General features: G+C 67.2%; 106 protein-coding genes, 3 tRNA genes and 1 other RNA gene (2 of these 110 only partly in view). 22 read left to right on the plus strand and 88 right to left on the minus strand.

What is annotated here, in order from left to right:
* The 13 genes from AWR35_RS03125 to AWR35_RS03185 form a co-directional block, all read right to left on the minus strand.
* On the minus strand, window positions 1-118 hold the beginning of the coding sequence (locus AWR35_RS03125) for a phosphatidate cytidylyltransferase (RefSeq protein WP_058574500.1). 707 nt of this gene lie to the left of the window's left edge; 118 of the gene's 825 nt are visible here — the first part of the coding sequence; it begins with the start codon at window positions 116-118; the stop codon falls past the left edge of the window.
* On the minus strand, window positions 115-885 hold the full coding sequence (uppS, locus tag AWR35_RS03130) for a polyprenyl diphosphate synthase (protein ID WP_231723550.1): 771 nt from the start codon (window positions 883-885) through the stop codon (window positions 115-117). Before uppS ends, AWR35_RS03125 begins: the two co-directional genes overlap by 4 nt.
* A 6-nt stretch (window positions 886-891) precedes the next feature.
* The gene (frr, locus tag AWR35_RS03135; protein WP_058574501.1) at window positions 892-1,449 is read right to left on the minus strand and encodes a ribosome recycling factor; all 558 of its coding nucleotides are present in this window, start codon (window positions 1,447-1,449) and stop codon (window positions 892-894) included.
* Complete coding sequence (gene pyrH / locus AWR35_RS03140) at window positions 1,446-2,186, minus strand: UMP kinase (protein ID WP_058574502.1); 741 nt, start codon at window positions 2,184-2,186, stop codon at window positions 1,446-1,448. Before pyrH ends, frr begins: the two co-directional genes overlap by 4 nt.
* Before the next feature lie 168 nt (window positions 2,187-2,354).
* The gene (gene tsf, locus AWR35_RS03145; RefSeq protein WP_058574503.1) at window positions 2,355-3,230 is read right to left on the minus strand and encodes a translation elongation factor Ts; all 876 of its coding nucleotides are present in this window, start codon (window positions 3,228-3,230) and stop codon (window positions 2,355-2,357) included.
* A gap of 105 nt (window positions 3,231-3,335) precedes the next feature.
* Window positions 3,336-4,076, minus strand: a complete 741-nt coding sequence (rpsB, locus tag AWR35_RS03150; RefSeq protein WP_058574504.1) for a 30S ribosomal protein S2 — start codon at window positions 4,074-4,076, stop codon at window positions 3,336-3,338.
* Window positions 4,077-4,277: 201 nt separating this feature from the next.
* Window positions 4,278-5,609, minus strand: a complete 1,332-nt coding sequence (gene glmM / locus AWR35_RS03155) for a phosphoglucosamine mutase (protein ID WP_082663873.1) — start codon at window positions 5,607-5,609, stop codon at window positions 4,278-4,280.
* 132 nt (window positions 5,610-5,741) lie between these two features.
* On the minus strand, window positions 5,742-6,428 hold the full coding sequence (locus tag AWR35_RS03160) for a c-type cytochrome (protein ID WP_058574506.1): 687 nt from the start codon (window positions 6,426-6,428) through the stop codon (window positions 5,742-5,744).
* Between the two features lie 209 nt (window positions 6,429-6,637).
* The gene (gene folP, locus AWR35_RS03165) at window positions 6,638-7,414 is read right to left on the minus strand and encodes a dihydropteroate synthase (RefSeq protein WP_082663874.1); all 777 of its coding nucleotides are present in this window, start codon (window positions 7,412-7,414) and stop codon (window positions 6,638-6,640) included.
* A gap of 47 nt (window positions 7,415-7,461) precedes the next feature.
* Complete coding sequence (ftsH, locus tag AWR35_RS03170; RefSeq protein ID WP_058574508.1) at window positions 7,462-9,465, minus strand: ATP-dependent zinc metalloprotease FtsH; 2,004 nt, start codon at window positions 9,463-9,465, stop codon at window positions 7,462-7,464.
* 93 nt (window positions 9,466-9,558) lie between these two features.
* Complete coding sequence (gene rlmE, locus AWR35_RS03175; RefSeq protein ID WP_058574509.1) at window positions 9,559-10,182, minus strand: 23S rRNA (uridine(2552)-2'-O)-methyltransferase RlmE; 624 nt, start codon at window positions 10,180-10,182, stop codon at window positions 9,559-9,561.
* Between the two features lie 96 nt (window positions 10,183-10,278).
* Window positions 10,279-10,767: a copper chaperone PCu(A)C gene (locus AWR35_RS03180; protein ID WP_066185050.1), complete on the minus strand. Its 489-nt coding sequence runs from the start codon at window positions 10,765-10,767 to the stop codon at window positions 10,279-10,281.
* Window positions 10,768-10,769: 2 nt separating this feature from the next.
* Window positions 10,770-11,408, minus strand: coding sequence for an SCO family protein (locus AWR35_RS03185; RefSeq protein WP_058574510.1), 639 nt, complete (start codon window positions 11,406-11,408; stop codon window positions 10,770-10,772).
* 121 nt (window positions 11,409-11,529) lie between these two features.
* Between AWR35_RS03185 and yhbY the strand changes: the two genes are divergently transcribed.
* The 6 genes from yhbY (at window position 11,530) to AWR35_RS03215 (ending at window position 19,007) form a co-directional block, all read left to right on the plus strand.
* Entirely contained in the window at window positions 11,530-11,847 is a 318-nt protein-coding gene (gene yhbY, locus AWR35_RS03190; RefSeq protein ID WP_058574511.1) for a ribosome assembly RNA-binding protein YhbY, read from the plus strand.
* Window positions 11,844-12,512 carry a leucyl/phenylalanyl-tRNA--protein transferase gene (aat, locus tag AWR35_RS03195; RefSeq protein ID WP_058574512.1) on the plus strand — a complete coding sequence of 223 codons (669 nt, stop codon included), beginning with the start codon at window positions 11,844-11,846 and terminating at the stop codon, window positions 12,510-12,512. The genes yhbY and aat overlap by 4 nt, the downstream gene beginning before the upstream one ends.
* A gap of 72 nt (window positions 12,513-12,584) precedes the next feature.
* A complete protein-coding gene (locus AWR35_RS03200; RefSeq protein ID WP_058574513.1) occupies window positions 12,585-14,579 on the plus strand; it encodes a monovalent cation:proton antiporter family protein in 1,995 nt (664 codons plus the stop codon).
* Window positions 14,580-14,670: 91 nt separating this feature from the next.
* A complete protein-coding gene (locus tag AWR35_RS03205; protein WP_058574514.1) occupies window positions 14,671-14,904 on the plus strand; it encodes a hypothetical protein in 234 nt (77 codons plus the stop codon).
* A 180-nt stretch (window positions 14,905-15,084) separates the two neighbouring features.
* Window positions 15,085-18,549, plus strand: a complete 3,465-nt coding sequence (gene mfd / locus AWR35_RS03210) for a transcription-repair coupling factor (protein WP_058574515.1) — start codon at window positions 15,085-15,087, stop codon at window positions 18,547-18,549.
* Window positions 18,546-19,007, plus strand: coding sequence for an RDD family protein (locus tag AWR35_RS03215; RefSeq protein ID WP_058574516.1), 462 nt, complete (start codon window positions 18,546-18,548; stop codon window positions 19,005-19,007). Before mfd ends, AWR35_RS03215 begins: the two co-directional genes overlap by 4 nt.
* A gap of 102 nt (window positions 19,008-19,109) precedes the next feature.
* Here the strand turns inward: AWR35_RS03215 and ftsZ are convergent, their stop codons facing one another.
* The 16 genes from ftsZ to rnpB all read right to left on the minus strand — a co-directional run bounded on the left by ftsZ (window position 19,110) and on the right by rnpB (window position 36,777).
* A complete protein-coding gene (gene ftsZ, locus AWR35_RS03220) occupies window positions 19,110-20,267 on the minus strand; it encodes a cell division protein FtsZ (RefSeq protein ID WP_058574517.1) in 1,158 nt (385 codons plus the stop codon).
* A gap of 46 nt (window positions 20,268-20,313) precedes the next feature.
* Window positions 20,314-21,558, minus strand: a complete 1,245-nt coding sequence (ftsA, locus tag AWR35_RS03225; RefSeq protein ID WP_058574518.1) for a cell division protein FtsA — start codon at window positions 21,556-21,558, stop codon at window positions 20,314-20,316.
* A 64-nt stretch (window positions 21,559-21,622) separates the two neighbouring features.
* Window positions 21,623-22,429: a cell division protein FtsQ/DivIB gene (locus AWR35_RS03230; protein WP_058574519.1), complete on the minus strand. Its 807-nt coding sequence runs from the start codon at window positions 22,427-22,429 to the stop codon at window positions 21,623-21,625.
* Entirely contained in the window at window positions 22,429-23,409 is a 981-nt protein-coding gene (locus AWR35_RS03235; RefSeq protein WP_058574520.1) for a D-alanine--D-alanine ligase, read from the minus strand. The genes AWR35_RS03230 and AWR35_RS03235 overlap by 1 nt, the downstream gene beginning before the upstream one ends.
* Window positions 23,406-24,833 (minus strand): UDP-N-acetylmuramate--L-alanine ligase, encoded by a 1,428-nt coding sequence (gene murC / locus AWR35_RS03240; protein ID WP_058574668.1) that lies wholly within the window; start codon window positions 24,831-24,833, stop codon window positions 23,406-23,408. The genes AWR35_RS03235 and murC overlap by 4 nt, the downstream gene beginning before the upstream one ends.
* Window positions 24,834-24,841: 8 nt before the next feature.
* The gene (murG, locus tag AWR35_RS03245) at window positions 24,842-25,960 is read right to left on the minus strand and encodes an undecaprenyldiphospho-muramoylpentapeptide beta-N-acetylglucosaminyltransferase (protein ID WP_058574521.1); all 1,119 of its coding nucleotides are present in this window, start codon (window positions 25,958-25,960) and stop codon (window positions 24,842-24,844) included.
* A complete protein-coding gene (gene ftsW, locus AWR35_RS03250) occupies window positions 25,957-27,195 on the minus strand; it encodes a putative lipid II flippase FtsW (protein ID WP_058574522.1) in 1,239 nt (412 codons plus the stop codon). Before ftsW ends, murG begins: the two co-directional genes overlap by 4 nt.
* Window positions 27,192-28,652 carry a UDP-N-acetylmuramoyl-L-alanine--D-glutamate ligase gene (murD, locus tag AWR35_RS03255; RefSeq protein ID WP_058574523.1) on the minus strand — a complete coding sequence of 487 codons (1,461 nt, stop codon included), beginning with the start codon at window positions 28,650-28,652 and terminating at the stop codon, window positions 27,192-27,194. Before murD ends, ftsW begins: the two co-directional genes overlap by 4 nt.
* On the minus strand, window positions 28,652-29,734 hold the full coding sequence (gene mraY / locus AWR35_RS03260; RefSeq protein WP_058574524.1) for a phospho-N-acetylmuramoyl-pentapeptide-transferase: 1,083 nt from the start codon (window positions 29,732-29,734) through the stop codon (window positions 28,652-28,654). Before mraY ends, murD begins: the two co-directional genes overlap by 1 nt.
* A complete protein-coding gene (gene murF, locus AWR35_RS03265) occupies window positions 29,715-31,169 on the minus strand; it encodes a UDP-N-acetylmuramoyl-tripeptide--D-alanyl-D-alanine ligase (protein WP_058574525.1) in 1,455 nt (484 codons plus the stop codon). The genes mraY and murF overlap by 20 nt, the downstream gene beginning before the upstream one ends.
* Complete coding sequence (locus AWR35_RS03270; protein ID WP_058574526.1) at window positions 31,166-32,683, minus strand: UDP-N-acetylmuramoyl-L-alanyl-D-glutamate--2,6-diaminopimelate ligase; 1,518 nt, start codon at window positions 32,681-32,683, stop codon at window positions 31,166-31,168. Before AWR35_RS03270 ends, murF begins: the two co-directional genes overlap by 4 nt.
* Window position 32,684: 1 nt before the next feature.
* Entirely contained in the window at window positions 32,685-34,454 is a 1,770-nt protein-coding gene (locus AWR35_RS03275) for a penicillin-binding transpeptidase domain-containing protein (protein WP_058574527.1), read from the minus strand.
* Complete coding sequence (ftsL, locus tag AWR35_RS03280; protein WP_058574528.1) at window positions 34,451-34,711, minus strand: cell division protein FtsL; 261 nt, start codon at window positions 34,709-34,711, stop codon at window positions 34,451-34,453. Before ftsL ends, AWR35_RS03275 begins: the two co-directional genes overlap by 4 nt.
* Window positions 34,708-35,631 (minus strand): 16S rRNA (cytosine(1402)-N(4))-methyltransferase RsmH, encoded by a 924-nt coding sequence (gene rsmH / locus AWR35_RS03285; RefSeq protein WP_058574529.1) that lies wholly within the window; start codon window positions 35,629-35,631, stop codon window positions 34,708-34,710. Before rsmH ends, ftsL begins: the two co-directional genes overlap by 4 nt.
* Entirely contained in the window at window positions 35,628-36,080 is a 453-nt protein-coding gene (gene mraZ, locus AWR35_RS03290) for a division/cell wall cluster transcriptional repressor MraZ (protein WP_058574530.1), read from the minus strand. The genes rsmH and mraZ overlap by 4 nt, the downstream gene beginning before the upstream one ends.
* 341 nt (window positions 36,081-36,421) lie before the next feature.
* Window positions 36,422-36,777, minus strand: an RNA gene (gene rnpB, locus AWR35_RS03295) — RNase P RNA component class A.
* Between the two features lie 162 nt (window positions 36,778-36,939).
* Between rnpB and AWR35_RS03300 the strand changes: the two genes are divergently transcribed.
* Window positions 36,940-38,103, plus strand: coding sequence for a hypothetical protein (locus tag AWR35_RS03300; RefSeq protein WP_156413918.1), 1,164 nt, complete (start codon window positions 36,940-36,942; stop codon window positions 38,101-38,103).
* Window positions 38,104-38,219: 116 nt separating this feature from the next.
* On the opposite strand, the gene AWR35_RS03305 is transcribed toward AWR35_RS03300, so the two are convergent.
* The 9 genes from AWR35_RS03305 to AWR35_RS03345 form a co-directional block, all read right to left on the minus strand.
* Window positions 38,220-38,543, minus strand: coding sequence for an H-NS histone family protein (locus AWR35_RS03305; protein ID WP_058574532.1), 324 nt, complete (start codon window positions 38,541-38,543; stop codon window positions 38,220-38,222).
* Window positions 38,544-38,836: 293 nt separating this feature from the next.
* Entirely contained in the window at window positions 38,837-40,531 is a 1,695-nt protein-coding gene (locus AWR35_RS03310; RefSeq protein ID WP_058574533.1) for a flagellar hook-length control protein FliK, read from the minus strand.
* A complete protein-coding gene (locus AWR35_RS03315) occupies window positions 40,528-40,995 on the minus strand; it encodes a flagellar FliJ family protein (protein WP_058574534.1) in 468 nt (155 codons plus the stop codon). Before AWR35_RS03315 ends, AWR35_RS03310 begins: the two co-directional genes overlap by 4 nt.
* A gap of 15 nt (window positions 40,996-41,010) precedes the next feature.
* A complete protein-coding gene (gene fliI, locus AWR35_RS03320) occupies window positions 41,011-42,312 on the minus strand; it encodes a flagellar protein export ATPase FliI (protein WP_058574669.1) in 1,302 nt (433 codons plus the stop codon).
* A 59-nt stretch (window positions 42,313-42,371) separates the two neighbouring features.
* Window positions 42,372-43,217 (minus strand): FliH/SctL family protein, encoded by an 846-nt coding sequence (locus AWR35_RS03325; RefSeq protein WP_156413921.1) that lies wholly within the window; start codon window positions 43,215-43,217, stop codon window positions 42,372-42,374.
* On the minus strand, window positions 43,204-44,241 hold the full coding sequence (gene fliG, locus AWR35_RS03330) for a flagellar motor switch protein FliG (RefSeq protein ID WP_058574536.1): 1,038 nt from the start codon (window positions 44,239-44,241) through the stop codon (window positions 43,204-43,206). Before fliG ends, AWR35_RS03325 begins: the two co-directional genes overlap by 14 nt.
* Before the next feature lie 6 nt (window positions 44,242-44,247).
* Window positions 44,248-46,041: a flagellar basal-body MS-ring/collar protein FliF gene (gene fliF / locus AWR35_RS03335; protein ID WP_058574537.1), complete on the minus strand. Its 1,794-nt coding sequence runs from the start codon at window positions 46,039-46,041 to the stop codon at window positions 44,248-44,250.
* Window positions 46,042-46,094: 53 nt separating this feature from the next.
* Window positions 46,095-46,448 (minus strand): flagellar hook-basal body complex protein FliE, encoded by a 354-nt coding sequence (gene fliE / locus AWR35_RS03340; RefSeq protein WP_197408118.1) that lies wholly within the window; start codon window positions 46,446-46,448, stop codon window positions 46,095-46,097.
* A 92-nt stretch (window positions 46,449-46,540) separates the two neighbouring features.
* Window positions 46,541-47,941, minus strand: a complete 1,401-nt coding sequence (locus AWR35_RS03345) for a sigma-54 dependent transcriptional regulator (protein WP_058574538.1) — start codon at window positions 47,939-47,941, stop codon at window positions 46,541-46,543.
* Between the two features lie 308 nt (window positions 47,942-48,249).
* Between AWR35_RS03345 and AWR35_RS03350 the strand changes: the two genes are divergently transcribed.
* Entirely contained in the window at window positions 48,250-49,668 is a 1,419-nt protein-coding gene (locus AWR35_RS03350) for a flagellar hook-length control protein FliK (RefSeq protein ID WP_058574539.1), read from the plus strand.
* Window positions 49,665-50,039: an EscU/YscU/HrcU family type III secretion system export apparatus switch protein gene (locus tag AWR35_RS03355; RefSeq protein WP_082663880.1), complete on the plus strand. Its 375-nt coding sequence runs from the start codon at window positions 49,665-49,667 to the stop codon at window positions 50,037-50,039. The genes AWR35_RS03350 and AWR35_RS03355 overlap by 4 nt, the downstream gene beginning before the upstream one ends.
* Before the next feature lie 51 nt (window positions 50,040-50,090).
* Here AWR35_RS03355 and AWR35_RS03360 read toward each other — a convergent pair.
* From AWR35_RS03360 to AWR35_RS10885, 5 genes are all read right to left on the minus strand, one after another.
* Window positions 50,091-50,166 (minus strand) — tRNA-His (locus AWR35_RS03360).
* A gap of 36 nt (window positions 50,167-50,202) precedes the next feature.
* Window positions 50,203-50,279, minus strand: a tRNA-Arg gene (locus tag AWR35_RS03365).
* A gap of 18 nt (window positions 50,280-50,297) precedes the next feature.
* Window positions 50,298-50,374 (minus strand) — tRNA-Pro (locus AWR35_RS03370).
* A gap of 124 nt (window positions 50,375-50,498) precedes the next feature.
* Window positions 50,499-52,790, minus strand: coding sequence for a phosphoenolpyruvate--protein phosphotransferase (gene ptsP / locus AWR35_RS03375; protein WP_058574540.1), 2,292 nt, complete (start codon window positions 52,788-52,790; stop codon window positions 50,499-50,501).
* Complete coding sequence (locus AWR35_RS10885) at window positions 52,780-53,358, minus strand: RNA pyrophosphohydrolase (RefSeq protein WP_058574541.1); 579 nt, start codon at window positions 53,356-53,358, stop codon at window positions 52,780-52,782. Before AWR35_RS10885 ends, ptsP begins: the two co-directional genes overlap by 11 nt.
* 244 nt (window positions 53,359-53,602) lie before the next feature.
* On the opposite strand from AWR35_RS10885, the gene AWR35_RS03385 reads away from it, so the two are divergent.
* Window positions 53,603-54,277: an HAD family phosphatase gene (locus AWR35_RS03385; protein WP_058574542.1), complete on the plus strand. Its 675-nt coding sequence runs from the start codon at window positions 53,603-53,605 to the stop codon at window positions 54,275-54,277.
* Between the two features lie 22 nt (window positions 54,278-54,299).
* On the opposite strand, the gene dcd is transcribed toward AWR35_RS03385, so the two are convergent.
* On the minus strand, window positions 54,300-54,881 hold the full coding sequence (dcd, locus tag AWR35_RS03390) for a dCTP deaminase (RefSeq protein ID WP_058574543.1): 582 nt from the start codon (window positions 54,879-54,881) through the stop codon (window positions 54,300-54,302).
* Between the two features lie 199 nt (window positions 54,882-55,080).
* On the opposite strand from dcd, the gene AWR35_RS03395 reads away from it, so the two are divergent.
* On the plus strand, window positions 55,081-55,737 hold the full coding sequence (locus AWR35_RS03395; RefSeq protein ID WP_058574672.1) for an EipA family protein: 657 nt from the start codon (window positions 55,081-55,083) through the stop codon (window positions 55,735-55,737).
* 156 nt (window positions 55,738-55,893) lie between these two features.
* The gene (locus AWR35_RS03400) at window positions 55,894-56,484 is read left to right on the plus strand and encodes a DUF3365 domain-containing protein (protein ID WP_082663882.1); all 591 of its coding nucleotides are present in this window, start codon (window positions 55,894-55,896) and stop codon (window positions 56,482-56,484) included.
* A 77-nt stretch (window positions 56,485-56,561) separates the two neighbouring features.
* Here the strand turns inward: AWR35_RS03400 and AWR35_RS03405 are convergent, their stop codons facing one another.
* From AWR35_RS03405 to AWR35_RS03440, 8 genes are all read right to left on the minus strand, one after another.
* Window positions 56,562-58,931, minus strand: a complete 2,370-nt coding sequence (locus AWR35_RS03405; RefSeq protein WP_058574544.1) for a mechanosensitive ion channel domain-containing protein — start codon at window positions 58,929-58,931, stop codon at window positions 56,562-56,564.
* 96 nt (window positions 58,932-59,027) lie between these two features.
* Window positions 59,028-60,869, minus strand: coding sequence for an excinuclease ABC subunit UvrC (gene uvrC / locus AWR35_RS03410; protein ID WP_058574545.1), 1,842 nt, complete (start codon window positions 60,867-60,869; stop codon window positions 59,028-59,030).
* A gap of 24 nt (window positions 60,870-60,893) precedes the next feature.
* Window positions 60,894-61,520: a response regulator transcription factor gene (locus tag AWR35_RS03415; RefSeq protein WP_197408119.1), complete on the minus strand. Its 627-nt coding sequence runs from the start codon at window positions 61,518-61,520 to the stop codon at window positions 60,894-60,896.
* 162 nt (window positions 61,521-61,682) lie between these two features.
* Window positions 61,683-62,150, minus strand: a complete 468-nt coding sequence (locus AWR35_RS03420) for a CYTH domain-containing protein (protein WP_058574547.1) — start codon at window positions 62,148-62,150, stop codon at window positions 61,683-61,685.
* Between the two features lie 29 nt (window positions 62,151-62,179).
* Window positions 62,180-63,154: a beta-ketoacyl-ACP synthase III gene (locus AWR35_RS03425; RefSeq protein ID WP_058574548.1), complete on the minus strand. Its 975-nt coding sequence runs from the start codon at window positions 63,152-63,154 to the stop codon at window positions 62,180-62,182.
* A complete protein-coding gene (gene plsX, locus AWR35_RS03430) occupies window positions 63,151-64,173 on the minus strand; it encodes a phosphate acyltransferase PlsX (RefSeq protein WP_058574549.1) in 1,023 nt (340 codons plus the stop codon). The genes AWR35_RS03425 and plsX overlap by 4 nt, the downstream gene beginning before the upstream one ends.
* A 121-nt stretch (window positions 64,174-64,294) precedes the next feature.
* On the minus strand, window positions 64,295-64,480 hold the full coding sequence (gene rpmF, locus AWR35_RS03435) for a 50S ribosomal protein L32 (protein ID WP_058574550.1): 186 nt from the start codon (window positions 64,478-64,480) through the stop codon (window positions 64,295-64,297).
* 98 nt (window positions 64,481-64,578) lie between these two features.
* On the minus strand, window positions 64,579-65,145 hold the full coding sequence (locus tag AWR35_RS03440) for a YceD family protein (protein ID WP_058574551.1): 567 nt from the start codon (window positions 65,143-65,145) through the stop codon (window positions 64,579-64,581).
* 111 nt (window positions 65,146-65,256) lie between these two features.
* On the opposite strand from AWR35_RS03440, the gene AWR35_RS03445 reads away from it, so the two are divergent.
* Both AWR35_RS03445 and AWR35_RS03450 read left to right on the plus strand, forming a co-directional pair.
* The gene (locus AWR35_RS03445; protein WP_058574552.1) at window positions 65,257-65,853 is read left to right on the plus strand and encodes a Maf family protein; all 597 of its coding nucleotides are present in this window, start codon (window positions 65,257-65,259) and stop codon (window positions 65,851-65,853) included.
* A 206-nt stretch (window positions 65,854-66,059) separates the two neighbouring features.
* Window positions 66,060-66,926 (plus strand): undecaprenyl-diphosphate phosphatase, encoded by an 867-nt coding sequence (locus AWR35_RS03450; RefSeq protein WP_058574553.1) that lies wholly within the window; start codon window positions 66,060-66,062, stop codon window positions 66,924-66,926.
* A 146-nt stretch (window positions 66,927-67,072) separates the two neighbouring features.
* Here AWR35_RS03450 and AWR35_RS03455 read toward each other — a convergent pair whose 3' ends face one another.
* The 5 genes from AWR35_RS03455 to parE form a co-directional block, all read right to left on the minus strand.
* Window positions 67,073-67,843, minus strand: coding sequence for an inositol monophosphatase family protein (locus tag AWR35_RS03455; RefSeq protein ID WP_058574554.1), 771 nt, complete (start codon window positions 67,841-67,843; stop codon window positions 67,073-67,075).
* A gap of 100 nt (window positions 67,844-67,943) precedes the next feature.
* Window positions 67,944-68,639 (minus strand): zinc metallopeptidase, encoded by a 696-nt coding sequence (locus AWR35_RS03460; RefSeq protein WP_058574555.1) that lies wholly within the window; start codon window positions 68,637-68,639, stop codon window positions 67,944-67,946.
* Window positions 68,639-72,562, minus strand: a complete 3,924-nt coding sequence (locus AWR35_RS03465; protein WP_058574556.1) for a translocation/assembly module TamB domain-containing protein — start codon at window positions 72,560-72,562, stop codon at window positions 68,639-68,641. Before AWR35_RS03465 ends, AWR35_RS03460 begins: the two co-directional genes overlap by 1 nt.
* Window positions 72,559-74,307 carry an autotransporter assembly complex family protein gene (locus AWR35_RS03470; RefSeq protein ID WP_058574557.1) on the minus strand — a complete coding sequence of 583 codons (1,749 nt, stop codon included), beginning with the start codon at window positions 74,305-74,307 and terminating at the stop codon, window positions 72,559-72,561. Before AWR35_RS03470 ends, AWR35_RS03465 begins: the two co-directional genes overlap by 4 nt.
* The gene (parE, locus tag AWR35_RS03475; RefSeq protein ID WP_058574558.1) at window positions 74,308-76,212 is read right to left on the minus strand and encodes a DNA topoisomerase IV subunit B; all 1,905 of its coding nucleotides are present in this window, start codon (window positions 76,210-76,212) and stop codon (window positions 74,308-74,310) included.
* Window positions 76,213-76,676: 464 nt separating this feature from the next.
* Between parE and trxA the strand changes: the two genes are divergently transcribed.
* Window positions 76,677-77,540, plus strand: coding sequence for a thioredoxin (gene trxA / locus AWR35_RS03480; RefSeq protein ID WP_058574559.1), 864 nt, complete (start codon window positions 76,677-76,679; stop codon window positions 77,538-77,540).
* A 31-nt stretch (window positions 77,541-77,571) separates the two neighbouring features.
* Window positions 77,572-78,465, plus strand: a complete 894-nt coding sequence (locus AWR35_RS03485) for a cation diffusion facilitator family transporter (protein ID WP_058574560.1) — start codon at window positions 77,572-77,574, stop codon at window positions 78,463-78,465.
* A gap of 15 nt (window positions 78,466-78,480) precedes the next feature.
* Here the strand turns inward: AWR35_RS03485 and AWR35_RS03490 are convergent, their stop codons facing one another.
* Window positions 78,481-78,972, minus strand: a complete 492-nt coding sequence (locus tag AWR35_RS03490) for a heme-binding protein (RefSeq protein ID WP_231723552.1) — start codon at window positions 78,970-78,972, stop codon at window positions 78,481-78,483.
* A gap of 104 nt (window positions 78,973-79,076) precedes the next feature.
* On the opposite strand from AWR35_RS03490, the gene AWR35_RS03495 reads away from it, so the two are divergent.
* The 3 genes from AWR35_RS03495 (at window position 79,077) to AWR35_RS03505 (ending at window position 83,172) form a co-directional block, all read left to right on the plus strand.
* Window positions 79,077-80,963 (plus strand): DUF294 nucleotidyltransferase-like domain-containing protein, encoded by a 1,887-nt coding sequence (locus tag AWR35_RS03495; protein WP_058574562.1) that lies wholly within the window; start codon window positions 79,077-79,079, stop codon window positions 80,961-80,963.
* 166 nt (window positions 80,964-81,129) lie between these two features.
* Window positions 81,130-81,390, plus strand: coding sequence for a DUF4212 domain-containing protein (locus tag AWR35_RS03500; RefSeq protein ID WP_058574563.1), 261 nt, complete (start codon window positions 81,130-81,132; stop codon window positions 81,388-81,390).
* Window positions 81,391-81,411: 21 nt separating this feature from the next.
* Window positions 81,412-83,172 carry a sodium:solute symporter family protein gene (locus AWR35_RS03505; RefSeq protein WP_058574564.1) on the plus strand — a complete coding sequence of 587 codons (1,761 nt, stop codon included), beginning with the start codon at window positions 81,412-81,414 and terminating at the stop codon, window positions 83,170-83,172.
* Between the two features lie 125 nt (window positions 83,173-83,297).
* Here the strand turns inward: AWR35_RS03505 and AWR35_RS03510 are convergent, their stop codons facing one another.
* Window positions 83,298-83,600 (minus strand): hypothetical protein, encoded by a 303-nt coding sequence (locus AWR35_RS03510; protein WP_156413922.1) that lies wholly within the window; start codon window positions 83,598-83,600, stop codon window positions 83,298-83,300.
* A 168-nt stretch (window positions 83,601-83,768) separates the two neighbouring features.
* Here AWR35_RS03510 and AWR35_RS03515 point away from each other — a divergent pair, with 168 nt between their 5' ends.
* Window positions 83,769-85,286 carry a leucyl aminopeptidase gene (locus AWR35_RS03515; RefSeq protein ID WP_058574566.1) on the plus strand — a complete coding sequence of 506 codons (1,518 nt, stop codon included), beginning with the start codon at window positions 83,769-83,771 and terminating at the stop codon, window positions 85,284-85,286.
* Between the two features lie 85 nt (window positions 85,287-85,371).
* On the opposite strand, the gene AWR35_RS03520 is transcribed toward AWR35_RS03515, so the two are convergent.
* The 6 genes from AWR35_RS03520 to surE form a co-directional block, all read right to left on the minus strand.
* Window positions 85,372-85,893, minus strand: coding sequence for a MarR family transcriptional regulator (locus tag AWR35_RS03520; RefSeq protein WP_058574567.1), 522 nt, complete (start codon window positions 85,891-85,893; stop codon window positions 85,372-85,374).
* Between the two features lie 204 nt (window positions 85,894-86,097).
* Entirely contained in the window at window positions 86,098-87,099 is a 1,002-nt protein-coding gene (gene rpoS / locus AWR35_RS03525; RefSeq protein WP_058574568.1) for an RNA polymerase sigma factor RpoS, read from the minus strand.
* 317 nt (window positions 87,100-87,416) lie between these two features.
* Window positions 87,417-88,199, minus strand: coding sequence for a peptidoglycan DD-metalloendopeptidase family protein (locus AWR35_RS03530; protein WP_082663886.1), 783 nt, complete (start codon window positions 88,197-88,199; stop codon window positions 87,417-87,419).
* A gap of 3 nt (window positions 88,200-88,202) precedes the next feature.
* Window positions 88,203-88,784, minus strand: a complete 582-nt coding sequence (locus AWR35_RS03535; protein ID WP_058574570.1) for a YqaA family protein — start codon at window positions 88,782-88,784, stop codon at window positions 88,203-88,205.
* Window positions 88,785-88,817: 33 nt separating this feature from the next.
* Window positions 88,818-89,471 carry a protein-L-isoaspartate(D-aspartate) O-methyltransferase gene (locus AWR35_RS03540; RefSeq protein ID WP_058574571.1) on the minus strand — a complete coding sequence of 218 codons (654 nt, stop codon included), beginning with the start codon at window positions 89,469-89,471 and terminating at the stop codon, window positions 88,818-88,820.
* 10 nt (window positions 89,472-89,481) lie between these two features.
* Window positions 89,482-90,222 (minus strand): 5'/3'-nucleotidase SurE, encoded by a 741-nt coding sequence (gene surE / locus AWR35_RS03545; protein ID WP_058574572.1) that lies wholly within the window; start codon window positions 90,220-90,222, stop codon window positions 89,482-89,484.
* A 136-nt stretch (window positions 90,223-90,358) separates the two neighbouring features.
* Here surE and AWR35_RS03550 point away from each other — a divergent pair, with 136 nt between their 5' ends.
* Window positions 90,359-90,907 carry a Smr/MutS family protein gene (locus AWR35_RS03550; protein WP_058574573.1) on the plus strand — a complete coding sequence of 183 codons (549 nt, stop codon included), beginning with the start codon at window positions 90,359-90,361 and terminating at the stop codon, window positions 90,905-90,907.
* A gap of 21 nt (window positions 90,908-90,928) precedes the next feature.
* On the opposite strand, the gene AWR35_RS03555 is transcribed toward AWR35_RS03550, so the two are convergent.
* The 6 genes from AWR35_RS03555 to secA form a co-directional block, all read right to left on the minus strand.
* Complete coding sequence (locus AWR35_RS03555) at window positions 90,929-91,435, minus strand: hypothetical protein (RefSeq protein ID WP_058574574.1); 507 nt, start codon at window positions 91,433-91,435, stop codon at window positions 90,929-90,931.
* Between the two features lie 28 nt (window positions 91,436-91,463).
* Entirely contained in the window at window positions 91,464-92,444 is a 981-nt protein-coding gene (locus AWR35_RS03560; RefSeq protein WP_058574575.1) for a thiamine phosphate synthase, read from the minus strand.
* 5 nt (window positions 92,445-92,449) lie between these two features.
* Window positions 92,450-93,679, minus strand: a complete 1,230-nt coding sequence (argJ, locus tag AWR35_RS03565) for a bifunctional glutamate N-acetyltransferase/amino-acid acetyltransferase ArgJ (protein ID WP_058574576.1) — start codon at window positions 93,677-93,679, stop codon at window positions 92,450-92,452.
* Between the two features lie 30 nt (window positions 93,680-93,709).
* Window positions 93,710-95,029, minus strand: a complete 1,320-nt coding sequence (locus tag AWR35_RS03570) for a DUF945 family protein (RefSeq protein WP_058574577.1) — start codon at window positions 95,027-95,029, stop codon at window positions 93,710-93,712.
* 86 nt (window positions 95,030-95,115) lie between these two features.
* Window positions 95,116-95,868 (minus strand): hypothetical protein, encoded by a 753-nt coding sequence (locus tag AWR35_RS03575; protein WP_058574578.1) that lies wholly within the window; start codon window positions 95,866-95,868, stop codon window positions 95,116-95,118.
* Window positions 95,869-95,981: 113 nt separating this feature from the next.
* Complete coding sequence (gene secA / locus AWR35_RS03580) at window positions 95,982-98,783, minus strand: preprotein translocase subunit SecA (RefSeq protein WP_058574579.1); 2,802 nt, start codon at window positions 98,781-98,783, stop codon at window positions 95,982-95,984.
* 145 nt (window positions 98,784-98,928) lie between these two features.
* Between secA and AWR35_RS03585 the strand changes: the two genes are divergently transcribed.
* Window positions 98,929-99,390: a DciA family protein gene (locus AWR35_RS03585; RefSeq protein WP_058574580.1), complete on the plus strand. Its 462-nt coding sequence runs from the start codon at window positions 98,929-98,931 to the stop codon at window positions 99,388-99,390.
* Here the strand turns inward: AWR35_RS03585 and AWR35_RS03590 are convergent.
* The 17 genes from AWR35_RS03590 to miaA all read right to left on the minus strand — a co-directional run.
* Window positions 99,387-99,977 carry a DUF2846 domain-containing protein gene (locus AWR35_RS03590; RefSeq protein WP_066185052.1) on the minus strand — a complete coding sequence of 197 codons (591 nt, stop codon included), beginning with the start codon at window positions 99,975-99,977 and terminating at the stop codon, window positions 99,387-99,389. The genes AWR35_RS03585 and AWR35_RS03590 overlap by 4 nt on opposite strands.
* 101 nt (window positions 99,978-100,078) lie before the next feature.
* Entirely contained in the window at window positions 100,079-100,582 is a 504-nt protein-coding gene (locus AWR35_RS03595; RefSeq protein ID WP_058574581.1) for a response regulator, read from the minus strand.
* Window positions 100,583-100,764: 182 nt separating this feature from the next.
* Window positions 100,765-101,682, minus strand: coding sequence for a UDP-3-O-acyl-N-acetylglucosamine deacetylase (lpxC, locus tag AWR35_RS03600; RefSeq protein ID WP_058574674.1), 918 nt, complete (start codon window positions 101,680-101,682; stop codon window positions 100,765-100,767).
* 158 nt (window positions 101,683-101,840) lie between these two features.
* Window positions 101,841-103,724, minus strand: coding sequence for a molecular chaperone HtpG (htpG, locus tag AWR35_RS03605; RefSeq protein WP_058574582.1), 1,884 nt, complete (start codon window positions 103,722-103,724; stop codon window positions 101,841-101,843).
* 124 nt (window positions 103,725-103,848) lie between these two features.
* The gene (locus AWR35_RS03610) at window positions 103,849-104,568 is read right to left on the minus strand and encodes a DUF429 domain-containing protein (RefSeq protein WP_197408121.1); all 720 of its coding nucleotides are present in this window, start codon (window positions 104,566-104,568) and stop codon (window positions 103,849-103,851) included.
* Window positions 104,569-104,677: 109 nt separating this feature from the next.
* Window positions 104,678-105,025 carry a 50S ribosomal protein L19 gene (gene rplS, locus AWR35_RS03615; RefSeq protein ID WP_058574584.1) on the minus strand — a complete coding sequence of 116 codons (348 nt, stop codon included), beginning with the start codon at window positions 105,023-105,025 and terminating at the stop codon, window positions 104,678-104,680.
* Between the two features lie 16 nt (window positions 105,026-105,041).
* The gene (trmD, locus tag AWR35_RS03620; RefSeq protein WP_058574585.1) at window positions 105,042-105,818 is read right to left on the minus strand and encodes a tRNA (guanosine(37)-N1)-methyltransferase TrmD; all 777 of its coding nucleotides are present in this window, start codon (window positions 105,816-105,818) and stop codon (window positions 105,042-105,044) included.
* Window positions 105,818-106,339 carry a ribosome maturation factor RimM gene (gene rimM, locus AWR35_RS03625; protein WP_058574586.1) on the minus strand — a complete coding sequence of 174 codons (522 nt, stop codon included), beginning with the start codon at window positions 106,337-106,339 and terminating at the stop codon, window positions 105,818-105,820. Before rimM ends, trmD begins: the two co-directional genes overlap by 1 nt.
* A gap of 3 nt (window positions 106,340-106,342) precedes the next feature.
* Window positions 106,343-106,609, minus strand: coding sequence for a 30S ribosomal protein S16 (gene rpsP, locus AWR35_RS03630; RefSeq protein WP_058574587.1), 267 nt, complete (start codon window positions 106,607-106,609; stop codon window positions 106,343-106,345).
* A 204-nt stretch (window positions 106,610-106,813) separates the two neighbouring features.
* Window positions 106,814-108,109 carry an adenylosuccinate synthase gene (locus AWR35_RS03635; RefSeq protein ID WP_058574588.1) on the minus strand — a complete coding sequence of 432 codons (1,296 nt, stop codon included), beginning with the start codon at window positions 108,107-108,109 and terminating at the stop codon, window positions 106,814-106,816.
* On the minus strand, window positions 108,102-109,292 hold the full coding sequence (locus AWR35_RS03640; RefSeq protein WP_058574589.1) for an ATP phosphoribosyltransferase regulatory subunit: 1,191 nt from the start codon (window positions 109,290-109,292) through the stop codon (window positions 108,102-108,104). Before AWR35_RS03640 ends, AWR35_RS03635 begins: the two co-directional genes overlap by 8 nt.
* A 151-nt stretch (window positions 109,293-109,443) precedes the next feature.
* Complete coding sequence (locus AWR35_RS03645) at window positions 109,444-109,626, minus strand: DUF2065 domain-containing protein (RefSeq protein ID WP_058574590.1); 183 nt, start codon at window positions 109,624-109,626, stop codon at window positions 109,444-109,446.
* A gap of 12 nt (window positions 109,627-109,638) precedes the next feature.
* On the minus strand, window positions 109,639-110,541 hold the full coding sequence (gene hflC, locus AWR35_RS03650; protein WP_058574591.1) for a protease modulator HflC: 903 nt from the start codon (window positions 110,539-110,541) through the stop codon (window positions 109,639-109,641).
* Entirely contained in the window at window positions 110,538-111,680 is a 1,143-nt protein-coding gene (hflK, locus tag AWR35_RS03655; protein ID WP_058574592.1) for an FtsH protease activity modulator HflK, read from the minus strand. Before hflK ends, hflC begins: the two co-directional genes overlap by 4 nt.
* Before the next feature lie 148 nt (window positions 111,681-111,828).
* Window positions 111,829-113,181: a ribosome rescue GTPase HflX gene (hflX, locus tag AWR35_RS03660; protein ID WP_058574593.1), complete on the minus strand. Its 1,353-nt coding sequence runs from the start codon at window positions 113,179-113,181 to the stop codon at window positions 111,829-111,831.
* Window positions 113,182-113,186: 5 nt separating this feature from the next.
* Window positions 113,187-113,438 carry an RNA chaperone Hfq gene (gene hfq / locus AWR35_RS03665; protein WP_058574594.1) on the minus strand — a complete coding sequence of 84 codons (252 nt, stop codon included), beginning with the start codon at window positions 113,436-113,438 and terminating at the stop codon, window positions 113,187-113,189.
* Between the two features lie 204 nt (window positions 113,439-113,642).
* Window positions 113,643-114,073 carry the 3' portion of a tRNA (adenosine(37)-N6)-dimethylallyltransferase MiaA gene (gene miaA, locus AWR35_RS03670; RefSeq protein ID WP_058574595.1) on the minus strand. It continues 526 nt past the right edge of the window, so only the last 431 of its 957 coding nucleotides appear in the window; its start codon lies beyond the right edge, outside the window; the stop codon is at window positions 113,643-113,645.

A 114,073-nucleotide genomic window follows, 5' to 3' on the forward strand; every position in this document is an offset into this window, starting at 1 on the left:
AGCCGAGAAGCGCAAGCGTGACCCCCGCAAAGATCCGCTCCGGAGCGAGCAGCACCACGGCAAGCGAGACCAGGCCGGCGATGAGGCCGGTGAGCAGCCGCAACGGTGTCCCGGTCATGACTTGCCCCCGTCGGCCACGCGACCAAAGCGCCGTTCGCGATCACCGAACCACGCCAGTGCGCGATCGAATTCGGTCTCGTCGAACAACGGCCAGAGCACGTCGGTGAAGTAGAGTTCGGCGTAGGCCATCTGCCAGAGCAGGAAGTTGCTCAGCCGATGCTCTCCACCGGTGCGGATGAACAGGTCGACCGGAGGCTGGTCCGGCGTGGAGAGGCCTGCCTCGAAGGTCGAGCGGAGGGTGTCGGGATCCTCGAGCGCGATCGGTGCCTCGGCATGCTGTTCCGCCAGTTGGCGAGCGGCCTGCAGGATATCCCACTGACCGCCGTAGCTGACGGCGATCTGCAGGTGGAGGCGGTCGTTGCCCTCCGTACGGGCCTCGGCCGCCTCCATCAGCCCGCGGACCCGGGGCTCGAGGCGCGAACGCTCGCCGATGAAACTCAGGCGGACGCCATTTTCATCCAGCTCGTCGAGCTCCTTCTCCAGCGCGTTGATGAACAGCTTCATCAGCGCGTCGACTTCGTCGATCGGGCGCTTCCAGTTCTCGGAGGAGAAGGCGAACAGAGTCAGGAGAGGGACGCCACGGCGCATCGCGGCGCGGATGGTGGCCCGCACCGCACGGCGACCACGCTGGTGCCCGACCGTGCGAGGCAGATGGCGGGCGCGCGCCCAGCGGCCGTTACCGTCCATGACGATCGCCACGTGGCGCGGCAGGCGCGCCCGCTCGGATCCGGGCGCCGGCTCGTGCTCGTTGCTACGCGCCCGCACGTCGGATCAGACTTCCATCAGCTCTTTTTCTTTGTCGGCCACGATCTGGTCCACCTCGGCGACCCGCTCGTCGGTCAGCTTCTGAATGGTGTCCTGGCCACGGCGCTCCTCGTCCTCGGAGATTTCCTTCTCCTTGAGGAAGGCCTTGAGGTCGTTGTTGGCATCACGACGGATGTTGCGGATGGCGATCTTGGTGTTCTCGCCCTCGTGACGAACCACCTTGCCGAGCTCGCGCCGGCGCTCCTCGGTCAGCGGCGGCATCGGCACGCGGATGACGGTGCCGGCGGTGGCCGGGTTGAGACCCAGATCCGAGGTCATGATCGCCTTCTCGATCTTGCCCACCATGTCCTTTTCCCACGGGGTGACGGTCAGGGTGCGCGCATCCTCGGTCGACAGCTTGGCGACCTGGGACAGCGGCACCTCGCTGCCGTAGTACTCCACGTGGATATGGTCGAGCACGCTCACATGCGCCCGGCCGGTGCGGATCTTGGCGAGCTCGCCCTTGAGCGCGTCGATGCTCTTGCTCATCCGCGAACGGGCGTCTTTGACCACGTCGTCAATCATTTCTTCACGTTCTCCGCTGTCACTAGGGTCCCCACGGACTCGCCGGATACGGCGCGAACCAGGTTCCCCGGCTCATTGATGTCAACCACCATCAGCGGCATATGCTGATCGCGACACATCACGATCGCGGTGGCGTCCATGACGCCCAGCCGCTGGTCGAGCACGGCATTGTACGTCAAATGGTCGTAGCGTTCCGCATCGTCATGGGTGGTCGGATCGGCACTGTAGACCCCGTCGACCTTGGTCGCCTTGATCATCAGGTCGGCCTTGAGCTCGGCCGCACGGAGGCTCGCCCCGGAGTCGGTGGTGAAGAACGGGTTGCCCGTCCCACCGACCAGCACCACCACGCGCCCCTTCTCCAGGTGACGCACGGCGCGGCGGCGGATGTAGTCCTCGCAGACGGCATGAATGGACACCGCCGACATTACCCGCACCTTGAGGTCGCGGCGCTCGAGCACGTCCTGCATCGCCAGACCGTTCATGACGGTGGCCAGCATGCCCATCTGGTCGCCGGTAACCCGGTCCATCCCGGCTCCGGCAAGGCCTTCGCCGCGAAAGATGTTGCCGCCACCGACGACCACGGCCACCTCGACATCCTGGTCGCGCAGCTTCTGGATATCGTCGCCAAGGCGATTGATGACTGCCGGATCGATCCCGAAAGGCTGCTCGCCCATCAGCGCCTCGCCGCTGAGCTTTAGCAGGACACGTCGGTAGCGGGGGGAGCCGGCAGTTTGCATATCGTTCACCTGTGGGCTGTGGTCATGCGACGGACGGGGCGCCGCGGGTGGTCGCGGCGGCGTCGGTATCTCTGGCTAAGCCCCGCCGGGTCGGGCGCCGGGGCTTAGGCGGAGAAACCGCGGTTCAAAAAAAAGCCGGGGCAAGCCCGGCTTTTCTGGCAAGGGGGATCAGCCCCCCTTGACCTGCGCCATTACCTCGGCGGCGAAATCGGCTTCTTCTTTCTCGATGCCTTCGCCGACCTCCATGCGCTCGAAACGCACGACCTTGGCGCCCTCCTTCTTGAGGAGCTGACCGACGGTCTGGTCCGGGTCCTTGACGAACGGCTGACCCACCAGCGTGATCTCGGCGAGGAACTTGCGCAGACGACCTTCGATCATCTTCTCGACGATCTCTGGCGGCTTGCCCGACTCGGCAGCCTGGGCACGGAAGATCTCGCGCTCCTTCTCGAGAGTCGCCTCGTCGACCTGGGACTCGTCGACACAGGTCGGCTGAGAGGCGGCGACGTGCATTGCCAGATCACGTGCCAGCTCCTCGTTGCCGCCCTCGAGCTCGACCAGCACGCCGATCCGCTCGCCGTGGCGGTAGGCACCGACAACACCGGAGGTCGCGATACGGACGAAACGACGGATCTGGATGTTCTCGCCCAGCTTGGCGACCAGCGCCTTGCGGCGGTCGTCGGCGGCCTCGCCGTCTACCTGGAGGCCGTTGACGGCGTCGAGGTCGGCCGGATCGTCAGCCAGCACCTGCTCGGCGACGCCCTGGGCGAAGCCGGCGAAATCGTCACCCTTGGCAACGAAGTCGGTCTCGGAGTTGATCTCGACCATGGCGGCGCTCTTGCGATCGTCCGCCAAGGCGATGGTGACCTGACCTTCGGCGGCGACGCGGTCGGCCTTCTTGTCGGCCTTCGCCAGACCGCTCTTGCGCATCTGCTCGATTGCGGCCTCGATGTCGCCGTCGGTCTCGACCAGCGCCTTCTTGCACTCCATCATGCCCGAGCCAGTGCGCTCGCGGAGCTCTTTGACCAGAGAGGCGGTAATTGCCATGAGCTGTTGTCTCCCGAATCTGTCTTGTACGAAAACAACGGGCCAACCGACCCGTTGTTCGGAAAATTCTTGCCGGACGACCCTGCAGCCGCCCGGCCGCCGGCCTTACTTGGCCGCTTCTTCCTCGTCGGAAACCTCGACGAAGTCCGACTCGCTCACGCTGGAAGCGCCCTTGGCGTCCAGAACCGCGTCGGCGACGGCCTTGGTGTAGAGCTGGATGGCGCGGATGGCGTCATCGTTGCCCGGGATGACGTAGTCGACGCCCTCGGTGCTGCTGTTGGTATCGACGACGGCGACCACCGGGATGCCGAGCTTCTTGGCTTCCTTGATGGCGATGTCCTCGTGACCCACGTCGATAACGAACAGCGCGTCCGGCAGGCGCTCCATGTCCTGGATACCGCCGATGGAACGCTCGAGCTTGGCGCGCTCGCGAGTGGTCTCCAGCGCTTCCTTCTTGACCAGCTTCGCCAGGCTGCCGTCGGCTTCCATCTGCTGAAGCGACTTCAGGCGACGGATGGAGGAACGCACGGTGCGGAAGTTGGTCATCATGCCGCCGAGCCAACGGTTGTTGACGTAGGGCATACCGCAGCGCTTGGCTTCCTGCTCGACCAGCTCACGCGCGGAGCGCTTGGTGCCGACGAACATGATCTTGCCGCCGTTACCGACCAGCTTGCCGACGTAGTTCAAGGCGTCCTCGAACATCGGCAGTGTCTTTTCCAGGTTGACGATGTGGATCCGGTTGCGCTGACCGAAGATGTAGGGCGCCATGCCCGGGTTCCAGTATCGAGTCTGGTGACCGAAGTGGACACCGGCCTCGATCATCTGACGCATCGTGATTTTAGCCATTGATAAATACCTGATTTAGTTGGGTTAGGCCTCCGCCACATCTGACAACGCAACCCCGGCCGTACCGCTGGGCACCCCGCGCTGCCAACTCGATGGGCGTGTGGGATTTCGGATCACCCATTTCTCAGGGGCGACCCGGCGCGCGAATTATACGGGAGATCGTCCGCGGACGGAACCGCAAAATGCGGACCCCGTCCGGGATCAGCCGGCCGCATGCCGACGCACGACATCGGCAAGCGTCTCGGCCACCGCCTGCACCTGCGTCTCCGACTGCCCCTCGACCATCACGCGGATCAACGGCTCGGTACCCGAGGGGCGCAACAACACCCGACCACGTCCGGCCAGCTCCCGTTCGGCCGCGGCCACGGCATCGACGATCACCGCATCCTCCAGCGAAACCGGCTGCTCGATGCGCACGTTGATCAGCACCTGCGGCAGGATGCTCATGGGCTCGAGCAGCTCGGTCAGCGACCGCCCTCGGCGCGCCATCTCGGCAAGCACCTGCAGCGCGGCAATGATGCCGTCACCCGTCGTGTGGCGATCGAGGCAGAGCAGGTGGCCGGAGGACTCGCCGCCCAGCAGCCATTGCTCGCGCTTGAGCGCCTCATGCACGTAGCGGTCGCCCACCTTGGCGCGCTGGAACGGCCGACCGAGGGCCTCGATCGCCTGCTCCAGCCCGAGGTTGCTCATCAGGGTGCCGACCACGCCGCCCTGATAGCCCTGCTCGATGCGACCCGCGGCGATCACGTAGAGCAACTCGTCGCCATCGCGGATCTCGCCATCGGCATCGACCATGATGACGCGGTCGCCATCGCCATCGAACGCGACCCCGAGATCCGCCTGCGAGGCCCGCACGGCCGCCTGCAGCGTCTCGGGGTGGGTCGAGCCGACACCTTCGTTGATATTGAAGCCGTCGGGGGCCGCGCCGATCACCTCCACCTCGGCGCCCAGCTCGGCGAACACGCGCGGGGCGACCTGGTAGGTGGCGCCGTGGGCGCAATCGACCACGATCCGCAGACCGGCGAGGCTCATGCCGTTGGGCACCGAGCTCTTGCAGAACTCGATGTATCGCCCGGGGGCGTCGTCGATCCGATCGGCCTTGCCCAGCTGCCGGTTGTCGATCACCTCGAGATCGTGGTCGAGCAGCTCCTGGATCTCGTCCTCGACGGCATCGGGAAGCTTCTCGCCATGCGAGGAGAAGAACTTCACGCCGTTGTCGTCGAAGGGGTTGTGCGAGGCGCTGATCACCACCCCGACCGAGGCGCGCAGCGTACGCGTCAGATAGGCGATCGCCGGCGTCGGCATCGGCCCGAGCAGGCGGACGTCCACACCGGCTGCGGCAAACCCGGCCTCGAGTGCCGACTCGAACATGTACCCGGACACGCGCGTGTCCTTGCCGATCAGCACGCGCCGACGGCCATGATTCCCCAGCACCTTGCCGGCCGCCCAGCCCAGCTTGAGCACGAACTCCGGGGTCATGGGGTACCGCCCCACCGCCCCGCGCACGCCGTCGGTTCCGAACACCCTGGTCACAGTCTTTCCCTCGTCATCATCTGGCGGGCAGCATCGCCAACCCGCGTCCCAAACGCAAAAACGCCGGCGTGACGCCGGCGTCCGTTCCCGTTCGAGTGACCCGGCCGAATCAGACGGCCGGGCACGCCGGGATTACTCCTGCTCTTCGCCGATGGTGGCGATGTAGGCAGCGAGGTTGTTGATGTCCGCGTCGGACAGGTGGGTCGCCTGCGGGATCATCGCGTAGGAGTTCGGACCCATCTCGGTGCCCTTGCGGTACACCTTCAGCAGGGACGCGACCTGCGATGCCGGCAGACCCTTCAGCGCCGGCGCGTTGAACAGGTGACCACCCTCGCCCTGCTCGCCGTGGCAGATGGCGCAGGAGGAGTACAGTGCGTCGCCGCGGACGATGTCGGCCTGGGCGATGGCTGCCGGGGCAGCCTGCTCGCCACCCTGATCGGCGGCAGCGGCATCGTCACCACCGGCGGCACCGCCGAATTCCTCGGCGATGTAGGCGGCCAGGTTGGCAATGTCGTCGTCCGAGAGGCCGGATGCGTTCGGCGCCATGGTGCCGTAACGGCTGCCCAGACCGACGCTCTTCAGGTAGTCCTGATCACCATCGCGGTAGGCGGTCAGCTTCTTGGCCGTCTCTTCTTCGGTCAGACCGGTCAGCTTCGGGAAGGCCCCGCCCTGACCCATGCCGTCGGCGCCGTGGCAGGCGGCACAGGTGGCGTACTTTTCCTTGCCGGCAGCCGGATCGCCGGCGGCCTGGGCCATCAGCGGAGCGGCAAGCATGCCGCTGGCAGCAAGGGCGATGAGTGAACGACGCATCTGTTTCATGATTTTTCTCTCAACTGTTGCTCCCGCCACACCCGCTGGTTGACGAATTCACCCGAGCGCGCGACGGCGCTCGAATCGGTGGACGTGCGGGTGGGCGGCGATTTTCAAGTCAACCAAATTAACCCCGGCGGCAAAATATCAGAAAACCCTAATTCGATCCAAGGTAAACGCATTTATGCCGGGAAAGCGCTCTTTGTGCACCCGGGACGTCAGGCCGAACGCATCGCCGACCAGATTGCCAGCGCATCCCGCGTCGCCTCGACGTCGTGGACACGCAGCACGGCCGCCCCGCGCTCGACGGCCAGCAGGGCCGCCGCGGCACTGCCCACCGCGCGGCGGTCGACCGGCTGTCCGGTCGCCTCCCCGATCATGCGCTTGCGGGACATGCCCACCAGCACAGGCGCGTCGAGGCGCGCCAGCTCGTCCAGGCGCCGCAACAGGGCGAAGTTCTGCTCGGCGGTCTTGGCAAAACCGAACCCGGGGTCCACCAGCACCCGCTCCGGCGGCAGCCCGGCGGCCTTCAGGCGCCGCAGGCGCTCGGCGAGGAAGTCGATCACTTCCGTGACGACATCCTGGTAGCCCGTGCGCTCGGCCATGTCGCCGGGCTCGCCGCGCATGTGCATCACGCAGACCGACGCCCCGCTGGCCACCGCCGCCTCGACCGCGCCCGGCCGGGTCAGCGCCCGCACGTCGTTGATCAGGCAGGCGCCGGCGGCGACCGCCTGACCCATGACCGCCGGCGTACTGGTGTCGACCGACAGCGGGCAGTCGAAGCGCTCGGCGAGCGCCTCGATCACCGGGATCACCCGGTCGAGCTCTTCCTGCTGGGAGACCGGTGTGGCCCCGGGGCGGGTGGACTCGCCACCCACGTCGATCAGGTCGGCGCCGGCGTCGAGCATCTCGCCGGCCGCATCCACCGCCCGCTCGACGCTGTTGAACTGCCCGCCGTCGGAAAAGGAATCCGGCGTCGCGTTCAGGATGCCCATGATCCATGGGCGCCCCGTCAACCGCCAGTCAGGGCAGCGGCCTGCCGTCATCCGCCCCTCGGGCCACCCAGCGGATCGCTGTCCGGGCGGCGGCCGTCTTCGTCCGGCGACTCGCCGTCACCGCGCTGGTCCGGCTCGCGGCCCTCGCCGTCCTCGGCCTCCTCGTCCGTGGTATCGACGTGGGTACCGGCACTGGGCGGCTGATTATCCGAACCGGCCTCCTGGTCGTTCCAGTCCTCCGGCTCGCGCACCGGGCGCCGCTCCATCAGGTCGTCGATCTGGCCGGAATCGATGGTCTCGTACTTCATCAGCGCGTCGGCCATCGCATGCAGGATGTCCATGTTCTCCACCAGGATCTGGCGGCAGCGCTGATAGTTGCGGTCGATGACGTCCTTGATCTCGACGTCGATGATTTCCTTGGTCTCGTCGGAGAACTGGCCGCCGGAGGCCTGGCGGCCCATGAACGGGTCGCCGTCGTCCTCGGAGTAGTAGAGCGTGCCGAGCTTCTCGGACATGCCCCACTTGGTGACCATGTTGCGCGCGAGCTCGGTGGCGCGCTCGATGTCGTTCGAGGCCCCGGTCGTGACCGCCTCGTCGCCGAAGATCAGTTCCTCGGCCAGCCGGCCGCCGAACAGGCTCGAGATGTTCGACTCGAGCTTGCGCCGCGAGTAGCTGTAACGATCCTGGTCCGGCAGGAACATGGTGATGCCGAGCGCCCGGCCACGCGGGATGATCGAAACCTTGTAGACCGGGTCGTGCTCCGGCACCAGTCGGCCGACGATGGCGTGGCCCGCCTCGTGATAGGCGGTGAGTTTCTTCTCGTCCTCGCTCATCACCATGGACTTGCGCTCGGCGCCCATGATGATCTTGTCCTTGGCGCGCTCGAGGTCGGCCATGGTGACCTCGGGCTTGTTGGCCCGCGCGGCGAACAACGCGGCCTCGTTGACCAGGTTGGCCAGATCCGCACCGGAGAAGCCCGGCGTGCCGCGCGCGATCAGCGACGGCTCGACATCCTTGGCTGCCGGCACCTTGCGCAGGTGGACATTGAGGATCTGCTCGCGGCCGCGCACGTCCGGCAGACCGACCACCACCTGGCGATCGAAACGGCCGGGGCGCAGCAGCGCCTTGTCGAGCACGTCGGCACGGTTGGTGGCCGCGACCACGATCACGCCCTCGTTGCCCTCGAAACCGTCCATCTCGACCAGCAGCTGGTTGAGGGTCTGCTCGCGCTCGTCGTGACCGCCGCCCATGCCGGAACCGCGATGACGGCCGACCGCGTCGATCTCGTCGATGAAGATGATGCAGGGCGCGTGCTTCTTGGCCTGCTCGAACATGTCACGCACCCGGGAGGCGCCCACGCCGACGAACATCTCGACGAAGTCCGAGCCGGAAATGGAGAAGAACGGCACCTTGGCCTCGCCGGCGACCGCCTTGGCCAGCAGCGTCTTGCCGGTGCCCGGCGGGCCGACCATCAGCACGCCGCGCGGGATGTTGCCGCCCAGACGCTGGAACTTGCCCGGGTCCTTGAGGAAGTCGACCAGCTCGACCACCTCTTCCTTGGCCTCGTCGGCGCCGGCGACATCGCCGAACGTCACCTTGACCTGGTCCTCGCTCATCAGCTTGGCCTTGGACTTGCCGAAGCTCATCGCGCCGCGGCCGCCACCGCCCTGCATCTGGCGCATGAAGAAGATCCAGATGGCGATCAGCAGGATGAACGGGAACCACTGGATGAAGATCGTCATCAGCAGCGACGGCTTCTCCGGCGGCTTGGCGTTGATCTTGACGTTGTTGTCGAGCAGATCACCCACCAGGGCACGGTTGTCGGTCTCCGGGCTGTAGGTCTCGAAACGCGTGCCCGACCCGGTGGTGCCGCTGATGTTCTTGCCTTCCATCGTGACCGAATCGATCCGGCCGCTCTTCACGTCCTCGATGAACTGCGAATAGGGCTTCGCGCTCGTCGTGGTCGCGCGCTGATCGAAGCTGTTGAACACCGTCATCAGCACGACGGCGATCACCACCCAGATCAGGATATTCTTGGTCAAGTCGTTCAACGCAACACCTCTGCGTGCAGCCGCAAGCAGGCGGACATCGCCGATGCCCGCCTGCCCTGGCGAATCAATGAGTCGAATATTGTTCGGTCAACCTTATCTCACGCGCTTGCCGGTTGCCACCAGATAGACCTCGCGCGAACGCGGTCGGGACGCCTTGGGCTTGCGCACCGCCACGCGGTCGAACCGCTGACGCACGTCCTTGACGTACTCGTCGAACCCCTCGCCCTGGAACAGCTTGGTGACGAAGGCGCCCTTGGTCTTGAGCATGCGATCGCAGAAATCCAGCGCAAGTTCCGCCAGATACATCGAGCGCGGGATGTCCACCGAGTCCAGACCACTCATATTGGGGGCCATGTCGGAAAGCACAAGGTCGACCTCCTGATCGCCGAGCGCGGCCTCGAGCTGCTCGAGCACCTCGTCCTCGGTGAAGTCGCCCTGCAGGACCGTGGTATCGGCGAAATGGTCCATCGGCAGCAGGTCGAGGGCGTAGACGTGCCCCTTGGAACCGACCACCTGGGCGGCGTACTGCGTCCAGCCGCCGGGCGCGGCACCCAGATCGACCACCGTCATTCCCGGCTTGAGAAAACGGTCGCGCTCGTTGAGCTCGATCAGCTTGTAGACGGCACGCGAGCGCCAGCCTTCACGCTGCGCCTTCTGCACGAACTCGTCGCTGAAATGCTCGGCGAGCCATCGCTTGCTGCTGACCGAACGCGCCATCTAGGACTCCAGACAATAGAAAACCGGGGGCCGGGAATTATCCCCGATTGCCCCCGGTTGCCCAAATCGATGGTGGGTGGGCGGGTGCCCGGCAGATCAATGCTCGTGGCCGTGACCGCTGTCGTGACTGCCCATTGCCTGCCCGCGCGGCGTGACCGGCGCATCGACCGTCTGTCGGCTACCGTCAGCCAACGTCAGTTCGAGCGTGACGTTCTCGCCCTCGGCCAGCTCGCGCTGTATGCCGATCAGCATCACGTGGTAACCGCCGGGGGCCAGCCGGACGGAGCCGCCGGCCGGTACGGTGATGCGCTCCTGCTCGATCATGCGGTGCATGCCGTTCTCGTTGACCGAACGATGCAGCTCGACTGCATCGAAGCCGTCGGCATCCGCCGCGACAAGGTCGACCGGCTCGTCACCCGGGTTGTGCAGTTCCATGAACCCCGCGGTGGCATGCGCACCCGGCGGGGCCAGCGCCACCCAGGGCTCACTCACCTGCAGCTCGGCCGCCTGCACGGCGGCGCCGGCCAGCAAGGCAGCGGCAAACATCAGGGCCTTGAGCGGCCCGTCGGCGATTGTCGTCTTCATCGTCATGGCTTCACCTCCGAGATGAAATCGTCAAGGGCCTCCACGATCGCCGACGGGTCGTGCGGCCCCGGGAGAAAGGCCAACATCCGACCGTCCGGACCGATCAGCCGAAAACTGGTGTCGTGATCGACGCTGTACGTGGTCTCGCCGGCCTCGTGCGGCTCGATCCGGTAGCCGGCCCAGACCGCCCCCGTGATGGCATCGATGGAGTCGCGCGAGCCGGTGACCGGCACGAATTCCTCCGAGAAGAAGGCGGTGTATTTCTCGAGATGAGCCGGCGTGTCACGCTCCGGGTCAACCGAAAGGAACACCACCTGCCAGGGGATCGTCGGCCGCCGCCCCTGCAACATCGGCAGGATGCGGGACAGCTGACCAAGCTCGGTCGGGCAGATGTCCGGGCAGAAGCTGTAACCGACGTAAAGCAGCGTCCAGCGCCCGTCGAACAGCTCGGCCGAGCGGCGCTCGCCGTCGACGCCCGCCAGGCTGACATCGGGCACCGGCACCGGCGCCTCGGGCGTGCGCAGCACCAGTGGGTCGGGGGTCTGATAGCCGGCCAGCGGATTGTCGCCACCGTCCGGCTGACAACCTGTCAACCAGAGGGCGACCAGCATCAGTGGCAGCAGGACTCGACTCGGTCGCATGGATATCGGCTCCGGCGTGAATTGGTCGACGGGATTCGAGCCGTTAAACTGCCGGGTCATCCATGATGGCGCAATGTGTGATTTCACACAGGCCGAGCCACTTTCCGGAGATCGACACCACATGAACCTTACCGCTCGCCAGCGACAGTACCTTCGCTCCGAGGCTCATCACCTCAAGCCCGTGGTGCTTCTGGGCCAGCACGGCCTGACCGAGGCGGTGCTCGCCGAGATCGAGCAGGCCCTCGAAACCCACGAGCTGATCAAAGTCCGTGTCCCCGGCGTCGAACGCGACGAGAAACGCGAGATCATCGACGCGATCACCTCGCAGACGCATTCGACCCTGGTGCAGACGGTCGGCCACGTCGCGGTGCTGTTCCGTCCGCGCGCCAGCTACTCCGACTTCAACCTGCCCAAGCCGGGGAAAGCGCCCCAGCAATGATCCCCCTGCTCGGGCCCGACCCTGCAGCCTTCCCGCCGGTCAGCGCCGCCCTGACCGAGCCCAACGGCCTGCTCGCCGCCGGCGGCGACCTGTCGGTAGCGCGCCTCGAGGCGGCCTATCGTCGCGGCATCTTCCCTTGGTATTCCGAGGGCGATCCGATCCTGTGGTGGAGCCCCGACCCGCGCACCCTGTTCACCCCGGAGCGCTTCCACGTCTCGCGCAGCCTCGCCAAGTGGCGCCGTCAGGGCCGTTACCAGGTCACGGTCGACACCGCCTTCGCCGACGTGGTCGACGGCTGTGCCGGCCCGCGCAACGGCGAACCGGGCACCTGGATCGTCCCGGCGATGCGCCAGGCGTTTCTCGAACTGCATGCCGCCGGCATTGCCCACTCGGTCGAGGTCTGGTCGGGCGACGAGCTGGTCGGCGGCCTGTTCGGCAGCCGCATCGGGCGGGCGGCGTTCGGCGAGTCGATGTTCAGCCGGGCGCCCAATGCCTCGAAGTTCGCGCTCGCCGCCATCCTGGTCGATTCAGCCTGGGGCGACATCGCGTTTCTCGACGCGCAGTTCAGCACCGAGCATCTCCTGAGCCTGGGCGCGGACGAGTACCCGCGTTCGGTGTTCGTCCGCTGGCTGGCCGAGGTGACGACCGACACAGCCTCCCTGTGATAAAACGTAGGGTGCCCCGGGGCGAGCCCGGGCACGCCCGGATTCGCCCTGCAAGGAACGAGACCCGATTACATGCCCGTCGACACCACGGCCACCCTGCTATCCCTGCTGCTGATCTCGGTTGTCGCCGTGGTGGCACTGCGCCGGCTGAACCTGCCGGCCATTCTCGGCTATCTCTTCGTCGGCATGCTGGCCGGCCCCCACGCCCTGGGACTGGTCAAGGACATCCACGACATCCACCTGATCGCCGAATTCGGCGTGGTGTTCCTGCTGTTCATGCTCGGGCTGGAGTTCTCGCTCTCGCGACTGATCGCGATGCGCCGCTCGGTGGTCGGCATGGGCGGTGCCCAGGTGCTCATCACCGCACTGCTCACCGGGGGGCTGGCGCTGATGATGGGCTTCTCGCCGGCCGCCGCCTTCGTCATCGCCGGGGTGATGAGCGTCTCCTCGACCGCCATCGTCATCCGCCAGCTCGGCGAACAGCTGGAGGTCAATTCCCGACACGGCAACAACGCCGTGGGCATCCTGCTGTTCCAGGACCTGGCGGTCATTCCGTTCCTGATCATCATTCCGGTACTGGGATCCGAAGCGGTCACCGATGCGGCCAACGTCAGCCTCGAGATCGCCATGACCCTGGCGGCGGGCGTGCTGGCCGCCGTGCTGCTGTTCTTCGGCGGCCGCTGGGTGCTGCGGCCACTGTTCCGCGAGATCGCCAAGTCGCGCTCGGCCGAGCTGTTCACGCTGGCCGTCCTGCTCACCGTGCTGGGCGCCGGTTGGCTGACCAACACGGCGGGCCTGTCCTGGGAGCTGGGCGCTTTCCTCGCCGGCATCGCCCTGTCGGAAACCCAGTACAAGCACCAGATCGAGGCCGACATCCGCCCGTTCCGCGACGTGCTCCTCGGCCTGTTCTTCATCACCATCGGCATGATGCTCAATATCGACGGGCTGGCCGATATCGGCCACTGGGTGCTGCTGTTCCTCGCCCTGCTGATCGCGGGCAAGGCCCTGATCATCTTTCTGATCGGTCGGGTGATGGGCGAGGCGCCGGGCGTGGCCCTGCGTTCGGGGCTGGTCCTGGCCCAGGGCGGCGAGTTCGGCTTCGCCATGCTCTCGATCACCAGCGGCGACCTGATGACCGACACCCAGCATCAGATCGTGCTGGGCACCGTGATCTTCTCGATGGTGCTGACGCCGATCCTGGTCAAGTACAACGGCGAGATTGCCAAGCGGCTGGTCCCCGGCTACGCCAAGAGCCGCCGCCAGCACACGGTCGAGGTGCGCGAGGACGCCAGCGATGTCGCCGGCCACGTCCTGATCTGCGGCTTCGGCCGTGTCGGCCAAAACGTCGCCCGCCTGTTGAAGAGCGAGGGCATCGACTACACCGCGATCGAGGTCGACCCGGATATCGTCCAGCAGGCCAACGAGTCCGGGCTGCGGGTCTACTTCGGCAACTCGACCCATCTCGACATCCTGCAGTCGGCCGGGCTGAATCGCGCCCGGGCCGTGGTGATCAGCCACCTGGACGATGCCTCCACCATCAAGACCATCGAGGTGCTTCGGGGGGTCAATCGCGACATCCCGGTGATCGTGCGCACACGGACCGACGAGCATCTCGACCGCATCCACCAGGCGGGCGCCACCGAGGTGGTGGCCTCGGTCTACGAGATGAGCCTCGCCCTCGGCGGGCACGTCCTGCGCACGCTGAACGTGCCGCTGGCCAAGATCCTGCGCCAGATCCAGGAGATCCGGCAGCAGGACTACGCCCCGTTGCGGCACACCTTCCACGGCGACCGGGCGCGCGACGAGAACGATTTCACCCTCCTCGCCCCGCGCACGCTCAAGAATGTCTCGCTGGTGCCCGGCTCGGCGGCAATCGGCCAGCAGCTCGGGGCGATGCTGGGCGACGACGATTCGGTCGTCGTCGACGCGATCAACCGTCACGGCATTCGCGGCGAGAGTCCAAGCGACGACGTCGAGCTCCAGGAGGGTGACGTGCTCACGCTCTACGGCTCCCCGGAGGCCCTCGATACCGCCGAGCAACTGCTGCTGACCGGACGACCCGGCTGAGGCCGGCATCTGGCATTTCCCACGTGCATTCACTAGGATACGAGGACAGAACATTAACGACCCGGCGCGGCCCCCGGGGGAGGCAGACGACATGATCGCCAACGTGGACAGCGGCTACAGCAATATCGCGGCAGCGGACGGACTGCTTTCCCAGCCCAGCAACCAGCAGACTGCCAACCCCAGCGCCCAGACACGCAACACGCCGGTGGAAAACCCGCCGGAAAACCGTGTCAATGGCAGCGAGGCCGTCGCGGCCAGTCAGAATCGCGCCGGGGAAGGCCAGGAAGCCGGCGGGCCCGGAGCGAGCATCGACGTGCGCGTCTGACGACCGGACTGCCGCCTCGCCGCTGACGCGGCCCGGATGCGGACCCGAGCTTGCCTCGGCGTCCGCATTTTTCTTGCCGATCCAATCGCCGCACGCCCCCTCGAGCCCGGTGGGCGTGCCGTGCAGCAGACCGCCAAATAGGCGACAATCCCGCCCCCCAGCCAACCGACCGATCCCAAGATGAGCGACGCCAAGCAGTCCATCGCCCAGCCGACCGACCGCCACGACCCGATCTACCTGCGCACGCATACCGAACTCGGCCGTACGCTCGCCACGCGCCTGGCCGCCGAGTCCGACGAGCGTCCGCTGCTGGCCGTCCTGCCGGACAGCCGCGCGGTCAATGATGCGCAGGCCGCGCTGGCGTTTCTGGGCGTGGCGGCAAGCGTGTTCCCCGACTGGGAGGTGTTGCCCTATGACCGCTTCTCGCCGCACCAGGATCTGATCTCCGACCGCCTGTCGCGACTGTGGCGCCTGCCACGCGAGACCAGCGGCCTGACGCTGATCGCCGCCCCCACCCTGCTTCAGCGCCTGCCGCCTCCCGCCTTCGTCGCCGGCCAGGGGATGGTGCTGGAAGTCGGCCAGCGCCTGGACCGCGAGGCCTACCGGAACCAGCTCGAGGAGGCCGGTTACAGCCGCGTCTCCACGGTCGAGCAGCACGGCGAGTACGCCCTGCGCGGCGGGCTCATCGATGTCTTTCCCATGGGGGCCGAGGAGCCGGTGCGCATCGACCTGTTCGATGACGAGATCGAGACCCTACGCCATTTCGACCCCGAGTCGCAGCGCTCCACCGAGACGGTCGAGGCAATCACGCTGCTGCCGGCGCGCGAGTACCCGCTGACCGACAAGGGCATCGCCACCTTCCGCCAGAACTGGCGCAACACCTTCTCCGGCGACCCCACCAGCGCGCCCATCTACCGCCAGGTCTCCGAGGGGCTGGTGCCGGCCGGCATCGAGAGCTACCTGCCGCTGTTCTTCGACTCGACCGCCACCCTGTTCGACTACCTGCCGGAGACCGCCCGGCTGCTTCTGTTCGATGGCGTCGACGAATCGATTGAACGCTTCGTTGTCGAGACCGGCGAGCGCTTCGCGCAGCGCGCCGGCGACATCGACCACCCCATCCTCGCCCCGGATGCGCTCTACCAGGCACCCGAGGAGTTCACCGAGCAGGTGAAATCCCTGCCCCGCTGGCAGCTGGTCGCCGGCAACGACGAACGCTTCCCGCAGGCCGCCGACATCGGCGACCGCCCCCTGCCGGAACTGTCCAAGGGCAGTGCGGCCCAGGCGGCGGTGATCGAGCGACTGGCCGAATTCGTCCGTGGCTTCGAGGGACGTACCCTGCTGGTCGCCGAGAGCAGCGGCCGGCGCCAGGCCTTGATCGAGCAGACCACCGCCGCCGGTCTCGAACCGAAGAGCGTCGCCGGCTGGGATGAGGCCGGCAAGGCATCGCTGGGCGTGGCCGTGGCGGATCTGGAGCATGGCGCGATCCTCCCCGCCGCTCGCCAACCGGTGGCGGTCATCAGCGAGACGAACCTGTTCGCCGAGCGGGTTGCGCAGCGCCGGGCACGCTCGCGGCGCGGACGCGATGCCGACGCGATCATCCAGAACCTCGACGATCTCGCCATCGGCGCCCCGGTGGTCCACGAGGATCACGGCGTCGGCCGCTTCCAGGGCCTAGTCACCCTGGAGATGAACAACCAGCCGCAGGAATACCTGCTGCTGACCTACGCCGACGACGACAAGCTCTACGTGCCGGTCTCCAGCCTCGAGCGCATCTCCCGTTACACCGGCGGCGCCGAGGACACCGCCCCGCTGCACCGGCTCGGCTCCGGGCAGTGGGAAAAGGCGAAGAAGCGCGCCGCCAAGCAAGTGCACGACGTCGCCGCCGAGCTCCTCGACGTGCACGCCCGCCGGGCGGCGCGCAAGGGCACCTCGTTCCAGGCCGACGAGACCGACTACCGCCAGTTCGCCGAAGAGTTCGCCTTCGAACCGACCGACGACCAGCGTCTGGCCATCGAGCAGGTACTGACCGACATGGCGGCCAACCAGCCGATGGACCGGGTCGTCTGCGGCGACGTGGGCTTCGGCAAGACCGAGGTCGCCATGCGCGCCGCCTTCGTCGCGGTCGAGAACCAGACCCAGGTGGCCGTGCTGGTGCCGACCACCCTGCTGGCCGAGCAGCACCTGCGCAATTTCCGCGACCGCTTCGCCAACTGGCCGGTCACCATCGAGAGCCTCTCGCGCCTGTCAGGTAGCAAGAAGACCGGCGAGCTGCGCGAGCGGATCAAGGCCGGCCAGGTCGACATCGTCATCGGCACGCACAAGTTGCTGCGCGACTCGCCGGAGTTCGCCAACCTGGGACTGGTGATCATCGACGAGGAGCAGCGCTTCGGCGTGCGCGACAAGGAGCGGCTCAAGGCCCTGCGCGCCGAGGTCGACATGCTGACGCTCACCGCCACGCCGATCCCGCGCACGCTCAACATGGCGCTCTCGGGCATCCGCGATCTCTCCATCATCGCCACCCCGCCGCGCGAGCGACTGGCGGTCAAGACGGTGATCCTGCGCTGGGACGAGGTGCAGATCCGCGAGGCGATCCAGCGGGAACTCAAGCGAGGCGGCCAGGTGTACTTCCTGCACAACGAGGTCAAGAGCATCGACCGCATGGCCCGCCTGGTCGAGGAGATCGTGCCGGAAGCGCGCATCGGCGTGGCCCACGGCCAGATGGGCGAGCGCGGGCTCGAGCAGGTGATGTCGGACTTCTACCACCAGCGCTTCAACGTGCTGGTCTCGACCACCATCATCGAGTCGGGCATCGACATCCCCACGGCCAACACCATCCTGATCCACCGCGCCGACAAGTTCGGCCTCGCCCAGCTCCACCAGTTGCGCGGCCGGGTGGGCCGCTCGCACCACCGCGCCTATGCCTACCTGATCACCCCGGAGCCGGGCCAGCTGACGCCGGATGCCGAGAAGCGCCTCGAGGCGATCGCCGCGCTCGAGGACCTCGGCGTGGGCTTCACGCTCTCCACCCACGATCTGGAGATCCGCGGTGCCGGCGAGCTGCTGGGCTCCGGGCAGTCCGGCCAGATGCACGAGGTCGGCTACCGCTACTACATGCAGTTGCTGGATCGCGCCGTCGCCGCCATCCGCGAGGGTCGCGAGCCGGCCCTCGAGGCGCCGATCGACAGCCGCACGACCGAGGTCGATCTGGGCGAGCCGGCCCTGATCCCCGAGGACTTCGTCGCCGATGTCCACACCCGCCTGACGCTCTACAAGCGCCTGTCCACCGCCGAGAACGAAGAGGCACTCGACGAGCTCAAGGTCGAGCTGATCGACCGCTTCGGCCTGCTGCCCGAGCCGGTCATCGCCCTGGTCGAGACCCACCGACTGCGCATCCGTGCCCGACGGCTCGGCATCACCAAGATCGAGCTGACCGCACGCGGCGGCCGGCTGATCTTCGGCGAGGACGCCCGCATCGACCCGGCCAAGCTGGTCGCCGCGGTCCAAGCCGCCCCGGAGACGTACCGGCTGTCGGCCGACACGCTGCGCTTCTACCGCGACATGCCCGAACTGGATGATCGCCTTGCAACCATCCGGGCCATCCTGCAGGACATCGCCCTGCCCGAGTCCACCGAGGCCAGCACATGACCGCCACCGAGGAAACCGCCCCGAAGAGACCGGCGCGCACCGCGCCATTGTGGCGGCGTGCCGCGGCCCTGGCCTACGACCTGCTGTTCGTCGTCGCCGTGGTGATCCTCGCGACCTTCCTCGCCCTGCTGGTCACCGGAGGCGAACCGGTGCCGCCGGACGGCCCGGGACAATGGCTGTACCGCCTCTACCTGCTCGCCTGGATCGCCGGCTACTTCGTCTTCTTCTGGTGCCGTTTCGGCCAGACACCGGGGATGAAGGTCTGGCGACTGCTGCTGATCCGCGAGCGCGATGACGACGCCTGTCTCTGGCCGATGGCTGCACGCTTCGGTTTCGGCCTGCTGTGCCTCGCCACGCTGGGGGCCCTGTTCCTGGCCGCACAGGCAGACCCCAAGCGACGCAGCTGGTTCGACCGACACCGGTCGATGCGCGTGGTGCAGTTGCTGCCTGCTGCCTGAGCGCAGCGGCTTTCCAGACGCAAAAAGGCCCCGGGAACGCCCCCGGGGCCTTTTCACTTCTGCCTCGCGAGTGAAAGCCCGGCCCGCCGGCCGGGTGCCGTCTTAGTCCGCCTGGTGACGGAGGAACGACGGGATGTCGATCGTGTCGAGGTTGATCGCGGTGTTGCCGCGATGGGCGGTACCCGCGTGGGCGGCCTGCGCCTCGGCTTGCGGTTGCTCGGTCGACTCGGCCGGCTCCTCGCGGCGGGCGTTGTCGATCACGACGCGCGGCTTGCTCGACTCGGCGGTGACGTTCTTCACCCGAGACAGGCCGGTGGCCACCAGGGTGACACGCAGCTGGCCGTCGAGCTCGTCGTCGACCGCGGTGCCCACCTTGACCACCGCCTCGTCGCCGGCCAGGTCCTGGACCATCTCGCCGATCTCCATGAACTCGCCGATCGACAGATCGCCGTTCGAGGTGACGTTGACCAGAATGCCCTCGGCACCGGTGAGGTTGATGTCGTCCAGCAGCGGGCTGTGGATGGCGGCCTCGGCGGCCTCGGCGGCGCGGTTGTCGCCGGTGCCCACGCCGGTGCCCATCATCGCGGTGCCCTTCTCGGTCATGATCGCGCGCACGTCGGCGAAGTCGAGATTGATCTCGCCCGGACGGGTGATGAGCTCGGAGATGCCCGCCACGGCGGTGAACAGTACCTCGTTGGCAGCGGCAAAGGCGTCACGCAGCGCCGCCTGCTTGCCCATCACCGCGGTGAGCTGGTCATTCGGGATGACGATCAGGGAGTCGACGTTGTCCTCGAGCTCCTGAATACCCTCCATGGCCACCGAGGTGCGCTTCTTGCCCTCGAAGGAGAACGGCCGGGTCACCACCGCCACGGTGAGGATGTTCATGTCGTGCGCGATCTGCGCGATCACCGGCGCGGCCCCGGTACCCGTGCCGCCACCCATGCCGGTGGTGATGAACAGCATGTTGGCGTCGGAGATCGCTTCCTGGATCTGCTCGCGATCCTCGAGCGCGGCCTGACGACCCAGTTCCGGGTCGGCGCCGGCGCCGAGGCCCTTGGTGATGTTCGCACCGATCTGCAGCTGCGACGGCGCGTTGCTCTTCACCAGCGCCTGGGCATCGGTGTTCGCACTGATGTACTCGATGCCCTCGATGTGCTGTTGAACCATGTGGGCGACCGCGTTGCCGCCGCCTCCACCAACGCCGATGACCTTGATCTTGGCGCTCTCGGTCTGCATTTCTGCCATTGTCCAGTTGCTCATGGTGTCGTCTCCTTCTCTCGCGTGGCGTTCTTGAAAATCGTGTGAATCAGAAGTGATCGCGGAACCAGCCCTTGAGGCGTTCCAGAAGATTTCCATGGGCCGTCGCCGGTCCATGGGCCGTCTGTTCGCGGGCCTGCTCGAGCCCGTGCAGCATCAAACCGATCCCGGCGGCATTGGCCGGGTCCTCGAGTGCATCCAGGTTGCCGACCACGCCCTGCGGCGTGCCCAGCCGGGCCGGCATCTGCAGAAAATCCTCCGCTAGTTCGACGAAGCCGGGCATCTGCGCGGTGCCGCCGGTGAGCACCACCCCGGCATTGACCAGATTCATGTAGCCCGACTGGCGGATCTCCTCCTGCACGTAGGAGAGGAGCTCCTCCACCCGCGGGCGGACGATGCGCATCATGGTCTCCTGCGGGATGCGCCGCGGCGGGCGGCCGGACACCCCGGGGACCTCGATGGCGCGCGAGGCTTCGCGCTCGTCGAGCTGACCTAAGTTGGCGTGATTGATCTTGATCTTCTCGGCCTCTGCCGGCGGCGTGGTCAGGCCGTAGGAGAGGTCGTTGGTGATCTGCTCGCCGGCGATCGGCAGTACCGCCGCGTAACGCAGTGCGCCGCCGGTGTAGATGGCCACGTCGGTGGTGCCACCGCCGATGTCGATCAGCACCACGCCGAGTTCGCGCTCGTCGTCGTTGAGCACCGCGCGGGCGGCCGCGATCGGCTCGAGGATGGTGCCCTCGACGTGCACGTCACAACGCTCGACGCACTTGATGATGTTCTGCACGTTGTTGGCCGCCGAGGTGACGATATGGACGTTCGCCTCGAGCCGGTGACCGCTCATACCCTGCGGGTTGCGAATGCCGTCCTGCCCGTCGATGCGGAACTCCTGCGGCTCGCAGTGCAGGATCTGCTGACCGTCGGGGATCTTGACCGCGCGGGCGGACTGGATCACCTGGGCGACGTCGGCATCGGTGATCTCGCGCCCGCCGGTGCCGGTCATGCCCTGCGAGTCCAGACTGCGCACGTGATCGCCGGCCACGCCGACCCAGGCGGAGCCGATCTCGCAGTCCGACAAAGCGGCCGCGCCATCGATCGCCCGACGGATGGCCATCGAGGTCGACTCGATATCCACCACCGAGCCGCGCCGCAGCCCCTTGTTGGTCGGGTGCGAGCCGTAGCCGATCAGGCTCAGTCGCCCGTCGCCGTCACACTCGCCCACCAGCGCCGCAACCTTGCTGGTGCCGATGTCGAGACCGACGACGAATTCCCGTTCTCCTTTTCTCAACGCGCTCATGCTGTGTTTCTGCCTTTGATTGCCATGGTTTCCGAACTGTCCTGGCTCCGGAACATCCCTGCTGTCAGTCTTTTTCGTTTGTTGTCGTGTCGGTGGCCGACTCCCGCCAGGCCACCGCGAATCCGTTGCTGTAGCGCAGGTCGATGCGCTCGACCTCGTTCATCCGCCCGGCCAGCGTGTCCGGGTACACGTCCAGCAGCCGCTGCAGACGGGTTTCCAGCGACTCGCGCCCGGCGTGGATCACCGCCCCGGAGGCCAACGACAGGCTCAGCGCCCCCCGCGCGCTCATCGAGACGCCGGCAAGCGTGAGCCCGACGTCCGCCAGTACCGGCCGCAGGCTGATGTAGCGCTCCCAGACCGACCACTGACTGCCCGCCGGTCCGGCCAGCGACGGCAGCTCCAGATCCGCCGGACGCTGCTCCGGCCGGAAGACCACACCGGCCTCGCTCAACAGCTGCGCTTCGTTCCAGGCCGCGATCGGCCGGTGCGTGGCCAGCCGCACCACCAGCCGCTGCGGCCACTGCCGCTCGATCCGCACCTCGGTCAGCCAGCGATCGGCCAGCAGGCGCTCGCGCCACGCCGCGATGTCGACCGACCAGATGCTCTGCCCCTTGACCGGTTCGAGCGTCGACCGCACCGCCTCGGCGGTGACGAACCGGTTCGCCCCCTCGATCTCGATCGCGGCCACCGGCGCCTGCAGCTTCAGCCACACCCGCTGCGAGACCAGCACCACGGCGGCGATGAATCCGAGCCACAAGCCGATCCGCCAGGCCCAGCGGGCTGCAATCCGCAGCCCGGCGACGAACGCCGTCCAGCGCTCGCGCCACGTGGGCCCGCGGGGTCGTGCCTGGGAGGCTCGTCGTGTTGCCATCAAACCGCTCCATCAGCCGTCTCACCTCCCGCGCGCGCCCCGACCGGTGCGGCCAGGGTCTGTTCGAGAATCGCCCGGCACAGGCCGGGAAAGTCGATTCCCACGGCCCGCGCGGCCATGGGCACCAGCGAGTGACTGGTCATGCCCGGCACCGTGTTGACCTCGATCAGCCAATGCCGGCCATCGGCATCCCGCATGAAGTCCACCCGTCCCCAGCCGCACGCGCCGATCAGGCGGAAGGCAGCCCGTGCCGTTTCCGCCATGCGCGCTTCCTCGTCGGCCGACAGGCCGCAGGGAATGCGGTAGCCGGTGTCTTCGGCCTCGTACTTGGCCTGGTAGTCATAGAAGGCATGCTCGGCACTGGCCTCGATGCGGATGGCCGGCAGGCTTTCCTCACCGAGGATGGTGACGGTGTACTCGCCCCCGGCGACGAACTGCTCGGCCATCACCTCGCCGTGGGCAGCCGCCTCGATGAACGCGGCCTCGAGCCCCTCGGGACCGTCGACCTTGCTCACCCCGACACTCGATCCATCGGCCGTGGGCTTGACGATCAACGGCCAGCCGAGCCGCTCGGCGGCCTTGTTCGCCGCGGCGAGGCCATCGACCACCTCGAAATCGGGCGTGTCGAGTCCTGCGCCGCGCCAGATGCGCTTGCACATCACCTTGTCCATGCCGATCGCCGAGGCGGCCATGCCGCTGCCGGTATAGGGCACGCCGGCCAGTTCGAGCAGGGCCTGGACCTGGCCGTCCTCGCCGCCGCGACCATGCAGCGCGATGAACACCCGATCGACACCCTCGTCGGCGATCCGTTGCCCAAGACCGGCCGCGCCGACGCGATCGAGATCCACGGCGATGGCATCGATCCCCTGCGCGACCAGCGCCTCGTGAACTGCCGCGCCGCTGGCGAGCGAGACCTCACGCTCGGCGGACCAGCCGCCCATCAGGACCATCACCCGGCCGAGAGTCTGCTCGTGGCTCATGACGTCTCCTCCCAGCGTTGCAGCAGCATGCCGGGCAGACTGCCGACGTTGCCGGCGCCGAGCGTCAGCACGATGCCGTCCTCGTGCACCATGTCGTCGACCACCTCGGATACCTGGTCCGGATCGGCGACGAACACCGGGTCGACCTGACCGCGGGCACGGATCGCGCGGGCTAGGCTACGCCCGTCGGCGCCGGCGATCGGCTGCTGGCCGGCGGCATACACCTCGAGCAGGATCAGCTGGTCGACCTGCGAGAGCACCTCGACGAAGTCCTCGAACAGGTCGCGGGTGCGGGTGTAGCGGTGCGGCTGGAAGATCAGCAGCAACGGTTCGTCCGGCCAGGCATCGCGCACGGCCGCCAGCGTGGCCGCGACCTCGCGCGGATGGTGGCCGTAGTCGTCGAGGAGCATGCGACGGCCTTCGGTGAAGGCGAGCGTGCCGCGGCGCTCCAGCCGGCGCCCGACGCCCTTGAATCCGGCCAACGCCTGGACGATCGACTCGCCGTCGACGCCGAGATCGTGCGCCACGGTGATCGCCGCGAGGGCGTTGAGGATGTTGTGTCGTCCCGGCATGGCCAGGCGGCAGTTCAGTGTCTCGCCGCCCGGCAGCGTGACGTCGAAGGCGGACTCGAAACCGTCGCTGCGGATGTCGGTCGCGCGAACGTCCGCCGGGGCGTCGATGCCGAAGGTCAGCACCTGGCGGCCCACCCGCTCGACGATGCTCATGGTGTGATCGTCATCGGCGCACATCACTGCCAGGCCGTAGAACGGCAGGTTGTGCAGGAACTCGACGAAGTGATCCAGCAGCCGCGAGAAGTCGTTGTCGTAGGTCTCGAGGTGGTCGGCGTCGATATTGGTGACCACGGCCACGTGCGGCTGCAGGTGCAGGAAGGAGGCATCCGACTCGTCGGCCTCCGCGATGAGGTATTCGCCGCGACCCAGGCGCGCGTTCGAGGCGCTCGAGAGCAGCTTGCCGCCGATGACGTAGGTCGGGTCGAGCCCGGCCTCGGCCATGATGGCGGCCAGCAGCGAGGTGGTCGTGGTCTTGCCGTGCGTGCCGGCGACCGCGAGACCGATGCGAAAGCGCATGATCTCGGCCAGCATCTCCGCGCGGCGAACGATCGGCAGGCGGTTCGCCTGCGCGGCCTGCAATTCCGGGTTGTCGGGCGCGATCGCGGTCGAGATCACCAGCACGTCGGCATCGGCGAGGTTGGCCGCGTCGTGGCCGATGAACACCTCGATGCCCAGCTCGCGCAGGTGGCGTACCGCCGGGGACTCGTTCATGTCCGAACCGGTCACGACGAAACCCAATGTATGCAGCACCTCGGCAATGCCGCTCATGCCGGCACCGCCGATGCCGACGAAGTGCAGCTTGCGCACCTTGCGCATGCGCACCTGGGCGACCGGGGCGAATTCGGCGCTCATCGGCTCGCTCATGCGTCCTCCCCCGGGCGTTGCCCGTCGATCGTTTGTTCACACATGGCCACGATGCGACCGGTGCTGTCCGGCACTGCCGCTGCACGGGCCCGGCCTGCCATGTCCCGCAGTACCGCGCGATCGCCCAGCAGCGGTCCCAGCAGGGATACCAGCCGGTCGACGCCGGCCTCGGGCTGGGTGAGCAGCCGTGCCGCGCCCTGGTCGACAAGCCAGGCGGCGTTGAAGCGCTGGTGGTCGTCGACGGCATGCGGGAACGGGACGAACAGCGCGCCCACGCCCGCCGCGGCGATCTCGGCGACGGTCATCGCGCCGGCCCGGGCGATGACGAAGTCCGCCCAACCGAAGGCCTCGGCCATGTCGCTGACGAAACCGCTGACCTGGTGGCGGCTGCCCGCTCCCCAGTCGGCCTTTTGGTAATGCGACTCGGCGGTCTCGACGTGACGCGGACCGGCCTGGTGACGCACGTCGAGATCGACGTTCCGGCTGATGCGGGCCAGTGCCTCGGGTACGGCCTCGTTGAGCGCCTGGGCGCCAAGGCTGCCGCCGAGCACCAGCACGCGAACAGGCCCTTCGCGGCCATCGAAACGCTCGTCCGGGGTCGGCAGTGCCTCGATGTCGCCGCGCACCGGATTGCCGACCACCTGGGTCGCCGGCAGGGCATCTCCAAAGGCCTTGGGGTAGGCGGCAAGCGTTATCCGCGCCAGCCGCGAGAGCACCCGGTTGGTCAGGCCGGCGATGGCATTCTGTTCGTGGATGATCAGCGGCCGGCGCATCAGCCATGCCGCCAGCCCGCCCGGGCCGGCGGCGAATCCGCCCATGCCGATCACAAGCTGGGGCCGATGGCGACGCAGCAGCCCGACGGCCTGCCAGACCGCGCCCAGCAGACGAACGGGCGCCGCCAGGCGGGTCGCCAGCCCCTTGCCGCGCAGCCCGCCGATGGACAGGTAGTCGATCGGGTAGCCGGCCTCGGGCACCAGGCGCGACTCGATGCCACGCTCGGTGCCCATCCAGCGGATCGAGTAGCCCCGATCGGCCAGCGCCTCGGCAACGGCGAGCGCCGGAATGACGTGGCCGCCGGTACCGCCGGCCATGACGTAGATGACCCCGCGGCTCATTGCTCCACCTCCGGGCGACCCTTCTCGGCCAGCGCCCGGCTGGCCTCGTGGTGCACGCGCAGCACCAGGCCCATGGCGAGCAAGGTCGCGACCATGGCCGAACCGCCGTAGCTGATCAGCGGCAGGGTCAGGCCCTTGGTCGGCAGCAGGCCCATGTTGACGCCCATGTTGATCAACGACTGCATGCCCACCCAGACGCTGATGCCCCAGGCAAGCGCGGCGCCGGTGTAGTGCTTGGCCGTCCAGGCGAGACGGGCGATGACGAAACCGCGCCAGACCAGCACGCCGTACAGGCCCAGCAGAGCGATCACGCCGAACAGGCCGAACTCTTCGGCGAACACGGCGAAGATGAAATCGGTATGCGCCTCCGGCAGGTAGGCAAGCTTCTGCACGCTCTCGCCCAGGCCCCGGCCGAACAGGCCACCGGTGCCGATGGCGATCAGGGCGTTGACCAGCTGGTAGCCGTCGCCGAAGGGGTCGGCGAAGGGGTTGGAGAACGACAGCAGCCGGTCGACGCGGTACTGGGCGGAGAACACGCCCACGACCGCCAGCGCGCCGCCGGCGACGATCAGCATCAGCATGGTCTGCAGCTGGGCGCGCATCAGCCAGGCCATGGCGAACAGCGTCGCACCCAGCACCAGGGTGTTGCCGTAGTCCGGCTGCAGCAGGAGCAGCGTCGAGGCCACCATGATCACCAGCACCGGGCCGGCCATGCCGCGCACCCGGGTCTGCACCTTCTCCAGGTGCACGCCGAGGTAGGCGGCCATCCAGACGATCATGCCCAGCCGGGCGAACTCGCTTGCCTGCAGCCGGACGAAGCCGAGATCGATCCAGCGAGTCGCGCCGTTGACGGTATGCGCCACGCCGGGAATGAAAAGGATGGCCAGCAGGCCGAACGACAGCAGCAGGATCATGCTGCGCAGCGCGACGAAATGTCGCAGCGGCACCATCAGGAGCACGGTCATGGCGACCAGGCCGATCACCACCGCCGCCGCCTGACGGACCAGCAGTCCCCTGCCGGCTTCGTCACCCGAACCGAGCGTCGCCGAGGCGACCATCACCAGGCCGATCGACAGCAACGCCATCAGCGCGCCGAGGAAACCACGGTCGAGCGAGATGCCGCCGGCATGGCGCTGCACCTCGGCCTGACCGCGGTCACCCAGACGACGCAGGCCGTCGGCGCCGACGCGCCCCAGCCAGCGCATGCCGCGGATGTTGGCGGTCATCAGACTCATGACATCACCTCCGCCGCCGGCTCGTTGACTCCGACACAGACCGCTTCGCTGGCGCGCGCGAAGCACTCGCCACGATCGGCGTAGCCACGGAACATGTCGAAACTCGCACAGGCCGGCGAGAGCAGCACCGCGATCGAGCCACCCTTTCTCGCGAGTTCCTCGGCCCGACCGGCCGCCCAGGTGACCGCGTCGGCCATCGAGTCGGCGCGGTGCGCCAGCGGGGCCTGTTCACTCTCTGCCTGCCGCAGCGATTCCTCGATCGCGGCGGCATCCTCGCCGATCAGGGCGACGGCATCGGCATGCAACGACAGGGTGCGGGCGAGCTCGTCGAACGACTGCCCCTTGGCCTGCCCGCCCACGATCACCACCTGGTGGTCCACTCCGGCAGCGGCAAGCCCCTCGACCGCGGCGATGGCCGCGCCGACGTTGGTGGCCTTGGAGTCGTTGATGAAGCGGATATCCGCGCCCTTTGCCGAGCGGCTGCAGACCACCTGCATACGATGCGGCAGGCCGGCGAAGGCGGTCAGCGTCCGCTGCAGTGCGGCATTGCCGAGGGCCTCGCGCCCGGCAAACGCTTCGACCAGTGCGAGGGTGGCCAGGACGTTGAGACGGTTGTGCGATCCCGGCAGCACCAGGCTGGCGCCGTCGAGGATGACCTGGTCGTCGCGGCAGAGTGCCTCGCCGTCGGCGTCCAGGAAGAAGTGGTGCCTGACGGGCATGCCATCGGCCTCGGGGTCGGCCGAGAAGCCGACCAGCCGACCCTGACAGACCGAGGCCATCTCCCGGACGATCGGGTCGTCCATGTTGATGAGCGCCGTCTCGGCATTCACCAGCAGCTTCTGCTTGAGCGCGGCATAGACGTCGATGGTCCCGTGGCGATCGAGGTGGTCGGCACTGATGTTGAGCACCGTGGCCGCCCGGGCGTGGATGTCGTCGACCCGGCAGGCCTCGAGCTGGAAGCTGGAGATCTCCAGCACCAGCACGTCGGCCGGCTCGGCGAGCAGATCGAGCGCCGGCGTGCCGTAGTTGCCGCCGATACCGACGCGGTAACCCAGAGCGGTCAGCAGTTCTGCGGTGAGCGCGGTCACCGTGCTCTTGCCGTTCGACCCGGTCACCAGCAGGTAGGGGATCCGGGCATGGCGCAGGGCGAGCGCGATGTCGCTTTCGACGCGCAGGCCACGCCGTGCTGCCTCGGCGAGGACTTGGCGCAGCGGCGCGGCGGCCGGGTCGAGCCCCGGACTGAGCACGATGCCGGTCACGCCCTGGAGTGCCGGGGCGTCGAACATGTCGGCCGCCAGTTCGCCGTCGAAGACCGTGCCCTGACCGAAGGCGCGCAGCCAGGCTTCGCGCGGTGCCTCGTCCCCGCGCGTATCGGCAACGACGAAGGCCTCGCCCCGGCGCTGGAAGAAGCGCCCGGCGGAAAAGCCCGTCTGTCCCATGCCGATAATCAGCTGCATCAGCGCACCTTCATGGTTGCCAGGCCGATGAGAACGAGGATCACCGTGATGATCCAGAAGCGCACGATCACCTTCGGCTCCGGCCAGCCCTTGAGCTCGAAGTGGTGGTGGATCGGCGCCATGCGGAAGATGCGTTTGCCGGTCAGCTTGAACGAGGCGACCTGGAGCATCACCGAGACGGTCTCGAGAACGAAGATGCCGCCCATGATGAACAGCACGATCTCCTGGCGGACCATCACCGCGACGATGCCGAGCGCCGCCCCCAGGGCCAGGGCGCCCACGTCGCCCATGAACACCTGCGCGGGGTAGCTGTTGAACCAGAGAAAGCCGAGACCGGCGCCGACGATGGTGGCGCAGAAGACGGCCAGCTCGCCCACCCCGCCGATGAACGGCAGACCGAGGTAGTTGGCGAACTCGTAGTGACCGGTGACATAGGCGAACACGCCCAGACCGGCGGCGACGAGCACGGTGGGCATGATCGCCAGCCCGTCGAGACCGTCGGTCAGGTTGACCGCATTCGAACTGCCCACCACCACGAAGTAGGTCAGGATCACGAAACCGAAGCCGAGCGGGATCAGCGCGTCCTTGAGCAGCGGGATCAGCAGGCTGGTCTCGGCCGGCGTCTCGGCAATGGTGAACAGGAACACCGCGGCGAGCAGCGCGACGACCGACTGGCCGAGATACTTCCAGCGCGCGGCCAGCCCGTCGCTGTTGCGACGCGAGAGCTTGAGGTAGTCGTCCCAGCCGCCGATCACACCGAAGCCCATGGTGGTCAGCAGCGCCACCCAGACGTAGACGTTGCCGAGGTTGCCCCACAGGAGCATCGAGACGGCAATCGAGATCAGGATCAGCGCCCCGCCCATGGTCGGCGTGCCGGCCTTGGCCAGGTGGGTCTGCGGACCCAGCTCACGGATCGGCTGGCCCGCCTTGACGCTCTGCAGCCAGCGAATGACGAACGGCCCGATCGCAAGCGAAATCAGCAGGGCCGTGCCCACGCCGAGCATCGCCCGGAAGGTCAAGTATTCGAATACGCCGAAGAAGCTGGCGTATTGGGTTAGCCATTCAGTCAGCCAGAGCAGCATCTTGCCCTCTCCCTGTGGATTCGTTCCCGGTATCCGGCTCGATGCCGTACTCCTGTGCGAGTGCCTCGCGTACACGCTCGATGCGCATGAATCGCGACCCCTTGAGCAGCACGGTCACGGCTGTTCCGGCGCGATCGGCCAGCCGGGCGCGCAACGCCTCGATTGCCGCGTCGCTGTCCTCGGTGGTCTCGATGGCATCGGCGGAGCCGCCGCCGGCGTGGTAGCCCGCGGCGATCGCCGCGGCCCACGGACCGACTGAGATCACTCCGTCGAGTTCCTCGCTGGCGACGAATTCGCCCAGTTGACGGTGCAGGGCTTCAGCCTCGGCACCCAGTTCGCCCATGCTGCCGAGCACGGCATACCGCTCGCCCGGCTGGCCGGCCAGATAGCCGATGGCCGCACGCATGGATTCGGGGTTGGCGTTGTAGCTGTCGTCGATCAACCGCCAGCCGTTACGGAGCCGGAGAAGGTCCATGCGGCCCGCCGGCGGCCGGAAAGCGACAAGCCCGGCCGTGACCGCCTCGAAGGATGCGCCGGCCAGCCGGGCCAGGGCGATCGACGCCAGCAGGTTCATGGCGTTGTGCGCCCCCGGCAGCGGCACGCGCAGGCGATCGATCACCGCGCGGCCCCGTTCGTCGACCGACAGCTCGTGATGGTCGGCGTCGTATTCGCCGGTCCAGGTGGCCCACTCGCGATGTCGCGGATCAAGCGTGAACGTGTCCGCCTTCGGCGCGGCTTTGAGCCACTGTTCCGAGCCGGCGGAATCGAGATTGATCAGGGGGCGCGCGGCGTCCGGGCGATGGCGGTAGATCTCGCCCTTCGCCTCGATGATGCGCTCGACCGAACCGAATTCGCCGACGTGGGCCCGGCCGGCCATGGTGACCATGACGATATCGGGCGCCACCAGTTCGGTCAGCGCGGCGATTTCGCCGACGTGGTTCGCGCCCATCTCGACCACGGCGAACCGGGTCTCGGCAGGCCAGTCGAGCAGGGTCAGCGGCACGCCGATCTCGTTGTTGAGATTGCCGTGGGTGGCGGCCGTCGGGCCCAGCTCGCCAAGCATGGCGGCGAGCAGTTCCTTGACCGTGGTCTTGCCGCTACTGCCGGTAATCGCGATCACGGTGGGATCGACGGCCTCGCGCCAGCCTCGGGCCAGGCGACCGAGAGCCGCCAGGGTGTCATCGACGATGACCTGAGGCAGGGAGGCGTCCTCCTGTTCCCGTTCTACCAGTGCGGCCACCGCCCCCTGCTCGACCGCCTGGCCGAGGAAGGCATGCGCATCGAAATTGGGCCCCTTGAGGGCGACGAACAGGCGCCCCGAGAGGTCGGCGCGGGTATCGGTACCGACACCGGCAACCGGCGTGGCCGGGTCGGCACCTGGCGACAGGCGCCCGCCGCTCCAGCTGGCGATCTGTTCGAGGGTCGCGCGGATCATGCGGCCACCTCCCGTGCCTGCTCGCGCACCACCAGCCGATCGTCGAACGGCAGGATCTCGCCGCCGATCTCCTGACCGGTCTCGTGACCCTTGCCGGCAATCAGCAGGCAGTCACCCGGCTCGCCGCCGGCCAGTCGACGGATGCCGGTGGCGATTGCCTCGCGGCGGTCGATGATCCGTTCGATCGTCGTGCGGGTCTGCATGCCTGCCACGATCGCCTCGATGATGGCCTCGGGCGATTCGCTGCGCGGATTGTCGCTGGTGACGATCGTCCAGTCGGCCAGTCGCTCGGCGACAGCGCCCATCAGGGGACGCTTGCCCGGATCCCGATCGCCGCCGGCACCAAACACCACGCCAAGGCGCCGCCCCTCGGGCATGCTCTCGCGCAGACTCGACAACACGTTCTCAAGCGCATCAGCCGTATGGGCGTAGTCGACCACGGCGGTCATGCCGCGGCCGATGTTGAAACTCTCCATGCGCCCCGGCGGAGCCTTGAGCCGTCCGACCCGCTCGGCCAGGGACGCCAGCGTCTCGCCAACCACCAGGCGCGCCGCCAGGGCGGCAAGCAGGTTGTCGGCATTGAATCGCCCGGCGAGCGGCACGCTCAGCGATGCCCGCTCGCCGTGGCCGCTGACCGCCAGCTGCATGCGACCGGCCTCGGCTGTCTCCAGGTGACCGGAGACGATCGGGCCACAGCCGTTGATGGGCGTGGCAGGCGCCAGGGCGAAGCACAATGTCCGCGGCGCATCCGGACGCGCGGTCAGGGTGGCAAGCATGGTTTCGCTAGCCGACTGCCCGGCATTGAGCACGGCCTGGCGCAGGCTCGGCAGCGCGAACAGGCGGGCCTTGGCGGCGAGATAGGCGTCGATGTCGCCGTGATAGTCGAAGTGGTCGCGGCCCAGGTTGGTGAACACGCCGGTGCGGATCGGCAGGCCCTCGACACGACCTTGCGAGAGGGCATGGGAGGAGACCTCCATCACGATCTCGCGGGCGCCCTCGCGGACCATCGTCGTGATCAACGACCAGTTCTCGATCAGACCCGGCGTGGTGTTTCCGCTCGGCTCGTACTCCGCCCGCGGCGACCACAAGCCCCAACCGAGGGTGCCGATGACGCCCACCGGCTCGCCGTCGAGACCGATCAGACCGGCGATGAGATGACTCACGGTAGTCTTGCCGTTGGTACCGGTCACGGCGGTGATGCTGACCGACTCGGGCGTCCAGCCGTTGGCCTGCCAGATCAGATCGGCAATGACCTCTTCGGGCCGCTCGACGTTGATGACGCCTTCGGCCGGGGTCAGCCCCGTCCCGAGCACCGCGACCGCGCCCTTTGCCAAGGCGTCGCTCACGAAGCGATCGGCGACATGCGATTGCGTCGGCCGGGCGTAGAAGAGCGTGCCGGCATCGATCTGCCGGCTGTCATCGCTGATCGCGACAACCCGGCGCTCCGCGGCGCCGGCATGGCGCAGTTCGTGGATCTCGCGCAGATCGATTTCGGGGATCTCGACTCGTGCCATGTCAGCCAGCCCCCCGCTCTTGACTGCTTTCCGCCACCACGGCGGGCACGTCGCCGGCCACCTGCCCGGCGGGCAGCTCGGGCAGGTCGTCAGGCCGGATGTTGAGCATGCGCAGCGCACCGTTCATCACCCGCTGGAATACCGGGGCGGCCACGTCACCGGCGTAGACCTTGCCGGCGGTCGGGCGGTGCAGCACGACCACCAGTGCCAGGCGCGGGTCGGTGGCCGGCGCGACACCGGCGAAGACGGTGTTGTAGTCGGTCTTCGAGTAGCCCCCCTTGCCCAGACGGCGAACCGTGCCGGTCTTGCCGGCGACCTGGAAGCCGGTGATCGCCGCCTTGGGGGCCGTGCCGGTCGGCGAGACCACCGAGCGCAGCATGCCGACCACCTGGTCGGCAACCGGAGCGTCGAAAACGGGGCTCGGCTCGGGCAGGGTGTCGCGGCGCAACAGGCTGGGGGTGAGGTACTGACCGCCGTTTGCCAGTGCGACATAAGCGCTGGCCAACTGCAATGGCGTGACAGCCAGACCGTAACCGTAGCTGTGGGCAGCGGTGTCGGCTGCCCGCCAGTCGCGCCACAAGCTCAACGACCCCGCGGCCTCGCCCGGGAAGCCCACGCCGGTGATGCGACCGAAGCCCAGCCCGCGGTACGTCTGCCAGAGCCGCTCGGCGCCGATGTCCTCGGCCAGCATGCTCGCCCCGACGTTGCTCGACTTCTCGAGCAGGCCGGTCATGTCGAGCGTGCCGTAATTGCGGTGATCGTGGATGGTAAAGCCACCCACACGGCGGTAGCCGGGCTCGGTATCGACCGTATCGCTCGCCTGCCAGCGCCCGGTGGCAAGCGCGGTAGCGACGGTGAACGGCTTGACCGCCGAGCCCGGTTCGAACTGGTCGACGATCGCGTGGTTGCGCGTCACCGACGGGTCGATGGTGGCGCGGTTGTTGGGGTTGAACGACGGCGCGCTGGCCATCGCCAGCACCTCGCCGGTGGCGACGTTCATCAGTACCGCGGAGCCCGCCAGCGCCTGCTGCTCCTCGATCGCGTGCGTCAGCTCGCGATAGGCCAGGTACTGCAGCCGACGATCGATCGACAGGGCGAGATCCTGACCCGGCCGCGCCTGCTGGACCACACCCAGATCCGCGATCTCGCGACCGTCGCCGTCCTTGAGGATGCGTCGCTTGCCCGGTGTGCCTGAGAGCAACTGGTCGAAGCTCAGCTCGACGCCGGCCTGGCCCTCGTCGTCGATGTTGGCAAAGCCGAGCAGCGGCGCGGTGACGTCCGCGGTGGGGTAGAAACGCTTGTACTCGCGCTTGAGACCCACGCCCGGCAGTGCCGCATCACGCACCGCGCTCGCGACGCTCGGGCGCACCTGGCGCGCGACGTAGAGGAAGCGGCGCTTGGCGTAGTCACGCACGCGCTTGTTCAGCTCGGCCACCGGGCGGTCAAGAATGGCGGCCAGTCGGCCGACGGCTTCCGGGTGGCCGGCGATCACCTTTGGATCGATCCAGACGGCGTGCATGGCGACGCTGATCGCCAGCGGCTCGCCATGGCGGTCGGTAATCATGCCGCGGTGAGCGGCGATGGTCTGCAGGCGCTGGTGGCGGTCGCCGCCCTGTTCGGCGTAGAAATCGTGTTCGGTCACCTGGAGCTGTACCGCACGTCCCACGAGCACGAGTGCCGCGGCGGCGAACACCAGCAGCACGATGCCGGCACGCCAGCGCACGCCCAGCCAGCTGGCCCAGTGCAGGATGCCGTCCCAGAGCGCCTTCATCGGAACACCACCGTGACGTTGTCCTCGGTCGGCTGATGCATGCCGAGCTCCTCGGTCGCGATGCGCTCGATCCGCCCCTGCGCGGTAAGCGTGCCCTCCTCGAGCTGCAGCTCGGCATAGGTACCCTCGAGCCGCTCGATACCATCGCGCGTGGCCGCGATCTCCTGGGTAAGTCGACGATCGTCAGCGACCAGCAGGACCACCGCGAAGGCGCTCGCGACGACCAGCACCAGCAGGATGAGGTTCAGGGCCCTCATGCCGCTCGCTCCGCCACCCGCATGATGGCGCTGCGCGCCCGCGGGTTGTTCCGGATCTCGTCCTTGCCGGCACGGACCGCCTTGCCGATCCGCTTGAGGGCCACCGGACCGGTCGGGTTGCCGAAGAAGTCCTTGCCGGCGGTGCTGTGATCGCGGATGAAGCGCTTGACGATGCGATCTTCCAGCGAGTGGAAACTGATCACCACCAGCCGGCCGCCGGGACGCAGGTGTTCGAGCGATTGCTCGAGCGCCTGCGTGATCTCGTCGAGTTCCTGATTGATGTAGAGACGGATCGCCTGAAAGGTGCGGGTAGCCGGGTGCTTGTTGGGATCGCGCCGCGGAATGGCGGCGACGATGCAGTCGACCAGCTGCTGGGTGCGGGTGAACGGCTGCTCGCGGCGTCGCTCGACGATCGCCGCGGCGATGCGCCGTGCGAAACGCTCCTCGCCCAGACGGAAGAGCACGTCGCGAATCTCCTCTTCCTCTGCCACCGCCAGCCAGTCGGCCGCCGACGGGCCATGGCTCTGATCCATGCGCATGTCCAGCGGGCCGTCATAGCGGAAGGAGAAGCCGCGTTCGGCCTGGTCGAGCTGCGGCGAGGAGACACCCAGATCGAACATCACGCCATGGACGGGTGCTGTCACGTCGTTCTCGACCAGGGCATCGCCCCAGCCGGAGAACGGGGCCTTTATAAAGGAGAAGCGGCTGTCCTCGTCAGCCAGCCGCGCGGCACTCTCGGCCGCCTCGGCATCACGATCGAAGCCGACCAGCCGACCCTTGTCGGACAGGCGCGCGAGAATGGCGCGACTGTGACCGCCCCGACCGAAGGTGCCGTCGACATAGGTGCCCGACGCGTCGATGACGAGCGCATCGACCGCCTCGTCGCGCATCACCGTGTCGTGGCTGGGGTCGAAGGTCATAGCGACAGGGTCTCCAGGGCGGTCGGCAGCTGGTCGTCCTCGTCCGACTGGTCGAGGAAGTCCTCGGTCATCTCGGTCCACAGGTCCTGTGACCAGAGCTCGAGCTTCTTGCCCTGCCCGACGAGTACCGCCGGCTTTTCCAGCTTGGCGTGGGCGCGCAGGGCGGGCGGAATGACGATGCGAGCCGCGGAGTCGAACTCCACCTGGGTGGCATGACCGATCAGCATCCGCTTGATGCGGTTGGCCGTCTTGTTGAATGACGGCAGGGCGTCGATCTGCTTCTCGATGTCGAGCCAGGTGCTCAGCGGATAGATAAGGAGGCAGTGCTCCTGCGTGTCGATGGTGAGAATCAGCTGGTTATCATCCTGGGCAAACGCCTCCCGATGACGCGTGGGCATGGCCAGGCGTCCTTTGGCGTCGAGATTCAGGTTGGTGATGCCCCGGAACACTTTTTCCCACTTTTTCCCACTTTTCTACACCTGCGCGCACTATAGCCCCACCCCGAGACCCGTTCAAGAAAAAGCCGGGATTTTTCTTTTTGCCACAAGGAGTTAGCCGACAAAGAGCAAAAAAAATGCGGGCTGTTTTTAGATAAAAACAGTGAGTTACCTCGGATAGGTAACAAAGCGCACGAGGATGCGCGGGAGCGCATCAGCGCGGCACTTGCGTGCCGGTGGGGGAAAGTGGGAGAGATTTGTCGCCACCGTGGCTGCCAAGGACGACAGCCGGGACGACAGCCGGACGGATCGCCCGGAACGCGGCGGACGCACGTGGCCGCCGCGAGGGATTGGGGTGGAGTCGGCCGATAAGCCGGGTTCTGTCGTGGGTTGCCATTCATCTGGGCGCAACGTCACCGTTGCGCTCGAGCAGCCTACCCGGGAACAGCGCGGGCCACGCCATTGTTCCCCTATTTGGCCTTGCTCCCGGTGGGGTTTGCCGTGCCACGCCGTGTTGCCACGCGTGCGGTGCGCTCTTACCGCACCCTTTCACCCTTACCTGTGCCGCATTGCTGCGGCCATCGGCGGTCTACTCTCTGCTGCACTTTCCGTCGACTCGCGCCGCCCAGGCGTTACCTGGCACCGTGCCCTGTGGAGCCCGGACTTTCCTCGACGCCTCGAAAGACGCCGCGACAACCTGGCCAACTCCGGCGGCGGAGTATAACGGAGCACAGCGGCGTGTCGAGCGCTCCGTCACCGCACACCCCCAACCTGCCCGTGCAAACAGCCTGCATCCGGTAGACTCTCCCCCGGTCGGGCGTCCCATTCACCCGTCCATTCAGTTACGACACGTCCCACCGCGAGTACTGTCATGGCAAAAGCACTTCCCCAGTCACTGCAATCCCTGTACGCCGAAATGGCCGACCCCGCTCAAAGTGCGGTCGACTGCCACCGAGCCGCGGACGTGATCGACTGGGTCTACCGGGAGGAATGGCAGGCAGACACCATCGAGCGCGACCGGCTCGAATGGCTGCTTGGATGGATGCGCCACTGCCACGATCCGCGCCGTTTCGAAATCGCCGACGGGCTGTGCGTCGCCCTGATCGGAGAGGGACACCTCGAGCGGGCCGCCTCGCTGGCCGGCGACCTGCTCGAGGAACACCCCGATCCGGGACTGACCCACACGCTCGCACTGGCCCGCGCCGCCAGTGGCGAGAACCGTGAAGCCATCGGCCTGTTGACCGACCTGGTCGCCCGACCCGAGTTCGAGCAACTGCCGGCCGAGGTCGCCACCCAGGTACATCTCGACCTCGCGACCCTCCATCGGGGCCAGGGCAGCCTCTTCAAGGCCATCCCGGCACTGACGAAGGCGGTCGAGACCGCCGCACGGGCCGACGATCCGGTCTTCCTCGAACAGGCCGCGGACGCGCTGATCGAGCAGCTGGTCGAACAGGGGGGCGCAGACGAGGCCGTCGAGATCCTGTCGCCCTGGCTCGACGATCGACGCACCGGGCTCTGGCAACGGGTACTGACACGGCTTGGTAGCCACCTCGAGCCGGCCATGCGCGAGCGCGGCATGGACCTGATGATCGCCGCGGGCGACTACCGCACCGTGCTGAATCTCCTCATCGATGCGGCCACACGTGACGAGCAGGCACTGCTGCTGGCATTCACCGCCGCCCTGGCCCTGCGGGCCCCGGTCGAGGCGACCTGCCCACTGGCCGCTCGACTGCTGGCCAGCGACGAGGCCCGTCGCGGCGAGAGCGCGCCGCTGATCGCCGCCGCCTCGGTCGCCGTTGCCGAAATCCAGGAAGACAAGAATGCGGCGCAGGCAAAATGGCATCGTGACGGCGTGGTCCAGCTGATCAGCGTCGCCAAGCATCACGGCATCCTGGAAGAGGAGGTGCGCGACTGGGCCGAGACCGAGGGTCTTTACCACGAGCACGGCGTGATCGAACGCGCGGCGCGCCACTGCCTGGAAAAGATCGAGCAACCGCCTGAGTGGCTGCGGCAAAAGCTGACCACTACCGAATGAGCCACACCGGCCAGCCATAAAAAAGCCCCGCCATTTCGGCGGGGCTTTTTTCATTTCGCTCGCTCGCCGCGAGACAAGCCAGCGAGCGAGTCGGCCGCATAACGGCCGAACCGAAATCAGATACGGAAATCCTCAAGCTTCTTGCCCTTGTTCAGCTCGTCGACCAGCCAGTTGGGGCGCTTGCCACGACCCGACCAGGTTTGCGACGGGTTGGCCGGATTCATGTATTTTGCCGGCAGCTTCTTGCCTGCCTGCTTGCTGCCCTTTTCCAAACCGAAGATATCGGCCACGGAGGTATTGAGTTCGTTGGCCAGTGCCTCGGCCTCGCGACGCAACTCCATCACGCGTTGCTTGCTGCGCTCGCGCAGTGCCTGCTCGGCATCGTTGACCAGTTTCTTCAGTTCGTCGGCGGAAAGGTTTTTGACGTCAAATTGACTCATCTGGCTACCTATTTTGTCTGGGTTGAATACGCAATGGTGTGATTCAAAACACGGCGTTCCTGGCGGATAAGCCGCGCACTCCATCGCCCGGCCCAATGCCGAAGAAATCTAGCCGATAAAATATCGAGCGTCAACATTATGTATTCGATCCATGTCGATTGGTGAAAATGGTCGAATTAATTACCTAACGCAGATAAAAAGAAAGCGGATATTTAATCGATTCTCCGGGTACAAAAAAGAAAACGGACTCGCCGGGCGAGTCCGTTTTCGAGTGAAGCGAAAAATGAGCGCGGTCAGGCAAACAGGTCGAGCACACCCTGAGCATCAACCCACTCGGCCGTTTCCGCGTCCTCGGCCGCCCCGCCCGCTGACGCCAGCGCCTCGCCATCACCCGTCAGACCGGACTGGTCGCCCGATTCCTCACCATCGGTATCGGCGAGCTGTTGACCGAAATCGCCTTCGTCAGCCAGCGAGACATCCACCTCGCTCTGCGCGAGCCCGGATTCCTGCAGCCACTCCTTTAGCCGCGGCAGTTGCTGTTCGAGCAACCCCTGGGTTGTCGCATTGGTGGCGGTGAGGGCAATGCGGGTCTCGTCGCCCTGGGTCTCGATCGAGATCTTCAGCGGACCCAGATCGGCCGGCCGCAGTTCGATATTGGCGCGCGACACGCCCTTGCCGACCATCCACTGGATCTGCTGACCCAGCTGGGCGGGCATTTGCGGATTGGGTGGCGGCGTGGCGGCCTGCCCGGTAAAGATGCCGCCGCTGGCCGACCCCGAGCTCAGCGACGAGGACGCGCTGGCCGCCTGACCCAGAGCGGAGGCTGAGGTCATCGCCTCGGTAGCCGCATCGGCAGACTGGGCGGAGGGCCCGCCCAGAGCGGACCAGTGCGTCGGCGTCAGGCGTTCGCTGCGCGCCTGGGCCGGCATCTCACGACCGGCCAATCCGAGTGCAGCCGTCACCGGCCCACCACTCCAGTCCGCATCATCACCCACCGGCGCAGCCGCCGCAAAGGCCGTTGATGCGATGCCCGAACGCGTCGAGGCCTGCTGGCCACCACCTGCCAAGCGCCATGACCATTCCGACCAGCCCCGTGGCTCGGCCCCGGCACGAGCGGCGGGGGCCTCGCCAGAGCGAGCCGTCTCGGCGCGTGCCATCAGTTGCTGCAACGCCTGCAACTGACCGATCAGCCCCGGTGACTGCTCGCCGGCGACCAATGCCCCGTCCTGCATCGATTCGCGCAGGCCCGCCAGACGGTCACGCAGGGCATCGGTCGCCGCCTCGGTCCGGGCCACTGCCCCCTCATCGAGGGCCTGGCGCCAGTCGGCCAGTGCTTCGGCCAGATCGGCCACCTCGCGCGCGAACGTCTCGTCGCTCGACAATCGACCCAAAGCGTTGGGCCGAGGCGCCCCCTGACTGGAAGACACGCCGCCCGCCTTGTCGGCCAGGTCGTCAGACTCGAGCGTGGCGGCCACCGCCGAACGGGAGTCCCCCGCGCCGGGCGTTTGGGTCGGGTCCGATTGCGCCTGAACCGGCACCCGCCCGTTGCGATCCGCATCCCGGTGCGAGGCCGACATGCCGTCCCCCGGATGCTTCTGCCCGGCGCCTTGCTGGCCGGCCGGCGACAACGCCTCGGCCATCTGTTCCAACGTGGCCTGCAGATCCTGCCCCCTCTCGCCGAGGGCGGCGGACGCCGAGGCGTCCGAGGCCAGCCGCTGGCGCAGGCGCGCCATTTCCTCGCCCAGCGCATTCAGAGCCGAACGAAGCTGGTCGGGCAAGACCGCCCCTCCCTTGGCACCCTCGCCCGCCGTGCTCGACGGGACCTGGCCGCCATTCAGGCGCCCCTGCGCGGAGGCCATCAGGCGGGCGAAATCCTGCGACGCCCCGCCACCGAGCTTGGTCGCGACTCGCCCGGCCTTGCCGTCCACACCACCCAGAAGCCGACCGATCATCTCCAGCCCGCCCTTCTCGTTGCCAATCTGACTCATTGCCATCCCCCGGATCCCGCGCCCCGTGCAGCGTTCGCCGCACCGTGCTGGTCCATCACCTGCTGTTCGCCGCGCTCATGGCGGCGATTGATCGAATCGCGGTAGCGCTGGCTCAGACGATCGACGGATTCGGTGCGCGTGCGAGCTTCCCGCGCCTCGTTCGCACGCTGGGCCAGTTTCTTCTCGAGTTCCTCGACCACGCGGCGCTGGTGCTCGATGGTCTCCTCGATCCGCGCCATGAACTGGCGATAGTTCTGCAGCGCGAAGGCACGGTTCCGACCTTCGGCAGCAAAGCTGATGTTGTTGGTGTACTCGTCGAAATACCCTTCCAGGTCGGCCAGACGCTGCCGCTGGGCATCGAGTTCACGCTGGGCTTCGCGGCGCTGACGGCTGGCCAGGTCCGCCTGATGGCCCATCACGCGCCCGGCATTGCCGAGGGACTTCAGTCGCTGTGTATCACTCATGACCGCTTACCCCATTCACGACGAGTGCAACAGATCGACCAGCGCATCAATGCTGGATGCCATGTCGGCCGGTTCGTCCATCGACTGCGACAGGAAGGCCTCCAGATCGGGCTGGATGTCGATGACCCGGTCCAGTCGGGCATCCTGGCCGCGGCGATAGGCGCCTACCGCAATCAGGTCGCGATTCTCGCGGTAGGTGGCCGCCAGTTCCTTGAACCGCCTCATCAAGGATAGATGATCCGGGTCGACCAGCTTGGGCATCAGTCGCGAGATCGACGCCTCGACGTCGATGGCCGGGAAGCGGCCGCGCTCGGCGATCTCGCGCGACAGCACGATGTGCCCGTCGAGGATCGCCCGGGCCGAGTCGGCCACCGGATCGCTGAGATCGTCGCCCTCGACCAGCACGGTGTAGAAGGCTGTCAGGCTGCCATGGCGACTCTCGCTGTTACCCGCCCGCTCGACCAGGCGCGGCAGCTGGGCGAACACCGACGGCGGATAGCCCTTGGTCGCCGGCGGCTCGCCGATCGCCAGACCGATCTCGCGCTGCGCCTGGGCAAAACGCGTCAGCGAGTCCATCAGCAGCAGCACGTCATAACCCTGATCGCGGAAATGCTCGGCGATCGAGCTGGCAAGGTTCGCACCGTGCAGCCGCATCAGCGCCGAGCTGTCGGCCGGCGCGGCCACCACGACGGCACGCTCGCGCGCCTCCTCGTCGAGGATCTCGCTGACGAATTCGGCCACCTCGCGACCCCGTTCCCCGACCAGCCCCACCACGATGATCTGCGCCCGCGTGTAGCGGGTCATCATGCCCAGGAGCACACTCTTGCCCACGCCCGAGCCGGCGAAGATGCCCATGCGCTGGCCGCGCCCGACGGTCATCAGGGCGTTGATCGCCCGCACGCCCACGTCGAGCGGTTCGGTGATCTCGCGGCGCTTCAATGGATTGATCGGCCGGCCATGCAGGTTGACCGAGGCATCCCCGGTCAGGCGGTCACCGTCATCGATCGGCCGACCGCGCGCGTCGAGCACCCGACCGAGCAGCTGCTCGCCCATCGGCACCCGGCTGGCGGCGCCGAGGTTCTTCACCCGACAGCCAGGACCGACACCCTGGGTGGTCTCCAGCGGCATCAGGTAGGTGGACTCCTCGGCGAAACCGACCACCTCGGCCTCGAAGCGACGCCCCTGCGGATCGATCACCTCGCACTGGTCGCCGATCAGGGCGGACAGCCCGCGCGCCTCCAGTGCCAGGCCGACCACGCGCACGATGCGCCCCTCGGAGGCCGCCGGCGGCGCATCGACACGCGCGGCCGTGCCCATCAGGCGCCGCGCCCAGTTGAGCGAGACGTCCTTGCTCGGATCGCGCAGACCCGGATCGCTCATCGCTCGTCCTCCGCCTCGGCGTCCTGTCCGTCGGGCCCGGCCGCGTGTTCGTCCCGATCACCATCCACCGCGTCCTCGACATCGCCCGGCCCTGCGGCCTCGTCCTGCATCTCGGGGGCCTCATTATCGCCATCCGGCGGACGCTCCTCGGCGGTCGGCACGGCCTGGTCGGGGCCGGGATACACCCGGCCGATGAGATGATCGAGCGTCGCCGCCCAGCGATTGGCAAGACTGGCATCGACCCGCGCATCGCCGGATTCGACCACCAGGCCCCCGGCACTGACGGCCGGGTCCGGCCGCAGGTCCAGCGACTCGAAGCGCGCGTCGTCGAGCAATTCCTTCAGGGCCGATTCGTCGGCAGGCGCACAGCGCACGATCACCGTGCGCACCGAGACCGGCAGGGCCCCCAGCGCATCGCGGGCGATGGACGGCAGGCCGCTGTTATCGATTTGCACCTCGCGCGCCACCATGACCCGGGCGATCTGCGTGGCGAGCGCGGTCAGCTGCTCGGTGACCTCATCGTCCAGCAACGCCAACGGACGTTCCAGATGCGTCAACCAGCCACGCAGGCGACTCTCGATCTGTTCGATCTCCTCGCGGGCCGCCGCCAGTCCTTCCTGGTAGCCGGCGTCGCGCCCTTTCTGCAGACCTGCCTCATACCCTTGCCGTTCGGCCTCTTCCCGGGCCGCGGCGACCTCCTCGGCCGTGGCCGGGTCGGCTTCGGTCTCGTCCGCCTCGCGGGCATCGGCAAAATCCGGCAACTCCCAGGCATCGACCAGCGCCTGCCAGTCTTCCGCCTCGAGAGGCCGAGTGAGAAGGCTTTCGTCGTTAGATGAACTCATCGCCACCACCACCCAGGGAGATCTTGCCGTCGTCGGCCAGCTGTCGGGCGACCTGCAGGATTTCCTTCTGCGCGGCCTCGACGTCGGCCAGACGCGTCGGGCCAAGGGTATCGAGATCGTCGCGCATCATCTCGGCGGCGCGACGCGACATGTTGCCGAAGATCTTCTCCTTGAGTTCGGAGTCGGCACCCTTCATCGCCAGCAGCAGCTTGTCGGCCGGCACCTCGCGCAGCAGCACCTGCAGGCTGCGATCCTCGACCTCGACCAGGTTGGCGAAGACGAACATGAGGTCCTCGATCTGGGTGCCGAGATCCTCGTCGGTGTCCTTGACCCGCCCCATCAACTCTTCTTCGACGTTGGATTCGAGGAAGTTCATGATGCCGGCGGCGATCTTGACGCCACCCACCTTGGACGACTTGCCGCCCTGGGTGCCGGATGCTTGACGCTCCATGATGTCGTCGAGCTCCTCGAGCGCCTGCGGCGAGACCCCCTCGAGATGCGCGATCCGCAGCACGATGTCGGTGCGCGTGTTCTCCGGCAGCATCTGCAGGATCTCGGCGGCCTGGTCGCTCTCCAGATGCGAGAGCACGATGGCGATGATCTGCGGGTGTTCGTAGCGGATGATCTCGGCGATCGAACGCGCATCCATCCACTTGAGAAACTCGAGATTGCGACGGTTGCCCTGGGAGGAGATCCGCTCGAGCAGGCCGGAGGCCCGCTCTTCGCCCAGCGCGCGGGTCAGCACATTGCGGATGTAGTCGTTCGACCCCAGCGCCAGGCCGGTCTGGTTCTCCAGGTCGTCGGAAAACTCGTCCAGCGCGGCCTGGATCTGCGGGCGGGTGACGTTCTTCAGTACCGCCATCGCCTGACCGATCTTCTGCACCTCGCGCGGGTCGAGGTGACCGAAGACGTGCGCCGCGGATTCCTCGCCCAACGCCATCATCAGGATGGCGGCCTTCTCCGGCCCCTTCAGACCGAGCAGCGGGCTTTCCTGCGGCAGGTTGTTATCGGGTGCCTGAGCCATGGGAAATCAGTTCTCCTCGTGCGTCCACTGCTTGATCACGGCGGCCACCGCCTTGGGGTCATGGCTGACGCTCTTTCGAAGCTGGCGCAACTTGTCGGTGTAGCTCGCATTGCCGATCAGTTCGGGAACATTGGACAGATCGTCTTCGTCCTGCTCTTCGCCCTCGCCACCCTGACCGCGACGTTCATCGGGGTACTGCTGGGGCATCGGGTACTGACCGGCCGCGCCACCCTGCTCGGTGGCCTCGGCCGACGGCAGCGCCCGCTCGCGACGGCTTTCGGAAAGCATCTTCAGCAGCGGGCGGGCCACCAGCAGGAACACCAGCAGCATGGCCAGTCCGATGCCGGCATTCTTCAGTGTCGCCCAGAACCAGCCCTGTTCCCATACCGGCGTGCTGACCGGCTCGATGTCCTGATCGACGAACGGGAAACTGCGCAGGGTGACCTGGTCGCCACGGGCCTCGTCGATACCCACGGCCTGGGCCACCAGCGCCCGCATCTCCTCGAGGCGCTCGGTACGGGCCTGGGCGGCCGCCTGCGCTGCCTGGGGATCCTGCGCGTCGCCCTGCCCCGCGGCCGCACCGCCGGCAGCGTTCTCGTCCAGCAGGACGGCGACGCTCAGCTTCTCGATCTGGCCGCTGGCGAACTGGGTGTGCTGGATCTGACGGTCGACGTTGTAGTTGCGGGTCTCGCTGCGGTCGCTGTCCACCGGCGTCTGGACCAGATTCTGGAATTCCTCGACCGTCAGGTCCTGCGGCGGCACCAGACCGGCCTCGCCGCCGTCGGGATTGACCTGACCGCCACCCGGCGGCTGGTTGGCGATCGCGCCCGGCATGCCACCGATGCTCGACCCACTGCCAAGCGAGCGAACATTCTCGTTGACCTGCTCGCTCAGAAGCACGCCCTCGCCCGGGCCGTAGGTCTGGCTGGTGCCCTCGCGACGCGAGAAGTCGATGTCGGCGGATACCTGGGCACGCACCCGATCGGAACCCACGATCGGGGCGAGCAGCGACTCGATCCGCCGCGCGTAGGCCTGTTCAAGATTCTGACGGTAGCGGAACTGGCGACTGGTCAGCCCCATGCCGGCGGCGTCGTCGCCTTCGCTGGTGAGCAGATTGCCGCTCTGGTCGACCACGCTGACGTTGTCCGGCGACAGGTCGTTGATGCTCGAGGCGACCAGGTGGACGATACCGTTCACCTGGCCGCGGCTCAGGCTGCTGCCGCCCTTGATGTCGACGACGACCGAAGCGGTCGGCGTCTTGCGATCACGTACGAATACCGACTTTTCCGGCTGGGCGATGTGTACCCGTGCAGCCCGCACCGAACCGATGGTCTGGATCGAACGGGCCAGTTCGGTCTCGATCGCGCGCCGATAGCGAGCCTTCTCGATGAACTGGCTGGTGCCGAGCGACTGGTCCGTGTTCAGCATCTCGAGGCCCGTGCCGTCACCGCCCGGCAGCCCCTGCTGGGCCATCAGCATGCGGACCTCCGGCAGACGATCGGCGCCGACCATCACCGAACCGTCGGCCGCGAGCTCGTAGGGCTCGCCCGCCGCCTTGAGCGCATCGACCACCTCGGCGGACGCCTTGGCATCCAGCGACTGGTACAGCGGCACCATGGACTTGCCGCTGCCCCAGAGAAAGAACCCGACCATGAAGGAGATCACCGCCGCCAGCGCGATCAGCAGCAGCAACTGCCGGAAACTTGACGACTGCGTGAACGCATCCATCTGCCGGATCCAGCGCGGGCTTTCCGTGCTGTCGCCGGTGGGTGTGGTGGTGATTGCGGAGCCTTGGGCCATGGGGTTACGTCCGTATCAAGCGAATTCGGGAGACGAGATCAGAGAGCGACGCGTCAGAGCGGCATGTTCATGACCTTCTCGTAGGCCTGTACCAGCCGGTTTCGCACCTGCAGGGTCGCCTCGAAGGCCACGGAAGATCGCTGCGAGGCGACCATGACCTCGGTCAGCGTCACGTCGTCGTCACCGGCCTGCAGGCGGTTCTTGAGATCGCCGGAGGTCTGCTGTGCCTCGTTGACCTGACCGACCGCCTGCGTCAGCGCGTCGGCAAAGGAGGTCCGTTCGGTCTCGGCGACACCCTGGGCGGCGGGATTGACGGCCTCGGGGCCGGTCGGCCGTTGAGTGGCTGCACTGCGCAGCTGCTGCATCTGGGAAAGGACCTGGTCGACGGACATGTCGTTGCCGCTCATGGATCCACCTCGTTGACTGTCGCGAATTGACTTGCGCAGTCTCTAGCAGGAGGTGTGCCAGTTCAGGCGAAGCGGCGGGTGGCAGGGTGTCCCTAGCCGATCTGATACTTGCGCATCTTCTCCACCAGGGTGGTCCGCCGGATACCCAGCAGGCGGGCGGCGCGGGCAACCACGGCATCCGCCTGCGTAAGCGCCGCCTGGATCCAGGCCTGCTCGATGGCCTCGAGCTGGGACTTCAGCGAGATGCCGTCGTCGGGAAGGGTCAGATCGCAGTCCTCGACCTCCTCGGGCGTCAGCGGCAGGCGCGGCCCGATGTTCTCCGTCAGCGACCAGATGCTGCGCGGATCGGGATCCATGGCCTCGGCAGCCGACTCGACCGTGGTCTCGGCCGGCGCGGAGGCCACGGGCTCGGCCGGCGTCAGGTGATGCAGGTGTGCCGGAAGATCGTGGACACGGGCCGGCCGGTCGGGGGCCAGGATGCCGATTCGTTCGAGCACGTTGGCCAGCTCGCGCACGTTGCCCGGCCAGTCATGCTGCCGCAGCACGCCGAGCACCGGATCGGTCAGCTCGGGGGCCGGCCGACCCTCGCGACGCAGGCGGTCGACCAGGGCCCCGGCGATCTCGGGCAGATCGTCGCGCAGGGCGCGTAGCGGCTGTGTCTGGACCGGGAAGACGTTGAGACGGTAGTACAGATCCTGGCGGAACTTGCCCTCGTCGACCATCGACTGCAGGTTGCGGTGGGTGGCGGCAACGATGCGCACGTCCGCATCGAAGGAGACACTGCCACCGACACGCTCGAACTTGCGCTCCTGCAGCACCCGCAGGATCTTGACCTGCATCGAGAACGGCATGTCCCCGATCTCGTCGAGGAAGATGGTACCGCCCTGGGCCAGCTCGAAACGGCCCTTGCGCTGCGTGATGGCCCCGGTGAACGCCCCTTTCTCGTGACCGAACAGCTCCGACTCGAGAAGGTCGCCGGGAATCGCGCCGCAGTTGACCGGAACGAAAGGCTTTTCGGCCCGCTCCGAAAGCATGTGGATCATGCGGGCGACCACCTCCTTGCCCGTGCCGGTCTCGCCGAGAATCAGCACGGTGGCATCGGTGGGGGCCACCTGGGCCACCTCGTGGCGCAGGGTCTCCAGGGACGGGCTGCTGCCGATCAGGCCGCGATTCTCGCGACGCAGGCGCTCACCGTGCCAGCGACTCTTCATCGGCGAGAGCACACCCTGGAGTGTCTCGAGCGGTACGGGCCAGGGCAGCTGGGCCTGCGGCGGGGTCGCCGGCGTACCCTCCAGCGTCCCCAGCACGATCCAGGGCGGATCCGCCCGATCCACCGGACCATCGGCGGCGAAGGTCAGGCGGCACATGGGCGAGTCGGCCGAGGGCTCCGACCCGGTGACCGTCTCGAATCCCAGCAGTGCCAATTGCTCCGCCAGCAACGTCGCCTCGGGTGCCTTGCTGTCGATCCAGCAAAGGGGTTGGGGCCGCGGCATGTTCTTCTCCTGGGTGCGCGGTACGATACCGCCAGTCCTTGTCGTTTATGGTTCTTGTGTGCCGATCTGCTCGCCGGCTCGTGCGCCCGTCACCGTGCCCAAAAGTGGGCGCAACGACAATTGCGAGGCGCAAAAGTTCCTCGGAAAGCTAGCGCGCCCCACCGGGCATGTCAAAACTTTGTCGGTTAAGGGGAATTTCCTGTGCTGCCCGTTGTGGCTTGTGAGCGACAGACCCGCGTCCTACCATCAGTCCCGGCGGCATGCCGCCGCCCGAACCACCTGGCCCGCCCGCGCCGATCGGAGACCCGATGAAGATTCTCAAGGTCGAACAGCCCGGCCAGTCGACCCAGACCGGTCCGGTTCTCCGCCTGCAAACGGGTCAGCGCCTGGCCGCCATCGCCCTGACAGACGCCAAGCCCGGCGATCGAGCCATGCTCTCGGTGGCCGGCGGTCAACTACAGGTCACCACGCAGCACCCCCTGAAGGCCGGACAGGCAATCGATCTGGAAGTCACGCGGCTCGGCCAGCAGGTGCATCTGCGCCCGCTGGGACCACCCCCCGACCCGAGGCAACTCGATCAGGCCCAGCTCACGCGCAACCTGCTCCAAGCCCTTGCCCGGCTCTCCCCGCCCGGCCAGGCCGCGCCGGCCGCATCGCCCGGCAACCTGACGTCCGGCATGACAACGGCCCCGCACGTGACGCTGCAGGCAGCTCAACAGGCCGCCTCTTCTCAGTCGTCAGCACAGGGCACGCAGCAAACAGGCGCCGCGGCCGGCCAGGCCGCAACCGCCCCCACACCGCCGTCGCGCTCCATTCAGGCCTTTCTATCCAACCAGGCGGCCTCGGCAACTGCCGGCGAGTCGGTGGCCCGCGGCACGACCTCGCAGGCCACCGCCCAGGCAAACGCCCCGGCGGCCGCGGTGTCGACCACCGGGGCGGCCCAGACGGTCCCCGCGGGACTCAACGGCCTGCTGCCACTGCTCTCGGCACTGCGTGAACCTCGTCTCGTCCGCGGCCTGGTCGCCGGATGGCTCGCCACGCAGCAAAATCCCTCGACGCAGCCCAATCCGCTCGCCGGCGCCGGAGGCGCGATCCCGGCCCCCACCGGCGGGTTGACGGAAACGCCGCTGGGCGCCGTTCTGCAACAGGCTGCGCGCCAGCTCCGCGCCCGGCCCGACCTCGCACCCAGCGACCCGGCGAGCCGACAGGCCACGCTCGACTTCATGCAACGGCTTGGCGACCAGGTCGAACGCAGCCAGATCGGCACCGCTCTGTCGCAGGGGGCGGCGGGTCATGCCGCCGGCACGCAGACCGGCCCCAACCAGCCGGTCTGGCTGCTGGAAATTCCGCTGCAACTGGCGAACGAGGCTCACAGCCTGCGAATGGCGATTCGGGAAGAGGACGGCCCCGAGGCCAGCGATACCGAGGGACGCTGGCAGGTGGATCTGGCGATGGACTGGCCGCAGCTGGGTCCGCTGCACGCGGCCCTCGTTCTCAGAGGCTCGCAAATCGATGTCGACCTGTTCGCCGATCGCGCCGAGACGGTGTCCGTGCTCGAAGCGTCGCGGGCCACCCTCGCTCGCGGCCTGACCGATGCCGGGCTATCCCCCGGACGCCTCAATGCCTACGACGGCCCGCCGCCCGCCTCGGTACAGGCGCGCCTCGAACCCGACGCAAGCGCCGACGACCACCCGGCGGCACAGGGCTTCCTGAGCGAGCAGGCATGACGGGACGAGACGACAAACAACAGGCGAGAGACGAGCGCGACCGGCGTTCGCCCGGCCCGGACAGCCCGCGGCGGGCGATCGCCCTGTCCTACGACGGCAGCGACGTGCCACAGGTGGTGGCGACCGGCCAGGACGAACTGGCGCGCCGGATCATCGAGACAGCCCGCGAGGCCGGCGTTCCCGACGTGGAAGACCCGATGCTGGCACGAGCGCTGGCCCAGATCGATCTGGGCGACCGGATCCCCGAGCCCCTGTTCCGGGCCGTGGCCGAGGTACTAAGCTACGCGCTCTACGTCAACGATCGCCACGAGGAGGTCCTGCGCCGCGCCCGGCAGCGGGCGGCGGGCGACGAGTCGGGACCGGAAGACTGAGGAGCAGACACGAAAAAGCCCGCCAAAGTGGCGGGCTTTTCGCACAAAAGGTGGGGTGACTGATGGGATTCGAACCCACGACCACCGGAATCACAATCCGGGGCTCTACCAACTGAGCTACAGTCACCATCGAAAGGCGTTTGCCGTTCGTGCAGGTGCGCTTTGGCGCGCCCGGCAGGACTCGAACCCGCAACCCTCGGCTTAGAAGGCCGATGCTCTATCCGGTTGAGCTACAGGCGCAAGTTTCGGCTAAATCTCTGGTCGGAGTGGAGGGATTCGAACCCCCGACCACCTGGTCCCAAACCAGGTGCGCTACCAGACTGCGCTACACTCCGTTCGCCGTCATCGCGCAAACGCGCCCCGTCCGCCTGAGCGGTTCTGAACCCGTCCGGCGACGAAGGTGCGCCATGATAGGCATCGGCGCGGGCGCTGTCAATCGCTCGACATGCCCTCCTTCGGTCAGTGACGACCGGCGCGAATCAGGCCGCCCAGACCCCGGTCGACGAGCGCCTGGTTGAGCAGGGCACGCACCTCGGCGGGCCGCTCGCAACGCATCGCCTGCTCGAGCAGCGCGCGCGCTTCGGCATGCGAGAAGCTGCGGATCACCCACTTAATCCGCGGCAGCGAGCCGGCACTCATCGACAGGGAATGGATCCCCAGGCCCAGCAGCAGCACCGCGCCCAGCGGATCGCCGGACAACTCCCCGCAGACCGCCACGTCGCAATCCTGGCGCGCACCCGCCTCGCAGACGTCGCGCACCGCTGTCAGCACCGCCGGGTGCAACGCGTCGTAGCGCGAGGCCACCCGTTCGTTGTTGCGGTCGATGGCGAGCAGGTACTGGGTCAGGTCGTTGGTGCCGATGGAGAGGAAGTCGCAGCGACTGGCGAGCGCCTCGGCCTGGTAGACCGCCGAGGGCACCTCGATCATCGCGCCCACCTTGGGCTGCTCGATCTCGCCGATCTCCTCGGACACCTCGTCGACCGCCTGGGCGATGTAGGCCAGCGACTGATCGAGCTCGTCGACCGCCGAGATCATCGGCAACAGGATATGCAGGTTGTTCAGCCCGGCCGAGGCCTTGAGCATGGCGCGAATCTGGGTGAGGAATATCTCCGGGTGGTCCAGCACCAGCCGGATGCCGCGCCAGCCGAGGAACGGGTTGTCCTCGCGAATCGGGAAATACGACAGCGGCTTGTCGCCGCCCACGTCCAGCGTACGCAACACCACCGGCTTGCCGGCGAACGTCTCGAGCGCCTCGCGGTAGATGTGCGCCTGCTCCTCCTCGCCGGGGAACTGCTTGCGGATCTGGAACGGCACCTCGGTGCGATACAGACCGATGCCCTCGGCACCGACCGTCAGGGACGGCGCCATGTCGGAAAGCAGACCGATATTGACGTGCATGGCGACGCGCACGCCATCGGAGGTCAGCGCCGGCTCGTCGCGCAGGGCGGCAAGCTCCTCGGTCAGCTCGGCCTCCTCCTGCGCCAGTCGCAGCATCTCCTCGCGCAACGAGCCGCGTGGCCGGACCACCACCAGGCCGCGGTAGCCGTCGACCACCACCTCCTTGTTGCGCAGCCGCGAGACCGGCAGGTCCGAGACCCCCATCGCTGCCGGGACGCCCAGTGCACGGGCCAGGATCGCCAGGTGCGACGAGCCCGACCCGGTCGAGGAGACGATCCCGACCAGGCGCTCGGTCGGCACCTCGGCCAGGTGAGAGGCGGAGAGATCATTGCCCACCAGCACGATCTGCTCGGGCCAGTCGGTCGGCGCGGCGCTCTCGGCATGCAGCTTGTGCAGCACCCGGTTGCCCAGGTCGCGTATGTCCTGGGCGCGTTCGCGCAGGTAGGCGTCGCTCATCTGCTCGAAGACGGCGGCGTGCTCGGCGATCGCATCGCGCAAGGCCGCGCCGGCCCACTTGCCGCTGTTGATGTGCTGCTCGATCGCCTCGACCAGTGACCCGCCGGAGAGCATGCGGATGAAGGCGTCGAACAGCAGGTTCTCCTCCTCGCTGCCCGAGGCGCGGGCGAAATCGATCTTCAGCTGCTCGAATTCCTGGCGCACCGCCTCGATGGCGCTGTCGAGCACGGCCAGCTCGTGGTCGACGTCATCGACCTCGCGATCCTCGACCAGCTCCAGCGACTGACCGTCGGCGACCACCACCGCGGTACCGAAGACCACGCCCGGCGAACCCGGCAGGCCGCGGGCGGAGAAGGCCGAGTCGAAGTAGCCGGGCTCGTTGCCGGTGCGCATGAGCTCGCCGCTGGCGCGGGCATGGCGAATGGCGGAGGCCAGCTGCGTCGCGAGCGTCACGACGAAGGATTCCTGATCGTCGGAGAAACGGCGTCGCTCGCGCGCCTGGACCACCAGCACGCCGAGCACCTCGCCGCGGTGGATGATCGGGACACCCATGAAGCCGTGATACGGCTCCTCGCCGATGTCGCTGACGAACTTGAACGCCGGATGGGTCGAGGCGTCCTCGAGGTTGATCACTTCCGCGCGCCGGGCGACCAGCCCGACCAGGCCCTCTTCCAGCCCCAGCGACACCTGTCCCACCTTGGCCTTGTTTAGGCCCTCGGTGGCCTGCAGCACCAGTGAGGGCTCGGTTTCCGGGGCTTCGTCGCCGGCGAGCACATAGACGGAGCAGACCGAGACGTCGAGCACCGACTGGACGCGGCGCGCGATCAGGTCGAGCGCGGCCCGCAAGTCCGCGGACTTGGACACCTCGGTGACGATCTGGCGCAGTTCATCGAGCATCGCGGGACTCCGCCACGGCCGGGTCGGCCGACCGGGCCTGCTCGGCACGGCGCTCGAACTGCTCTGGCAGGCAGTCGTCCGGGCATTCGGCCGGCACTCCGTCAAGGAACGGGGCCAACGAATGCAGCGCCTGGAAGTAGACCGTGCGCTTGAAGTAGATCACTTCAGGCAGGATCGACCAGAACGGCCGCCACTCCCAGCCATCGAATTCGGGCTTGTGCGAGGCGTTGAGATCGAAGGCGCTGTCGTCGGTGCGCAAGCGCAGCAGGAACCACTTCTGCTTCTGGCCAATGCAGACCGGCTGGACGTGTCGCCGGACCATGTTGCGCGGCAGGCGGTAGCGCAGCCAGCCGCGGGTCCAGGCCATCACCGAGACATGCTCGGGCAACAGTCCGACCTCTTCGCGCAATTCACGGTACATCGCCTCGAGTGGCCGCTCGTCGGCGTTGATGCCCCCTTGCGGGAACTGCCAGGAACGATGGCCGACCCGCTTGCCCCAGAAGACCTCGCCCTGCTGGTTGCAAACGATGATCCCGACATTGGGTCGAAAGCCGCTACGGTCTATCACGATTTCACTCTTGCAAAAGTCACACGCCCGAAATGGCGAGGCAACGCGCCCCGCAGGGGTGATCCGCGGGCGCGGCACGCAGCCGGCAACGGTCACCCAAGTGTGGTTGATTCTTTCACAAAACCCCGAGGCGATAAACCAAGCCCATGTTGGGGTATCATGCGCGCCCGTCGACCCGGACCGGACCGGGAACCAACGCGACCATGGCGGCAGGGGCAGCGCCCTGCCGGGCAGGAGGCATTTCGTGAAACTGGCTATCTTCGATCTCGACAACACCTTGCTCGCCGGCGATTCCGACCACGCCTGGGGCGCATTCATGACCGAACACGGCATTGTCGATGCGGAGGATTACGCCCGTCACAACGACGAGTTCCTGCGCCACTACCAGCAGGGCACCCTCGACATCGACGCCTATCTCCGCTTCGCGCTCGCCCCGCTGGCCGAACACCCGGCCGAGGATCTCGAGGCCTGGCGGGAGTCTTTCATCGAGGACCGGATCCGGCCGATGATCGGCGAGGCTGCCCGCGAACTGGTCGAGTCGCACCGCCGCCGCGGCCACACGCTGATGCTGATCACGGCGACCAATGCGTTCGTCACCGGCCCGATCGCGAAGCTGTTCGACATCCCCCACCTGCTGGCGACCGAGCCGGAGCGCCGCAACGGCCGCTACACCGGTCGCTACACCGGCACGCCGACGTTTCAGCACGGCAAGATCCTGGCGCTGGAGGAGTGGCTGGAAACCCAGCAGGTACGCCCCGAGGAGACCTGGTTCTACTCGGACTCGCGCAACGACCTGCCGCTGCTGGAACAGGTCGACCACCCGGTGGCGGTCGATCCCGACCCGGTGCTGCGGCGCGAGGCCGAGGCGCGCGGCTGGGAGGTGCTGGCGCTCAACGCCGTCGAGGAGACGGCCGAGTAAGACCCGAGCGCCGGCAGGGAGGTCAGGCAGTCGGCAGGGTGACGCCGCGCTGCCCCTGGTACTTGCCGCCCCGGTCGCGGTAGGAGGTCTCGCAGACCTCGTCCGACTCGAGGAACAGCATCTGCGCCACGCCCTCGTTGGCATAGATCTTCGCCGGGATGGGCGTGGTATTGGAGAACTCGAGCGTCACGTGGCCCTCCCACTCAGGCTCGAGCGGCGTGACGTTGACGATGATGCCGCAGCGCGCGTAGGTGGACTTGCCCAGACAGATGGTCAGCACGTTACGCGGAATGCGAAAGTACTCGACCGTGTGCGCCAGGGCAAACGAATTCGGCGGGATAATGCAGACGTCCGAATGCACGTCGACGAAGCTGCGCTCGTCGAAGGCCTTGGGGTCGACGATCGTGGTGTTGATGTTGGTGAACACCTTGAAGTGGTTCGAGCAACGCACGTCGTAGCCATAGCTCGAGGTGCCGTAGGACACCATCGGCTCGACCTTCCCGTCCGGCCCGGGCATGCTGCGCACCTGGCCGGGCTCGAACGGCTCGATCATCCCCTGTTCCTCGGCCATCCGGCGAATCCAGCGATCGGACTTGATACTCATTCGGTCATCCCGTTGAAAAGGCGGTACCGTCGGGCGTCCTGACGGCAAAGCGCGTATGCTTGCCACAAATCAGCAGGTTGTCAACCAACGCTCGCGTCGCGTGCGCCGGAGCCCGTTTCGCAACTTTCGGCGCGCTCGTCGGTCAGTCCGGGTAACGACCCGCTTGCCGTTTCACTCCGACCAAGGGACCTTGTTCGACATGACAGGCATTTTTCGCAGCACGCCGAACCGCACGGGCCACGTGGCCCTTTCCCGCCTGACACGCCTTGTCCTGCCATTGGCCGCGGCCCTGTTTCTGGGCGCCTGTGCCACCAGCCCGTCGAATCAGACGACCGGCAAAAGCAACAACTCGGCCGCCGACTCCAGCCAGGGCGATGGCTACAACAAGTATCAGACGACCCAGGAGGCCGTGGACTTCCTCGGCGGGTCTGCCGAGGCTATCGCCCAGGTCGTCGATCGCGCCTTCGCCCAGTACGGCCGCCCCAACGCCATCATCAAGGGCGAGGAAGGCGGCGGCGCCGTCGTCGTCGGCGTGCGCTACGGTCAGGGCGAGTTCATGTCCAAGACCGGCATCAAGCAGAAGGTCTTCTGGCAGGGGCCGTCGATCGGCTGGGACTTCGGTGGCGATGCCGGGCGCGTATTCATGCTGGTCTACAACCTGCCCCGACCCGACCTGATCTACCAGCGCTTCGCCGGCGTTTCCGGCTCGGCCTTCCTGGTCGGCGGCGTGGGCATGCACTACCTGCGCAGCCAGTCGATCGTGGTCGCCCCGATCCGCGTCGGCGTGGGCCTGCGTCTGGGCGCAGGCGTGGGCTACATCCAGTTCACTCAGGAGAAGTCCTACAACCCGTTCTGAGCCGGGCGACATCGGCTCACGTGCCCAGCAGGCCGGTCCGTACGACCGGCTTTTTTGGTTCCGGCCCGGCCACCATTGCATTCACGGCGGGGGTCTCTTATAAGTATTGCGATTCTGCCTATCCATTCCGGTTATCCCGATCAGAGGAGAATGCGCATGACCATCCCCGACCAGCCGACCCGTCGACTGCTCGCCACGGCACTCACCCTCGGCCTGGCTGGTGCGGTGCCTGCCCAGGCGGCCGACCCGGTCGATCAGAAGCTGCAGGAATACCGTCAGGCCGCCCAGACGTTCGGCAAGACCCTCAAGGGCGAACTGCAGGCGGCCATGAAACAGGGCGGCCCGATGGCGGCCGTGAGCGTCTGCAACCAGCGGGCGCCCGAGATCGCCGCCCGGCTGAGCGAGGAGACCGGCTTTACCCTGCGCCGCACCAGCCTCAAGCCGCGCGCGACACCACCGAGCGACTGGGAACGCGCGGTGCTCGAAGACTTCGAAGCCCGCCGCGCCGACGGCGAACCGCCCAAGTCGATCGAATGGCACGAAGTCGCGACCGTCGACGGCGAGGAACGACTGCGCTACATGAAGGCCATTGGCACCCAGGAGGTCTGCCTGACCTGCCACGGCAGCAATATCGACCCGGCGCTCGAGGCGAAGATCAAGAAGCTCTATCCCGAGGACCAGGCGACCGGGTTCGAGAAAGGCGACATCCGCGGCGCCTTCTCGATCACCGCGCCTCTCGGAGGCTGAGCCCCTCACTCCCCAGGCATAAAAAAACGCCGACGGCATCGTCGGCGTTTTTCGTTGCGCCACGGACAGCGCGTCGATCAGGTCTCCGGCTGATCGACGTCGTCCTCGTCGGGCACATGGCCGCCGGGCCCGTCCGGTTTGCGCTTCTTGCCGGAAGACGAATCCTCGCTGTCGTTCTTCGCCTTGGCCTCGCTCGCCTCCAGCATGCGCAGGTTCGCCGGCGGTGCGGTGCCGTCCTTCTCCACGCCGAAGTAGAGCGTGGTGTGCGGGAACGGGATCTCGATGCCCGCCTTGTCGAAATACATCTTCACCAGGCGGTTGTAGGCACGCCCGACCGACCACTGGTCGCCCGGAGTGGTCTTGATCATTACGCGGATATTCACCGAGCTGTCGGCCAACGCCGTGACACCGGGGATCTCGATATCGTCGAGCAGGTGGTCCTTGTAGTCGGGATCGTTCGCCAGTTCCTCGAAGGCGGCCTTGAGCTCGGCGACCGCGTCGTCGATGTTCTCGCGGTAGGCAATGCCGTACTCGGCCTTGTGATAGGCGTACTCGCGCGTGTAGTTGGAGACGATATCCACGGACGAGAACGGCACGACGTGGACCGTACCCGAGAGATCGCGGATCGACACCGACCGGATCGAGAGACGCTCGGCCGTCCCGGTCACGCCAGCGGCGGTGATCACATCGCCGGTATTGATCGCATTCTCGATCTGGATGAACACGCCGGTGATCACGTCCTGCACCATCTTCTGCGCACCGAAACCGATCGCCAGCCCCAGCACCCCGGCGCCGGCCAGCAGCGGGCCGATGTTCACCCCCACCTCGGAAAGGATGATCATCGCCGTGATGGTGATCAGGGCAATGGCAATCGCGTTGCGGAAGAGCGACAACAGCGTCTGCATGCGCGCCGAGGGCATGCCGGTATCGCTGTTGAGCTTGGCCTCGATCACGCCCGTGGCCACCAGCCAGGCGGCCAGCGCAATGAGCAGCACGATCGAGATGTCGATGCTCGCCGCCAGCAGCCAGCGACCGCCCTCACTCGCGAACCAGGCGAACACGTTGGCGAGATTCCAGACCCAGAGCACGGCGAAGAACGCCACCAGCCCGATCACGATACGGACGACCCGCAGGATCAGCGGTACGTAGGTGTTCAGCCGCATCTGCAACGTCGGCATGCGCGCAAGCAACCGCTCGGGGACCGGCACGCCACGACCGATCCACTGGGTGAGCATGGCCGCGATGAAGATGGCTGAGCCGACGATCACCACGGTGTTGAAGGTGGCAAGCGCCACGAACGGCAGCGATTCGCCCGGGCGAACGATGGCGACGACGAAAACGCCCAGGGCATAGAGCATTGCCAGCCAGTGCCAGCCGCCCGCCAGCAGTCGCAGCGCCCAGGAGGACACCGCCCGTTCGGCCCGTTCGGCACGCGCCACCAGTGCCTTGCGGACCATGTGCCGGGCATGCCACAGCCGCCCCCAGGTGTAGGCCAGCGCCAGCAGGGCAGCGGCCCAGCCCACGGCGCGCGCCACATCGTCGTGCCCGCCGCCCTGGATGGCGGGCACCAGCAGGATGCCGGCATAGCCGGTCAGCCAGATCACGCGGGACAGCCAGCGTGACCAGAAGTGCGTGTCCTCTTCGGAAATCGGGAACAGACGCAGGCCCGGCAGCGCCGGCGCAAAAGCGACCTTGATCACCAGTCGAGCCAGCTCGACCACGATGAATGCCTCCAGCGCCAGTCCCAGCACGGCTCGCACCCGCTGATCGCCGTCGGCCAGCCACCAGACGCTTGCCTGGGCGGCCAGGTAGCCCAGCGCCACCAGGAGCACGCCCGACAACAGGCTGACCAGCACGGCCAGCCCGACGTGGAACAGGCGGTGACGTGCGGTCGTCGCCTGAGCGTAATGCTCCAGGCGGCGCCAGAACCCGCGCAGCAGCAGACGGCCGACGAACAGGACCAGATACGCCAGCGCCAGCGCAGCAACAACCCGCCAGGCCAGTTGACCGACGGCAAGCCAGTCCACCGAGACGCCGCCATCGATCAGGCGCCCTGCCGCACCGGCCATCTCGCCGATACTGCCGGACACGGCAGCGACCACGTCGGAGGCGATCCCGCCAACCCCATCCGGGGCATCGCCCCCGGGGCCCTCGCCACTCTCGGCATTGGCACCTTTGCCGCCCTGGCCACCCTGGTCGGACGAGAGCCGCTCCAGCTCGGTGATCAGCTGGTCTCGCTTGGCCGGATCCTTCAACAGATCCACCAGCCCACCGTAGTCGGCCTGGCCGGCGGACGCGGCGGCGTCACCGCCCGACTGGGCCCCGGAGCCGCCGCTCGACTGCGCCATGGTCGGTGATGCCGCGACGGCGAGCAGCAGGGCGATCGACAACGACCACCACAGCAGACGATGGACGGGAACGAACGGGAGGGCAGGCAATCGCGGCATGCGGGCGATCTCCGATTGGTGGCGGCGATAAATATGGGGCCCAAGCCTAGCAAACGAGTGCGCCGGGCGGCCGGCTCGAGGCGGGCAGCGACGGGACTAGGCCGCCCCGCCCTCGTGAAACCACTCGTGAATACGGCTCGCGAGCGTCGGCGATATCCCCGGCACCTTCGCCAGTTCGCTCACGCTGGCGCCCTTGAGGCCGCGAATGCCGCCGAAGTGTTTCAGCAGCGCCTGGCGACGCTTGCCTCCGACACCGGGAATGCGCTCGAGGTCGGATTGCGTGCGCGCCTTCTGCCGGCGGGCACGGTGGCCGGTGATCGCGAAGCGATGCGCCTCGTCGCGCACCTGCTGAATCAGGTGCAGGGCCGGGTCGTGCGGACTCAGGTGATCTTCGGCATAAAGCCCCGGCGAGCCGGGCAGCGGCTGGATCAACGTCTCTTCGCCGGGGCGCCGCTCCGGCCCCTTGGCCACCCCGATCACCCGCACGCGCGTGGCCAGCTCGCGCTCGGCGAGCACCTCGATCGCCTGGGCCAGCTGGCCCTTGCCGCCATCGATCAGCAGCACGTCCGGCAGTACGCCCGACTCCCGCACCGCCCGATCGAACCGACGCGAAAGCGCCTGGTGCATGGCGGCGTAGTCATCCCCCCCGGCAATACCCTCGATGTGGTAGCGACGGTACTGGTCCTTGCGCGGTCCCTCGGGTCCGAAGACCACGCAGGAGGCGACCGTGAGCTCGCCCTGGGTGTGCGAGATGTCGAAGCACTCGATCCGCTCGATCCGGTCCATCGAGAGCCACTCGCCCAGCGCTTCGAACCGACGCGTCAGTCCGCGGCGGCTCACCAGCCGCTCGGCCAGGGCGATGCGGGCATTCTCGCGGGTGTCGTCCAGCCAGGCCCGCGCCTTGCCGCGCTTGGGCTCGATCAGCTCGATGCGATGCCCGGCCTGCTCGGTGAACATGCCGGCGAGCCACTCGGCATCCTCGGGCAGCCGGTCGCAGAGGATGCGCAGCGGCAGTTCGTGGTCGCTGTAGTAGAGGCCGAGAAAACCGCTGATCACCTCAGCGGGGTCGGCATCGGCCGGCACGTCGGGGAAGAAGTGGCGGGTACCGAGATGGCGGCCGTCGCGGATGGTGGCCACGCCGACCGCTGTCATGCCCTGCTCGCTGATCTGGGCGATGACGTCGGCATCGCCGGACATGCCGGTGATGCCCTGCTGCTGGCTCACTGCCCGCAGCATGCCGATCTGGTCGCGCAGCGTGGCGGCCTTCTCGAAGTCGAGATCCACGGCGGCCTTTTCCATTCGGGCGACCAGGTCGTCGATCAGCTTCTGGCTGCGACCGGCGAGGAAGGCCATGGTGTCCTCGACGTCCTGGCGATACTCGGCCTCGTCGACATAATCGACGCAGGGCGCCTTGCAGCGCTCGATCTGATACTGCAGGCAGGGGCGCGAGCGGTTCTTGAACACGCTGTCCTCGCACTGGCGCACCTTGAAGACCTTCTCCAGCAGATTGAGCGTCTCGCGCACCGCACCGGCGGATGGATAGGGACCGAAATAGCGTCCCGGGCGCTTGCGCGAGCCGCGGTGGTAGGCCAGTCGCGGGAAGCGGTCGTTGGTGGAGACGTAGATCCAGGGGTAGCTCTTGTCGTCGCGCAGCAGAACGTTGTAGCGCGGCCGGTGGGCCTTGATCAGGTTGCTCTCCAGGAGCAGCGCCTCGGCCTCGGTCTGGGTGGTGGTGATCTCGACGTCGGCGACCTGCTCGACCAGGCGGCGGGTCTTGATCGCGGCGGGCGTGCCGCGAAAGTAGCTCGAGAGGCGGTTCTTGAGATTGCGCGCCTTGCCGACGTAGAGGATCTCGCCGTCGGCATTCAGCATGCGGTAGACGCCCGGGCGTTCGGTCACGGAGGCCAGGAAGGCCTTGGCATCAAACCGGTCGGTCATCGGCAGCCGGGCAACGTTGGGTAATCAGGCGGAAAGAACGGTGCGGCCGGCCTTGACCGCCATGCGCAGCAGGTCGATATCGGTGCTGACGCCGAGCTTCTCGTGGATGCGGGCACGGTAGGTACTGATGGTCTTGGGACTGACGCAGAGCGCATCGGAGATCGAGGTGTTGTTCTTGCCGTCGAGGATCATGCGCAGCACCTGCTGCTCGCGGCTCGAGAGCACGTCGAAGGGGTCCTCCTCGATGCGACCGTTCTGCAGCGCGATCTCCTGCGCGATGCGGCTGGAGACGAAGCGCTGCCCGAGAGCGGCCTTGCGAATCGCGTTGATCAGCTCCTCGGGGTCGGCATCCTTGGTGACATAGGCGTGCACGCCACATTCGAGCACCTGGCGGGCGAGCATGACGTCGGCCTCTGCCGTCAGGGCCACCAGGCCGAGCCGGGGGTACGACTGGTGCGCCCGCTTGAGACACTCGTAGCCGCCCATGCCGGGCATGTGGATATCGCAGAGAATGGCATCGATGTTGTCGGAACGGAGCATGTCGAGCGCCCGTTCACCGCTGTCGGCCTCGGCGACCACCTCGATATCGGCCACCCCGCCGATCAGATGACTGATCGCGGCGCGTACCATCGTGTGATCATCAACAATCATGACCCGAATCATCGGCAACCCTTCGTCTCGATGCGGACAAGCCCGTGTCGTTTCCTCACCGCGTCTGTCCGGCAGACGACCGGCCCGGCATCGTTCCTCCGCCCGGCCCCTCGATCTCGTTCACGCCGCCCCGCGGGCAACGTCCACGACCCATGCGGCAATTTACCATTGACTGTACGGTTTTTTAACCAGCGAGACATTGTAATAGCGCGCCTCGTGCGAGACCTCCTCGCCCAGCCACGCCGGCTTGTCGAACGGCTGATCGACATGCTCGAGCTCAACCTCGGCGACGATCAGGCCGTCGTTCTCGCCGTGAAATTCGTCGATTTCCCACAGCAGTCCGCCACGTCGGACGAAATGCCGGGTCTTGTCGATCACCGGCCCGGTGGTCAGATGGTCGAGCATCCGTTCGGCGTCCGCCAGCGGGATCTCGTACTCGAATTCGTCGCGCGAGATGCCGAGCGTGCGGCTCTTGATGTTCAGCCAGGCCCGCGGGCCGGTGATGCGCGCCCGCACGGACACCGGGCCGTCGTCGTTGAGGTAGCCCTGCACCATGCGCTCCGAGGTCTCGATCTCGTCGCGCCAGGCCTCGCTGACCAGCAGAAACTTGCGCTCGATCTCCTTCGCCATACGGATGCTCCCGAACGGGTTCGCCTGCGTCAGTAGCGCAGCAGCGCCGAGCCCCAGGTGAAGCCGCCACCGAAGGCCTCGGTCAGGATGACGTCGCCGCGCTTGATGCGGCCGTCGCGTACCGCCGCGTCCAGCGCCAGCGGCACGGATGCCGCCGAGGTGTTGCCGTGGCGATCGACGGTCACCACGACCCGATCCATCGACATGCCCAGCTTGCGTGCCGTCGCCTGGATGATGCGAATATTCGCCTGGTGCGGCACCAGCCAGTCGATCTCGTCGGGGCTCATGCCGGCGGCCTCCATCGTCTGATCGACGATGCGGCCGAGGGTGTTGACCGCCATGCGGAACACCTCGTTGCCGCGCATCTCGATGAAGGCCGTGCCGTCGGCGAGTCGTTCCGGATCGGTGGTTTCCGGGTCGGGCTTGACCGTGGTCAGCAGCGACTCGTAGCTGCCGTCGGCGTGAATGTCGGTGCGGATGATGCCCGGCTCGTCGGAGGCCTCGACCACCACCGCGCCGGCGCCGTCGGCGAACAGCACGCAGGTATTGCGGTCCGACCAGTTGACGATGCGCGAGAGCGTTTCCGCCCCCACGACCAGGGCGCAGCGGGCCGCCCCGGTCTTGATGAACTTGTCGGCCACCGACAGGGCATAGACGAAGCCGGTACAGACCGCCTGCACGTCGAACGCCGGCGACCCGTGAATGCCCAGTTTCTGCTGCAACAGGCAGGCGGTCGAGGGGAAGGTCCGGTCCGGCGTGGTGGTCGCCACGATGATCAGGTCGACCTCCTCCGGCACCCGGCCGGCCGCCGCCAGCGCGCGCCGGGCTGCCGGTTCGGCTAGATCGGAGGTCAGCTGACCCTCGGCGGCGATGTGGCGCTGCTCGATGCCGGTGCGCTCGCGGATCCAGCTGTCGGAGGTGTCCACGATCTGCTCGAGATCGTGGTTGGTCATGACCCGTTCCGGGAGGTAGCTGCCGGTACCGGTGATGCGCGCGTGGATCATGCCTCGGAGCGCTCCTGCAGCAGTTTTTCCAGACGCTGGTCGATACGACGCGGCACGTCCTTCTCGATCTCACGGAAGGCGACATCGAGGGCGTTGCCGAATGCGTCGACGTTCGCCCCGCCATGGCTCTTGATCACGATGCCCTGCAGCCCCAGCAGACTGGCACCGTTGTAGCGGCCCGGGTCGACGCGCTTCTTCAGGCGGGCCAGCACCGGCATCGCCATCAGTGCCGCGATACGGGAGAGCAGGCCGCGCTTGAACTCCTGGCGGAGGAAGTGGCTGATCATCTTGGCCACGCCTTCGCTGCTCTTGAGCGCGACATTGCCGACGAAGCCGTCACAGACGACCACGTCCACACCGCCCTTGTAGATGTCGTCGCCCTCGACGAAGCCGACGTAGTTGACCGGCCCGGCCTCGAGCTGCTCGGCGGCACTCTTGACGGTGTCGTTGCCCTTGATCGCCTCGGCGCCGACGTTGAGGAGGCCGACGCGCGGCGCCGGGTTGTCGTCGAACGCCTCGACCAGCACCGAGCCCATGACCGCGAACTGGAACAGGTGCTCGGCATCGCAGTCGACGTTCGCGCCCAGGTCGAGCACGTGGGTGTGTCCCGACTCGTTGGGCAGCGCGGTGCAGATCGCCGGGCGCTCGATGCCCGGCAGGGTCTTGAGGACGAACTTGGCGGTCGCCATCAGTGCGCCGGTGTTGCCGGCACTCACGGCGGCCTGCGCACGCCCTTCCTTGACCAGGTCGATCGCCAGGCGCATCGAGGAACGCTTCTTGGTGCGTAACGCGATGGCCGGCGACTCGTCCATGGCGACCACCTGGTCGGCGTGGACGATCTCGACCCGTTCTCGGTCGACACCCTGCTGCGCGGCAAGCTGCTGCTCGATGGTCGCCTGATCACCAACCAGCAGCAGGCTCGCCGAGGGGTGGCGTGACAAAAAACGGGCGGCAGCACGGACCGTGACTTCCGGTCCGTGGTCGCCGCCCATCACATCGATTGCGATCTGGCTGCTCATCAACGCCCCTTGGCTGGCCGAAACCCGCCCGTCAGGGCCCCATCCGCCTTGCCGTCATCACGACGCGAACGGCCCCCGTCGCCCGCCATCCGGGCCACGGGCAGGTGGTCGGCAATGGAAATCAGGCGTTGTCGCCGGCCTTGGTCACGACACGACGGCCACGGTAGAAACCGTCCGGAGTGACGTGGTGACGACGATGGGTCTCGCCGCTGGTCGGGTCGATGGACAGCTGGGTGTTCTTCAGGCTGTCGTGGGCGCGGCGCGAGTCGCGCTTGGCGCGGCTAACCTTGTTTTGCTGAACGGCCATGGTTTTCTACCTCCGAAATGATCAAGACGCGCCGGGGCGCGCCTGCTAGCTTTCACGTTTTCCTTGCCGCCGCGGCAACATCGCACCGCGGCCGTTTTCTATTGATCCCCGCCGGATCCCTTCTTCAGCGCCGCCAGCGCTGCGAACGGATTGTCCCGCTCCTCGTCGGCCGGCTCGGGCAGCTCGCCGGACTCGTAGGCCCGCCCCGCTGCAATCTCGGCACAGGGCTTTTCGTGGACCGGCATCAGCGGGACCGACATCAGGACCTCGTCCTCGATCAGGTCCAGCAACCGCACCCGCCCCTCGCGGCCGAGAATGACCGGTTCGGCATCCGCCTCGACGTGCTCGGCCTGATCCTCGCTGAACACGAACCGGACCTGCGAGCTCGACGTGACCGGCGTGACCACCGGCTGTCGGCAGCGCGCGCACTCGAGCGCCAGGGCCGCTTCGATGTGCACCTCGGCCGCCAGCGGCTGCACCCCTTGCGACTCGAAGAAATCGACCCGGTAGGCCAGCATCCCGCCGTCGGGAGCCATGTCCCGGCAACGCGGTAGCGCCGCCAGCGGCACCTCGCCCGCCTCGACCGCGCCCGAGCGGCAGGCCGCGCGCACATCCAGTGGCACGGTCAGCTGCCGATCGGTATTCTGGCGGTCATCGGTCGACATCGGCAATATCCTGCTCCGGCGACACGCGACCTCGATCACGCACCGCCAGTCTTGCAAGCGGGAATCTTAATCCGCTAAGTTTACCGGCTTCTCAAACTTTCGCCAAACGAAATGCCACTTCCCCGCCCCAGCCTGGTGCTCGCTTCGGGATCGGCGACACGACGCGCGCTGCTCGACCGGTTGAGACTGCCCTACCGCATCGACCCCGCGGACGTCGACGAGACCCTCGCCGCCGACGAAACGCCGGCCGAGGCGTGCCTGCGCCTGGCGCAACTCAAGGCCGACACCGTCGCTGCCCGCCATCCGGACGCCGTGGTGCTGGGATCGGATCAGTTGCTTGCCTGGGACGGCGGCATTCTCGGCAAGCCCGGCGATGCCGCCACCGCCCGCCGCCAGCTGGGCGAGATCGCCGGCCGCACGATCCACTTCCACGTCGCCCTGCGGGTAATCGGAGCGGACGGTCGGCCGCACGATTGGCAGGAGACCGTCACGGCACAGATGCGCGATCTCTCCGACGAGGAAATCGCCCGCTACGTCGAGATCGAACAGCCGTTCGACTGCGCCGGCAGCATGCGCTCGGAAGGCCTCGGGGTCTGCCTGGTCGAGCGGATGGACAGCGGCGATCCAACCGCGATCCTCGGCCTGCCGCTGATCGCCACCGCCCGCCTGCTGCGCAAAGTCGGCCTCGACCCGCTCGCCGCGGTCTGAGGAACGGCCCGGCCGACACCCGCCGCGACCGGGTATTCCCGCGGCCCGACTCGGTCGCCGAAACGCTGCCGCTCGCCCCGTATCCCGCCGGGAACCGGCTTTCGGCACAACCGACCCGGCAGGCATGCCAAGCGCATTTGACGCCCCCATCCCCTTGCAGTAAAAACCACTACCTCGCCATCGGAAGCCACCGGAAGGACGTCCACGTGACACTGCTAATCGCCGCCCTGCTGGGTGTCATTCAGGGCATCTTTATGTTCCTGCCCGTGAGCTCCACCGCCCACCTGGTGCTGACGCAGCACTGGCTGATCGAGAAGGGTCACCAGCTCCCGCCGCCGGACAGCCCCGAGATGATCCTGTTCGACCTGGTGGTGCATGTCGGCACGCTGGTGTCGATCGTGGTGGTGTTCTGGCCCAGCCTTTGGCGCTTCACCCGGTACACGTCGACCGGCGCCCTCCACTGGGCCTCCGCCGCAGGCCGACACGAGGGCATGCCGCTCTACGTGCGTCTGTTCCTGCTGGGGATGCTGTCCGTTCTGGCCACCGCGGCCATCGGCTTCGGGCTCAAGGCCACCTTCGAACAGGTGTTCGCCACGCCGGCACTGATCGCCGTCACGCTGACCCTGACCGGCATCCTGCTGTGGTGGACCGACAAGCTGGGGCCACGCCGCCGGGGTCTCAAGGGCATCAACGCCAAGGTGGCGACCGTGATCGGCGTGGCGCAGGGATTCGCGCTGGTCCCGGGCCTGTCACGCAGCGCCATGACCATCGTGTTCTCGTTGTTCACCGGCCTCAAGCGCCGCTGGGCCGCCGAGTACAGCTTCTTCCTCGCCATTCCGACCATCCTCGCCGCTACCCTGGTGCAAAGCCTGGAAGTGTGGGGCGACGTCGGCCTCAATGGCGTGGGCCTGATGGCCCTGACGGTCGGCTTCGTGGTTTCGGCCCTGGTCGGCATCGTCTCGCTGAAGCTGGTGATCTACTTCCTGTACCGCGCCCAGCTCAAGATCTTCTCCTTCTACGTCTGGATCCTGGCCGCAGCCGTTCTCTTCGGCTGGATCGACCTGCCGACCTAGCAGCGCAGATCGCTCCAAGACCCTCGCCGAGAACGCTCAGGGCCAGCGGCTACCGAACCACTCCCGCGCACATAGACAAAGCCCCCGACCGCTGATGCGGCCGGGGGCTTTTCGTGCGACAGACGTCGGCCGGGCCGCGCCCGGGATCAGTAGCCGAGACGCTTGCGCGCGATCTGATGCAGCTCGGGATTGGCCGCCGCGCAGACCGTGGTGGTTTCCAGACCGACGCCATTGCCTTCGAGGTCGGTGAACACCCCGCCGGCCTCCTGAACGATCACCGACAGCGCGGCGACGTCGAGCACGTTGACGTCCGACTCGACCACCAGATCGATCGCCCCGCGCGCCAGCAAGTGGTAGTGATAGAAATCGCCGTAACCGCGGGTGCGGTTGACCTCGGTGACCATGGTGGCAAGCCCGGCCCAGCCGACCGGCTGGCGTGCCAGCGTGGTCAGGTTGCCCAGCGACAGGGTCGCGTCGGCCAGCGAATCGACCTGCGAGACGCGCGCCTGCTGGTCCATGTAGAAGGCGCCACCACCCTTCTCGGCGTAGGCGTATTCGCCGAACACCGGGGCGCTGGAGACACCCAGGATCAGCTCGTCGCCCTTCATCAGCGCGATCTGGGTGGAGAAGAACGGGTACTCGCGCACGAAGCTCTTGGTGCCGTCGATCGGATCGACCAGCCAGGTGAACTCCGCCTCCGGCTTGGTCTTGCCGGTCTCCTCGCCGTAGAAGCCGTGATCCGGGAAGGCATCGAGAATGACGGCCTTGATCGCCTTCTCGGTCTCCACGTCGGCGACCGTCACCGGCGTGGCGTCTTCCTTGATCTCGATCTCGACGTTCTGCTGCCAGTAGCGACGAACGACGGCTTCGGCCGCGCGCGCGGCGGCAAGGGCGGTTTCGAGGTATTGGCTCTGCATGACGCGTTTCCTGGTTGTTGTCTGGATTTCGGGCCGGATGCCGGCGTGATGGGCGGCATTGTACCCGAGAGCCGGCCGAGTCCGGACGCGCCGCGGCAGCCTACGGCCAGCGGCGCATGCCGCGCAGCCACTTGAACACGTTGATCAGCGACGACAGGGCCTGCGCGACGTAGGTGAAGGCCGCGGCGCGCAGGATGCGGCGGGCCGGCCGACGGTCGGCACGCTTGAGCAACCCGGTCTCCTTGAGCATCGGCAGGGCGCGGTTGAAGCTCGCGTCGAGCTCGGTCGGCAGCGTGGCCAGGTGCGCGAACACCGGCACGGCCATGGTCATCACCCCGGCGGCAAACATGATCAGCCCGGCCAGCGGCCCCTTCTGGATCACCGACACCACCGGGATGGCCACCAGGATCCAGCCGGCGATGCGCTGGGCCCACTGGGTGCGCTCGACCACCTCCTGTCGGCGCTGGAACGGCGGGTACTGCTCGGCATCCTGCAAGGCGTGACCGACCTCGTGCGCCGCCACCGTGATCGCGGTCAGCGAGCGCCCGGTGAAGTGCGCCGGCGACAGGCGCACCGCCCGGTCGGAGGGATCGTAGTGATCGCCGCTCTTGGTCTGCTCGACCTTGACGTACTCGAGGTGATGACGATCGAGCAGGTAGCGGGCGAGGTCCGCGCCGGAAAAATCGAAGCGGTCGGCCGGCTCGCTGTGGCGGCGCATCACCTGCCCCACCCACCAGCCCGGCAGGTAGGACAGCGCGGCCATCAGGCCCAGACCGATCAGCAACCCGATGCCCATCAGTTCTCCGGCCGCCCGCGATCGATCTGGTAGATCAGATCGCCCGATTGCGACTGCGCGCTGCTGGTCAACTCCAGATGCAGGAACTTGTTGATGCGGTATCGCGTGATCACTTCCCCGACTCCATCGAATACGCCCACGGCATAGCGGACCAGCAGATTCTCCCCGATGCGCTTGCCGACGCTCAAGCGCGCCCCCTCGGCGCCACCCGACGTGGTGAAGCCGATCTCGTCGATACCGAACACCGATTTGACCTGCTGGGCCATCTGATCGCCCTGGCGGATACCCAGCCCGGCAATGGCGTTGAGGAGCAGCGAGGCATCCGCATCACTGCCCGCGGACAACCGTCGGCCGGTAAGCAACAGCGACAGCGCATCACTCGGCGAGGTGGGCGGTCGCGAAAACACCTCGGTTTCGGGGGACTCGAGCGGGCCGACGATCTGCAGCCCGACGACGGTGCCCGCTTCGTCCTGAATCTCTCGGGTCGCGACCACGTCCAGTCCCGGGACAGTCAGCGGGCCGGCGAAGATCAGCCGCCCGCGCTCGACCGAAAGCCGCTGACCATAGGCCTCGTAACGCCCGTCGACCAGCCGGATCTCGCCGAAGGCGCCCACCGGCTGCTGCGGGCGCAGCCGCAGCTCGATCCCGCCGGTCAGGCGCGTGGCCAAGCCCTGGCCGCGCAGGCTCACCGCATCGCCCAGCAGCACGTTGATATCGCCGCTCAACGGATAGCCACCCTGCCGCGGCTCGGCCTCCTCGCCGACGATGACCAGATCCTCGGAATTCTGCCGTGCATTTTCCGGCAGCCGCGCGACATTCGCGATCGCCAGCGGCACGTGGATGCTGCCCGAAAGCCGCCCGCCGGAGGGCGTGAACTCGCCCTCGAGTTCCGGTCGGGCATCCAGCGCCAGGCTGGGCAGACGCAGTACCGGGACGGCGTCCCCGCCCAAAGTGGCGTTCACCCGCCAGTCATCGAGGGTGTTGATCTGCCCGGCGCCGTCGAGCCGGATGCGCCCGCGGCTGCGCGGCATGGCCGTCTCGGTGATGCGCTTATCCTCGAATACCGGTTTCGGCGGCGTATCCGCCTCGCCCAGGAGCGACCCCGCCAACTCCAGCCGCCCCGCCTGATCGATACGCACCTCGACCCGGCCGTCCTCGTAGGACGTGCCGGTGGACAGCGACGTGAAACCGAGCCCCTGAGCGGAGACGCGACCGGACACCCGCGGCGCATCCAGCCGACCGCCCAGGACCAGTTGACCGCCGACCTCACCGGTCAACTCGCTGACCGGCGAGCGGAGCGGGCCGAAGAGACGATCGACCAGGGCGAACAACCGCTGCAGGTCCGCGCGCTCCAGGGACAGTCGCCCATCGACCGACCGATCGCCCAGCGCAAGCCGCCCCTGGCCCGCGATGGTCAGCCAGTCCTCGACACCACCGACCAGATCGGCCTCGACACGCTCACCGGCAAGCGTCGCGGCGAGACGGGTCTCCGGGTAGGTGACCACCTCGGGCTCGGCCTGATCATCGCCCATCGGCTTGAGCCGCACCTCGCTCGCCGGCAGGCGCAACGACAGTCCCGCCGTGCGCTCGTCACCCCCGATATCGGCTTCGCCATCGAGCTGCAAGCGCCCGGCAAACATCGCGCCGTCCGCCTCGCCGGCACGCCACTGCCCCCACAGATCCTGCAGGGCAAGATCACCCTGCATGCTCGCCTGCAGGTGACCGTCGCGCCGCTCGGCGTCGAGGCAGACGGCATCGGCACGCCCCGTCTCCGGCGTGACGCTCATCGGCGCGAGGCACAGGTCGTCGACGCGTTGCGCTGCGGGCGAAAGCAGCAACCCGGCCTGCCCCGGCAGACGCCAGCCCCCCGCCCAGGGAGACTCAAGCGTGAGGCGGGAAATCTGGCCCTGCCAGGCGCCTTCCTGCCAGCCGCCGCGCGCCTCGAGATGGGCCCCGAGTCCGGCATCGGCCGCGTCCTTGAGTTCGATCGTCCAGCGATGGTCCGCCCGTCGCCCATCGGCCTCGACGACCAGGCGATCGAACAGTGTCGACCCGCCGGCGGTGGAGCGCAGTCCGTTGGCCTCGACCGACAGTCGAACCGCACGGGCGTCCAGCGACGTCGCGTCGGTCGATGGCCGATCGAGACGCATGTCTGCCCTGGCCCGATCGAGGGCGTGCCCGGCCAGCCGCAGCCGGTCGGCCTGAAGATCGATACGGCCATGGGGCGCGAGCAGCGGGCCGTCGGCCTGCAGCATCGCCGTCAGCTTGCCGCGCGCGGTCTGTGGGCGGAGTGAGGCCGGATCGACCCCCGGGAGGCGGGCGATCAGATCCCAGGGGAGCTCGGCCAGGTTCGGCACCGACGCTGACGCCTCGACGGCCTCGAGCCGCCAGCGGGCCCAGTCGGGCGAGAGCTGCACTGCACCGTTCACCGACAGCTCCGCCCCCGGTGCCGCGAGCGCCAGTTGCTCCACGGCCAGGCGACCGGAGTCCAGCTGCCCGGCCAGACGGATCTCGGTCGACCGCTCCGCATTCCCGTCGACGTGTTCGGTCAGGCGCAGGCGCGCATCCTCGAGACGGGCCCGGCTCGCCTCGACCCAGTCGTCGAGCGTCACCTCGGCCCGCCAATCGGGGAGACGGCCGTCGAGACGACCACGACTGGCCAGCCGGACCGTCCGTCGTGCCTCGTCGTCCATCGCAACCGGCAACGCATCGATCTGCCACTCGGCATCGAACGTCCGCTCGGGGGTCAACCGCCCGTCGAAATGCAGCTGACCTCCCGCCGCCGTGCCGCTCAATCGGGCCGACGCACGCGCCTCATCGCCCCGCAACTCGAGGGTCACGTTGTCGAGCGCTTCGCCCGCCAGCCGACCTTGCAGATCGGACAACACCACCCGCCCGCGACCCGGCAGCCAGCCATCGGCGGCCTCGACCTGCGCCTCGAGCACGAAATCCAGCGACCCCGGCAAAGACGGCTCGATCCAGGTCGGGTCAAGCGAGCGAGCCTCGCCGGTCAGGTCGACCGACCACGACGGTGCCCAGCGAGCCTCGCCGCGCAAATCCAGCTGACCGCCCAGCGCATCGACGCGCAACGATTCGACGGCAAGGCGCTCTGCATCGGCCGTCATTTGCCCGCAGACCGCTGCCCGCGCGCCGTCCGCCCCCACCCAGGCCAGACGAGGCCTGAGCGACATGCCCTTGCGCAGCGATCCCGCGACCGTGACCGGCCCGTCCAGCCAGCCCCGCGGATGGTCGATCAGCAATTCCAGCCGGGCGGTTACCGGGATCGCCCCCTCCAGCCCGACGCTCAACTCGCCGCGACCGTTCACACGCAGCGCATCGGGCAGGCGCAAGTCGAGGGCCTGAAGCCGGGTGGTCACTCGCGGGGGCTGGTCGCGCGCCTCGAGCTGCGCGCTCAGGCGCGCCTCGGCCAGTTCATAGCGCGTCTCGCCCTGACGGATCACCACCCGCTCGGCCAGCAGCCGCTCGATATCGATGGCCATGGCGGGGATCGCCGGCAGCTCGCCGCGGGTCTCGGTCTCGCCTTCGTCCGTGACCGGCGGCAGCTGGAGTTCGATGCCGTCGAGCGTCAGCTCCGGAATCCGCAACCGTGCCCGCCAGAGGGCGCCGGGATCGATCTGCAGACTTCCGGCCTCCAGGTGCATGCTGGCGCCCTCCTCGGGCTCCCAGCCCAGCCCGGCCACACGCAGGCCGCGCCACGGCGTGCCCGTGACCTCGTCGACGCTCAGGGCATCGAGGTGACGCTCGGCCTGGGCAACCCCCCACTGGACGCCGCCGGGGGTGGCGGTCAGCCACCAGAGGGCGACCAGCCCCGCCAGCACGAGCAGCACGAGCCCCCAGCCCGTGACCAGGGTCAGGCGCCGCAGCCAGACCAGGGCGCAATGTGCGACGCGCCCCGGCCTCAAAACGCAGCCCCCAGCCCGAGGTGCAGGCGTGGCAGCCCGTCGCTGCCGTCCAGCGGCTGAGCCACGTCGAGGCGGACCATGCCGACCGGGGAGCGCCAGCGCACGCCCAGCCCGGCACCGGTCTTGAGCTCGGCCTCGGGGTCGATGTAGGCGTTGCCGGTATCGACGAAGGCGGCCAGGTACCAGTCATCGCGAATCACCGGCACCATCGCCTCGAGGCTGCCGACGAGCAGGTACTTGCCGCCGATCAGCGTGCCCTCGTCGTTCTCCGGGGCGAGCGATTCGTACTCGTAGCCCCGCACCGAGCGATCGCCGCCGGTGAAGAACCGCAGCGAACGCGGCATCTTGTCGAACTCGTCGGTCACGATCATCCCGGCCTCGCCCCGGGCGGCGAGGATCCAGCGCCCGACCGGCAGATAGCCGCCGACGAACACGTCACCGCGCAGGAAACTCGTTGCCGAGAACACGGGCTCGGCCGCCCCCTGCAGGGAGACGTCGACCACTACCCCTTCACTGGGAAACAGCGGATCGTCCAGTCCGTCGTAGCCCAGGCGCCCCCCCAGAATGGCGAAGCCGTTCGACTCGGCCGGCTCGTCGCCATAGCGGGTGCGATCGAGCAGGTATTCGGTGAACAGCGAGCGGGTCCAGCGATCACCCTCGTAGGCCCATTGCAGACCGGTCGCCGCCGCGGTGGTGACGATGTCGTTGTTGTCCTCGCGCGTGGCCCGGGCGTAGATGTCGTAACGCTCGCGCAGCGGGTCGGCGGCGCGCGGAATGGTGTAGGTGGTGTCGATGCGCTGCTCGATCGCCGAGAGCTGGGTGCGCGCCGCCCACCGATGGCCGCGCTTGTTGACGTAGCGCCGCGTCACCTGGGCGCCGACGCGCGGGCCGACGTCGGTGGCATAGCCGGCGCGAAGCTCGTATGACGTACGCGCATTGCGGCGCGTGGTGATGGTGACCGGCACCTCGCGATCCTTTCGTTCGTCCAGATGGGGGCGAACGGACACCGACTCGAAGTATTCGCTGCCGGTGAGATTCTGGTTCATCGCCAGAAGGTCGGTGCTGGTGTAGGGCGCACCCGGTGGCACGCCGGTCAGGCGTCGGGCGAGTGCCGGCTCGAGCACCGACTGCTCGATGCTGACCTCGCCGAAGCGATAACGCTCGCCGGGTTCGAGCGCCAGCGTGATCCGGGCCGACTGCGTCTCGGGATCGACACGCAACTCGCGGGTGGTGAAACGCGCGTCGAGATACCCCTGCTTCTGCACACGCGAAAGCAGACCGTCGCGAAAGGCGTCGTAGGCTGCCTGATCGAGCGCCGCGCCCACCTCGGGACGGCTCTCCTCGAGGAAGGTGCCGACCGGTTCCAGCGACTCGACCGCCGCCGGCAGATCGACGCGGACCGCCTCTATCCGGGTGACCGGGCCGGCGTCGATGTCGAGGGCGGGATCGCGACAGTCTTCACGCGACTCGATCGAGGTGCGGATGCGCGCATTGAAGTGACCGTAGGCCTGCAGCGCTTCCTCGGCGGCCTCGGCCGCCGATTCGAGATAGCGCCGGATCTGGGCGCTGCCTGCCTGGCAGGAGAACCCGATCCGGGGCATGGACAGGCCGACATTGGTGACCAGGCGGGCCTCGGACAGCCCGGTCAGTTGTAGCTGCGGCGTGGGCTCGGCCAGCGCCACGTTCGCCCCGAGCAGCAGTACGCCGGCCAACGACGCGGCAGAACGCCGACCCGGCGCGAACAACTACACCACCTCGGCGAGATCGCCGTTGCGCTCCAGCCAGGCACGACGATCCGCGGCGCGCTTCTTGGCGAGCAGCATGTCGAACACCTCGATGGTGTCGTCGCCCTCGACCTTGAGCTGTACCAGGCGCCGCGTGGCCGGGGCCAGCGTCGACTCGCGCAATTGCACCGGGTTCATCTCGCCCAGGCCCTTGAAGCGGGTCACCTGGATCTTGCCACGGCGTTTCTCGGCCTCGAGCCGGTCGATGATGCCGTCGCGCTCGTGCTCGTCGAGCGCGTAGAAGGTCTCCTTGCCGAGATCGATGCGATACAGCGGCGGCATGGCGACGAAGACGTGACCGGCATCGACCAGTGAGGGGAAGTGGCGCAGGAACAGCGCGGAGAGCAATGTCGCGATGTGCAGGCCGTCCGAGTCGGCATCGGCGAGGATGCAGACCTTGCCGTAGCGCAGCTTGGAGAGATCGTCCGAGCCCGGCTCGAGCCCCAGGGCCACGGCGATGTCGTGCACCTCCTGGCTTGCGAGCACCTGGGCCGGGTCGGTCTCCCAGGTGTTCAGGATCTTGCCGCGCAGCGGCATGATCGCCTGGAAATCCCGGTCGCGTGCCTGCTTGGCCGAGCCGCCGGCCGAGTCGCCCTCGACCAGGAACAGCTCGGTACGCGAGAGATCCGTCGAGGCGCAGTCGGCCAGCTTGCCCGGCAGCGCCGGGCCGCTGGTGACACGCTTGCGGGCGACCTTCTTCTCGCTCTTGATACGGCTCTGGGCCGACTCGATCGCGATCTGCGCGATCCGCTCGCCGATGTCGGGGTGCTGATTGAGGTAGAGCGACAGCGCGTCCTTGACCACGCCGCTGATGAAGCTCGCCGACTCTCGCGAGGAGAGCCGCTCCTTGGTCTGGCCGGCAAACTGCGGATCGTGCAGCTTGGCCGAGAGCACGAAGCGCACCCGGTCGAAGACATCCTCCGGCGACAGACGCACCCCGCGCGGCAAGAGATTGCGGAACTCGCAGAACTCGCGGATGGCCTCGGTCAGGCCCTGGCGCAGACCGTTGACGTGCGTGCCGCCCTGCAGGGTCGGGATCAGGTTGACGTAGCTCTCGGTCAGGCCCTCGCCCGGCTCGGTCGCCCAGACCACCGCCCAGGCGACCTCCTGGGCACGACCGCCGTCGGGCGCCTTCATGTGACCGACGAACCCCTCGGGCGGCAGCACCTCCTGGTCGCGCACGCTTTCCAGCAGGTAGTCGCGCAGCCCGTCGGCGTAGCACCAGTCCTCGCGCTCGCCGCTGGCCTGGTCGGTCAGGCTGACTTTGAGCCCCGGGCAGAGCACCGCCTTGGCGCGCAGCACATGGCGCAGACGCGCCATGTTGAAGCGCGGCTGGTCGAAGTAGCTGGTGTCCGGCCAGAAGGTGAGCGTGGTGCCGGTGTTGCGCTTGCCGACCGTGTCGATCACCTCCAGCGGCCGGGTGACGTCGCCGTGAGCGAACTCGATCTGGTGCCGCTTGCCGTCACGCTTGATGTCGACCACCAGGCGGGTGGACAGGGCGTTGACCACCGAGACACCCACCCCGTGCAGACCGCCGGAAAACTGGTAGGACTTGTCCGAGAACTTGCCGCCGGCATGCAGGCGAGTGAGGATCAGTTCAACCCCGGAGATGCCGTGCTCGGGATGCACGTCCACCGGCATGCCGCGACCGTCATCGGAGACCGACAGGGCGCCGTCCTCGTGCACGACCACGTCGATCGAGCTCGCGTGTCCGCTGATGGCCTCGTCGACGCTGTTGTCGATCACCTCCTGCGCCAGGTGGTTGGGTCGCGAGGTGTCGGTATACATGCCCGGGCGCTTCTTTACCGGATCGAGGCCGGTGAGCACCTCGATCGAGCCAGCGGTATAGTCGGATCGTTCAGCCATAAAACCGTGCATTCCCTTGAGAGTTTGACCCGTGGCGGGGCTCACAGGCGGCCGACGGGCCATCGATGACGGGCCGTCGCGGCCTCGGGGAACCTCTGCACGAATGCCGTACCGCTCTGCGCGTCTTGAGTCGGGCAGCTGCAAGGCGTTCGTCCGCTGCGGAAGGGGCATTCCCTTTCCAAGGACGAGAACGCAGCAGATGCCCGACCCAAGGCGCGCCCTGCGGGGCCTGTCGAGCCGCGCGCGCTCGGCGTTGCGTCGTCTTGACGTGCCCTCGGCACGCCAGCGACGACGCGCCTTGATCACGAACAGCCCGACCGGCCAGAGTGGCACGGCATTCGCGTAGAGGTTCCCAGGGCAAAGTGTACACTCCCGCCCGACAGCTGACACCGGGGTTGAAAACCGGCACAGATGCCGCCATGTCCAGCGGCAGTCGCCCACCCACACACGAGGACCACCCGACCATGAGCGAGAGCGCCCACGTCTTTTCCGTTACCGCCCAGGAATTCCACGACCGGGTGGTCGAGGCATCCCGAGAGACCCCGGTGCTGGTGGACTTCTGGGCGGAATGGTGCGGCCCGTGCCAGCAGCTGATGCCCGTGCTCTCGAAGATCGTCGAGGAGATGGACGGCCAGGTGAAACTCGCCAAGGTCGACACCGAGGCCGAGCAGGAACTCGCCCAGCAGATCGGCGTGCGCAGCCTGCCGACCGTGATGATGTTCGTCGACGGCCGGCCGGTCGACCAGTTCCAGGGCGCCCTGCCCGAGGGTCAGATCCGCGAATTCATCGCCCGCCACGTGCTCTCGGAGATCGACAAGCTGCGCCGCGAGGCCCAGCAGGTCCGTGCCGCCGGCGCGATCGAGCAGGCGATGGACCTGCTCAAGCAGGCCAACCAGCAGGAGCCGGACAACATCGAGGTCCTGCTGGACCTGGCCGACCTGATCGCGGCCGAGGGCGATTTCGACCAGGCATCCCAGATCCTCGATGCCCTGCCGATGGATGCCGCGGCACGGGACGACGTGCGCGAACTCAAGGCGCGCACCGGCATGGCCCGCTCGGCCCAGTCCGGCCCGCCGGAGGACGAGCTGCGCGCGCGGATCGAGGCCGACCCCAAGGACATGGAGGCACGCGAAGCGCTGGCCGCCAAGCTCGCCATGCGCAACGATCTCGAGGAGGCGCTAGAGCAGTACTACCAGATGATGCTGCGCGACCGCGACTACAACGAGGACGCCGGCAAACGCGGCATGATCGACCTGTTCGAGGTGCTCGGCGCCGAGCATCCGCTCACCCGCCGCTATCGGCGCAAGATGTTCGGCCTGCTGCACTGACGCGGCCAACGGGTTACCGCGGCGGCCAGCCATGCACGAGCACCATGCCCCCGAGGAGCTGATCGACCACGCCGGTCGGGCGCTGGGCATCGGCATCGCACTCAACCTCGGCTTCGTGGTGCTCGAGGCGGTCGCCGGCATCCTCGGCCAGTCGATGGCCCTGCTGGCCGACGCGGCCCACAACCTCGGCGACGTCCTCGGGCTGGTGCTCGCCTGGGGGGCGAACCGGCTGAGCCGGCGACTGGCCGACCGGCAGTTCAGCTACGGGCTGGGCAGCAGCACCATGCTTGCCGCCCTGGTCAATGCCATCACCCTGATCCTCTTTTCGCTGTGGATCCTGTGGGAGGCCGGCATGCGACTGCTCGATCCACCGGCCGTCGACGGCCTGCTGGTAATCGGTGTCGCGCTGGCTGGCGTGCTGGTCAACACCGCCACCGCCTGGCTGCTGGTGGCGCAGCAGAAGCACGACCTCAATCTGCGCGGCGCCTTCCTGCACATGGCCGCCGATGCCGCCGTCTCGGTCGCCGTCGCGCTTTCAGGACTGCTGATCCTGCTGACCGGCCTGACCTGGGTCGACCCGGCGCTCAGCATCGTCGTCAGCCTGGTGATCCTGATCCCCGCCCTGGGACTGGCCCGCCAGTCGCTGCAACTGGTTCTTCACGGGGTCCCGGAGGCGGTCGATCTCGACGAGGTCGAACGCCATCTCGCCGCCCTGCCCGGCGTGACCGATCATCACCATCTGCACGTCTGGGCCCTCTCCACCCGGGAAACGGCACTGAGCGTCCATCTGGTCATGCCCGACCCGCCGGACGACGGCGACCGCTTCCTGCATGACCTCCAGGAAACACTCCGCCAGCGCTTCGACATCCGGCACGCCACCGTGCAAATCGAACGCGGCACCTGCCCCTGCCCGATCGACGACTGAGCGACAGCCGATGCCTTAACGCAACTGCAGGCGCTCGAAGAAGGCATCCAGCGCCTGCCGGGCGCAGGCGGCATCCTTGTCGCCGCCGGGCGCGCCACTGACGCCGAGCGCACCGATGGTCGAGCCGGCCGACTCGATCGGCACCGCCCCGTCGAGCACCAGCACCCCGTCGACGTGATTCATCTCCTGGCGAATGTCGCCGCGGTTGGCACGGAAGGCGCCCGAGTCGATGCCCGACAGGATCACCGCGCGCGCCTTGTCGGCAGCGATCTGGCGCGTGAAGCGCGGGGCGTGGGTCGCACGCATCATCACCTGCGGGTCGCCCGACGGGTCGACCACCACCGCGGTGACCGCGTACCCCTGCCCGGCGCAGACCGCCACCGCCTCCTCGGCGATGTCCGCCGCCAGCCCCATGCCGATGCGCTCGCCGGTGACCACGTCACCGGCACCGTCGGCGTGGACCCCGGCCTGCAGGCCGGAGGCGACAAGCAGACACGCCACAAACACCGTCAAGCGTCCCTTCGGTCCTCCCCCCATGGCCAAACCTCCGCTATGGTTGTCGAAACGGACAGGCCGAGCATAGCCGCCCGAATCAGTGCATGGAGTCAAGCATGGGTGACGCACCGCAAGATGATGCCGCCCGCCGCGATCCGATCGCGGCGCTGAGAGAAATCGCGCCCTTCGACCACATCGAGCCCGACCTGCTCGAACGGGTATTGTCCGAGGCCCGGGTCCGCCCCCTCGAACGTGGCGAGGTGCTGCTCGAACCCGGCATGGGGCCACCGGATACCTTCTACGTCCTGCTCTCCGGTCGAGTGGACGGGCTGGCCGACGGTTCCGACGGCCAGCCGGTCTGGTCACTGGGGCGGGGGGATGCCTTCCCGCTGGGCGCGCTCATGGAACAGCGTCCGGTCAGCACCCGCCAGCAGGTCGCCCACCCGGGCGAGGCGGTGACGGTGCCGGCCGCTGCCTTCCGGCGCCTGCGCGAACAGAGCGAGGCCTTCGACGACTTCTGCACCCGTCGCATCGGCCACCTGCTGGCGCGCGGCCCGGCAGGCGAGGAGGAAACCGACGGCCTTGGCGGCTCGGGCGCACTGCTCGACCCCTCCACGCCCATCCGCGCCCGGCTGGAGGGCGAGTCACTGCGACTGGACGGCGACACCCGGCTCGACGAGGCGGCACGCGCCCTCGAGGACCATGGCGGCGAGGCGATCATCGTGCGCCTCGACGCAGGCTGGGGCATCGTGACCCTGCGCGATCTCGCCTTCCGCGGCCTGGCCCGACCCGAGCGCCACCAGCTGACACTGGCCGAAATCGCGACACGTGAGCCGGTGAGCATCGACGCCGACACCTCGCTGCTGGAGGCCGCCGTCAGTCTCGCCGAACACGGCTTTCACCATCTGCTGGTCACCGAGCCCGAGCGCGACGAGCCGCTGGGCGTTCTCGACGAGGCGGCACTCTATCGGGTCAATGCCATGACGCCCGGCCTGATGCACCAACGCATCCGGCGGGCACGCGACATCGACTCCCTGGCGATCATCCGTCAAGAGGTCCCCGGGATCGTCGGAGCACTGCTGGAATCCGGCTCCGGCTTCGCTCCGATCAGCCGGATCGTCAGCGGGGTCAACGACGCCATTGCCCGCCGGGTGATCGCGCTGACCTTCGAGGACGCCCCCCTGCCGGCGGAACTCGACTGGTGTTGGCTGACCTTCGGCAGCGAGGCGCGGATGGAGCAGACACTGGCGACCGACCAGGACAACGGCCTGGTGTTCGCCGGACCGGTCGACGAGCAGGCGGCACGCGAGCTGCTGCTGCCGCTGGCCCGGCGTGTGAACGAGGCACTTGACCAGCTGGGCTATCCGCTGTGCCCCGGCAACATCATGGCCGGCAACCCCGACCTGTGCCGGTCTATCGATGAATGGGGCCGACGCTTCCGCGACTGGATCGACCAGGGCACCCCCGAACACCTGCTCAACGCCACCATCTTCTTCGATGCCCGCGGCCTGGCGGGCAGCGAGGCACTGTTCGACCGCTGGGCAGCCGCCTGGCGGGAGCCGGCGCGCAAGAACAGCCGCTTCCGCCGCCAGCTCGCCGCCAATGCCATGCGCAACCAGCCGCCCCTGACGCTGTTCGGCGGGTTTCGCACCCGCGAGCGGCACGGCCAGCGCGGCATCGACATCAAGACCGATGGCGCAACACCCTTCGTCGACGCCGCCCGCATCGAGGCCCTTGCCGAGGGGGCTGCCGCGACGCGCACCGACCAGCGTCTGGCGCTGGTGCCCGAACGCGCCCTGCCGGCCGAGGATCTCACCGCGGCCTACGACTTCATCCAGCGCCTGCGACTGCGCCATCAGTACCAGCAGGTGGCTCGGGGCGAGACGCCCGACAACCTGATCGATCCGGACGAACTCGACGGCCTGACCCAGCGCCTCCTCAAGGAATCCTTCCGCATCGCTCGCAAGCTGCAGCGTCACCTGGCGCTCGCCTACCAGCTCTGAGCGCCCTGACGGCCTGCAAAGGTTCACTTTTCCCCCGTGCTTCCAGTAGGCTTACGATGCGTCGGCATTGCGTGCCGCGACCAGCTCGTGGCGCGCGATGGAATGTCGACATGGAGATGGAAAACAAAAATCATTCGGATCCGACCGAAACCCCAAGGAGCCTATTATGGAGCACTCATCCAATCGCGCTGATTATTGGCGCGCCAATCTGAAGGTACTGTTCGGCTGCCTGGTCGTCTGGTTCCTGGTGTCCTATGTATTCGGCATCCTGCTGGTCGATACGCTCAACCAGATCTCGCTGGGCGGTTATCCGCTGGGCTTCTGGTTCGCGCAACAGGGCTCGATCTTCACCTTCGTGGTGCTGATCTTCTTCTATGCCTGGCGCATGAATGCCATCGACAAAAAATTCGGCGTCGCCGAAGACTAATAAAGCAGGAGCCAAAGAGACATGGATCTTCAGACACTGATTTACCTGGTGGTTGGCGCCACCTTCGTGTTGTATTTCATCCTCGCGATCGTGGCCCGTGCCGGTACGACCAGCGAGTTCTACGTTGCCGGCAAGGGCATCAACCCGGTCCTCAACGGCATGGCGACCGCCGCCGACTGGATGTCCGCCGCGTCGTTCATCTCGATGGCCGGCCTGATCGCCTTCAACGGCTACTCGGCCTCCGCCTACCTGATGGGCTGGACCGGCGGCTACGTGCTGCTGGCGATGCTGCTGGCGCCGTACCTGCGCAAGTTCGGCAAGTTCACGGTGCCGGAATTCATCGGTGACCGCTTCTACTCCAAGACCGCACGGGTCATCGCCGTCATCGCCCTGCTGGTGATCTCGCTGACCTACGTCATCGGCCAGATGAAGGGTGTGGGCGTCGCCTTCTCGCGCTTCCTCGAGACCTCGGTCGAAGTCGGCCTGTTCGCGGGCATGGGCATCGTGTTCGTCTACGCGGTCCTCGGCGGCATGAAGGGCATCACCTACACGCAGATCGCGCAGTACGTGATCATGATCTTCGCCTACACCGTCCCGGCGATCTTCATCTCGCTGCAGCTGACCGGTCACTTCCTGCCGCAGATCGGTACCGGCGCCGAGCTGACCGACGGCTCGAACCAGTACCTGCTGCAGAAGCTGGACATGATCCTGGTCGACCTGGGCTTCGCCGAGTACACCGGCACCCCGGACCTGATGAACACCTTCCTGCTCACCCTGGCGCTGATGATCGGTACCGCCGGTCTGCCGCACGTGCTGGTGCGCTTCTTCACCGTGCCGCGCGTCCGTGACGCCCGCAAATCGGCCGGCTGGACCCTGCTGTTCATCGCCATCCTCTACACCACCGCCCCGGCCGTCGGCGCCATGGCGATCTGGAACACCCTGAAGACCGTCCAGCCGGGCGCAATCGGGGCCGAGGAAGGCAACCTGCTGTACGAAGAGCGCCCGCAATGGTTCAAGAACTGGGAGACCACCGGTCTGCTCAAGTTCGAGGACAAGAACGACGACGGCCGCATCCAGTACTACAACGACAACAACGAAGAGTTCGCGGCCATGGCCGAGGCCGAGTACGGCTGGGAAGGCAACGAGCTGTACGTCGACCGCGACATCATGGTGCTGGCCAACCCCGAGATCGCGAAGCTGCCCAACTGGGTAATCGCGCTGATCGCTGCCGGTGGTATCGCCGCCGCACTGTCGACCGCCGCAGGCCTGCTGCTGGCGATCTCGTCGGCCATCTCGCATGACCTGCTCAAGGGCGTGATCAAGCCGGACATCTCCGAGAAGGGCGAGCTGATGGCCGGCCGGATCTCGATGACCGTCGCGATCATCATCGCCGGCTACCTGGGCCTGAACCCGCCGGGCTTTGCCGCCCAGGTGGTGGCACTAGCCTTCGGTCTGGCGGCGAGCTCCCTGTTCCCGGCGCTGATGATGGGGATCTTCTCCAAGCGCATGAACAAGCAGGGCGCCATCGCGGGCATGCTGGCCGGCCTGACCATCACCCTGCTGTACATCTTCTGGTACAAGGGCTGGTTCTTCATCCCGGGCACCAACATGCTGCCGGACAACGCCGACAACTGGCTGTTCGGCATCAACCCGACCTCGTTCGGTGCCATCGGTGCAGCGGTGAACTTCATCGTCGCGATCCTGGTCGCGAAGATGACCACCCCGCCGCCGGCGGAGATCCAGGAGCTGGTCGAGGACGTCCGCGTCCCGCGCGCCAGCTGATCGACCCGGGCCGGCAAACGCCGGCCATGAAACAAAAAACCCCGGGCCTGACCCGGGGTTTTTTTGTGCCTGGATTTTGTGTCGACTTCTGCGGAGGTCTCTCCGCCAGGCGCCGAAAGCGACCGTCAGCGCCCGCCGGCAATCACCCAGCCGGTAATACCGGTGAACATCAGGATCACGCCGGCCGGCGCGAGCATCAACAGGTCCATGAACTGGCGCTTGTCCTCTTCGCTGGTGAACACGATCGGACCCAGGCCACCGATCACGCCGACCGCCGACAGGATCGCGCCGAGCACCAGCATGACCTTGGAGGCCCGGGCGAATCCGGGCTGACGGGAGGGCGCCTCGAACCGGTACGGATCACCGATGCCCGGCTCGAACTCCTCTTCGGGATCGGAATCGGGTCGCTTGTCGGAATGGTCGCTCATCGTGGCACCCTCACGCATCTGGGAAAGAGGCAAATCCTAGCAGCGCGGCTGCCCGAACCGAAGCGCGACCGGCCCGACCCCGCCTTTTTGCTAGACTGCCGGCAGACAGCGCGGGCCCGGAGCGAGTCCCGCCCCACCCCATGCACAGCAGAGACGAGGAATATCACCGTGCTCGAATTCTCGGTAAAGAGCGGCGCCCCGGAGAAACAGCGCACTGCCTGCCTGATCGTTGGCGTGTTCGAATCGCGCCGACTGTCGGACGCGGCGGAGACCATCGACCGGGTCAGCGACGGCTTCATCTCGGCGATCACCCGGCGCGGGGACATGGACGGCGAACTGGGCGACACCCTGCTGCTGCACGGTGTACCGAACATCCAGGCCGACCGGGTGCTGCTGGTCGGCCTGGGCAAGGAGCGCGAACTGGACACGCGCGGACTGGTCAAGGCCACGCGCGCCGCGGTCGAGGCCCTGCACCATCGCGGCACCGCCGAATGCGTCAGCCATCTTTCCGAGATCGACGTGCGCGGCAGCAGCATGGAGCAGGTGCTGCGGCAGAGCATCGTCGCGATCGACGATGCTCTCTACCGGTTCGACGAACTGAAGAGCGAGCGTGATCTCGGTCCGCGTCGCCCGCTGCGCAAGGTCACCTTCATCCTGCCGACCCGCCGCGAACTGATGGAGGCCGAACGCTACGTGCGCGAAGCCACCGCCATCAGCAACGGCATGCGCATGGCGAAGAACCTCGCCAACATGCCGGGCAACCTGCTCACGCCCACCACCATGGCCGAGCATGCGCGCAAGATGACCGAAACCCATATGCACCTGTCGGTCGAGGTGCTGGATCAGTCGCGCATGGAAACGCTGGGCATGAATGCCCTGCTCTCGGTGGCCAAGGGCTCCAGCGAACCGCCCAAGATGATCGTCATGGAGCACATGGGCGCTGACGCCGATACGCCGCCGGTCGTGCTGGTGGGCAAGGGCGTGACCTTCGACTCCGGCGGCATCTCGCTGAAACCCGGCCCGGACATGGACCAGATGAAGTTCGACATGGGTGGTGCCGCGGCCACCATCGGCGTGATGTCCGCGGTGGCCGAGATGCAGCTGCCCATCAACGTGGTCGGCATCGTCCCCACCGTGGAGAACATGCCGGACGGCGCGGCACTGAAGCCGGGCGACGTGATCCGCAGCATGTCGGGCCAGACCATCGAGGTGTTGAATACGGACGCCGAAGGCCGGCTGATCCTCTGCGATGCCCTGACCTACGCGACGGGCTACAAGCCGGCGGCGATCGTCGACATCGCCACACTGACCGGGGCCTGCATCGTCGCCCTCGGCCGCCATCCGAGTGGCCTGCTCGCCAACAACGACCCGCTGGCCCGCGAACTGCTCAAGGCCGGTGAGACCGCGAACGACCGCGCCTGGCAGCTGCCGTTGTGGGACGAGTACCAGGACCAGCTGAAGAGCAACTTCGCCGACATGGCCAATATCGGCGGACGCGAGGGCGGCACGATCACCGCGGCCGCCTTCCTCTCCCGCTTCGTCAAGGAGCACCACTGGGCCCACCTCGACATCGCCGGCACGGCCTGGAAGACGGGTGAGGCGAAGGGTGCGACCGGCCGGCCGGTCGCACTCCTCACCGAGTTCCTCATGAACCGCGCCCGCCAGCAACAGGACGGCAACGGCTGATCCCCACCGGCGACACCCAGACGCAAAAACGCCCCCGATCGCCGGGGGCGTTTTTATTTGTGAGACGGATTTGGCTGCACTCGAATCAGCCCTGCTCTGCCGCCCGCTCGAGGTTGCGTCGTCGCTGCTGGCGCTTGCGTTCCGGCAGGTTGTCATAGAGCCGATCGCGCAGGGCGATCATGAACCGCTCGACGTCCGGAATACTCACTCCGGGCACGTCCACCTCCGTGAACGTGCGGGCATAGAGCTTTTCCGCGCTGGCGCGGATCTCGTCGATCAGCGGCAACGCCCGTTCGGTCAGGCGAATGATCTTGCAACGCCGATCGGTGCCGCACTGGACCCGCTCGACCCACTCGTCGCGTGACAGTCGGTCGACCATGGCCACCAGCGACGGCCCCTCGATACCCAGCTCCTCGGCCAGTTCCGACTGGATCAGGCCTTCGGGATAGAGCGACAGGATCGCCATGGTTCGCCACTTGGCCTGACTCAGGCCGTGGTGGGCAAGCTCGTGATCGAGCAACTGGCGCCAGAGCTGGTCAACGCGGTGCAGTAACACCGGGACACGATCCTCGGCGCAGATATCAAATTCGGTCGTCAAGTCGGCCATGCGACCCCCTGCGTGGTGGCGAAGCGATCCCGCCCAGCCTGACCGACCGGGCGGAGTCATTCTGCCACCGCGGTACGCCACCTCCAACTATTAGCCACGCTAACCGCATGTTTACGGAGACGAAAAAACCGCCCGCTGTCAGTGATGACAGGGGCGGTCAAATCTCACCAGGGACGGTCAGCGGTCGCCGTGACGACCGACGAATCATTCACTGAAGATCACGTCAGCCGTCACACCCTCATGGGCAGCGAACTGCTTGAGACGACGAACGGCCTCCAGCTGAATCTGCCGGACACGCTCGCGCGTGCAGCCCAGCAGGCGACCGACTTGCTCCAGCGTGGCCGGCTCGTGGCCACGCAGGCCGTAGCGGCGCATGAGCACCTCGCGTTGCTTGCCCTCGAGCTTGTCGATCAGACGATCGAGCAACTGCAGCACGCCGTTGTCCTGCAGGTCGTCTTCGGGAAGCTGGCTGTTCTCGTCCGGCACCATGTCGAGCAGCGAGAACTCGCCATCACCCTTGAGGGGACTGTCGAAGGACGACTCGCGCTCGTTGTATGACATCACCTTGAGCACGTCCTTGACCGGCTTGTCCAGGTGTTCGGCAATCTGCTCGGGGCGGACATCCCCATTCTGGCTCTGCGCAATACGGCGGGCGGCGCGGTTGTAGGAATGCACCTCCTTGACCACGTGCACCGGGAGCCGAACGGTTCGCGCTTGGTTCATCAGGGCCCGCTCGATGGTCTGGCGGATCCACCAGGTGGCATAGGTGGAGAAGCGGAATCCCCGCTCCGGGTCGAATTTCTCCACGGCTCGCATCAGGCCGAGATTCCCTTCCTCGATCAGGTCGAGGAGATCGAGGCCTCGGTTGATGTAACGCCGTGCCAGCTTGATCACCAGCCGCAGGTTGCAGACGATCATCTTCTGGCGGGCCCACTCCTCACCGGCCTGTGCGCGACGGGCATAATCGACCTCTTCCTGAGGCGTGAGCAGGCGTTCTGTTTCGACGTCCTTCAGGTAAAGGCGAACCGGATCGGGCGACTCGGAATCGTCTACGTTGAAATTGCGGGCAAATTCCGCGGCATCCGGCTCCCCCTCGCGGCGGGTCGCGCGAGCGTCCACCGGGGACTCCGACTGGCCGGCGGCCAGTTCATCCACCTTGCTGGGGTCGACCTGGTTGATGGTGTCGTGAACGATTGCCTGTGCCATGTCGTATCCCTCGCTCGATTGCGCTGTTGCCGAAACGATCTGTGTACAACCTTTGCATAGTCACATGAGGGGATCAATCCCCCTGGCATCGAATAAAACAACATGACATGTTCGATATTATGCAAATATCGATCGAAAACGGGCCAAAGCGGCCCCAAACACACTCCTGGGGCGCCCCAACATGTACAAGACATATACACACCTGTGACATGACAGCGGACCGCGCCTCCACGCCCCGGCCCCATGTGGGTCCGACATGGACACGAGAAAAAGGTTTTCAAGGGTGATTGCCGAGCGGCAACAGCAGATCAGGCCACTCAGGGCAGGTAGCGCTCCGGGTCGACAGGCTTGCCCTGCCGCCGGATCTGGAACAGGAGGTGGCCTCCCTTGCCGGGCTGACGATGGTCGACCGGCCCGACCCGGGCGATGGTCTGACCACGGCTGACCCTCTGACCCTCCGATACCGAGAGGCTCTTGTTGTACGCGTAGGCCGACAGCCACTCGGCGTTGTGCTTGACGATGACCAGGTTGCCGTAGCCCGGCAGGCCGTCACCGGAGTAGACCACCTTGCCGGCGGCCGCCGCCTTCACTGCCGTGTCGATGCTCGCACCCAGGATCAGTCCCTTCTGGGCCGGCGCGCCTTCGGGGAAGCGGTGCAACACCTTGCCCTGCAGCGGCCAGCGCCAGTTGACGGGCGAGGCGGCCGGCGTCGGTCTCGACACCTTCGCCGGGGCGGACGACTTGGCCTTGCGGCTCGACGTGCTGCTCACCGTCCTCGACGGCGCGCGCGCGGTCCTCGTTGCCCCGCTGGGCGGGCTGAGGCGCAGGCGCTGGCCGATCTTCAGGCTGCGGGGGTTGGATATGCCGTTCCAGCGAGCCAGCCGTTGCCAGTCGAGATCGTTGGCCACGGCAATCGAATAGAGGGTGTCGCCCCCCTTGACGTAGTAGACCGGCTGACCCCGTTCCCAGCTACGGTAGTCGGTCGAGGCGGCACACCCGACCAGCAGGAGTGCCGCCAGGACGCCCGCCACCAAACCCGACCAGCGCGCCGCCGGAGGCGACGGGATCGAGCAGTCGTGAGCTGACGGGGCCCTATGCATGGCTTACATCGTCTGCCAGATGCCGATGGCAAGAAGCAACAACGCCACGAACAGCCAACCGAGCCATTCGATGTACTGGCGCAGCTTCGGGGCGACGCGCGGCCCGGCCCAGGCCACCAGCCCCGAGACGAGAAAGAACCGTGCCCCGCGGCCGACGAACGAGGCGAGCACGAAGCCGAACGGATTCATGGTCATCGCACCGGCAGCAATGGTGAAGACCTTGTAGGGGATCGGCGAGAAACCCGCGACCAGCACCGCCCAGAAGCCCCAGTCGGCAAACCAGTCCCGGGCCCGGTCGAAGCTCGCGGCGTAATGGGATTCGGCCAGCCAGGGCTGGATCGCCTCGATCGCCCACAGACCGATGAAATAACCCAGCAAGCCACCCAGGACGCTACCCGCCGTGGCGATCAGCGCAAATCCCCACCAACAGCGGGGCCGTGCCAGCGTCATCGGCATGAGCATCACGTCCGGCGGGACCGGGAAGACCGAGGACTCTGCAAAGCTCAACGCCCCGAGCACGGCGGGCCCGCGACGATGGGCGGACCAGGCCAGAACACGGTCGTAGAGCGGGCCGAACAGCCTCATGCGCACCTCACGCCAACAGGGTCATGCTGCCGGTCATGCGAGCGACCCCGGCAGCAGTGGAACGAACGACACCAGATCGTACCAGCGGGTCTGGTACTCGGTGTCCGCAATCCGGGTGATGACGGTCAGCTTCTGCCCACCGCCCTGGGCGCCGACCGGAATCACCAGCCGCCCGCCAATCGCCAGCTGCTCCTTGAGCTCCGGCGGCACGGCGTCCGGAGCGGCCGTCACCACGATCGCCTCGAACGGCGCCTGAGACGGCCAGCCCTTGAAACCGTCCCGGTGCATGTAGCGGATATTGAGCAGCCCCAGGGCACGGTGACGGGCCTTGGCCTGCTCGAGGAACGCCCCGATCCGCTCGACGGTGAACACCGACTGGCACAGCTGGGCGAGCACGGCCGCCTGGTAGCCCGACCCGGTACCGACCTCGAGCACACGCTTGAGGTGACGCTCGCCGTCCATCACGAGTTCCGTCATGCGGGCAACGATATAGGGCTGAGACAGGGTCTGCCCCTGGCCGATCGGCAGGGAGCAGTCCTCGTAGGCGCGCACGCTCTGCACCTCGTCGACGAAGGCCTCGCGAGGCACGGCGGCCATTGCCTCGAGCACCGGCTTCGACCGGACGCCCTGCGACTCGAGCCGCTCGAGCATGGTCTGCCGCGCCCACTGGTAGTTTCGCTGGATCATCGGCTAACCCTCAGGCCAGCCATTGCTCGAGGGCCGGCATGGTCTCGTGGCGCGTCATGTCGAAATGAATCGGCGTCACCGAAACCCAGCCGTGTGCCAGGGCGTGGAAATCGGTGCCCTCGCCGGCATCCTCCGCCTCACCGGCCGCCCCGATCCAGACGATCTCGCGACCACGCGGGTCGGTGTCACGCACCAACTGCCCGGACGGGTGACGACGCCCCAGGCGCGTCGCCTGCACTCCGCCGATCTTCTCGAGCGGCGCGTCGGGAACGTTGATGTTGAGCAGGCTGTAGGCGGGCAACGGGTGGTTATCGAGTCGACGGATCAGCCACTCGACCCAGTGGGCTGCCGACTCGAGGTACTCCGGCGCGAACGACTGGCAGGAGGCGGCGATTGCCGGCAGCCCCAGCGCGCGCCCCTCGCTGGCCGCGGCCACGGTGCCGGAATAGAGCACGTCGTCACCGAGGTTGGCACCGTGGTTGATGCCCGAGACCACCAGGTCCGGCATTTCCGGCAACAGGCCCTTGATGCCCAGGTGGACGCAATCCGACGGCGTGCCGTCGATCACCCACAACCGCTCCTCGAGCTGGCGAGGACGCAGGGGACGGGAGAGCGTCAGGCTGTTGGAGGCGCCGCTGCGATCACGATCGGGGGCAACGATGGTAACGGTCGCGAACCGGGCGAGTCGCTCGGCGAGTATGTTCAGCCCCGGGGAGAGATAGCCGTCGTCGTTACTTAAGAGAATATGCATGGATTGCTCGTGTCGATTCCGTAAGCCACGCCCGACTCGGAGCGCGGCGGGGTGGTCTGGCAAGGATACCGCCTGCCGGTCGGCAATTCAGCCCGTGCGATGGCACCAACCCGGACCGGGGCGCTATGATGCGCTCATGAGTGACGAGTCACGCATCGACCCCGAGGATCGCGCCCTGTTTCTCGACGCCGTCGGCCCGGTCGAACCGGTCGAAGACGAGCGCGTCGAGCCCGAGCGCCCGCGTGTCAGCGCCCGGCCGCGACGCGAAGCGGGCTTCGACGAGATGGTCGACGAATTCGCCTTCAGCGATCTGGCCGAGGCGCCCGAGCAGGGCGAGCAGGTCCAGTACGTCCGGCCGGGCGTGCAGAAGGCGATCCTGCGCAAACTCAAGCGCGGCGGCTACAGCGTCTCGGCATCGCTCGACCTGCACGGCCTGACGGCCGACCAGGCCCGCAACGAGGTGGGCCGATTCATCCGCAGCGAGCGTGGCGAGCTGCGACGCTGCGTGCGCATCGTCCACGGCAAGGGCTATCGCTCGAACGCCGGCCAGCCGGTCCTGAAGACCCTGCTCAATCGCTGGCTGCCTCAGCGCGACGACGTGGTCGCCTTCTGCTCCGCCCCGCCGCATGACGGCGGCACCGGCGCGCTCTACGTCCTGCTGCGCCGCCTCAACCCGGGCGACTGAACGCACTCACCGCCCCTCGCCCTAACCGCCCGACGGACGCGAGCGGTCCACCGCAAACGGCAACCGCACGAGATACGCCCCTTCGGTGCTGTGGATGGTCAGGTTCGCGAGCCAGTCGCTGCGATCGGTCGTGCAGACCGGCAGGATGATGGTCGCGCGGTACTGGCCGTCGGCCAGCCGCTCGAGCCGGTAGGCATTGATGCCCATGTCCATGCCGACCATCTCGAAGTCGACCCGGATAGCGCCGACCGAGCGGGCGACCTCGCCCTGCGGGGCGACCGTGAAGGCGAATTTCTCCAGCGGCACAACCGTCTCGGGCATCGTCACCCGAAAGGCACCGAGCTCGTCGATCGACACCGTACAGCCCTCGCCTTTCAGGGAACAGTCGTCCGGCGCCTTGACCTGGGTCAACGCCCCGCTGACCGGAACGTCGGTCGAAATCTTGCTCGGCGCCCGCCCCCACAGATAGGTCAGCACGCCCAGGATCAACAGCGTGGCGACCAGCCATTTCGCCTGCTTCATGCTCATCGGTCTCTCCCCGCGGCTCACGCCGCGCTCACCAGAATGCCGAAATGCCGGCCACACCAAAACCGCCCCGGCGCCAGATGCGCGGCAGATCGTCGACACCGACCCCGCCCAGCGCGTAGACCGGCATCGAGGCGGCCTCGGCCAGTTCGGCGAATGCCGACCAGCCGATACCGGAGACGCCCGGATGCGTCGCGGTCGCCCGCAACGGCGAGACGGTCACGAGATCGACGGCCAGTTCGACGGCCCGATCGAGTGTCGCCCGGTCATGCACGGCGGCAGTCACCAGGTGGCCACGCTCCTGGGCCTCACGCACCCTCTCGGCGGGCATCGCCATCAACCGGGCATGATTGAGATGCAGGCCGACGCGCGGATCGAGACCCTCGGGCCAGGGGCCCTCGCCGGGTGGATTGACCACCGGCCAGTGGCCGGCCGCCAGCACCACCCGGGCCAGCGCCGGCCAGGCCACATCCCCCTGCCCGACAGACGGACCGGGGCGCAGATTGACCAGCATCGGCACGGACAAGGCGTGCAGGCGCGACTCCAGCCCCGCCTGCCAGGTGCGCATTCCGGCGGCGTCCACGGGCGGCGTGATCGCCAGGCAGCGCGGCAACACCAGGGCATTGATCAGGCCGCGATTGGCCGGCGGCATCGCGGCCAGCCAGTCACCGCGCGCGTCGCGGTCGAGTGGCTCGGCCGCCAGCGTCTGCCCCTCGACCGAGCGGGGCCGCCCTCCCCAGCCCGTGACCTCGAAACCGATCAGCCGCAAGTGCCGGTCCGGGTAATCCCAGTCGAGGGTGATCAACCGTCGCGCCCGAAGCACGCGGATACCGACCTCCTCGGCCAGTTCGCGGTCCAGCGCAGCACGCAGACTCTCCCCGGGGCCACGCTTGCCGCCGGGAAAGGCGCGCATGCCCGCCAGGTGCTTGCCATCCGGCCGGACTTCCGTCCAGACGCGGCCGTCCGGCTCGCGCAACAGGCCGAGGACGATGTCGGTCCGTGGCCGATCCATCACGATCAGGAACGGTACTCGGCGTTGATCTTGACGTAGTCGTAGGAGAAGTCGCAGGTCCAGACCTGGTCGACGGCCTGCCCGCGACCGAGATCGACATGCATGGTGATCTCGGGCTCGGCCATCACCGCGGCGGCCTCGGCCTCGACGTACTCCGGATCGCGCCCACCATCGACCACGACGCGAACGTCTCCCAGCCACAGACTGACCTTGCCCACGTCGAGGTCGTCGATGCCGGCGTAGCCGACCGCCGCCAGGATGCGACCGAGGTTGGGGTCCGAGGCGAACAGCGCGGTCTTGACCAGCGGGCTGTGCGCGATTGCCTTGCCCACCAGGCGGCACTCGTCGCGGTCGCGGCCGCCGCTGACCTCGATGGTGACGAACTTGGTCGCCCCCTCACCGTCGCGCGCCAGCGACTGGGCGAGAAAGACCGCCACCTCGGCGACGGCATCGCGCAGCGGTGCATAGTTCTGGTCGTCGACACCGGAGACCTCGAGGCTGCCCTCGCGGCCATTGGCGATCAGCATGAAGGCATCGTTGGTCGAGGTGTCGCCGTCGACGGTCACCCGGTTGAAGCTCTCTTCGGTGATCTCGTCGAGCATGGCCTGCAGCACCGGCTTGGGCACCTGCGCGTCGATGCCCATGTAGCCGAGCATGGTCGCCATGTTCGGGTGGATCATCCCGGAACCCTTGGCGATACCGGTGACCGTCACCGACGCCCCGCCGATCACACGCGTCAGCGATCGCCCTTTCGGGATGGTGTCGGTGGTCATGATCGCCGAGGCGGCGCGCAGCCAGTTGTCCTCGACCGCCTCGGCCACCGCCGCCGGCAACGCGGCGATGATCTTCTCCGACGGCAGCGTTTCCATGATCACGCCGGTGGAGAACGGCCAGACGGCCCGATCGTCACAGCCCAGCCGATGGGCGAGCGTGTGGCAGACGGACTCGGCCCGCGCCATGCCGTCGGCGCCGGTACCGGCGTTGGCGTTGCCGGTGTTGATCACCAGCGCACGCGGCGCGACATCGCTGTCGCGGCGCTCGCGGCACATCACCACCGGCGCGGCGCAATAGCGGTTCTGGGTGAACACGCCGGCCATGGTCGCCCCCTCGGGCAACAGCATCACAGCGAGGTCGTCACGATCGGCCTTGCGCACCCCGGCCTGGGCAATGCCAATACGAATGCCGGGAATGGGACGCAGTTCTCCGGCAGCCGGGGCGGTCAATCCAACGCTCATGCCTGATTCTCTCCTCGGTATTTGTACCCCTCAGCCGCCGAACGCCATGTTCAGCAGCTGGTTGGCGGATGTGCCGTTCAGTTTGAGATTGCCCTGACGGAAATCGACGGTCGTCTTGACCACCTCGTCCTCGATCGCGATCCAGCCCTGGGCGACCAGCGGCGCGAGCTGCTCCTCGACCTGCCCGGACTGGCCTTGAGCAGCGGCCTGCTTCTCCAGCAGGGCAAGCGGCATCTCGAGGCTGCCTTCGACCACCACGGCACTGAGCAGCGCCATCCACATCATCGGATTGGGCTCGCCGTCGACCACGCCGCTGGGCAACTCGAGCGACAACGTCATCTCGGTGTCGCCTTCGGCGGTGGTCGCCGCCAGCGGCTCGATCGCGATGCGCGGGCCCTGGCTCAGCAGTGCCGGCAGTTCCTCGCGCATCACCTGGCCGACCGCCTGCTCGACATCCGCGCCACGGGCCGCCAATTTCTGAAGCTCCTCGCTGCGCTCGGCGATCGCACGCACCGCTTCGGCATCGAGGCGATCGACCGCCAGCCGCATGCGCGCATCGCGGAACGACTCGCCCTCCAGGTGAGCCCTGCCCACCCGGTAATCCACCGCGAAGCGGAACAGCTCCCCCTCGCGGCTCGAGTCGAAGCCGATGGTCAGGTCCTCGATGGAACCGGTGCCGTTGGGCTCGACAATTTCCATCTGACCGATGTCGATGCGCCCCTCGCTGTTCCAGACGAAGCCGTCGTCAGCCACCTGGCCCGAAGCGGCCAGGCGCAGTCCTTCACTGCTCATGCGGGTACCGGCCTCGACACCTTCCGCCTGGTCGTCCACCGCCAGCCGGTCACTCTCGATGCGGTAATCGAAACCGCCGTCGGCCGACGTCTCCAGGCGCAGGTCGGCGCCGGAAAAGTCGACCCCGTCACGATCGATCATCGGCACACGTCCGGTGGAATGGGTCCCACCGGTCGGATACAGCGCCGTGGTGAGGGTGAAGTCGGCGTCCTCGCCGAACACCTCGGCCAGTTTGCCGCGCAGGACCGGATCCTGCGGCTCCCAGCGGGTGTGAACGGTGGCGTAGCGACCGTCAAGCCCCGGCAACTGATCGATGCGGTGAGTGAGCGTGATCGGCAGCGGCTCCTGTTCCGGCAGCTGCAGCAGCAGCTCGGATTCCGCGTACGACTCGAGGTAACCGCGCTGGTAGTCGGATACCTCCAGGCTCAGCGCTTCACGCGTGCCCGGGAAGTGCTCGACTTCCGCCAGCGTCCTTTCCATGACATGTCCGGTCACGAACGGGGCGGCGGCAACGGCGGCGGCCAGGACGACCACCACGGCAAGGATCAGACGTTTCATTCCCTGTCTCTCTTTAACGATTGTTGTCACGTGACCAGCGCGGCGGCCGTCACTCATCCAGCTCAGCAACAGTCTGCCACACCGTCCTAGACGCGGTTGTCGCGCAGGAATCGCTCGAACGAAAGGTTGTCACTGACGAAGCGAGACAACCGTTCGAATATCGCCCGGTTGTCGACCGTGCCGTAGGCCTCGATCGGGATGTAGTGCTCGCCCGCCACGAAGGGGGCGGCCAACGGCTCGGAGACCAGCGGCTTGCCGCTATAAAGGCTGGTCAGCAGCCGCGGGGCCTCGGTGTACACCCCGTCCTCGAAGTGCACGTTCAGCACCGCCGCACATGCCCTTACCTGTCGATACAGATCGTCGAAGAAGGTGCCCGACTCCAGCATGCGCACAGGAAACGCATCGATGCGTTCGATCACGCCCGACCGACGCCCCTCGCCGACCGAGCCGAAGAAGGCCACGCTCTGGTCCCCATCGGGGTCGAACGGCAACGGGTGGCTGGGAAAGAGATAGGGCCCGAAGCGCACCTTGCCCTCGGCCAGCGCCCGCGGACAGTGCTCCTCGTAGAAGCGGCGATTGGATGCCGACAGGTCGAGGACCAGATCGGCGGCCCGGGCGGCGAACGCCAGTCGTCGCGCCCGCTTCTTCGACTGCCCCCAGAGCGGCTTGCCCGTCTGGTCATACATCTGCTCGGTCTGCAGCGCGATCTTGTAGCCCCGCCGCAGCCAATTCAGCCCGAACCCCTTGTGGGTGCCGCAGAACACCACCACGCGCTCGTGTCGCGGGCTGAACTGCTCCGGCAGACCGCGGATGATTTCCCAGGCAAGGTGATCGAGCATCACGTGTCTCGAGAGAAACGTGAGCTGTCCGGCTTGTCTCTTGAACACGCGAGGCACGAGACGTCCCGCTCAGTAGGCGCGAGCCCGGCACCCGCACCGGAGCGGCGAGCCGATCACGACAGGCGGCCGCAGCAGTGCTTGTACTTCTTGCCCGAGCCGCAGTAGCAGGGATCGTTGCGGCCGATCTTGGGGTTTTCGCGACGCACCGGGCGGGTGGGCGCCTCGCCACCGGCCTCGCCCTGACCCGAGGCACGGGCGGGCGCGACCGGCTCCTCGGACTCGTCGAAGGTCGAGACCGATTCGTGGCGAGTGCGCAGCTGGCTCGGATCGACGCGCGGGTTGTCGACCAGCTCGTCAAGCATGGAATTGATCTGATCCTGCTCCATGCCCTCCGGCGCGGCGATCTGCAGACGCGTGAGCGTACGGATGATCTCGTAGTTCATGTCGTCCAGCATCTTGCCGAACATCTCGAACGCCTCGCGCTTGTACTCCTGCGTCGGGTTCTTCTGCGCATAGCCGCGCAGGCCGATGCTCTGGCGCAGGTAGTCCATCGCCGCGAGGTGCTCCTTCCACTGGGCGTCGAGCACCTGCAGCAGCACGCCCTTCTCGAACTGGCGCAGGTTGTCCTCGCCGACCAGCTTTTCCTTGGCCTCGTAGTGGCGCTGAGCGGTTTCGATGATCTTTTCCAGGAGGGTGTCGTCGGTCAGCTCGTCATCCTCGTCCAGCCAGCGCTGCAGCGGGAAGTCGAGACCGAAGTCCTCCTTGAGGTGGGTGGTCAGGCCCTCGACGTCCCACATTTCCTCGAGCGCACCGGACGGCACGTAGCGGCGGAAGCGATCGGCGAGCACCTCGCGGCGCATCGACTCGATGATCGGCCGGGTGTCGGTGGTCGCCATGACCGCGTGGCGCTGCTCGTAGATGACCTTGCGCTGCTCGTTGGCGACGTTGTCGTAGTCGAGCAGGTGCTTGCGCATGTCGAAGTTGTGACCCTCGACCTTGCGCTGAGCGTTCTCGATCGCGCGCGAGACCCAGGGGTGCTCGATCGCCTCGCCCGACTTCATGCCGAGCTTCTTCATCAGGCCGGAAACGCGATCGGAGGCGAAGACCCGCATGAGGCTGTCCTCGAGCGACAGGAAGAAGCGGGTCGAGCCCGGATCACCCTGACGACCGGCACGGCCGCGCAACTGGTTGTCGATCCGCCGCGACTCGTGGCGTTCGGTACCCACCACGTGCAGGCCGCCGGCCTCGAGCACCTGCTGGTGGCGCTCCTCCCAGGCCTTCTCGACCCGGCGCTTTTCCTCCTCGGAGGCCTCGGAACCGAGTGCCAGGATCTCCTGTTCGAGATTGCCGCCCAGGACGATGTCGGTACCGCGGCCGGCCATGTTGGTGGCGATGGTCACCGCGCCGGGGCGGCCGGCCTCGGCGATGATCTCCGCCTCGCTCATGTGGTTCTTGGCGTTGAGCACGTTGTGCGGGATGCCGGCCTTCGTAAGCGCCTCGGAGACGAGCTCGGAGGCCTCGATCGAGGCGGTACCCACCAGCGTGGGCTGACCACGATCGCGCGCCGCCTGAACGTCCTTGGTGATCGCCTCGAACTTTTCCTGCGCGGTCAGGAACACCAGGTCGCCGTGATCGATCCGCTGGATCGGACGGTTGGTCGGGATCTGGATCACGTCCAGGCCGTAGATCTCGCCCAGCTCGCGCGCCTCGGTAATCGCCGTACCGGTCATGCCGCCCAGCTTCGGATAGAGGCGGAAATAGTTCTGGAAGGTGATCGAGGCGAGCGTCTGGTTCTCGGGCTTGATCGTCACGCCTTCCTTCGCCTCGACGGCCTGATGCAGGCCTTCGGACCAGCGCCGACCGGCCAGCGTACGGCCGGTGAATTCGTCGACGATCACCACGTCGTCACCCTTGACGATGTAGTCGACGTTGCGCTTGTAGATGGCATGCGCCCGCAACGCCGAGGTCAGGTGCGAGAGCAGCATGATGTTGTGCGAGTCGTACAGCGACTCGCCTTCCTCGAGCAGCCCCGCCTGGATCAGCAATTCCTCGGCCTTGTCGAAGCCGCGCTCGGTGAGGAAGACCTGCTTGTTCTTCTCGTCGACGGTGAAATCGCCGATCTCCTCTTCGGTCAGCGGCGGCTCGTCGTCCTTGGGCTCCTCGCGCGCCTGTCGCTTGAGCTCGGGGATCAGGCCGTTGATCTTGAGGTAGGTGTCGGAGGAATCCGCGGCCGGGCCGGAAATGATCAGCGGGGTGCGCGCCTCGTCGATCAGGATCGAGTCGACCTCGTCGACGATGGCGAACATCGGCTCGCGCTGCATGATCTGCTCGCTCGAGAACGCCATGTTGTCGCGCAGGTAGTCGAAGCCGAGCTCGTTGTTGGTCGCGTAGGTGACGTCGCAGTGGTAGGCGTCGCGCTTGGCGCGTGCGTCCATGCCCGGCACCACCGTGCCCACGGTCAGGCCGAGCGCGGTGTAGATGCGGCCCATCCACTCGGCATCGCGCTTGGCCAGGTAGTCGTTGACCGTGACCACATGCACGCCCTTCTTGGTGATGGCGTTGAGATACACGGCCAGGGTCGCGACCAGGGTCTTGCCCTCGCCGGTCTTCATCTCGGCGACCTTGCCCTGGTGCAGGACCATGCCGCCGATCAGCTGCACGTCGAAGTGGCGCATGCCCATGACGCGCCGGCTCATCTCGCGACAGACGGCGAACGCTTCCGGCAGGAGCGAGTCGAGGCTCTCACCGTCACTCCAGCGCTGGTGGAATTCCTCGGTGCGTCCCTTCAGCTCCTCGTCGGACAGGGCCTGCGTCGCCTCCTCGAGGGCGTTGATCTCCGTGACGCGTTTGCTGAGCTTCTTGACCTGGCGGTCATTGCGCGTACCGAAAACCTTGGCTGCAAGCGATCCAATCATGACATTCCCGTGAAAGCGAAAACCGCGCGCAGAAGCCGCGCGGCAATTGATGCAAATGCGCTGAATCTTACGGCAGATGCGTGGATAATGATAGGCATCGGACCGGGCTCGCACGCCCGGCCACTCGCAGCAGGAAGGCCGCGCGATGAAGCTGGAACAATACCGCCGGAACAACCCCGCACTGGCCGGGATTCTCGACCGCGTCGCGCTCATTCGTGCCTACCAGGCGATCGTCGACGGGCTGGTCTCCGGTCGGTCCGGCCAGTCGGTGCAGGTGATCAACGTCGACGAGCGAATGCTGACTGTCGGCGTCAGCAGCGCGGCTATGGCCAGCCGAATGCGCTTCGAGGCAAACGACCTGCTCGCGCGCCTGCATGAGGCACTCAAGGATCATCCCGGCGCACCGAAACCGGCGGCCATCCGGGTGCGTGTGGTCGCCGACCGCCCCACTCCCGGCAACCCGCCGCAGAAACGGGATCGTCCGCCGTCACGAGCCGGTAGCCAGGCGCTCGGCTGCCTGGCCGAAGCGCAGCTCGACCCGGCACTGTCCCGGTCACTCGGCCGGCTGGCCCAGCTCCTCGACCCGGACAAGGACGCCGACGACTAGATCGCCTCGAGCAGTTCGCCCTTCTTGCGCTCGTATTCTTCCTCGGTGATCACGCCCTCGTCGCGCAACTGCTTGAGTTCGCGCAGCCTGTCGGCGGGTGAGTCGGCGGGCGCCCCGTCGAGAGGCTGGATGCCGCCCTCGGGCAGGTCCGCCTCGACAAGCTTCGAGTCGGTCACGCCCTGACGGCCGCGCTCGGCGTCGACCTCCTGCAGCAGGCTGCGGGCCATCCACATGCCCATCTTCACCTCCTGCCAGACGTAGGTGTTGCTGCCGGCCGTCACCGTGACGGGCAGGGTCGAGACGTTTTCGGTGTGCGACTCGACCCGATAGCTCCCCGGATCGAGCGCCAGCCAGAAGTAGGTCTTCGATGCGGTCTGGCCGATCACGTGCCCGTTGATCGAAACCGTCATCGGGATCGCCGCGCCGAACACCTCGTCCCGGAAGATGTACAGCGCCCCCTGCCCTGCCGGTGGCGCGAACGACTTGGCCTCCGCATCCTTGTCCATCGGCGCCATCGGCACCGAGGCACAACCGGAAAGCAGCAGCAAGGCAGCCGCGGTGATGAACAGTCCATGGATTCGCTTCATCTCGTCATCCCCTGAATGCGCCCTGCGGCTATCAGTCGACTCTACTGCGATTCGTGCAAGCGGGAAACAGTGGCCTGGGGTGATCCGCCCGGCCGGACGGATCAGATCGCCTGCGGGTCGAACGCCGACGGCTGGAGTCGTTGCGGCAGGCGGCCGTCGCGAACCAGCCGTTCGATTCCGGTGAACACCTCGGCACGGCCGAACGGCTTTTTCATGAAACCGTCCGAGCCCAGCCGATCGAGCACCATTTTGGCCATCGACTGTTCGTCGCCACTGATCATGATCACGGGGATGTCGGCGGTCGCCGGGTGCTGGCGCAAGCGGCGCAGGGCCGCAAAGCCGTTCATGCCGGGCAGGATGATGTCGAGGAAGATCAGATCGGGCGGGAACTGGCGGGCCAGTTGCAAGCCCTCTTCGGCATCCCCGGCGCCGATCGGCTCGAACTCGTTCTGGCTCAGCATCCGGCTGAGAATCTTGACTACCGTCCGCGAGTCGTCGATCACCAGGATGCGCAGCCCGCGCGAGGCCTCCCAGCGACGGGCGCGACGACGCTCGACAGATGTACGCAGCCCCAGCAGGCTGCCCATGCGGCGCATGTAGCTCATGACACGTCTCCTTGTGTTGTGAGTTTCGTGCCGGCCTTCCTGGCCGACAACCGGCTGGACGATCCTGTCCGAACCGGACATCAGTCTTGCCGAATCCTTCGACGTTGTCCACCGCCCTTCCATCCAGGCGATCGAGCAAGAAAAAACCCGGCTGGTGCCGGGTCTCGTTCCTGGGCAGAGGCTTACTCGGCCACCTGTGCCGCCGGGCGGGAGAACGACACCGGAGGCGGCTCCTCGTTCTCGAAGGTCACCGTCTCGTAGGCGGATTCCCGCGCCAGCAACGCACGCAGCAGCTGGTTGTTGAGCGCATGACCCGACTTGTGGCCGGTGAAGCTGCCGATCACGCTGCAGCCGAGCAGGTAGAGATCGCCGATCGCATCGAGGATCTTGTGCTTGACGAACTCGTCGCCGTAGCGCAGGCCGTCCTCGTTGAGGATGTGCTCCTCGCCCACGACGATGGCGTTGTCGACCGAACCGCCCAGGGCGAGATTGCGCGAGCGCATCATCTCCAGGTCGCTCATGAAGCCGAAGGTGCGGGCCCGGGCGACTTCCTTGACGAAGGTGGTCGAGGAGAAGTCGATTTCGGCCAGCCGCGCGGACTTGTCGAGCACCGGGTGGTTGAAGTCGATCGACATCGCCACGCGGAAGCCTTCGTGCGGGTCGAAGCGTACCCAGCGATCGCCGTCGACCACCTCGACCGGCTCGAGAATGCGGATGAACCGCTTGTGCGCGTCCTGCTCCTCGATGCCCGCCGACTGGATCAGGAAGACGAACGGGCTGGCGCTGCCGTCCATGATCGGCATTTCCGGGCCATCGATCTCGACACGGCAGTTGTCGATGCCCAGGCCCGCGAGCGCGGACATCAGGTGTTCGACCGTGGAGATCTTCACACCGTCCTTCACCAGGGTGGTGGACAGCTGGGTCTCGCCGACATTGAACGCATGACCCGGAATGGTCGCGTTTTCGCCCAGATCGACCCGGTGGAAGACGATGCCGGTGTCCACGTCCGCAGGGCGCAGGGTCAGACGGACCTGCTCGCCGGTGTGCAGGCCGATCCCCGTGGCGCGGATGGTGTTTCTGAGTGTGCGTTGCTGAACCAAGATCGAAGAACCCAAGCCGGTAAATCGGGTAATTATCGCACGCTAATGGATGCGAAAAAACACGGCATGGCCGCGGATTTGCACCCATTGCGACCGACCGCCCAAAAGAAAGACCCCCGTTGCCGGGGGTCCGTCTGGGGCATTGCGTTATTGGACCGTCAGGCGAGCAGGCGGTTCAATCGGCTGACGAAGTCCGCCGAGTCGCCCAGCTTGCCGCCCTCGGCCAGCATCGCCTGCCCGTAGAGGACGTGCGCGATGTCGGCGAAACGCGCCTCGTCGGACTCGCCCTCGGCCTGCTTGAGTAGTCGATGGTCCGGATTGATCTCGAGGATCGGCTTGGTCTCCGGCATGGACTGCCCCGCCTGCTCGAGGATGCGCTGCAGGTGCAGGCTGACGTCGCCCTCGTCGGTCACGAGACAGGCAGGCGATTCGACCAGACGGCGCGAGCGGCGCACGTCCTTGACCTCGTCGCCCAGGGTTTCCTTGAGCCGGTTGATCAGCGCCTCGTGCTCCTGCTTCTCTTCCTCGGACTCGTCCTCGTCTTCCTCGTCGACGTCGACCTTGGCCTTGGTGACCGACTTCAAGGTCTTGCCGTCGAACTCGGTCAGGTGCGCCATCACCCACTCATCGACGCGATCGGAGAGCAGCAGCACCTCGATGCCCTTCTTGCGGAAGATCTCGAGGTGCGGCGAGGCGATGGCCGCCTGGTAGGAGTCGGCGATGATGTAGTAGATCTCGTCCTGATCCTCGGGCATGCGCTCGATGTAGTCGGCCAGCGAGACCGTCTCCGCATCACCCTCGCCCTTGGTTGAGGCAAAGCGCAGCAGCGCGGCGATCTTCTCCTTGTTGGCGACGTCCTCGCCCACGCCCTCCTTGAGCACGCGACCGAAGGTCTGCCAGAACTCGGCGTACTTCTCCGGCTCGTTCTTGGCCATCTTCTCGAGCAGAGAGAGCACGCGCTTGACCGAGCCCGACCGGATCGTGTCGAGCACGCGGTTGGACTGCAGGATCTCGCGCGAGACGTTCAGCGGCAGGTCGGCCGAGTCGATCACGCCGCGAACGAAACGCAGGTAGCGCGGCATCAGCTTGTCGGCGTCGTCCATGATGAACACGCGCTTGACGTACAGCTTGACGCCATGGCTCTGCTCCGGCTCGAACAGGTCGAACGGCGCGCGCTTGGGGATGTAAAGCAGCGAGGTGTACTCGACCTTGCCCTCGACCTGGTTGTGCGCCCAGGTCAGCGGCGGCTCCCAGTCATGCGAGACGTGCTTGTAGAACTCGGTGTACTCCTCGTCCGTGATCTCGCTCTTCGGCCGCGTCCAGAGCGCGTTGGCATCGTTGACCGTCTCCCAGCGCCCCGGGGTCTCGGTCTCGTTGCCCTCGTCGTCCTTCTCGGTCTTCGGCGGCGCCCACATCTGGACCGGGAAGTTGATGTGGTCGGAGTACTTGCGGATCACCGAACGCAGGCGGAAGTCGTCGGCGAACTCCTGCTGGTCCTCGCGCAGGTGCAGGACGATGCGGGTGCCGCGCTCTGGCTTCTCGACCGTCTCGATGGTGTACTCGCCCTCGCCGTTGGATGTCCAGCGCACGCCGTGCTCGGCACCCACGCCGGCACGGCGCGTGGTCAGCTCGACGTGGTCGGCGACGATGAAGGCCGAGTAGAAGCCGACACCGAACTGGCCGATCTGGTTGGCATCCTTCTGCTTGTCCGCCTCGAGCTGCTCGAGGAAGGCCTTGGTGCCCGAGTGGGCGATCGTGCCGATGTGCTCGACCACCTCCTCGTGGTTCATGCCGATGCCGTTGTCGTCGATGGTGACGGTCTTCGCCTCGGCATCGAAGGACACCCGCACGCGCAGGTCCTGGTCGTCCTCGTAGAGGCCGTCATCGGCGAGCGCCTCGAAACGCAGCTTGTCGCAGGCATCCGATGCATTCGAGATCAGCTCGCGGAGGAACACCTCCGGGTTGGAGTACAGCGAATGGATCATCAGGCGAAGCAGCTGCTTCACCTCGGTCTGGAAGGCATGCGTCTGGGCTTGACTCATGGAAGCGGGTCTCCGTGTTGTCGCTCGATTGCTGATACGGCAGACGGGCGGGCCGTGCGGCCGCCGTCGACGCGGTGGAGATAGGGGCATCGGGCGGGATTTCAAGCCCCGGCGCGGGACGGATTCAGAAGGTGATCCGCATCGGCAGACCATGGGAGTCGCGCGGCGGGTCGGCGGGGAGGCAGACACCCCGCCCCTCGACCCACCGGCGCGCACTCCAGAGCACGGCGAAGGCATCGAGCATGTCGTCCTCCTTGGCCCGCGTACCGGCCAGCTGCGCAACGACCGACTCGATCGTCGCCGTGCCGAACGCCTCCGCCACCAGCGCACGGCGGCGGTATATGCCGTCGATGCGGTGCTTGGAAGCCGGCAGCGGCTCGCCGTCGTTCATGGCGAGAAAGGAAAGCTCGGGGTGCACCTCGACCAGTTTCTCGCGCCAGGCGACCTGCTCGCCGAGCAGCCTGTCGACCTCGCGCACCCGGGGAAAGAGGTTCCACGCCTGCGCCGAGACGCCCTTCCCGCATGCCTCTCGGGAGACCTCGGATGCCTCGTGATGCGTAGTTGCCGCCAGCGCCGGGCGCAACGGGGCGGGAAACACCGACGACCCCCGTCTTCCCAGCCGGGCGCGAGCCGCCAGATCGCACTCGCGGGGCCCTCCCCCGGACAGACCGATCGGCATATCGATGCCCGCGAGCCCGACGGCATCGAATCTCTCCAGCAGGTCGACCAGCCGCGGCGCGACCTCCGCGCGCACCTCCTCGGGCGCGCCGGGAGCCTTCGGCTGTGCAACCGCTACCCAGCCGCCGGGGCAGCCGTCGATGCCGACGACCCAGGGAGCAATCACGCGGACACCGCCAGCGAACAAATCATCAGGTCGCCCTTATCCTTCCCCGCAAAAAACAAAACCCCCGTCACCAGCGGTGCGGGGGTTTGTCCGGTCAGTCGGGCTTCGATCAGCCCAGGCGCTCGCGGATGCGGGCGGCCTTGCCGGTACGACCACGCAGGTAGTACAGCTTGGCGCGACGCACGTCACCGCGACGCTTGACCTTGATGGCGGCGATCTGCGGGCTGTAGGTCTGGAATACACGCTCCAGGCCCTCGCCGTACGAGAACTTGCGCAGGGTGAAGGAGGAGTTCAGGCCGCGGTTGCGCATGGCAATCACGACGCCCTCGAACGCCTGCAGGCGCTCACGGTCGCCTTCCTTTACCCGGACATCGACGGAAACCGTGTCGCCGGGGCCGAACTCCGGCACCTCGCGGGTCATTTGATCGGCTTCGATTTGCTTGATGATCTCGTTCATTTTCCGCCACCTGTTATCAATCGCGTGTCTGTTGGCTGCCCGGGGTTTCATCGCGTCCCGCGAGCCAGTGTCTTTCCAGTGCCGCCCGCTCGCTAGCAGACGGCCCGTGTTGCAAAAATAGGTCCGGTCGTCGCCGGGCCGTGGTCAGCAGCGCCTGCTCGGCACGCCACCCGGCAATCCGTCGGTGGTCGCCACTCGAGAGCACCGCCGGCACGCCGCGGCCCTCCCATTCCGGTGGCCGCGTGTAGTGCGGGTGATCCAGTCGATCGGCCTCGAACGAGTCCTCGACCACCGACTGCGCATCCCCGACCACGTCGGGCAGCCGCCGGGCGATCGCATCGACCACCACCATCGCCGCCAGCTCGCCCCCGGAGAGCACCAGGTCGCCGAGCGAATACTCGACATCCACCCGGGAGTCGAGTATTCGCTGGTCGAAGCCCTCGTAACGGCCACAGACCAGCACCAGCGGCTGTTCCCGCTCGGCCCAGTCGGCAATCAGGTGCCGATCGAGCCGCTTGCCTTGCGGCGAGAGCGCCACGACCAGCGGTCGCGCTGCTCCGGCATCCGTCACCGCCGCGTCGATCGCCCCAGTGATGGGCCCGGGCTGCAGCAGCATGCCCGGCCCACCGCCGAAGGGGCGGTCGTCGACCCGACGGTTGCGATCGGAAGACCAGTCGCGGGGGTTGTAGCCCGATACGTCCAGTCGTTCTTTCTCGATCGCCGCGCGGACCATCCCGCACTGGTTCCCCGCCTCCACCAGCTCGGGGAACAGGGTCACCACCGAGATCCGCATCAGAACTCGGGGTCCCAGTCGACCTCGATACGCCGCGCGTCGAGGTCGACGCCGCGGATCACGTCGTCCGGCAGGAACGGAATCAGCCGCTCCCGGTCGCCGTCGACCACCAGCACGTCATTCGCGCCGGTTTCCAGCATGTCGCGCACCTGCCCGAGCGTCTGCCCCGACACGTGCACCACCTCGCAACCGATCAGGTCGCGCCAGTAGTACTCTTCCGGACCGGTCGGCGGCAGCGCGTCGCGTCCCACCACGATCTCGGCCCGGCCGAGCTGTTCGACGGCGGTGCGATCCTCGACCCCCGCGAACTTGGCGGTGACCCCCTTGGGGTGCACCGTCAGCTTCTCGATGCGCGCCGGGCGGGCCTGACCGCGGTCATCCCGCAGGTAGACCTCCCGGTAACGCTTGATGTTGTCGACCGGCCGGGTAAACACCTGCAGCCACACCCAGCCCTTGATGCCGTAGGGACGGCCCAGCTGGGCGATGACGACCGGATCGACCGGTCCCGTCGACGCCGTCACGCCTTACTCGGCGGCGGCCGTCGCCTGCTTCTTGCTCTGGCGGACCAGGGAAGCGACACGCTCGCTGGTCTGCGCACCGCGCTCCTGCCAGTAGGCGACGCGGTCCAGGTCCAGGCGCAGGCGCTCTTCCTTACCACGGGCGACCGGGTTGAAGAACCCGATGCGCTCGACGTACGAGCCGGCATCACGCGCATTGCGCTTGTCGGTAACAACGACGTGGTAGAAGGGCTTCTTTTTGGCACCAGTACGAGCCAGACGAATCTTGACCATAACGCTTAACGATTCCTGTTGGAGTAGTGACTGCCAGACTGCGTCGACGACGACGCCGGCCAGCCAGTTGACCGATCTCGCAGCCCCGGCAATTCACCGAGGGAAATTCAAGTGGCGCGATTTTACGGATTTTTGCGCAGAAATAAAGACCTGCGACCCACCGATTTTCCGGTGGGCTGATCCGGACGGGGTGGAATACGACGATCAGGCGTCGTACGGATCCCGCAACACGATGGTTTCCTCGCGGTCCGGGCCGGTGGAAATCAGGTCGACCGGCACGCCGGTCAGCTCCTCGATGCGATGGATGTAGTCGCGCGCCGCCTGCGGCAGGGCGTCGGCATCCTTGATGCCGACCGTGGTCTCCTGCCAGCCCGGCATGGTTTCGTAGACCGGATCGCAACGCGAATAGGTGTCGGCCGAGAACGGCGCGCTCTCGATGCGCTGACCCTCGATCTCGTAGCCGACGCAGATCCGCACCTCTTCCATGCCGTCAAGCACGTCGAGCTTGGTCAGGCACAGACCCGAGAGGCTGTTGATCTGCACCGCGCGGCGCAGCGCCACGGCATCGAACCAGCCACAGCGGCGCGCCCGGCCGGTGGTCGAGCCGAACTCGTGACCGCGCTTGGCCAGGCGCTCGCCGACCTCGTTCTCCAGTTCGGTCGGGAACGGTCCGCCACCGACGCGCGTGGTGTAGGCCTTGGTGATGCCGAGCACGTAATCGAGCTCCAGCGGGCCCACCCCGCTGCCGGTGGAGGCACCGCCGGCGGTGGTGTTCGACGAAGTGACGTACGGGTAGGTGCCGTGATCGATGTCCAGCAGCGTGCCCTGGGCACCCTCGAACATCAGGTTGCGGCCTTGCGCGCGCATCTGCGCGAGCGTGCCCGGCACGTCACCGACCATCGGCGCGAGGATCTCGGCCTGGGCGAGCAGACGATCGAGCGTCTGCTGGAAATCGATCGGCTCGGCACCGAAGTACTGGCGCAGCACGAAGTTGTGGTAGTCGAGTACCTCGCCGAGCTTCGCTGCCAGCCGTTCGCGGTGGAAGATGTCCTCCAGCCGGATGCCGCGCCGAGCCACCTTGTCCTCGTAGGCCGGGCCGATGCCACGCCCCGTGGTGCCGATCTTCTGCTCGCCGCGGGCGTGCTCGCGCGCCTTATCCAGGGCCACGTGATGCGGCAGGATCAGCGGGCAGGCCTCGGAGAGCATCAGGCGGTCGGAGGCCGGCACGCCGCGGGACTCGAGCTGCTCGATCTCCTCGATCAGCGCGTCGGGCGCGAGCACCACACCGTTGCCGATCAGGCACTTGACGCCTTCGCGCAGGATCCCCGAGGGAATCAGGTGCAGCACGGTCTTCTCGCCACCGATCACCAGGGTGTGTCCGGCGTTGTGCCCGCCCTGGAAGCGCACGACCGCGCCGACGTTCTCCGTCAGCAGGTCGACGACCTTGCCCTTGCCCTCGTCGCCCCACTGGGACCCGAGGACGACCACACTCTTACCCATGGTCCAATTCACCCGTTAGCTGCCAAGTTTGTGTCTGTCCGTCGTCGACGGCGGCCAGCTGCGGCGCGCCGTCGGGAATCGAATTCGTCGTGATCACGCGATAGCCCTGCTCGCGCAGTTCGGCCACTGCCCGGTCGAGGGCCGCCTCGTTGAGTCGCGCCGGTGCGTAGACCGTCTGCCGTTCGGGTGCCTCTTCGCTACCCTGGCCGAGCAGATCGCGCAGGTCGAGCGAGAAGCCCAGCGCCGGACGCGAGCGACCGAATACCTGACCGATATCGTCGTAGCGGCCGCCTCGTGCGATCTCGCGCCCCATGCGCGGCGAATAGGCGGCGTAGACCAGACCGGTCTGGTAGTGATAGCCGTGCAGTTCGGACAGGTCCACCAGCACCTCGCCGTCCACGCGCGCCTGGATCGCCTCGGCGACCGTGGCCAGCCGTTCGAGCGCGGCCTGCCCGTCGGCATCGAGCACATTGGACAGACGCGCCTTCGCCTTCTCCAGGGTCGCCTGCCACGGACCATGCAGGTCGCAGAGCGCCTCGATCGCCTCGACGGTCTTCGCCTCCAGCGACCAGCCGGTGAGCGTGTCGCGAATCTCGGGCACGGCCTTGCGGCTCAGCGCGTCGCGCAGCTGGTCCTCGCGGGCCTCGTCCAGGCCGGCGGCGCGCACCAGGGCGCGAAAGACGCCGACATGCCCGAGGTCCAGGGTCAGCCGCTCGCAGCCACCCACCGCCAGTGCCTCGGTCATCAGCGAGATCACCTCGACATCGGCCTCGGGGGCATCGCTGCCGAACAGCTCGGCACCCACCTGCATCGGTGCGCGCGAGCCGCCCAGACCGTCTGTCTTGGCGCGAATGACCGTGCCGATGTAGCACAGGCGGCGCTCGTCGACCGCTGGCAGGCTGTGCGCATCCATCCGTGCGACCTGCGGGGTCATGTCGGCGCGCACGCCCAGCTGGCGACCGGACAGGCCGTCGGTGACCTTGAGGGTGTCGAGGTCGAGATCCTCGCCCGTGCCGACCAGCAGGGTGTCGATGAACTCGACCATCGGCGGCACCACGAGCTCGTAGCCCCAGCGGTCGAAGGTCTCGAGCATGCGGGTGCGAACGCGCTCAATGCGGCGTGCCTGCGCCGGCAGGACCTCGTCGATGCCGGCCGGCAGAATCCAGGGGGACTGATTGCTCATGCTGTTGCTGGTTGCGAGTGATTCGTGGGCAGACGCGCCGCGGCCGACCGGAATCGGCCGTCACGGCACGGGCAAAACCCGCGTATTGTAAACGCCGCGCACAAAAAACCCCAGCCCGGGCTGGGGTTGTTCGACTGCAAGCGGACCGGGACTAGCCCCAGACCCACAATCCCAGGCCGAGCAACAGCACGGCCAGCGCGATGCCCCGCATGCGCGAGTCGGGGGTCAGGGCGATCTGTGCGACCGCCTGCCGGTAGGCCCGCGGGCTGATGAACGGCAGCAGTGCCTCGATGATCAGCACCAGGCCGAGCACCCGCAGCAGGTCGTCCATCATCCGCGCGAAGCCTTATCGGGCCGGCAGGGCACCGCCTTCCGACTCGCCCTCGCCGTTCGGCGACTGGAAGTAGCGGAAGAACGGGCTGGCCGGGTTGAGCACGAAGGTGTCGTTGCCGTTGGCGAAGACCTGATCGTAGGCCTGAATGCTGCGGTAGAAGGAGAAGAACTCCTCGTCCTGACCGTAGCTCTCGGCGTACGTCGCGGCCGCCGTGGCATCACCCTCGCCTCGGATCTGGTCGGCTTCGCGCTCGGCCTCCGAGAGGATGACCACGCGCTGGCGATCGGCGTCCGAGGTAATGCGCTTGGCCTGCTCTTCACCACGCGAACGGATCGCCTTGGCAACGGTGGAGCGCTCCTTCTCCATCCGCGAGTAGACCGATTCGCGCACTTCCTGCGGCAGTTCGATGCGCATGATGCGCACGTCGACAATCGCCAGACCCAGGCCCTCGATGTCCTGGTTGGTGGTCTCGATCACGTTGCGCATGAACAGGTCGCGATCCCCGGAGACCACCTCGGCGATGGTCCGGCTGGAGATCTGACTCTTCATGCTGTCCTTGACGATCTGGTTGAGCCGGCTCTCGGCCACGCCCTCCTGGCCACCGGTCGCCCGGTAGAAGTTCGCCGGATCGGTGATACGCCACTTGATGTAGTAGTCGACGATCAGGTTCTTCTTCTCGCTGGTCAGAAAGCGCTCCGGCGGCGTCGACAGCGACAGGATGCGCGTGTCGAACAGACGCACCGAGTTGACGAACGGCAGCTTGAAGTGCAGCCCCGGCTCGAAGTCGGTCTCGACGATTTCACCCAGGCGGAACTTCACGCCCTCCTGGTATTCGGCCACCTGGAAGGTCGCGGTCGCGTACAGGAACACGACCACGACGATCAGCGGCAGCAGCAGACGTGTCACCCAGTTCATTCGGACCCCCTCGTGCGCAGGCCGGAGCGGTTGTTGTTGGAGGACGTGTTCGACGAGTCACTGCCGAAGGTCTGTCCGGTGGTCAGCGACGGCACGGCCAGCGGCGCCGTGTTGCGGCTGTCCGCGTCCTGGGTGAAGTCCTTCTTCACGCCGGCCGGCAGATTGAGGATGTTGTTGGCATTGGCCGGGTCGACCACGATCTTGTTGCCCTTGGCGTAGATCTCGCCGAGCGTCTCGAGATACATGCGCTCGCGAATGATCGCCGGCGCGATGCGGTAGGACTCCAGCAGCGCGTCGAAGCGGGCTGCCTCACCCTGGGCCTTGTTGATCACGCGTGCCTTGTAGCCCTTGGCCTGCTCGAGGATCTGGGCGGCATCACCACGGGCACGCGGCACCACCTGGTTGGCGTAGGCCAGCGCCTCGTTGATGTAGCGCTGCTCGTCCTCTCGAGCCCGGATGGCGTCCTCGAACGCGGGCTGGACCGGCTCCGGCGGCTGGACGTCCTGCAGGTTGACCGAACGGACGATCAGGCCGGTCTTGTAGGACTCCAGCAGTTCCTGCATGCGGGTACGCACCGCATCGACGATCTCGACCCGGCCGTCGGTGAGGACGTAGTCCATGCGGCTCGAGCCGATTACCTCACGGGTCGCGCTCTGCATGACATCCTGCAGCGTGCCATTGGGATCGCGGACGTTGAACAGGAAGGACACCGGGTCACGAACGGTGAACTGACTCGCCAGGTCGACCTCGACGATGTTCTCGTCGTTGGTCAGCACGGACATGCTCAGTTCACGGTCGCGGTACTGGTCGACATTGACCGTGACCACGTCCGAGATCGGGTAAGGCGGGTGCCAGTGCGGGCCGGGGCCCGCGGTGCTGGTGTACTTGCCGAAGGTCAGCACGATGCCGCGCTGGCCTTCGTCGACAATGTAGATGCCCGAGATCAGCCAGCCGATCAGGACAATCCCGATGATGGCAAGGATCCCCTTGGACCCACCGGCATTGCCCATGCCGCCGCCTCCACCGCCGCCAAAGCGGTCCTTCAGGCGCCCGAGGGCATCGTCGATGTTGGGCGGTTTGCCCCGGCCACGAGGGTTCGACCAGGGATCCTTACCGCCACCCGGCTCATTCCAGGCCATGGGCATCTCCAGTGATTGCCGCCGGGGAGCCCGGCGGGAATGGGTATTCGATTCAGGTTGCCTCGCCCGTCCCGGCGAGCGGGCGCACAAGGCAGCGCCAGAGTGTAGTGCCCGCCGGCGGGCGAGGCAACCGCGTCGCCGCAGCCTGTCAGTGACGCTCGGCGCGCTCGGCCAGCACCTGCTCGAACGGCTCGGGCTCGGGCGTTGGCGGCGCATCGAGCACCATCTCCGCCAGCGTCGGCTCCTTCTTCAACAGCTGCCCCCAGCGGGCGACGGGCAGGACGATCTCGAGATGCCAGCCGCTCTCGTCGACATCCTCGCTGACGACCCCACCCTCACCCTGCAGCATGGCGTACAGCCGGCCATCAGCCATCGGGATGAACAGCCGGCGGCTGACGGTACTCGGCTCGAGCCGCTCGCCGAGGGCCTCGCGCAACTCATCCAGCCCGAGGCTTTCCTTGGCGGAGACCCAGACACGGGTCGGGGCTTCAGTCGCATCGCGGTCCACCCGCACGGCACCGTCCTCGAGCCGATCGATCTTGTTCATCACGGTCAGCATCGGCAGCTTGCCCGCACCGATTTCCTCGAGCACCGCTTCGACGTCCTCGATCTGCCGGTCACGTTCGGGCGACGAGGCGTCGACCACGTGCAACAGCAAATCGGCCTCGAGCGTCTCCTCGAGGGTCGAGCGGAACGCCGACACCAGCTCGTGCGGCAGGTGGCGGATGAAGCCGACCGTGTCGGCGAACACCACCGTCAGCTGCGGATTCATCTCGACGCGCCGCAGGGTGGTATCCAGCGTGGCGAACAGCTGGTTGGCCGCGAAGGACTCGGCGACGGTCAGGGCGTTGAACAGGGTCGACTTGCCGGCGTTGGTGTAACCGACCAGCGCCACGGTGGGCACATCGGACTGCTGGCGACCCTTGCGGCCCTCGGCGCGCTGCCGACGCACCCGGGCGATGCGCTCCTTGAGCTGCTTGATACGGCCGCCGAGAAGACGGCGGTCCATCTCGAGCTGGGTCTCACCCGGCCCGCGCAGACCGATCGAGCCGCCGCGCTGGCGCTCAAGGTGGGTCCAGCCGCGCACCAGGCGGGTCGAGAGGTGATTCAACTGGGCGAGCTCCACCTGGAGCTTGCCCTCGTGGGAGCGGGCGCGCTGGGCGAAGATGTCGAGGATCAGGCCGGTGCGATCCAGCACCCGGCACTTGACCAGGGCCTCGAGGTTGCGCTCCTGGGACGGCGACAGCTGGGCGTTGACGATCACCAGTTCCGCCTCGTGGGCGGCGACCATCTCGGCAAGCTCCTCGGCCTTGCCCTTGCCGATGAACAGCCGCGGGTCGGGCGTCTGACGGTTGACGGTGCTTTCGGCAAGTATCTCGGCACCGGCCGAACGCACCAGTTCGCGAAACTCGGACAGATCCTCGTTGGAATCCAGCGCCCGTTGCTCGACGTGCAGCAATACGGCCCGTTCACCGCCCTTGTGGCGTTCGAAGAACTCCATCGGGGTTATTCGTCACCCCCGCCTTCGCGCGCCTTCGGCTCGGGGTCGATATTGACCGGCCGGGTCGGCACGATGGTGCTGATGGCGTGCTTGTAGACCAGCTGGCTGACGTTGTTCTTCAGCAGCACGACGAAGTTGTCGAATGAATCGATCTGGCCCTGGAGCTTGATGCCGTTGCGCAGGTAGATGGACACGGGGATGTGTTCGCGACGCAACGTGTTCAGAAACGGTTCTTGCAGTGACTGGCTTTTGGCCATGGTTCTTCCTCTTTTGTTTCATCCGACCGATGCGGTCGGCCGGTCGGCCGTTCTCGGCGGCCTGTCGACAACCGGCACCCCCTGCCCGGCGGCAAGGACGTCTGGCCTGACCCGACGACATGGGGACAAGCCCGGCGTTTTCAATGCCGTATCGTCAAAAATGTAGTGTAGCGCGCCGGCACGGGCATGCACGTCCCGGCTCCTTCAAGATCGCCCCGTCTCGACAAAGTTCAGTATGCGTTCCTCCACCCGATCAGGCGCCTCGGCATCCATTGCCTGCCATTCCTTCGCGCCGCGCAGCCAGGTGCGCTGGCGCTTGGCCAGCTGTCGGGTCGCGGTGATCGCCCGTTCGCGCATCGTGGCCCGATCGGTCTCACCGGCCAGATACGACCAGGCCTGCCGATAGCCGACCGCCCGGACGGACGGCATCCCGGCATGCAGGTCGCCGCGCCGGTAGAGCGCCTCGACCTCGTCGAGAAAGCCCGCGGCCAGCATCGCATCGAAGCGTTGGGCGACCGCCTGCCGGGTATGCGCCGTGCTGCGGGGCCATAGCGCGATCGCCAGCACCCGCTCGCCGGCCAGCGGCGAGACCGGTGGATGCAGACGCTGCCATTCGGTCAGGCTCTGGCCGGTGG

Source organism: Guyparkeria sp. WRN-7 (assembly GCF_001641825.1).
Lineage (GTDB): Bacteria > Pseudomonadota > Gammaproteobacteria > Halothiobacillales > Halothiobacillaceae > Guyparkeria.

Excerpts from the sequence above, each read along its gene's own strand:
- pyrH (WP_058574502.1), bottom strand. The coding sequence starts at position 2,186 with ATGCAAACTGCCGGCTCCCCCCGCTACCGACGTGTCCTGCTAAAGCTC.
- argJ (WP_058574576.1), bottom strand. The coding sequence starts at position 93,679 with ATGAGCGTTGGATTGACCGCCCCGGCTGCCGGAGAACTGCGTCCCATT.
- AWR35_RS03505 (WP_058574564.1), top strand. The coding sequence starts at position 81,412 with ATGGATCTTCAGACACTGATTTACCTGGTGGTTGGCGCCACCTTCGTG.
- murD (WP_058574523.1), bottom strand. The coding sequence starts at position 28,652 with ATGCAGCTGATTATCGGCATGGGACAGACGGGCTTTTCCGCCGGGCGC.
- rpsP (WP_058574587.1), bottom strand. The coding sequence starts at position 106,609 with ATGGTCAAGATTCGTCTGGCTCGTACTGGTGCCAAAAAGAAGCCCTTC.
- AWR35_RS03215 (WP_058574516.1), top strand. The coding sequence starts at position 18,546 with ATGACCGCCACCGAGGAAACCGCCCCGAAGAGACCGGCGCGCACCGCG.
- AWR35_RS03635 (WP_058574588.1), bottom strand. The coding sequence starts at position 108,109 with ATGGGTAAGAGTGTGGTCGTCCTCGGGTCCCAGTGGGGCGACGAGGGC.
- AWR35_RS03315 (WP_058574534.1), bottom strand. The coding sequence starts at position 40,995 with ATGAGTGATACACAGCGACTGAAGTCCCTCGGCAATGCCGGGCGCGTG.
- fliG (WP_058574536.1), bottom strand. The coding sequence starts at position 44,241 with ATGGCTCAGGCACCCGATAACAACCTGCCGCAGGAAAGCCCGCTGCTC.
- AWR35_RS03350 (WP_058574539.1), top strand. The coding sequence starts at position 48,250 with ATGAAGATTCTCAAGGTCGAACAGCCCGGCCAGTCGACCCAGACCGGT.
- trxA (WP_058574559.1), top strand. The coding sequence starts at position 76,677 with ATGAGCGAGAGCGCCCACGTCTTTTCCGTTACCGCCCAGGAATTCCAC.
- AWR35_RS03185 (WP_058574510.1), bottom strand. The coding sequence starts at position 11,408 with ATGCGACCGAGTCGAGTCCTGCTGCCACTGATGCTGGTCGCCCTCTGG.
- AWR35_RS03200 (WP_058574513.1), top strand. The coding sequence starts at position 12,585 with ATGCCCGTCGACACCACGGCCACCCTGCTATCCCTGCTGCTGATCTCG.
- murG (WP_058574521.1), bottom strand. The coding sequence starts at position 25,960 with ATGAGCCGCGGGGTCATCTACGTCATGGCCGGCGGTACCGGCGGCCAC.
- AWR35_RS03180 (WP_066185050.1), bottom strand. The coding sequence starts at position 10,767 with ATGAAGACGACAATCGCCGACGGGCCGCTCAAGGCCCTGATGTTTGCC.
- AWR35_RS03445 (WP_058574552.1), top strand. The coding sequence starts at position 65,257 with ATGCCACTTCCCCGCCCCAGCCTGGTGCTCGCTTCGGGATCGGCGACA.
- AWR35_RS03495 (WP_058574562.1), top strand. The coding sequence starts at position 79,077 with ATGGGTGACGCACCGCAAGATGATGCCGCCCGCCGCGATCCGATCGCG.
- fliI (WP_058574669.1), bottom strand. The coding sequence starts at position 42,312 with ATGGGCACGGCCGCGCGTGTCGATGCGCCGCCGGCGGCCTCCGAGGGG.
- AWR35_RS03400 (WP_082663882.1), top strand. The coding sequence starts at position 55,894 with ATGACCATCCCCGACCAGCCGACCCGTCGACTGCTCGCCACGGCACTC.
- AWR35_RS03420 (WP_058574547.1), bottom strand. The coding sequence starts at position 62,150 with ATGGCGAAGGAGATCGAGCGCAAGTTTCTGCTGGTCAGCGAGGCCTGG.
- AWR35_RS03425 (WP_058574548.1), bottom strand. The coding sequence starts at position 63,154 with ATGATCCACGCGCGCATCACCGGTACCGGCAGCTACCTCCCGGAACGG.
- yhbY (WP_058574511.1), top strand. The coding sequence starts at position 11,530 with ATGAACCTTACCGCTCGCCAGCGACAGTACCTTCGCTCCGAGGCTCAT.
- AWR35_RS03535 (WP_058574570.1), bottom strand. The coding sequence starts at position 88,784 with ATGAGGCTGTTCGGCCCGCTCTACGACCGTGTTCTGGCCTGGTCCGCC.
- AWR35_RS03405 (WP_058574544.1), bottom strand. The coding sequence starts at position 58,931 with ATGCCGCGATTGCCTGCCCTCCCGTTCGTTCCCGTCCATCGTCTGCTG.
- AWR35_RS03510 (WP_156413922.1), bottom strand. The coding sequence starts at position 83,600 with ATGAGCGACCATTCCGACAAGCGACCCGATTCCGATCCCGAAGAGGAG.
- AWR35_RS03460 (WP_058574555.1), bottom strand. The coding sequence starts at position 68,639 with ATGGGCATCGGGTTGCTGATCGGTCTGGGCCTGATGGCCGCGCTGTCC.
- mfd (WP_058574515.1), top strand. The coding sequence starts at position 15,085 with ATGAGCGACGCCAAGCAGTCCATCGCCCAGCCGACCGACCGCCACGAC.
- AWR35_RS03570 (WP_058574577.1), bottom strand. The coding sequence starts at position 95,029 with ATGAAACGTCTGATCCTTGCCGTGGTGGTCGTCCTGGCCGCCGCCGTT.
- AWR35_RS03540 (WP_058574571.1), bottom strand. The coding sequence starts at position 89,471 with ATGATCCAGCGAAACTACCAGTGGGCGCGGCAGACCATGCTCGAGCGG.
- AWR35_RS03485 (WP_058574560.1), top strand. The coding sequence starts at position 77,572 with ATGCACGAGCACCATGCCCCCGAGGAGCTGATCGACCACGCCGGTCGG.
- hflC (WP_058574591.1), bottom strand. The coding sequence starts at position 110,541 with ATGAACTGGGTGACACGTCTGCTGCTGCCGCTGATCGTCGTGGTCGTG.
- mraY (WP_058574524.1), bottom strand. The coding sequence starts at position 29,734 with ATGCTGCTCTGGCTGACTGAATGGCTAACCCAATACGCCAGCTTCTTC.
- ptsP (WP_058574540.1), bottom strand. The coding sequence starts at position 52,790 with ATGCTCGATGAACTGCGCCAGATCGTCACCGAGGTGTCCAAGTCCGCG.
- fliF (WP_058574537.1), bottom strand. The coding sequence starts at position 46,041 with ATGGCCCAAGGCTCCGCAATCACCACCACACCCACCGGCGACAGCACG.
- dcd (WP_058574543.1), bottom strand. The coding sequence starts at position 54,881 with ATGAGTATCAAGTCCGATCGCTGGATTCGCCGGATGGCCGAGGAACAG.
- ftsW (WP_058574522.1), bottom strand. The coding sequence starts at position 27,195 with ATGAGTCTGATGACCGCCAACATCCGCGGCATGCGCTGGCTGGGGCGC.
- AWR35_RS03575 (WP_058574578.1), bottom strand. The coding sequence starts at position 95,868 with ATGCTCGATCACCTTGCCTGGGAAATCATCCGCGGTCTGCCGGAGCAG.
- rpoS (WP_058574568.1), bottom strand. The coding sequence starts at position 87,099 with ATGGCACAGGCAATCGTTCACGACACCATCAACCAGGTCGACCCCAGC.
- AWR35_RS03270 (WP_058574526.1), bottom strand. The coding sequence starts at position 32,683 with ATGGCACGAGTCGAGATCCCCGAAATCGATCTGCGCGAGATCCACGAA.
- frr (WP_058574501.1), bottom strand. The coding sequence starts at position 1,449 with ATGATTGACGACGTGGTCAAAGACGCCCGTTCGCGGATGAGCAAGAGC.
- fliE (WP_197408118.1), bottom strand. The coding sequence starts at position 46,448 with ATGAGCGGCAACGACATGTCCGTCGACCAGGTCCTTTCCCAGATGCAG.
- AWR35_RS03455 (WP_058574554.1), bottom strand. The coding sequence starts at position 67,843 with ATGCAGAGCCAATACCTCGAAACCGCCCTTGCCGCCGCGCGCGCGGCC.
- murF (WP_058574525.1), bottom strand. The coding sequence starts at position 31,169 with ATGATCCGCGCGACCCTCGAACAGATCGCCAGCTGGAGCGGCGGGCGC.
- AWR35_RS03160 (WP_058574506.1), bottom strand. The coding sequence starts at position 6,428 with ATGAAACAGATGCGTCGTTCACTCATCGCCCTTGCTGCCAGCGGCATG.
- AWR35_RS03305 (WP_058574532.1), bottom strand. The coding sequence starts at position 38,543 with ATGAGTCAATTTGACGTCAAAAACCTTTCCGCCGACGAACTGAAGAAA.
- AWR35_RS03415 (WP_197408119.1), bottom strand. The coding sequence starts at position 61,520 with ATGATTGTTGATGATCACACGATGGTACGCGCCGCGATCAGTCATCTG.
- aat (WP_058574512.1), top strand. The coding sequence starts at position 11,844 with ATGATCCCCCTGCTCGGGCCCGACCCTGCAGCCTTCCCGCCGGTCAGC.
- parE (WP_058574558.1), bottom strand. The coding sequence starts at position 76,212 with ATGGCTGAACGATCCGACTATACCGCTGGCTCGATCGAGGTGCTCACC.
- ftsA (WP_058574518.1), bottom strand. The coding sequence starts at position 21,558 with ATGAGCGCGTTGAGAAAAGGAGAACGGGAATTCGTCGTCGGTCTCGAC.
- AWR35_RS03520 (WP_058574567.1), bottom strand. The coding sequence starts at position 85,893 with ATGGCCGACTTGACGACCGAATTTGATATCTGCGCCGAGGATCGTGTC.
- AWR35_RS03590 (WP_066185052.1), bottom strand. The coding sequence starts at position 99,977 with ATGAAGCGAATCCATGGACTGTTCATCACCGCGGCTGCCTTGCTGCTG.
- AWR35_RS03500 (WP_058574563.1), top strand. The coding sequence starts at position 81,130 with ATGGAGCACTCATCCAATCGCGCTGATTATTGGCGCGCCAATCTGAAG.
- rlmE (WP_058574509.1), bottom strand. The coding sequence starts at position 10,182 with ATGGCGCGTTCGGTCAGCAGCAAGCGATGGCTCGCCGAGCATTTCAGC.
- secA (WP_058574579.1), bottom strand. The coding sequence starts at position 98,783 with ATGATTGGATCGCTTGCAGCCAAGGTTTTCGGTACGCGCAATGACCGC.
- surE (WP_058574572.1), bottom strand. The coding sequence starts at position 90,222 with ATGCATATTCTCTTAAGTAACGACGACGGCTATCTCTCCCCGGGGCTG.
- ftsL (WP_058574528.1), bottom strand. The coding sequence starts at position 34,711 with ATGAGGGCCCTGAACCTCATCCTGCTGGTGCTGGTCGTCGCGAGCGCC.
- AWR35_RS03235 (WP_058574520.1), bottom strand. The coding sequence starts at position 23,409 with ATGAGCCACGAGCAGACTCTCGGCCGGGTGATGGTCCTGATGGGCGGC.
- htpG (WP_058574582.1), bottom strand. The coding sequence starts at position 103,724 with ATGAGTCAAGCCCAGACGCATGCCTTCCAGACCGAGGTGAAGCAGCTG.
- hflX (WP_058574593.1), bottom strand. The coding sequence starts at position 113,181 with ATGGAGTTCTTCGAACGCCACAAGGGCGGTGAACGGGCCGTATTGCTG.
- AWR35_RS03275 (WP_058574527.1), bottom strand. The coding sequence starts at position 34,454 with ATGAAGGCGCTCTGGGACGGCATCCTGCACTGGGCCAGCTGGCTGGGC.
- folP (WP_082663874.1), bottom strand. The coding sequence starts at position 7,414 with ATGGGCATCCTGAACGCGACGCCGGATTCCTTTTCCGACGGCGGGCAG.
- murC (WP_058574668.1), bottom strand. The coding sequence starts at position 24,833 with ATGAGCGCCGAATTCGCCCCGGTCGCCCAGGTGCGCATGCGCAAGGTG.
- AWR35_RS03440 (WP_058574551.1), bottom strand. The coding sequence starts at position 65,145 with ATGTCGACCGATGACCGCCAGAATACCGATCGGCAGCTGACCGTGCCA.
- AWR35_RS03325 (WP_156413921.1), bottom strand. The coding sequence starts at position 43,217 with ATGAGTTCATCTAACGACGAAAGCCTTCTCACTCGGCCTCTCGAGGCG.
- tsf (WP_058574503.1), bottom strand. The coding sequence starts at position 3,230 with ATGGCAATTACCGCCTCTCTGGTCAAAGAGCTCCGCGAGCGCACTGGC.
- rsmH (WP_058574529.1), bottom strand. The coding sequence starts at position 35,631 with ATGACCTTCGACCCCAGCCACGACACGGTGATGCGCGACGAGGCGGTC.
- AWR35_RS03310 (WP_058574533.1), bottom strand. The coding sequence starts at position 40,531 with ATGAGTCAGATTGGCAACGAGAAGGGCGGGCTGGAGATGATCGGTCGG.
- rpmF (WP_058574550.1), bottom strand. The coding sequence starts at position 64,480 with ATGGCCGTTCAGCAAAACAAGGTTAGCCGCGCCAAGCGCGACTCGCGC.
- trmD (WP_058574585.1), bottom strand. The coding sequence starts at position 105,818 with ATGCGGATCTCGGTGGTGACCCTGTTCCCCGAGCTGGTGGAGGCGGGG.
- hflK (WP_058574592.1), bottom strand. The coding sequence starts at position 111,680 with ATGGCCTGGAATGAGCCGGGTGGCGGTAAGGATCCCTGGTCGAACCCT.
- AWR35_RS03395 (WP_058574672.1), top strand. The coding sequence starts at position 55,081 with ATGACAGGCATTTTTCGCAGCACGCCGAACCGCACGGGCCACGTGGCC.
- AWR35_RS03585 (WP_058574580.1), top strand. The coding sequence starts at position 98,929 with ATGAAGCTGGAACAATACCGCCGGAACAACCCCGCACTGGCCGGGATT.
- AWR35_RS03205 (WP_058574514.1), top strand. The coding sequence starts at position 14,671 with ATGATCGCCAACGTGGACAGCGGCTACAGCAATATCGCGGCAGCGGAC.
- AWR35_RS03355 (WP_082663880.1), top strand. The coding sequence starts at position 49,665 with ATGACGGGACGAGACGACAAACAACAGGCGAGAGACGAGCGCGACCGG.
- AWR35_RS03640 (WP_058574589.1), bottom strand. The coding sequence starts at position 109,292 with ATGAGCAATCAGTCCCCCTGGATTCTGCCGGCCGGCATCGACGAGGTC.
- AWR35_RS03530 (WP_082663886.1), bottom strand. The coding sequence starts at position 88,199 with ATGCATAGGGCCCCGTCAGCTCACGACTGCTCGATCCCGTCGCCTCCG.
- plsX (WP_058574549.1), bottom strand. The coding sequence starts at position 64,173 with ATGAGCAGCCAGATCGCAATCGATGTGATGGGCGGCGACCACGGACCG.
- AWR35_RS03300 (WP_156413918.1), top strand. The coding sequence starts at position 36,940 with ATGGCAAAAGCACTTCCCCAGTCACTGCAATCCCTGTACGCCGAAATG.
- AWR35_RS03555 (WP_058574574.1), bottom strand. The coding sequence starts at position 91,435 with ATGAGCATGAAGCAGGCGAAATGGCTGGTCGCCACGCTGTTGATCCTG.
- AWR35_RS03345 (WP_058574538.1), bottom strand. The coding sequence starts at position 47,941 with ATGCCGCGGCCCCAACCCCTTTGCTGGATCGACAGCAAGGCACCCGAG.
- rpsB (WP_058574504.1), bottom strand. The coding sequence starts at position 4,076 with ATGGCTAAAATCACGATGCGTCAGATGATCGAGGCCGGTGTCCACTTC.
- AWR35_RS03595 (WP_058574581.1), bottom strand. The coding sequence starts at position 100,582 with ATGAGCTACATGCGCCGCATGGGCAGCCTGCTGGGGCTGCGTACATCT.
- uvrC (WP_058574545.1), bottom strand. The coding sequence starts at position 60,869 with ATGACCGACCGGTTTGATGCCAAGGCCTTCCTGGCCTCCGTGACCGAA.
- AWR35_RS03550 (WP_058574573.1), top strand. The coding sequence starts at position 90,359 with ATGAGTGACGAGTCACGCATCGACCCCGAGGATCGCGCCCTGTTTCTC.
- AWR35_RS03230 (WP_058574519.1), bottom strand. The coding sequence starts at position 22,429 with ATGGCAACACGACGAGCCTCCCAGGCACGACCCCGCGGGCCCACGTGG.
- AWR35_RS03560 (WP_058574575.1), bottom strand. The coding sequence starts at position 92,444 with ATGGATCGGCCACGGACCGACATCGTCCTCGGCCTGTTGCGCGAGCCG.
- ftsZ (WP_058574517.1), bottom strand. The coding sequence starts at position 20,267 with ATGAGCAACTGGACAATGGCAGAAATGCAGACCGAGAGCGCCAAGATC.
- rplS (WP_058574584.1), bottom strand. The coding sequence starts at position 105,025 with ATGAACGAGATCATCAAGCAAATCGAAGCCGATCAAATGACCCGCGAG.
- hfq (WP_058574594.1), bottom strand. The coding sequence starts at position 113,438 with ATGGCCAAAAGCCAGTCACTGCAAGAACCGTTTCTGAACACGTTGCGT.
- AWR35_RS03645 (WP_058574590.1), bottom strand. The coding sequence starts at position 109,626 with ATGATGGACGACCTGCTGCGGGTGCTCGGCCTGGTGCTGATCATCGAG.